The sequence below is a fragment of the uncultured Streptococcus sp. genome (assembly GCF_963456385.1).
GTDB lineage: Bacteria > Bacillota > Bacilli > Lactobacillales > Streptococcaceae > Streptococcus.
On the sequence record NZ_CAUOLF010000009.1, the window covers coordinates 1 to 90211 of the forward strand.

Annotated in this window: 96 protein-coding genes, 1 pseudogene, 1 riboswitch and 1 other annotated feature; of the genes and pseudogenes, 75 read left to right on the forward strand and 22 right to left on the reverse strand. The window is 41.5% G+C overall.

The annotated features are described in order from the left end of the window. Positions 1 to 13 precede the first annotated feature (13 nt). The gene (thrS, locus tag RP262_RS04835) at positions 14 to 1957 is read left to right on the forward strand and encodes a threonine--tRNA ligase (protein ID WP_311154466.1); all 1944 of its coding nucleotides are present in this window, start codon (positions 14 to 16) and stop codon (positions 1955 to 1957) included. 54 nt (positions 1958 to 2011) lie between these two features. Here the strand turns inward: thrS and RP262_RS04840 are convergent, their stop codons facing one another. Then, complete coding sequence (locus RP262_RS04840) at positions 2012 to 2374, reverse strand: MerR family transcriptional regulator (RefSeq protein ID WP_049553289.1); 363 nt, start codon at positions 2372 to 2374, stop codon at positions 2012 to 2014. A gap of 77 nt (positions 2375 to 2451) precedes the next feature. Here RP262_RS04840 and RP262_RS04845 point away from each other — a divergent pair, with 77 nt between their 5' ends. After that, the gene (locus tag RP262_RS04845; protein ID WP_002899930.1) at positions 2452 to 2829 is read left to right on the forward strand and encodes a carboxymuconolactone decarboxylase family protein; all 378 of its coding nucleotides are present in this window, start codon (positions 2452 to 2454) and stop codon (positions 2827 to 2829) included. Between the two features lie 38 nt (positions 2830 to 2867). Here the strand turns inward: RP262_RS04845 and RP262_RS04850 are convergent, their stop codons facing one another. From RP262_RS04850 to RP262_RS04870, 5 genes are all read right to left on the reverse strand, one after another. Further along, positions 2868 to 3266, reverse strand: coding sequence for a hypothetical protein (locus RP262_RS04850; RefSeq protein WP_311154467.1), 399 nt, complete (start codon positions 3264 to 3266; stop codon positions 2868 to 2870). 108 nt (positions 3267 to 3374) lie between these two features. Further along, positions 3375 to 4034, reverse strand: a complete 660-nt coding sequence (locus RP262_RS04855; RefSeq protein WP_002894927.1) for an amino acid ABC transporter permease — start codon at positions 4032 to 4034, stop codon at positions 3375 to 3377. A 10-nt stretch (positions 4035 to 4044) separates the two neighbouring features. After that, positions 4045 to 4725: an amino acid ABC transporter permease gene (locus RP262_RS04860; protein WP_009659278.1), complete on the reverse strand. Its 681-nt coding sequence runs from the start codon at positions 4723 to 4725 to the stop codon at positions 4045 to 4047. 12 nt (positions 4726 to 4737) lie between these two features. Next, on the reverse strand, positions 4738 to 5550 hold the full coding sequence (locus RP262_RS04865) for a transporter substrate-binding domain-containing protein (RefSeq protein ID WP_311154468.1): 813 nt from the start codon (positions 5548 to 5550) through the stop codon (positions 4738 to 4740). Between the two features lie 14 nt (positions 5551 to 5564). Next, on the reverse strand, positions 5565 to 6326 hold the full coding sequence (locus RP262_RS04870; RefSeq protein WP_311154469.1) for an amino acid ABC transporter ATP-binding protein: 762 nt from the start codon (positions 6324 to 6326) through the stop codon (positions 5565 to 5567). A gap of 339 nt (positions 6327 to 6665) precedes the next feature. On the opposite strand from RP262_RS04870, the gene yycF reads away from it, so the two are divergent. From yycF to ftsY, 9 genes are all read left to right on the forward strand, one after another. Then, entirely contained in the window at positions 6666 to 7367 is a 702-nt protein-coding gene (gene yycF / locus RP262_RS04875) for a response regulator YycF (protein WP_002894937.1), read from the forward strand. Further along, the gene (gene vicK, locus RP262_RS04880; protein ID WP_311154470.1) at positions 7360 to 8709 is read left to right on the forward strand and encodes a cell wall metabolism sensor histidine kinase VicK; all 1350 of its coding nucleotides are present in this window, start codon (positions 7360 to 7362) and stop codon (positions 8707 to 8709) included. Before yycF ends, vicK begins: the two co-directional genes overlap by 8 nt. Positions 8710 to 8718: 9 nt before the next feature. Beyond that, positions 8719 to 9519, forward strand: a complete 801-nt coding sequence (locus RP262_RS04885) for an MBL fold metallo-hydrolase (protein ID WP_311154471.1) — start codon at positions 8719 to 8721, stop codon at positions 9517 to 9519. 91 nt (positions 9520 to 9610) lie between these two features. After that, on the forward strand, positions 9611 to 9970 hold the full coding sequence (locus tag RP262_RS04890) for a YbaN family protein (RefSeq protein WP_002906095.1): 360 nt from the start codon (positions 9611 to 9613) through the stop codon (positions 9968 to 9970). A gap of 121 nt (positions 9971 to 10091) precedes the next feature. Continuing rightward, positions 10092 to 10790 carry a ribonuclease III gene (rnc, locus tag RP262_RS04895; protein ID WP_002903151.1) on the forward strand — a complete coding sequence of 233 codons (699 nt, stop codon included), beginning with the start codon at positions 10092 to 10094 and terminating at the stop codon, positions 10788 to 10790. Beyond that, complete coding sequence (gene smc, locus RP262_RS04900; protein ID WP_311154472.1) at positions 10781 to 14317, forward strand: chromosome segregation protein SMC; 3537 nt, start codon at positions 10781 to 10783, stop codon at positions 14315 to 14317. The genes rnc and smc overlap by 10 nt, the downstream gene beginning before the upstream one ends. Position 14318: 1 nt before the next feature. Further along, on the forward strand, positions 14319 to 15113 hold the full coding sequence (locus tag RP262_RS04905) for an HAD family hydrolase (protein WP_311154473.1): 795 nt from the start codon (positions 14319 to 14321) through the stop codon (positions 15111 to 15113). After that, a complete protein-coding gene (locus RP262_RS04910) occupies positions 15113 to 15931 on the forward strand; it encodes a Cof-type HAD-IIB family hydrolase (RefSeq protein WP_311154474.1) in 819 nt (272 codons plus the stop codon). Before RP262_RS04905 ends, RP262_RS04910 begins: the two co-directional genes overlap by 1 nt. A 3-nt stretch (positions 15932 to 15934) precedes the next feature. After that, entirely contained in the window at positions 15935 to 17455 is a 1521-nt protein-coding gene (gene ftsY, locus RP262_RS04915; RefSeq protein ID WP_311154475.1) for a signal recognition particle-docking protein FtsY, read from the forward strand. Between the two features lie 51 nt (positions 17456 to 17506). Here ftsY and zwf read toward each other — a convergent pair whose 3' ends face one another. The 4 genes from zwf to RP262_RS04935 form a co-directional block, all read right to left on the reverse strand. Further along, positions 17507 to 18967, reverse strand: a complete 1461-nt coding sequence (zwf, locus tag RP262_RS04920) for a glucose-6-phosphate dehydrogenase (protein WP_149565292.1) — start codon at positions 18965 to 18967, stop codon at positions 17507 to 17509. A gap of 174 nt (positions 18968 to 19141) precedes the next feature. After that, positions 19142 to 19960, reverse strand: a complete 819-nt coding sequence (locus RP262_RS04925; RefSeq protein WP_002914763.1) for a TIGR03943 family putative permease subunit — start codon at positions 19958 to 19960, stop codon at positions 19142 to 19144. After that, on the reverse strand, positions 19957 to 20862 hold the full coding sequence (locus RP262_RS04930) for a permease (RefSeq protein WP_149565293.1): 906 nt from the start codon (positions 20860 to 20862) through the stop codon (positions 19957 to 19959). Before RP262_RS04930 ends, RP262_RS04925 begins: the two co-directional genes overlap by 4 nt. Then, positions 20859 to 20996, reverse strand: a complete 138-nt coding sequence (locus RP262_RS04935) for an SPJ_0845 family protein (RefSeq protein WP_002897213.1) — start codon at positions 20994 to 20996, stop codon at positions 20859 to 20861. Before RP262_RS04935 ends, RP262_RS04930 begins: the two co-directional genes overlap by 4 nt. Positions 20997 to 21174: 178 nt before the next feature. Between RP262_RS04935 and RP262_RS04940 the strand changes: the two genes are divergently transcribed. From RP262_RS04940 to RP262_RS04985, 10 genes are all read left to right on the forward strand, one after another. Beyond that, a complete protein-coding gene (locus tag RP262_RS04940) occupies positions 21175 to 23307 on the forward strand; it encodes a Tex family protein (protein ID WP_311154476.1) in 2133 nt (710 codons plus the stop codon). After that, positions 23294 to 23731, forward strand: coding sequence for a SprT family protein (locus RP262_RS04945; RefSeq protein ID WP_049540619.1), 438 nt, complete (start codon positions 23294 to 23296; stop codon positions 23729 to 23731). The genes RP262_RS04940 and RP262_RS04945 overlap by 14 nt, the downstream gene beginning before the upstream one ends. A gap of 137 nt (positions 23732 to 23868) precedes the next feature. Beyond that, positions 23869 to 24144 carry a PspC domain-containing protein gene (locus RP262_RS04950; protein WP_049540665.1) on the forward strand — a complete coding sequence of 92 codons (276 nt, stop codon included), beginning with the start codon at positions 23869 to 23871 and terminating at the stop codon, positions 24142 to 24144. Between the two features lie 71 nt (positions 24145 to 24215). Beyond that, positions 24216 to 24704, forward strand: a complete 489-nt coding sequence (locus tag RP262_RS04955) for a histidine kinase (RefSeq protein WP_311154477.1) — start codon at positions 24216 to 24218, stop codon at positions 24702 to 24704. 12 nt (positions 24705 to 24716) lie between these two features. Beyond that, the gene (locus tag RP262_RS04960; protein WP_311154478.1) at positions 24717 to 25166 is read left to right on the forward strand and encodes a preprotein translocase; all 450 of its coding nucleotides are present in this window, start codon (positions 24717 to 24719) and stop codon (positions 25164 to 25166) included. A gap of 47 nt (positions 25167 to 25213) precedes the next feature. Next, entirely contained in the window at positions 25214 to 25705 is a 492-nt protein-coding gene (locus tag RP262_RS04965; protein WP_125352883.1) for an NUDIX domain-containing protein, read from the forward strand. 138 nt (positions 25706 to 25843) lie between these two features. Then, on the forward strand, positions 25844 to 26779 hold the full coding sequence (gene hprK / locus RP262_RS04970) for an HPr(Ser) kinase/phosphatase (protein WP_125340928.1): 936 nt from the start codon (positions 25844 to 25846) through the stop codon (positions 26777 to 26779). After that, a complete protein-coding gene (lgt, locus tag RP262_RS04975; RefSeq protein WP_002920747.1) occupies positions 26772 to 27557 on the forward strand; it encodes a prolipoprotein diacylglyceryl transferase in 786 nt (261 codons plus the stop codon). Before hprK ends, lgt begins: the two co-directional genes overlap by 8 nt. A gap of 57 nt (positions 27558 to 27614) precedes the next feature. Continuing rightward, on the forward strand, positions 27615 to 28013 hold the full coding sequence (locus tag RP262_RS04980; RefSeq protein ID WP_002897219.1) for a DUF948 domain-containing protein: 399 nt from the start codon (positions 27615 to 27617) through the stop codon (positions 28011 to 28013). 15 nt (positions 28014 to 28028) lie between these two features. After that, entirely contained in the window at positions 28029 to 28511 is a 483-nt protein-coding gene (locus RP262_RS04985) for a YtxH domain-containing protein (RefSeq protein WP_311154479.1), read from the forward strand. Between the two features lie 121 nt (positions 28512 to 28632). On the opposite strand, the gene RP262_RS04990 is transcribed toward RP262_RS04985, so the two are convergent. Next, positions 28633 to 28935, reverse strand: a complete 303-nt coding sequence (locus RP262_RS04990) for a DUF3270 family protein (protein WP_002894977.1) — start codon at positions 28933 to 28935, stop codon at positions 28633 to 28635. A 130-nt stretch (positions 28936 to 29065) separates the two neighbouring features. Here RP262_RS04990 and RP262_RS04995 point away from each other — a divergent pair, with 130 nt between their 5' ends. The 3 genes from RP262_RS04995 (at position 29066) to RP262_RS05005 (ending at position 31899) form a co-directional block, all read left to right on the forward strand. Further along, a complete protein-coding gene (locus tag RP262_RS04995; RefSeq protein WP_311154480.1) occupies positions 29066 to 29995 on the forward strand; it encodes a peptidase U32 family protein in 930 nt (309 codons plus the stop codon). Between the two features lie 221 nt (positions 29996 to 30216). After that, a complete protein-coding gene (locus tag RP262_RS05000; protein WP_032908118.1) occupies positions 30217 to 31503 on the forward strand; it encodes a U32 family peptidase in 1287 nt (428 codons plus the stop codon). 72 nt (positions 31504 to 31575) lie between these two features. After that, entirely contained in the window at positions 31576 to 31899 is a 324-nt protein-coding gene (locus RP262_RS05005) for a CHY zinc finger protein (RefSeq protein WP_002906115.1), read from the forward strand. Between the two features lie 26 nt (positions 31900 to 31925). On the opposite strand, the gene RP262_RS05010 is transcribed toward RP262_RS05005, so the two are convergent. Beyond that, the gene (locus RP262_RS05010) at positions 31926 to 32282 is read right to left on the reverse strand and encodes a hypothetical protein (protein ID WP_002899965.1); all 357 of its coding nucleotides are present in this window, start codon (positions 32280 to 32282) and stop codon (positions 31926 to 31928) included. Positions 32283 to 32372: 90 nt separating this feature from the next. Between RP262_RS05010 and RP262_RS05015 the strand changes: the two genes are divergently transcribed. Further along, positions 32373 to 32585: a YdbC family protein gene (locus RP262_RS05015; protein WP_002897227.1), complete on the forward strand. Its 213-nt coding sequence runs from the start codon at positions 32373 to 32375 to the stop codon at positions 32583 to 32585. A 24-nt stretch (positions 32586 to 32609) separates the two neighbouring features. Here RP262_RS05015 and RP262_RS05020 read toward each other — a convergent pair whose 3' ends face one another. Further along, on the reverse strand, positions 32610 to 33155 hold the full coding sequence (locus RP262_RS05020; protein WP_311154481.1) for a biotin transporter BioY: 546 nt from the start codon (positions 33153 to 33155) through the stop codon (positions 32610 to 32612). Between the two features lie 469 nt (positions 33156 to 33624). Between RP262_RS05020 and RP262_RS05025 the strand changes: the two genes are divergently transcribed. Further along, positions 33625 to 34356: a cyclase family protein gene (locus RP262_RS05025; protein WP_311154482.1), complete on the forward strand. Its 732-nt coding sequence runs from the start codon at positions 33625 to 33627 to the stop codon at positions 34354 to 34356. 354 nt (positions 34357 to 34710) lie between these two features. On the opposite strand, the gene gorA is transcribed toward RP262_RS05025, so the two are convergent. Beyond that, complete coding sequence (gorA, locus tag RP262_RS05030) at positions 34711 to 36060, reverse strand: glutathione-disulfide reductase (protein ID WP_311154483.1); 1350 nt, start codon at positions 36058 to 36060, stop codon at positions 34711 to 34713. Positions 36061 to 36269: 209 nt separating this feature from the next. On the opposite strand from gorA, the gene RP262_RS05035 reads away from it, so the two are divergent. The 3 genes from RP262_RS05035 to RP262_RS05045 are packed head-to-tail and all read left to right on the forward strand — an operon-like array spanning position 36270 to position 39383. Then, on the forward strand, positions 36270 to 37433 hold the full coding sequence (locus RP262_RS05035) for an efflux RND transporter periplasmic adaptor subunit (RefSeq protein ID WP_002920756.1): 1164 nt from the start codon (positions 36270 to 36272) through the stop codon (positions 37431 to 37433). Next, positions 37417 to 38115, forward strand: a complete 699-nt coding sequence (locus RP262_RS05040) for an ABC transporter ATP-binding protein (protein WP_002906126.1) — start codon at positions 37417 to 37419, stop codon at positions 38113 to 38115. Before RP262_RS05035 ends, RP262_RS05040 begins: the two co-directional genes overlap by 17 nt. Next, positions 38115 to 39383, forward strand: coding sequence for an ABC transporter permease (locus tag RP262_RS05045; RefSeq protein WP_311154484.1), 1269 nt, complete (start codon positions 38115 to 38117; stop codon positions 39381 to 39383). Before RP262_RS05040 ends, RP262_RS05045 begins: the two co-directional genes overlap by 1 nt. Positions 39384 to 39480: 97 nt before the next feature. On the opposite strand, the gene lysS is transcribed toward RP262_RS05045, so the two are convergent. From lysS to RP262_RS05075, 6 genes are all read right to left on the reverse strand, one after another. Then, on the reverse strand, positions 39481 to 40971 hold the full coding sequence (gene lysS, locus RP262_RS05050) for a lysine--tRNA ligase (RefSeq protein ID WP_311154485.1): 1491 nt from the start codon (positions 40969 to 40971) through the stop codon (positions 39481 to 39483). A gap of 100 nt (positions 40972 to 41071) precedes the next feature. Beyond that, a complete protein-coding gene (locus RP262_RS05055; RefSeq protein ID WP_311154486.1) occupies positions 41072 to 41707 on the reverse strand; it encodes a histidine phosphatase family protein in 636 nt (211 codons plus the stop codon). A 62-nt stretch (positions 41708 to 41769) separates the two neighbouring features. Beyond that, a complete protein-coding gene (locus tag RP262_RS05060; protein WP_125336816.1) occupies positions 41770 to 42255 on the reverse strand; it encodes an aminoacyl-tRNA deacylase in 486 nt (161 codons plus the stop codon). Continuing rightward, positions 42248 to 43096, reverse strand: coding sequence for a DUF368 domain-containing protein (locus tag RP262_RS05065; protein ID WP_311154487.1), 849 nt, complete (start codon positions 43094 to 43096; stop codon positions 42248 to 42250). Before RP262_RS05065 ends, RP262_RS05060 begins: the two co-directional genes overlap by 8 nt. Before the next feature lie 142 nt (positions 43097 to 43238). Then, the gene (locus RP262_RS05070) at positions 43239 to 44096 is read right to left on the reverse strand and encodes a glycoside hydrolase family 25 protein (protein ID WP_002894996.1); all 858 of its coding nucleotides are present in this window, start codon (positions 44094 to 44096) and stop codon (positions 43239 to 43241) included. 207 nt (positions 44097 to 44303) lie between these two features. After that, complete coding sequence (locus RP262_RS05075) at positions 44304 to 44780, reverse strand: glutathione peroxidase (RefSeq protein ID WP_311154488.1); 477 nt, start codon at positions 44778 to 44780, stop codon at positions 44304 to 44306. A gap of 154 nt (positions 44781 to 44934) precedes the next feature. Here RP262_RS05075 and ftsW point away from each other — a divergent pair, with 154 nt between their 5' ends. The 16 genes from ftsW to RP262_RS05155 all read left to right on the forward strand — a co-directional run bounded on the left by ftsW (position 44935) and on the right by RP262_RS05155 (position 66555). Next, positions 44935 to 46167 carry a cell division peptidoglycan polymerase FtsW gene (gene ftsW / locus RP262_RS05080; RefSeq protein ID WP_311154489.1) on the forward strand — a complete coding sequence of 411 codons (1233 nt, stop codon included), beginning with the start codon at positions 44935 to 44937 and terminating at the stop codon, positions 46165 to 46167. Positions 46168 to 46213: 46 nt separating this feature from the next. Further along, complete coding sequence (ppc, locus tag RP262_RS05085) at positions 46214 to 49060, forward strand: phosphoenolpyruvate carboxylase (protein ID WP_311154490.1); 2847 nt, start codon at positions 46214 to 46216, stop codon at positions 49058 to 49060. 120 nt (positions 49061 to 49180) lie between these two features. Beyond that, positions 49181 to 49651: an RNA polymerase sigma factor gene (locus tag RP262_RS05090; protein WP_311154491.1), complete on the forward strand. Its 471-nt coding sequence runs from the start codon at positions 49181 to 49183 to the stop codon at positions 49649 to 49651. After that, entirely contained in the window at positions 49638 to 50636 is a 999-nt protein-coding gene (locus tag RP262_RS05095; RefSeq protein WP_311154492.1) for an anti sigma factor C-terminal domain-containing protein, read from the forward strand. Before RP262_RS05090 ends, RP262_RS05095 begins: the two co-directional genes overlap by 14 nt. A gap of 122 nt (positions 50637 to 50758) precedes the next feature. Next, entirely contained in the window at positions 50759 to 51955 is a 1197-nt protein-coding gene (tuf, locus tag RP262_RS05100; protein WP_311154493.1) for an elongation factor Tu, read from the forward strand. Between the two features lie 338 nt (positions 51956 to 52293). Continuing rightward, positions 52294 to 53442, forward strand: a complete 1149-nt coding sequence (gene cps2T / locus RP262_RS05105; protein WP_311154494.1) for a beta 1-4 rhamnosyltransferase Cps2T — start codon at positions 52294 to 52296, stop codon at positions 53440 to 53442. Then, the gene (locus RP262_RS05110; RefSeq protein WP_311154495.1) at positions 53439 to 54374 is read left to right on the forward strand and encodes a glycosyltransferase family 2 protein; all 936 of its coding nucleotides are present in this window, start codon (positions 53439 to 53441) and stop codon (positions 54372 to 54374) included. Before cps2T ends, RP262_RS05110 begins: the two co-directional genes overlap by 4 nt. A 5-nt stretch (positions 54375 to 54379) precedes the next feature. Further along, complete coding sequence (locus RP262_RS05115) at positions 54380 to 55186, forward strand: ABC transporter permease (protein WP_125340912.1); 807 nt, start codon at positions 54380 to 54382, stop codon at positions 55184 to 55186. Next, a complete protein-coding gene (locus RP262_RS05120; RefSeq protein WP_311154496.1) occupies positions 55186 to 56403 on the forward strand; it encodes an ABC transporter ATP-binding protein in 1218 nt (405 codons plus the stop codon). The genes RP262_RS05115 and RP262_RS05120 overlap by 1 nt, the downstream gene beginning before the upstream one ends. 20 nt (positions 56404 to 56423) lie before the next feature. Then, the gene (locus RP262_RS05125) at positions 56424 to 58154 is read left to right on the forward strand and encodes a glycosyltransferase family 4 protein (RefSeq protein WP_311154497.1); all 1731 of its coding nucleotides are present in this window, start codon (positions 56424 to 56426) and stop codon (positions 58152 to 58154) included. Then, the gene (locus RP262_RS05130; RefSeq protein ID WP_311154498.1) at positions 58151 to 59911 is read left to right on the forward strand and encodes a rhamnan synthesis F family protein; all 1761 of its coding nucleotides are present in this window, start codon (positions 58151 to 58153) and stop codon (positions 59909 to 59911) included. Before RP262_RS05125 ends, RP262_RS05130 begins: the two co-directional genes overlap by 4 nt. 6 nt (positions 59912 to 59917) lie before the next feature. Beyond that, complete coding sequence (locus RP262_RS05135; protein ID WP_311154499.1) at positions 59918 to 61576, forward strand: sulfatase-like hydrolase/transferase; 1659 nt, start codon at positions 59918 to 59920, stop codon at positions 61574 to 61576. A 50-nt stretch (positions 61577 to 61626) separates the two neighbouring features. Beyond that, positions 61627 to 62550, forward strand: coding sequence for a glycosyltransferase family 2 protein (locus RP262_RS05140; RefSeq protein ID WP_125340907.1), 924 nt, complete (start codon positions 61627 to 61629; stop codon positions 62548 to 62550). Next, the gene (locus RP262_RS05145; protein ID WP_311154500.1) at positions 62543 to 64519 is read left to right on the forward strand and encodes a hypothetical protein; all 1977 of its coding nucleotides are present in this window, start codon (positions 62543 to 62545) and stop codon (positions 64517 to 64519) included. The genes RP262_RS05140 and RP262_RS05145 overlap by 8 nt, the downstream gene beginning before the upstream one ends. A 27-nt stretch (positions 64520 to 64546) precedes the next feature. Next, positions 64547 to 65959: a DUF2142 domain-containing protein gene (locus RP262_RS05150; RefSeq protein ID WP_311154501.1), complete on the forward strand. Its 1413-nt coding sequence runs from the start codon at positions 64547 to 64549 to the stop codon at positions 65957 to 65959. 107 nt (positions 65960 to 66066) lie between these two features. Continuing rightward, entirely contained in the window at positions 66067 to 66555 is a 489-nt protein-coding gene (locus RP262_RS05155) for an EbsA family protein (protein WP_125342312.1), read from the forward strand. On the opposite strand, the gene RP262_RS05160 is transcribed toward RP262_RS05155, so the two are convergent. After that, positions 66552 to 66749, reverse strand: a complete 198-nt coding sequence (locus RP262_RS05160; RefSeq protein ID WP_311154502.1) for a ferredoxin — start codon at positions 66747 to 66749, stop codon at positions 66552 to 66554. The genes RP262_RS05155 and RP262_RS05160 overlap by 4 nt on opposite strands. Positions 66750 to 66794: 45 nt before the next feature. Here RP262_RS05160 and RP262_RS05165 point away from each other — a divergent pair, with 45 nt between their 5' ends. From RP262_RS05165 to RP262_RS05240, 16 genes and pseudogenes are all read left to right on the forward strand, one after another. Beyond that, entirely contained in the window at positions 66795 to 67232 is a 438-nt protein-coding gene (locus RP262_RS05165; RefSeq protein ID WP_002895035.1) for an SAG1386/EF1546 family surface-associated protein, read from the forward strand. Positions 67233 to 67241: 9 nt separating this feature from the next. Continuing rightward, positions 67242 to 67919, forward strand: a complete 678-nt coding sequence (gene cmk, locus RP262_RS05170) for a (d)CMP kinase (protein ID WP_311154503.1) — start codon at positions 67242 to 67244, stop codon at positions 67917 to 67919. Positions 67920 to 67945: 26 nt separating this feature from the next. Next, positions 67946 to 68076, forward strand: a sequence feature (ribosomal protein L20 leader region). Positions 68077 to 68092: 16 nt separating this feature from the next. After that, positions 68093 to 68623: a translation initiation factor IF-3 gene (gene infC, locus RP262_RS05175; RefSeq protein ID WP_002895037.1), complete on the forward strand. Its 531-nt coding sequence runs from the start codon at positions 68093 to 68095 to the stop codon at positions 68621 to 68623. A 33-nt stretch (positions 68624 to 68656) separates the two neighbouring features. Beyond that, positions 68657 to 68857: a 50S ribosomal protein L35 gene (gene rpmI, locus RP262_RS05180; RefSeq protein ID WP_002895038.1), complete on the forward strand. Its 201-nt coding sequence runs from the start codon at positions 68657 to 68659 to the stop codon at positions 68855 to 68857. A gap of 44 nt (positions 68858 to 68901) precedes the next feature. Continuing rightward, positions 68902 to 69261, forward strand: coding sequence for a 50S ribosomal protein L20 (gene rplT / locus RP262_RS05185; RefSeq protein ID WP_000124830.1), 360 nt, complete (start codon positions 68902 to 68904; stop codon positions 69259 to 69261). Positions 69262 to 69475: 214 nt separating this feature from the next. Beyond that, the gene (locus tag RP262_RS05190; protein WP_311154504.1) at positions 69476 to 69943 is read left to right on the forward strand and encodes a cytidine/deoxycytidylate deaminase family protein; all 468 of its coding nucleotides are present in this window, start codon (positions 69476 to 69478) and stop codon (positions 69941 to 69943) included. A gap of 34 nt (positions 69944 to 69977) precedes the next feature. Further along, complete coding sequence (locus tag RP262_RS05195; RefSeq protein WP_009659261.1) at positions 69978 to 70592, forward strand: tetratricopeptide repeat protein; 615 nt, start codon at positions 69978 to 69980, stop codon at positions 70590 to 70592. Positions 70593 to 70936: 344 nt separating this feature from the next. Further along, positions 70937 to 72127 (forward strand): methionine adenosyltransferase, encoded by a 1191-nt coding sequence (gene metK, locus RP262_RS05200; RefSeq protein WP_311154505.1) that lies wholly within the window; start codon positions 70937 to 70939, stop codon positions 72125 to 72127. 269 nt (positions 72128 to 72396) lie between these two features. Further along, positions 72397 to 73656, forward strand: coding sequence for a UDP-N-acetylglucosamine 1-carboxyvinyltransferase (locus RP262_RS05205; RefSeq protein WP_311154506.1), 1260 nt, complete (start codon positions 72397 to 72399; stop codon positions 73654 to 73656). A 33-nt stretch (positions 73657 to 73689) separates the two neighbouring features. Then, positions 73690 to 74241, forward strand: coding sequence for a GNAT family N-acetyltransferase (locus RP262_RS05210; RefSeq protein ID WP_311154507.1), 552 nt, complete (start codon positions 73690 to 73692; stop codon positions 74239 to 74241). Further along, entirely contained in the window at positions 74234 to 75511 is a 1278-nt protein-coding gene (gene spxR, locus RP262_RS05215; RefSeq protein ID WP_311154508.1) for a CBS-HotDog domain-containing transcription factor SpxR, read from the forward strand. Before RP262_RS05210 ends, spxR begins: the two co-directional genes overlap by 8 nt. Before the next feature lie 21 nt (positions 75512 to 75532). Continuing rightward, a complete protein-coding gene (locus tag RP262_RS05220; protein WP_311154509.1) occupies positions 75533 to 76390 on the forward strand; it encodes a methionyl aminopeptidase in 858 nt (285 codons plus the stop codon). 34 nt (positions 76391 to 76424) lie between these two features. Beyond that, positions 76425 to 77351 carry a YihY/virulence factor BrkB family protein gene (locus RP262_RS05225; RefSeq protein WP_311154510.1) on the forward strand — a complete coding sequence of 309 codons (927 nt, stop codon included), beginning with the start codon at positions 76425 to 76427 and terminating at the stop codon, positions 77349 to 77351. Positions 77352 to 77383: 32 nt separating this feature from the next. Beyond that, positions 77384 to 78191: pseudogene (locus RP262_RS05230) on the forward strand (hypothetical protein). Between the two features lie 120 nt (positions 78192 to 78311). Further along, a complete protein-coding gene (locus tag RP262_RS05235; protein WP_002900018.1) occupies positions 78312 to 78761 on the forward strand; it encodes a MarR family winged helix-turn-helix transcriptional regulator in 450 nt (149 codons plus the stop codon). 17 nt (positions 78762 to 78778) lie between these two features. Then, a complete protein-coding gene (locus tag RP262_RS05240; protein WP_295506934.1) occupies positions 78779 to 79486 on the forward strand; it encodes a B3/4 domain-containing protein in 708 nt (235 codons plus the stop codon). 69 nt (positions 79487 to 79555) lie between these two features. Here RP262_RS05240 and RP262_RS05245 read toward each other — a convergent pair whose 3' ends face one another. Beyond that, complete coding sequence (locus RP262_RS05245) at positions 79556 to 79996, reverse strand: GtrA family protein (RefSeq protein ID WP_311154511.1); 441 nt, start codon at positions 79994 to 79996, stop codon at positions 79556 to 79558. 28 nt (positions 79997 to 80024) lie between these two features. Continuing rightward, positions 80025 to 80161, forward strand: a riboswitch (PreQ1 riboswitch). Between RP262_RS05245 and RP262_RS05250 the strand changes: the two genes are divergently transcribed. From RP262_RS05250 to RP262_RS05315, 14 genes are all read left to right on the forward strand, one after another. Then, on the forward strand, positions 80159 to 80674 hold the full coding sequence (locus tag RP262_RS05250) for a QueT transporter family protein (protein WP_295506937.1): 516 nt from the start codon (positions 80159 to 80161) through the stop codon (positions 80672 to 80674). It overlaps the preceding riboswitch by 3 nt. A 156-nt stretch (positions 80675 to 80830) precedes the next feature. After that, positions 80831 to 81253, forward strand: a complete 423-nt coding sequence (locus tag RP262_RS05255) for a hypothetical protein (RefSeq protein WP_002924158.1) — start codon at positions 80831 to 80833, stop codon at positions 81251 to 81253. Between the two features lie 14 nt (positions 81254 to 81267). Next, positions 81268 to 81660, forward strand: a complete 393-nt coding sequence (locus tag RP262_RS05260) for a hypothetical protein (protein WP_002924159.1) — start codon at positions 81268 to 81270, stop codon at positions 81658 to 81660. A 20-nt stretch (positions 81661 to 81680) separates the two neighbouring features. Then, positions 81681 to 82016 (forward strand): hypothetical protein, encoded by a 336-nt coding sequence (locus RP262_RS05265; RefSeq protein WP_002924160.1) that lies wholly within the window; start codon positions 81681 to 81683, stop codon positions 82014 to 82016. Then, entirely contained in the window at positions 82013 to 82672 is a 660-nt protein-coding gene (locus tag RP262_RS05270; RefSeq protein ID WP_311154512.1) for a hypothetical protein, read from the forward strand. The genes RP262_RS05265 and RP262_RS05270 overlap by 4 nt, the downstream gene beginning before the upstream one ends. Position 82673: 1 nt before the next feature. Next, positions 82674 to 83150, forward strand: coding sequence for a hypothetical protein (locus RP262_RS05275; protein ID WP_002924162.1), 477 nt, complete (start codon positions 82674 to 82676; stop codon positions 83148 to 83150). 15 nt (positions 83151 to 83165) lie between these two features. After that, a complete protein-coding gene (locus RP262_RS05280; protein ID WP_311154513.1) occupies positions 83166 to 85430 on the forward strand; it encodes a deaminase domain-containing protein in 2265 nt (754 codons plus the stop codon). A 9-nt stretch (positions 85431 to 85439) separates the two neighbouring features. Beyond that, the gene (locus RP262_RS05285) at positions 85440 to 85796 is read left to right on the forward strand and encodes a hypothetical protein (RefSeq protein WP_009660018.1); all 357 of its coding nucleotides are present in this window, start codon (positions 85440 to 85442) and stop codon (positions 85794 to 85796) included. Positions 85797 to 85944: 148 nt separating this feature from the next. Next, complete coding sequence (locus RP262_RS05290) at positions 85945 to 86604, forward strand: hypothetical protein (protein WP_124766145.1); 660 nt, start codon at positions 85945 to 85947, stop codon at positions 86602 to 86604. Continuing rightward, positions 86597 to 87037 (forward strand): NADAR family protein, encoded by a 441-nt coding sequence (locus RP262_RS05295; protein WP_009660022.1) that lies wholly within the window; start codon positions 86597 to 86599, stop codon positions 87035 to 87037. The genes RP262_RS05290 and RP262_RS05295 overlap by 8 nt, the downstream gene beginning before the upstream one ends. Further along, the gene (locus RP262_RS05300) at positions 87037 to 87507 is read left to right on the forward strand and encodes a hypothetical protein (protein WP_311154514.1); all 471 of its coding nucleotides are present in this window, start codon (positions 87037 to 87039) and stop codon (positions 87505 to 87507) included. The genes RP262_RS05295 and RP262_RS05300 overlap by 1 nt, the downstream gene beginning before the upstream one ends. Before the next feature lie 211 nt (positions 87508 to 87718). Beyond that, a complete protein-coding gene (locus RP262_RS05305) occupies positions 87719 to 88060 on the forward strand; it encodes a hypothetical protein (protein ID WP_232212196.1) in 342 nt (113 codons plus the stop codon). A gap of 5 nt (positions 88061 to 88065) precedes the next feature. Next, entirely contained in the window at positions 88066 to 88752 is a 687-nt protein-coding gene (locus tag RP262_RS05310) for a hypothetical protein (protein WP_311154515.1), read from the forward strand. A gap of 530 nt (positions 88753 to 89282) precedes the next feature. Beyond that, the gene (locus tag RP262_RS05315) at positions 89283 to 90044 is read left to right on the forward strand and encodes a DUF6261 family protein (protein WP_002924183.1); all 762 of its coding nucleotides are present in this window, start codon (positions 89283 to 89285) and stop codon (positions 90042 to 90044) included. The last annotated feature ends 167 nt before the right edge of the window (positions 90045 to 90211 follow it).

Below are 90211 nucleotides of genomic sequence, written 5' to 3' on the forward strand. Positions count from 1 at the left end.
AAGGAGAAAACACATGATTAAGATTACTTTCCCAGATGGCGCTGTTCGTGAATTCGAATCTGGCGTGTCAACTTTTGAAATTGCTCAATCTATCAGCAATTCCCTAGCTAAAAAAGCTTTGGCTGGTAAATTCAACGGCAAATTGATTGATACTACTCGTGCTATTACTGAAGATGGAAGCATCGAAATCGTGACACCTGATCACGAAGATGCTCTTCCAATCTTGCGTCACTCTGCAGCTCACTTGTTTGCCCAAGCTGCTCGTCGCCTCTTCCCAGACATTCACTTGGGAGTTGGTCCAGCTATCGAAGACGGTTTCTACTACGATACAGATAATGAAGCAGGGCAAATTTCGAACGAAGATCTGCCTCGTATCGAAGAGGAAATGAAGAAAATCGTCAAAGAAAACTTCCCGTCCATCCGTGAGGAAGTGACCAAGGATGAGGCGCGTGAAATTTTCAAAAACGATCCTTACAAGTTGGAATTGATTGAAGAGCACTCAGAAGATGAGGGCGGTTTGACCATCTACCGTCAGGGTGAATATGTGGATCTCTGCCGTGGGCCTCATGTCCCATCTACAGGTCGCATCCAAATCTTCCACCTCTTGAATGTGGCTGGAGCATACTGGCGCGGGAACAGCGACAATGCTATGATGCAGCGGGTCTATGGTACTGCTTGGTTTGACAAGAAAGACCTGAAGAAATATCTGCAAATGCGGGAAGAAGCTAAAGAACGCGACCACCGTAAGTTAGGTAAAGAGCTGGATCTCTTCATGATTTCTCAAGAAGTAGGTCAAGGCTTGCCATTCTGGCTGCCAAATGGTGCGACTGTCCGTCGCGAGTTGGAGCGTTACATCGTTGATAAAGAGTTGTCTTCAGGCTACCAACACGTCTACACTCCACCTTTGGCTTCTGTGGAGCTTTATAAGACTTCTGGCCACTGGGAGCATTACCAAGAGGATATGTTCCCAACCATGGATATGGGTGATGGAGAAGAGTTTGTTCTTCGTCCCATGAACTGTCCGCACCACATCCAAGTCTACAAACACCATGTTCACTCTTACCGCGAGCTGCCAATCCGTATCGCCGAGATTGGCATGATGCACCGCTATGAGAAATCTGGTGCTTTGACTGGTCTTCAACGTGTACGTGAAATGTCCTTGAATGATGGCCACTTGTTTGTAACGCCAGAACAGATTCAAGAAGAATTCCAGCGTGCGCTGCAGTTGATTATCGACGTTTATGCCGACTTCAACTTGACAGAATATCGTTTCCGTCTGTCTCTTCGTGACCCTCAGGATACGCATAAGTATTTTGATAACGATGAGATGTGGGAAAATGCCCAAACCATGCTGCGAGCAGCCTTGGACGAAATGGGTGTGGACTACTTTGAGGCAGAAGGAGAAGCAGCCTTTTACGGCCCTAAACTCGATATCCAGGTTAAAACAGCTCTTGGAAATGAGGAAACTCTGTCAACTATCCAGCTGGACTTCCTCTTGCCAGAGCGTTTTGACCTCAAATATGTCGGAGCTGACGGTGAAGAGCATCGCCCAGTTATGATTCACCGTGGAGTTATCTCAACCATGGAGCGCTTTACAGCCATCTTGATTGAAAATTACAAGGGTGCCTTCCCGACCTGGCTGGCTCCGCATCAAGTGACCTTGATTCCGGTTTCCAATGAAGCCCATATTGACTATGCTTGGCAAGTGGCTAAAAAGCTGCGCGACAAGGGTGTTCGTGCTGATGTGGATGAGCGCAATGAAAAGATGCAGTATAAGATTCGTGCCTCACAAACTAGCAAGATTCCTTATCAGCTCATCGTTGGTGACAAGGAAGTCGAAGACGGGACTGTCAATGTCCGCCGCTACGGTCAAAAAGAAACACATACAATACCAGTAGACGAATTTGTAGAGCAGATCTTAGCAGACATTGCCAGCAAATCCCGCGTTGAAAAGTAGAACTCATTAGAAAACAATTAAACCCGAGCAATTAGCCCGGGTTTCGTTTATAGATTATTTAGGAAGATTCCTGATTTCTGCTTGATACCATTCAATTTTATTATCTAATTTTTTTAGTGACATTTGCCAATTTTTAATTTGTTCTTGAACAAAGCTGCGATGCTTCTGCAGCATTTCTAAGCGTTCTTTCAGGCTGCCATCACCCTGGTAGCGCAAGTCAGCATATCTCTGAATATCTTTCAAATGCATACCCGTATCTTTTAAACGCTGAATAAACTGAACCCAAGCAAGATCGTTCTCGTCATAGAAACGCTGACCGCTTTGATCTCTATCAACTTTAATCAATCCTCGTTTCTCATAATATCGGAGCGTATGCGTTGATAAATTCACTTTTTGGGCAAATAGACCGATTTTCATAAAAAACCTCCTTTGATTTCTTGACTTAGAGTATGGTCTAAGATTTATAATGACATTGTAATCATTTAAGGAGGTAAATGCAAATGAAAAACAAACGATTTGAACGTGGATTGGAAAGACTCAATCAGATTGATGGTGAGGGCGGTGAGAAGGTCATTTCCTCTCTGAAAGAAATAGCTCCCGATTTAGGAGACTATATTGTAGAATTTGCTTTTGGCGATATCTATAGTCGTGAGGGACTGAATCTACAGGAACGAGAAATCGTCACTCTTGCCAGTCTTTTAACACAGGGAGGTTGTGAAGCACAGCTGGAAGTACATATTCAAGCGGCTTTAAATGTTGGCTTAACCCCCGAAAAGATTATAGAATGCTTTTTGCAATGCATCCCTTACGTCGGATTTCCTAGGGTACTAAATGCTGTTTTTCTAGCTGACAAACTATTTAAAAAAGAATAATAAAAAGACCGCTGACTACATCAGTGGTCTTTCTAGTTTTAATTCAAATATTTATCCACATAATCATCAAAATCAGGATACTCATTTCGGTTCATGGCATAGAGCATTTCCCCATAGAGAGGGTCGCTAGACGGGTCGTCAGGTTCTAGAAGAGTAGCTATTTTCATATCATCATCTGGGAAAAGGATGGTGTAGTGATAGGTGTCGCTGACAGTGATACTGTAATATTTGGTATTATCTTGGTAGCCTGACTTATCTATCTTATAGTGAAATTCTTTATCGCCTAGCTTGCCGGTCTTGTCATTGAAGACAATGTTAATGTCCTCGCCGTTTGCTTTCTGAGCCTTCCATTTTCCTTGAAAGCTAGCGTGCTGACCGCAGGCGCTGAGAAAGATTAGTGTTAAGAAAGTGATGAAAAGCAATGTCAGTTTTTTCATATCGTTCTCCTTGTCTATCCTTTGATATTATTCTACCACAAATGTTAAAAATAAAAAAGCTGAGTTGGTAAACTCAACTTTTGGACAGTAGTTCTGTATTTGAGCTATCTATTCTGCAGCTTGAGCCCAGCGTTGGGATAGCTTGCGCGAGAAGCTGGAAATGGCGAAGTTAATCAGGAAATAGATGGCTGCTACTAGTAGGTAGAGCGCGAAGACCTGTTCAGCTTCAAAATAGCGTCCCATTAGAATTTGAGCAGAACCAAAGAGTTCTTGGAGCGCAATAACAGAATAGAGCAGGCTGGTATCCTTAATCACTGTTACAAACTGAGAAATGATGGCTGGCAGCATTTTCCGAATAGCCTGAGGTAGGATGATATAACGCAAAATCTGAAACTGAGTAAATCCTTGAGATAAGCCAGCTTCAGTCTGACCTGGATCAATGGCATTGAGGCCGCCCCGGATAATTTCTGCCAAAGCAGCAGAAGTAAAGACGGTGAAGCTGATGATACCGGCTGGCGTTGATTTAATCTGAAAGACTAAAAAGATGGTGAAAATCCAGAGCAGATTGGGTACATTACGGACAAATTCGATGTAAATGCTGGCAATCAGCTTGAGCAGTTTATTTTTTCCATTTCGCATGACGGCTAGAATAGTTCCAAAAATCGTTGATAGGACAATGGAAATGAAAGAAATTTGTAGCGTCAGCCAGAGCCCCTTAAGGATAAAGAGGAGGTTGGTTGTGGTTAAGACTTTTAAAATATTTTCCATAGAGACCTCCTTAGATGCTGTAAGCTTGTTTATTGGCTTCCTCTACCCTACGTCCCCAGCTAGCGATTGGGAAGCAAAGGAGGAAGTAGAGCAGAGCTGCTCCAGCAAAGGCTGGGATGTAGTTGGAGTTCAGAGCAGACCAAGACTTGGTCACGAACATCAGATCCATACCAGAGATAATAGCGACGGTAGAAGTGTTTTTTATCAGATTGACGACCTGATTGATTAACGGTGGCAGGATAATCCGAAAAGCTTGGGGCAGGATGATGTATCGCATGGTTTCTACATAGGTAAAGCCCTGAGAGAGTGCAGCTTCAGTCTGTCCGCGAGGAATGGACTGGATACCTGAGCGGATGACTTCGGCGATGTAAGCACCGTGGTACAGTCCTACACAGAGAACCGCAGTCCAATAGATTGAGGGCATGATGGTGTAATTGCTGACTAGCGGAAGACCGTAAAAGACAATTACAAATTGCACTAAGAGTGGTGTATTCTGATAAAACTCAACAAAAACACGAGCTAGACCACGTAGAACTTTGTGCTTACCTGTGCTGATAGCTCCAAAGAAAATCCCTAGTAGAAGAGCCAAGGTCAGGGCGCCGATGGAAATAGCTAAGGTAAAGAGGAATCCTTGGAAAAACTTGCCAAAGTCCGCAAAGTAAGCCTGCCAAGAAGAAATACTAAAACTCATGGGGTCTCCTTTCTAATCATCTGTTGAAGCAGATGGTTTTAAATCATATTTGTCATAAATTTTCTGTAGACTGCCGTCTTCCTTCCATTTAGAGATTAGGCCATCTACATAGTCATTTAATTGAGTATTGGATTTTTTTGTTACCACACCATAATCGGCTTTTTTGAAGCTGTAATCCAGAATGTTTGACTTGGAACTTACATAGCCGGTCAGGATGGACTTATCAACAGAAATGGCATCAATACGGTGAGCCCGCAAGGAAACAGCAAGTTCAGGGTAGGAGCCTAACTCCACATATTTGAAGTTGAGCTTTTTCTCTTGAGCGATTTCTTCCAGCAAGGTTTGAGTAATAGAGCCTTGGACGACGCCGATAGTCTTGTTATTCAAGTCCTTGACGTCTGTAATTTTGCTGGATTTATTAACTAGAAAACCAGAAGCATCTGTGTAGTAAGGGGTTGTAAAATTATAGATTTCCTTACGCTCATCTGTGATGGTAAAGGTCGCAATGACCATGTCAACTTGCCCATTGTCCAGAAGGGGCCCGCGTGTTTGTGCGGTAACTGGGACGTAGTTGATTTTGACGCCTAGTTCCTTGGCAATTTTCTTTGCAATATCGATTTCTAGACCGCTGTATGTATTGCTATCAGGATTGAGGTAACCAAAGTTAGGTACATCCTGCTTGACACCGACATTAAGGACTCCGCGTTTCTGGATGGCCTTGACCTGTTGGCTGGTACTGGAATCGGCTTGTGCAGGAGCAGCGTGAATCAAGCCTAGAGTCAGAAGGAGTAGGAGTAGGCTGATGAGTATTTTCTTTAGTTTCATAGATCTTCTCCTTTTTAAGAAAGCACGTTATCACTCTCATGGTTGATAATTTTACTGAGAAACTGCTTAGCACGAGGTTCGGTAGGATTGTCAAAGAAAGCATCAACATCAGTAGTATCTACTAGCACCTCACCGTCTGCCATGAAGATAATGCGGTCAGCTACCTCACGGGCAAATCCCATCTCGTGTGTGACCACAATCATATTCATGCCGTCTTTGGCTAGTTTTTGCATAACAGCCAGAACATCCCCGATTGTCTCAGGGTCAAGGGCAGAAGTCGGTTCATCAAAGAGCAGGAGCTCAGGATGCATGGCTAAACCGCGGGCAATGGCAATCCTTTGCTTTTGTCCACCGGATAACATGCCTGGGTAAGAGTCTTTCTTGTCCCACATGTTGACAAATTCTAGATATTTTTGAGCGATTTTGTTAGCTTCTTGTTTATCCATTCCTAGAACTTTAATAGGCGCCAAGGTAACATTTTCTAACACCGTTTTGTGGGGGTAAAGATTAAAATGTTGAAAGACCATTCCGACTTCTTTACGTAAGTTGACCAGATCTTTGGCATCAGTGTTCGCGACCTCGTGGCCATTGACAATTAAGCTTCCCTGATCAATGCCTTCTAAAGCGTTGATTGTACGGATAAGAGTAGATTTTCCAGAGCCGGATGGTCCCAGCAGTACAACCACTTGCCCTTTTTCAAAACTGAGATTGATATTGCGCAGAGCATGGTAGTCTCCGTAATACTTTTCGACATTTTTAAATTCAACTAAAGCCATATCTTTCTCCTTTGTGTTAGATAATATGACATAGATTTTACCATAGAATAAATAAACTGTCAAATTGAATAAAAATGACTATTTTCGTTCAGAGAAAAATTTTTTAGATGAGAATCGTCCATTTTCTACAAATGTGGAATAAAAATGGCTTGAATTAGTGTTTTTTAAGAAAACTTTGGTATAATAAGACTATATAAATAAATAAAATTGGATTGGGAGTCTAGCTAGGCAAACTAGATTGCCTTTTGCACGTTTTGATGCAGGACGACTTAGCTGACTATGTCACAACTTTTCTATCATGGAGTTGATTCAATCCCAATCTTATGTTAAGGTGAACATATGAAGAAAATATTAGTTGTAGATGATGAGAAACCAATCTCAGATATTATTAAGTTTAATATGGCCAAGGAAGGCTATGAGGTTTTGACTGCTTTTGATGGTAAGGAAGCCTTGGAGATGTTTGAGGCAGAACAGCCAGACATCTTGATTCTGGACTTGATGCTACCAGAAGTGGACGGACTGGAAGTTGCTAGGACTATTCGTAAGACTAGTAATGTGCCGATTATTGTATTGTCTGCTAAGGACAGTGAGTTTGACAAGGTTATCGGTCTTGAAATAGGTGCAGATGACTATGTGACCAAGCCTTTCTCAAATCGTGAGCTGCAGGCGCGTGTCAAGGCACTTCTTCGTCGGGCAGACCTTGTTGTGGAAAACCAAGTAGAAGAAAGTGGCCCGAACGAGCTGACCATTGGGGAACTGCAGATTTTGCCAGATGCTTTTGTTGCTAAGAAGCATGGCAAGGAGCTGGAGCTGACCCACCGTGAGTTTGAGTTGCTTCACCATTTGGCGACACATATTGGCCAGGTAATGACACGTGAGCATTTACTGGAAACAGTATGGGGCTATGACTATTTTGGCGATGTCCGTACAGTGGATGTGACTATCCGCCGTCTGCGTGAAAAGATTGAAGATACGCCAAGCCGGCCTGAGTATATCTTGACTCGCCGCGGAGTTGGCTACTATATGAGAAATAATGATTGAAGCAATTAAACAATTTGTGGTTTCTGCGGATTTTGTCTTTGCTATCATTATTATCGGCTTCATTGTAGTTGTGGCCTTGCTTTTATTGGAAAATCGCCGGGATAACCAAAAGCTTGTACAGCTTAATCAAAAGGTTAAAGATTTGATTGCAGGTGACTATTCTGAAGTGCTGGACATGCAAGGGAGTCCAGAAATCACAGATATGACCAACAGTATCAATGATCTTTCAGAGGTCATTCGACTGACACATGAAAACCTTGAGCAAGAAACAAAACGCCTTTCCAGCATCCTGTCCTATATGACAGATGGCGTGCTTGCGACCAACCGCCGGGGGCAGATTATCACTATCAACGATATGGCAACCAAGCAGTTGGGAGTTAAGAGAGATGAGGTCCAAAATATGAGTATTTTGGATCTGCTTTCGATTTCAGACGAGTATGATTTGAGGGACCTGATTACCAATGTTCCTGAGCTGACGATAGATTCTCAGGATGAAAATGGTGAGTACTTGAGCTTGCGGATTCGCTTTGCCTTGGTACGGCGGGAGTCGGGCTTCATTTCTGGTTTGGTAGCTGTCTTGCATGACACGACAGAGCAGGACAAGGAAGAGCGGGAGCGTCGCCTCTTTGTCTCCAACGTCAGCCATGAGTTGCGGACTCCGCTGACCAGTGTTAAGTCCTATCTGGAAGCCCTGGATGAGGGAGCCTTGTCTGAGCCAGTAGCACCGGACTTTGTCAAGGTATCGCTCAATGAAACCAACCGCATGATGCGGATGGTGACGGACCTGCTTAGTCTGTCCCGTATCGACAATGAGACCAGTCATCTGGAAGTGGAGCTGACGAATTTCACAGCCTTTATCACCTTTATCCTCAATCGCTTTGACAAGATAAAAAATCAAGATGAAACTAAAAAATATGAGATTATCCGTGATTATCCGATAACACCGATTTGGGTAGAGATTGATACAGATAAGCTGACCCAGGTCATTGATAATATCATGAACAATGCCATCAAGTATTCGCCAGATGGTGGAACCATTACTGTTTCCATCAAGACAACTGATGAGCAGTTGATTCTTTCGATTGCGGATGAAGGTCTGGGAATTCCCAAGCAGGACTTGCCTAAGATCTTTGACCGCTTTTATCGAGTGGACAAGGCACGTAGCCGTGCACAGGGCGGAACAGGTCTGGGGCTGGCTATTGCTAAAGAAATTATCAAGCAGCATCAGGGCTTTATCTGGGCTAAGAGTGAGTATGGTGTGGGCTCGACCTTTACCATTGTCTTACCTTATGAGAATGATGGCGTCCGCGATGACGACTGGGATAATGAAGATGATATATAGAAAGTAGACATGACTAAAGGATTTCAATACAGTATTCTAGCGTCAGGATCAAGCGGTAACTGTTTCTATCTGGAAACAGATCAAAAGCGGATTCTGGTTGACGCTGGCTTATCAGGCAAGAAAATTACGAGTTTGCTGGGCGAAATTGGCCGCAAGCCTGAGGATTTGGATGCTATTTTAGTAACCCATGAGCACAAGGACCACATTCATGGTGTTGGTGTATTGGCTCGCAAGTATCATCTGGATATTTATGCTAATGAGGCTACATGGAAGGCTATGGAAAAGGACTTGGGCAAGCTGGATGCTAGTCAGAAGCATATCTTTGAACTGGGAAAGACCAAGACCTTTGGAGACCTAGATATAGAAAGCTTCGGAGTCAGTCATGATGCAGCCTGTCCGCAGTTTTACCGCTTTATGAAGGATGACAAGAGTTTTGTCATGCTGACGGATACGGGCTATGTCAGTGATCGGATGGCTGGAATTATCGAAAATGCCGATGGTTATCTGATTGAGAGCAACCATGATATTGAAATTCTTCGCAGCGGTGCCTATCCTTGGAGCCTTAAGCAACGGATTCTGTCGGATATGGGTCACTTGTCCAATGAAGACGGAGCGGAGACCATGATTCGGACGCTGGGCAATCGCACCAAGCGGATCTATCTGGGCCATCTCAGTAAGGAAAATAATATCAAGGAATTGGCTCACATGACCATGGTCAATCAACTGGCTCAAGCTGATATGGCGGTTGGCCACGACTTCCAGGTCTATGATACCTCGCCTGATACCGCAACGCCTTTGACGAGTATTTAAACACTAGACCGCAAGGTTTGGTTTTCTTGCTCTAGTGCGGTATCCATTAAATATTTAAAAAGTAACGGTTTTATTTTATAAAGGAGCTTGTATGCGGCCAATTTACTTTGTGGTAGGTCTATTATCTTTAGGGTTAGGAGTTTTGGGGATTTTTCTGCCTCTCCTGCCGACGACACCATTTCTTCTCTTGTCCATTGCCTGCTTTTCGCGCAGTTCCAAGCGTTTTGAAAATTGGCTCTATCATACAAAGATGTATCAGACCTATGTGGCAGATTTTAGAGAGACGGGAACGATTGCCAAGGAGCGTAAGAAAAAGATTATCGTTTCCATCTATATCTTGATGGGTATTTCCATTTTTCTAGCGCCTATTATTTGGGTTAAGATTGGACTGTTGGGTCTGACCATTTTTATCACCTATTATTTGTTTAAAGTAATTCCGGATAAGGAATAGAAATCACTGTCAGCAGGTGCGTTTGCGCCTGTTTTTTGTTATAATAGAGACTGTATATCTTTGGAAAGGAAAAGGTATCATGCTGCTTATCTGACTGAAGTCAGCATGATATAAAATAGTAATGGAAAATTTGAAAAAAGCATTGCTGGAGCAGTTTGACTTGGTTTTCTCTGATGAGACCTTGTTGGAAACGGCTTTTACTCATACGAGCTATGCCAATGAGCACCGCCTCTTAAAAATTTCACACAATGAACGCTTGGAATTTTTAGGAGACGCTGTTCTGCAACTGATTATTTCGGAGTATCTTTATACCAAGTATCCTAAGAGACCAGAGGGCGATCTGTCCAAGCTGCGCTCTATGATTGTTCGGGAAGAGAGTCTGGCAGGCTTTGCCCGTGATTGTCAATTTGATCAGTTTATCAAGCTGGGACGTGGTGAGGAGAAGTCTGGCGGCCGGAATCGTGATACGATTTTAGGGGATTTATTCGAGGCCTTTTTAGGTGCCTTGCTCTTGGATAAGGGTGTGGAAGCAGTCAAAAGCTTTCTCTATCAAGTCATGATTCCCAAGGTGGAAGCGGGAGATTTTGAGCGGGTGACGGACTATAAGACTAAGCTGCAGGAGTTGCTGCAGATTAATGGTGATGTGGAAATTGCCTATCAGGTCGTCTCTGAAACAGGGCCGGCTCATGCCAAAAATTTCGAGGTGGCCGTTCTCATCAATGGTCGTAAGTCCGGTCAAGGCCAGGGGCGTTCTAAAAAGCTGGCCGAGCAGGAAGCTGCTAAAAACGCATTTGAAAAGGAAAGTTCTTCATGTTTTTAAAGGAAATTGAAATTCAGGGCTTCAAGTCATTTGCTGACAAGACTAAAGTTGTCTTTGATCAGGGAGTGACAGCGGTTGTTGGGCCAAATGGTTCCGGCAAGTCCAATATTACGGAGAGCCTGCGCTGGGCCTTGGGAGAGTCCAGTGTGAAAAGTCTGCGGGGCGGCAAGATGCCCGATGTGATTTTTGCGGGAACAGAAACCCGCAAGCCACTAAATTACGCATCAGTGGTAGTGGTTCTGGATAACAGTGACCAATTTATCAAGGATGCTGCCAATGAGATTCGGGTGGAGCGTCACATTTACCGCAGCGGTGACAGTGAGTATAAGATTGACGGTAAAAAAGTCCGTCTGCGCGATGTCCATGATCTCTTCATGGATACTGGGCTGGGACGAGATTCCTTCTCCATCATTTCCCAAGGGAAAGTTGAAGAAATCTTTAACAGCAAGCCCGAGGAACGTCGGGCAATCTTTGAAGAAGCTGCTGGAGTGCTTAAGTATAAGACACGTCGTAAGGAAACGGAAAGCAAGCTTAGTCAAACTCAGGATAATCTGGACCGACTGGAAGACATTATCTACGAGCTGGAGAGCCAGGTCAAGCCCTTGGAGAAGCAGGCTGAAACTGCTAAGCGCTTCTTGAGTCTGGATGGCCAGCGCCGAGAGCTTTACTTGGATGTTTTGGTCGCTCAGTTGACAGCTAATAAGGAAAGGCTGACTCAGGCTGAAGAAGATTTAACGAATATCCAGCAGGAGCTGGCAGCCTACTATAGCAAGCGCGATGAGCTGGAAGTTGAAAACCAAAGCTTGAAGGCCAAGCGCCATGAGCTCAATCAAACTTTGTCTGATGATCAAGCTAGTTTGCTGGAATTGACCCGCTTAATCAGTGATTTGGAGCGTCAGATTGACCTTTCTAAGTTGGAGTCCAGCCAGGCAGCGACGAGCCGTCGGGAAAATGAAGAACGCTTGGCTGCTCTGTCAGAAAAACTAACTCAAATAGAAAGTAACATAGAAGGCAAGCAGGCTGAATTGAGCCAAATAGCTGCCCAACTGAGTGACAATGAGCAGTCTATTGCTGCTTTGGAAGCAGAATTAGCAGACTTTTCAGATGATCCAGACCAGCTGATTGAACATCTGCGTGAGCAGTATGTCAAGCTCATGCAGGAAGAAGCAAATCTTTCTAATGACTTGACTTCTCTGGAGAGCCAGCTGGCTAGTGAGCTTAAATTGGCTGAGAGCAAGAAGGCTGACTATGCTAAATTGCAAGCAGATTTGGAAGCTAGCCAGACTCAGGAGCAGGCTGGTTTGGAGGAGTTGGAAATTGCTCGCCAAGCCCTCAAGAATCTACTAGCAGACTACCAGAGTCAGATCCAGTTAGTAGAGAAACTAGAGGCAGATTATAAACATCAGCAGACTAAGATGTTTGAGCTTTTGGATGACCTCAAAAACAAGCAGGCGCGTTCCAATAGCTTGGAGGCCATTCTTAAAAATCACAGCAATTTCTATGCTGGTGTTAAGAGTGTGCTGCAGGAAGCTGACCGCCTGGGCGGTATTGTTGGAGCTGTTAGCGAAAAGCTTAGCTTCGATCCCCACTATCAGACAGCGCTGGAAATTGCCTTGGGAGCCAGCAGTCAGAATATCATCGTGGAAGATGAGGCGGCTGCCACTCGGGCTATCGAATTTCTGAAGAAAAATCGGGCTGGCCGGGCAACCTTCCTGCCTTTAACAACCATCAAGCCGCGTCAGCTGCCTGACCATAACCGTGCTACGATTGAAAAAAGTGTTGGTTTTCTGGGACTGGCTTCTTCCTTGGTCAGCTATGAGTCATCGTTAGATAGCATTTTTCAAAATCTGCTGGGAACGACTGCTATTTTTGATACAGTGGAGCATGCTCGAGCAGCAGCTCGCCAAGTGCGCTATCAGGTTCGGATGGTGACTTTGGATGGAACAGAGCTTCGGACTGGCGGATCTTATGCTGGTGGTGCCAACCGCAACAACAATACTATCTTTATCAAGCCGGAGCTAGATGCTCTGCTTGAGGAGATTAAGCAGAAAAATGTCAGCTTGAAAGAGCAAGAAGATGCAGTGCAAATTCTGCAAAACCAGCTCAGTCAGGCTAAGCAAGTATTGGAACAAATCAAGACAGACGGTGAGCAGGCTCGCTTGGCTGAGCAAAAGGCTAATCTAGCCTATGAACAGTTAGCCAAGCGCGTAGAAGAGCTCACAAGTCTGAAAAATCTACAGGAACAGGAGTTAGCTGGTCAATCTGCTTTGGATATTTCAGAAGAGAAAGACCGACTGCAGATCCGCTTGACTGAGATTGAGCAAGAAAAAACGGACATCACTGCAGAAATAGAGCAGGTTAAGTCGAACAAAGATGCTGTTCAGGCTCGTTTTGACAAGCTTTCCTCTCGCCTAGCTGAACTCAAGCTCCAGCGGACAGAGTTGACCTCCAACCAACGCTTTGAAAAGAATGACTTGGAACGACTGTTCGAGGAAAAAACCAGCCTTGAAAAAGAGCAGGCAACCTTGGAGCTTTTGATGGAGCAAAAGGAACAGTCCAGCCTGCAGAAGGTGGATATTACAATTCTGGAAGAGCAATTAGAGACCGCCAAGCAAGAAAAGATTGAGCTGGATCAAAGACTGATTCGTTTGAAATTTGAGCTTGAAGATTTAGAAGGTCAATCTGATGATATCGCCAGCCGTTTGGAGCAAGCCCGCCATCAAAATGAAGAATTGATTCGCCGGCAGGCTAAAGCAGAGGCAGAAAAGGATAAACTCATGGATGTCATGCGCCGTCTGGCAAGCAATCTGACAGATGACTATCAGATGAGTTTCGAAGAAGCAAGCAGTCAGGCTCGTCCGTTAGAAAGTTTGCCAGCTGCTGAAAGCCAAGTTAAGGATCTGGAAAAAGCCATTCGAGCTTTAGGTCCAGTCAATCTGGAAGCAGTCGAGCAGTTTGAAGAAGTCAGCAACCGTTTGAACTTCCTCAACGAGCAGCGAGACGATGTCCTATCAGCCAAAAATCTGCTCTTAGAGACGATTGAAGAGATGAATGACGAAGTCAAGGAACGTTTTAAATCAACCTTTGAAGCCATTCGTGAAAGCTTCAAGGTGACTTTCCGTCAGATGTTTGGCGGTGGTTCGGCAGACCTGATATTGACGGAGGGAGACTTGCTGACTGCAGGTGTAGAAATCTCCGTGCAGCCACCTGGCAAGAAAATCCAGTCGCTTAATCTGATGAGCGGTGGCGAGAAGGCCTTATCAGCTTTGGCTCTGCTCTTCTCTATCATCCGTGTCAAGACCATTCCTTTTGTCATCTTGGACGAGGTCGAAGCAGCGCTGGACGAGGCGAATGTTAAACGCTTTGGGGATTATCTCAATCGATTTGACAAGGACAGCCAATTCATCGTGGTCACTCACCGTAAGGGAACCATGTCAGCTGCAGACTCTATTTACGGAGTTACCATGCAGGAGTCTGGTGTTTCCAAGATTGTCTCGGTCAAGTTAAAAGATTTAGAAAGTATGTAAAATGAGTATAAAATTAGTTGCAACGGATATGGACGGCACCTTTTTAGACAGTAAAGGTCAGTTTGATATGGACCGTCTCAAGCAAGTTTTGGCTCGCTTCAAAGAAAAAGGCATGTATTTTGCCGTAGCCAGCGGGCGGGGCCTCTTGTCGCTGGAAAAGTTGTTTGAGGAAGTGCGCAATGAGATTATTTTTATTGCTGAAAACGGCAGTTTGGTGGAATTTCACGGCGAGGATCTCTATGAAGCAACCATGCCACGAGAGTTTTATCTTAAAGTTTTTGACAAGCTGCAGGAATCTCCCTATGTCAATGTCAATGAGCTGCTTTTGACGGGCAAACGTGCCTGCTATGTCTTGGAGACTGTGGATCCGACCTATCTTTCCTTCAGTGCTCATTATAATGAAAACATTCAAAAAGTGGCTAGCTTGGCTGATATTGACGATGAAATTTTCAAGTTTACGACCAATTTTGCTGAGGACCAAGTCGCAGCTGGTGAAGCTTGGGTCAATGAAAATATCGATGGAGTTAAGGCTATGACGACTGGCTTCAAGTCAATTGACATCGTTCTGGACCATGTGGATAAGGGGGTTGCCATTGTCGAGCTGGCCAAGAAGCTAGACATAGATCTTTCTCAGGTTATGGTTTTTGGTGATAATCTCAACGATTTGCACATGATGCAGGTGGCTGGCTATCCGATCGCGACTGAAAATGCTCGCCCTGAGATTTTAGAAGTGGCCAAGGAAGTCATCGGTCACCATGATGCTCAGTCGGTTATCACTTACATGGAGGGATTATAATGGCAGATATAAAACTGATTGCTCTGGACTTGGATGGAACTCTTTTAAATTCAGACAAGAAGATTTCTGACCGCAATTTAGCAGCTCTAAAAGCAGCTCAGGATAAGGGAGTTAAGGTAGTTCTGACGACTGGTCGTCCCCTCAAGGCCATGGACTTTTTCCTGCATGAGCTGGGAACAGACGGTCGAGAGGATGAGTACACCATTACTTTTAATGGCGGTCTTGTTCAGCGCAATACCGGCGAAATCCTCGATAAAACAGTCTTTTCTTATGATGATGTAGCCCGGATTTATGAGGAAACAGACAAGCTCCATATCCCTCTTGATGCTATCTGTGAAGGACTTGTCTATCAGATTCAGTCCGATCAAGACTCGCTTTATGCTCAGTTCAATCCTGATCTAACTTTTGAGTCCATTGATTTTAATGATTTGTCCAGCAAGCAGACTTACAATAAATGTGTCACTGCTTATGCTCAAGAACCACTGGATGCGGCTATTGAGCAAATTTCACCGGAATTATTTGATCGCTATGAAATTTTCAAATCTAGAGAAATGCTGCTGGAGTGGTCACCGAAAAATGTCCATAAGGCCAATGGTTTGGAGAAACTGATTGCCCATTTAGGTATTGAGAGAAGTCAGGTCATGACCTGTGGTGATGAAGCCAACGATCTGTCTATGATTGAGTGGGCTGGTTTGGGAGTGGCCATGCAGAATGCAGTAGCTATTGTCAAAGAAGCAGCCAATGTGGTGACACCTATGACCAATGATGAGGATGCAGTGGCTTGGGCTATTGAAGAATATGTACTAAAGGAGGATTAGTCGATGGGATTATTTGACCGCCTTTTCGGCCGAAAAAAACAAGAACCGCCAATTGAAGAAGTTGTCAAGGAAGCATTGGAAAACATTGGCGAGCTTGAAGAAGAAACAGCGCCTGTTCCAGAAGCAAGAGAAAATCTTGAAGCGGAAGCTGTTCAGTTCTATCAGGGCGAGCAGCAACTTGATGACCAAATTTCGGATACAAAAGATAGTTTGGCTGATGTTGAAGAGCTAGCATCTCAAACTATCCAAGAAGAAAGCAAGGAGCTAGAGCATGAAAGAGACATTATTGCAGAAAATCAAGAAGTGGCTCAAGGAGCAAGTCAGACTGAAGAAACTCTAGAAGAGCATCATGCTGAGAGCAGTGACGAAACGGTAGAAGAACTTGTTGAACAAACGGATCTTTCGGATGAAGCATCATCTCATACCGAGCATGAAGCAGCTTCTTATGACGAGGTGATAACTGATTCAAATAATGAGTTCGAGCTAGAAACAGAAGCTGAGTCACTAACAGAATCAGAACAGGTCGACCAAGCAGCTGATGTTGCTGAAGAATCAGAAGTAGCAGCTACAGAAGAACCTGTTGAACTTCCTCAAGAGGAATCCACTCAGGAAAAATATGACCGCAGCCTAAAGAAGACTCGGACAGGATTTGGAGCACGGCTCAATGCCTTCTTTGCTAATTTCCGCTCAGTAGATGAAGAGTTCTTCGAAGACTTGGAAGAGCTGCTCATCACTAGTGATGTAGGAGTTCAAGTGGCTTCCAGTCTGACTGAGGAACTACGCTATGAAGCCCGTCTGGAAAATGCTAAAAAACCAGCTGCTCTGCGCCAGCTGATTATTGAAAAATTGGTGGACATTTATGAGAAAGATGGCCGCTTTAATGAAAAAATCAATTTCCAAAACGGTCTGACTGTCATGCTCTTTGTTGGGGTCAACGGAGTCGGTAAGACCACCTCTATCGGTAAACTAGCCTATAAGTTCAAACAAGAAGGCAAGAAAGTCATGTTGGTAGCTGCAGATACATTCCGAGCTGGAGCAGTGGCTCAGCTGGCTGAATGGGGTCGGCGCGTAGATGTTCCAGTAGTAACGGGGCCTGAAAAGAGTGACCCTGCCAGCGTGGTTTATGACGGTATGGAGCGTGCTCAAGCAGAGCAGGTTGATGTTCTTATGATTGACACGGCGGGACGCCTGCAAAATAAAGACAATCTCATGGCAGAGCTAGAGAAAATTGGCCGCATTATTAAGCGGGTGGATCCAGAAGCACCGCATGAAACTTTCCTAGCTCTCGATGCTTCAACTGGTCAGAATGCTCTGGTTCAGGCCAAGGAATTTTCTAAAATCACCCCAGTCACAGGAATTGTACTGACGAAAATTGATGGAACAGCTCGAGGCGGGGTTGTGCTAGCTATTCGTCAGGAATTGGATATTCCGGTCAAGCTGATTGGCTTTGGAGAAAAGATTGATGATATCGGTGAGTTTAACTCAGAGAACTTTATGAAAGGCCTGCTTGAAGGCTTAGTATAAAGCAAAAAAGCCAGTACACATACTGGCTTTTTTATGAACAATTTTTAAATTTTATTTGTTTGGAGACCACTGCCAGTCAGCTCCAAATTCTCTAAGGAGTTCAAAGGCGGCATCCGGTCCCATAGATCCAACAGGATACTCATGGAGAGGCACTTCATTGCTATGCCAGAGCTCTTCAATCTGATCAATCAGCTCCCAGCTAGAGCGGACTTCATCCCAGTGACTGAAGTTAGTTGAGTCATTGTTAAGGACGTCAAAAATTAATTTTTCGTAAGGATCAGGGGAAGCACCGCTGGCTGTTGCGTCTGTTCGATAGTCCAGAGAGAGAGGAGCTAAGCTGAAGCGCTCGCCAACCTCTTTGCCATTCATGCTGAGAGAGAAGCCCTCAGTTGGCTGGATATGAATGGTCAGAACATTGGGTGCTAATTCCTCACCAAAGATAGACTCCATCTGCTTAAAGACGATATTGACAAGAGTGCCTTTTTCAGTGAGGCGTTTACCAGTTCGGAAGAAAAATGGAACATCACGGAAACGTTCACTATTTACGAAGAAAGCTCCTGAAGCAAAGGTTTCAGTCATGGAGTCAGGATTGACATTAGGTTCGCTCCGGTAGGAGATGTATTTCTTGCCTTTGACTGTGCCAGACTTATACTGACCGCGGATAAAGAAGCGTTTTAGGTCTTCTTTATTCGGCTCTACCAAGCGTTCAAAAACTTTGACTTTCTCTGCCCGAATGTCCTCTTTGCTGAAGCTTTTCGGCTTGTCCATAGCTAAGAGTGACAGGAGCTGTAAGGTATGATTCTGCACCATATCGCGCAGAGCACCGGACTGGTCATAGTAACCGCCGCGTTCTTCGACGCCTAGCTTTTCTGCAAAGGTAATCTGGACATTGTCAATGTAGTCACGATTCCAGATATTTTCAAAGAGAAGATTAGCAAAGCGGATAGCGAAGATGCTCTGAATCATTTCCTTGCCTAGATAATGGTCAATACGGAAAATCTGCTCTTCATTAAAGGCAGCCAAGAGTTCTTCGTTAAGTTGGCTGGCAGTTGCCAAGTCTGTTCCGAAAGGTTTTTCGACAATCAGGCGTTCAAATCCTTTGCCATCTACGATGTTTTCAGACTTGAGGTGTTTGGCAATGGTTCCGAAAAATTGCGGAGCCATGGACAGGAAGAAGAGCTTATTGTGCTCGGCTTGGTACTGCTCATTGAGTCGGTTTTGAAGCTTGCGCAGCTCAATGTAGTGCTCGGTATCCTGCACATCATGACTTTGATAGTAGAAGTGACTGGCAAACTCTTGGGCTTGCTCTGGACTGTCAGCTAAATCAGCGATTGCTTCGACAACTACAGACTCAAAATACTCCTTGCTCCAAGGCCGGCGGGCGGTTCCGATAACTGCAAAATGCTTGGAAAGATTGCCAGACTTATAGAGCCTGAAGAGGGATGGATAGAGTTTTCTTTTGGCCAAGTCACCGCTGGCTCCGAAAATTGTTACAATAACTTTTGAAGACATCCTGATACCTATTTTCTAAATGATGTCTCTATTTTATCACAATTTTTCTAAAGATTGTATTCAGAAATTCGGTTTCTGAAAAGGGGGATAAATAGAAAGAAATTGACCGCTGCTTGAAACATATTCAAATACAAAAAATGAGGCTTAGACACGATTGTGCCAGCCTCGTTTTCTTTATTCAAATACCCGATAAACGTAAGGATTGTCCGGTTTTTCTACCTTATCAAAACTTTCGACTTCTAGAGTTGGCAGGCTTTGCCCCAGACTTTTATGGTAATGCATGGTAATTTTTCCCTTGGCATGAATCCAGGTATTATTCTCGAAATGCTGGGTATTTCCAGTCGTCAAGAGGCCATAGACACCTGAGTCGGCGATACAATGGATAATACCGAAGCGAAAGAGAAATTGGCTCTTCTGATCGCTGGGGTCATTGTAGACAAACCCGGTGAACTCCAGCGTCTTGCCTACAAACTCGTCGGGATAATCATAGATGACTTCCATGATTTCCATGTAGTTCTCAGTTGTGACCTGAATGGTATCTTGCTTGACATATTTCTTAGCGGCTGCCCGCATTTCTTTTTCGTAAGCCCCCTTGGTAAAGTAGGTGCTGGTGTCCGGCTTCAGGTATTGGCTGGTTGTGCCTTCGTCCTGCTGAATAGCAGTTGAAGTTCCCTCAGCCAGCGGGAAATGAAATCCTTTAGCCGAAACTGTTGTCGAATCCAAGGTTACAGTTGGAAAGAAAATTCCTACAAAAAGCGGAATGACGAGGAGCAGCACGCTGCCTAACTTGGCCCAGCGAGTGCTTAAATGACTATGAACCTCCATCTTTTTCATCCAGATGATAAGCTGCACGACTGCCAAGACAAAGGACAGAATCATAGACAAGTATGCCAGATAGGAATAGTGGAGATTGATATATTGATTAAGCTTGCCCGTCAGCTGCAGATACATGGTAATCTCAAAGTAGCCGACTAAGATTAGAAATCGAATCATAGCACTACCCCCACAAGCCAAGAGTAAAGAAAGACGACGACGGTAACCAGGCTGATAAATTGCCAGATAAAGCGTGTCTTAAAGTAGTTTTTCATCATCAGCAGATTCTTGACATCTAGCATAGGCCCAATGACCAAGAAAGCTAAGACTGGCGATAGGCCGAAGCTAGCAATCAAGGAGCTACCGATGAAAGCATCAGCTTCGCTGCAAAGTGAGAGCAGGAAGGACAGTAGCATGAGGAGAAGAATTGCAACAGCTGGTGTCGAGCTGATAGAGGTCAGGATTCTGGTTGGCACATAGACTTGGACCAGGCTGGCGAAGAGACAGCCAAAGACCAGATAGCGGCCTGTATCGAAAAATTCGTCAATGGCCTGCACAAATACCTGAAATAGCTTTTTTCCTTTGCTGAGATGTGAAAAGTCATGCTCATGAACAGCCTTGCGATTTTCTTTTTGAATATTGCTGTCTGCAAAGAAGCCCAGGAAAATCCCTAAAAGAATAGCCACGACCATAGAACCTAAAGCACGAAGCAGAGCCATTCGGAAGGAATTACCAAAGGCTGAGTAGGTCGCAAAAAGCACGATGGGGTTGATGACTGGCGCCGTTACCAGAAAAGGCACAGCTGTGTAACTGGGAACTTTCTTTTCCAGAAACCGATTTATAATAGGGACGATTCCGCACTCGCAAGAAGGAAAGACAAAACCAACCAAGCTTCCAAAGAAAATCCGAGCCCATTTGTTCTTGGGTAGGAAACGATAAACTTTGTCTGGCGTGACATACACCTCGATAAAGCCAGAAATAATACTTCCGATTAAGACAAAAGGCAGGGCTTCAATGATAATGGAGAGAAAGATGGCACCGGCTTGCAGGACACTGGCCGGCAGCTGAGAGAAGAAGCTCATTCTTTCTTATCCTTCTCGTTTTTAGATTTTTTCTTGTCTTCCTCAGGGAACTCTACCTTTTCCATCTTGGGCAGGGTCGCAAACTCCTCGAACATTTTGTCCAAATCGTCTGATCTAGTAAATTTAACAGCCATAGAGGCACCTCATTTCTAAGATAATAATTCTATTATACTACCAATTATCAAAAAATGAAATTTTGAAACATAGGAGACTCTTTGTCGCTGATTTACCCTAAATTTTTTTGTACAAATAGTACTAAATAGTTCTAAAACTGCCTATCTTTCAAAGCACTTGTGATATAATAGGATTGTTATGGAAAATATAAATATTGAAAAAATTGCCCAGAAATTGGGCCTTAAAGAAAGCCAAGTATCACAGGTCCTAGATCTGACCGCTGAAGGAAATACGATTCCTTTTATTGCTCGTTACCGTAAGGAAATGACAGGAAATCTGGATGAGGTCGAGATTAAGGCAATCATTGACCTAGATAAGAGCATGACTGCCTTGGCGGAGCGTAAAGCGACGGTCTTAGCTAAGATTGAGGAGCAGGGCAAACTTACGGATGCGCTGCGCTCTGAGATTGAAGCCGCTGAAAAGCTGGCAGATGTGGAAGAACTTTATCTGCCTTATAAGGAGAAGCGTCGTACCAAGGCTACCCTTGCCCGTGAAGCAGGTCTCTTTCCTTTGGCCCGCCTAATCCTACAGGATGCGGCTAATCTACAGGAAGAAGCTGAGAAACTTACTAGTGAAGCCTTTTCGACAGGAGAAGCTGCTCTTGCTGGAGCAGTGGATATTCTGACCGAGGCAATTTCTGAAGATACCAAGCTGCGGGCTTGGACCTACCATGAGATGCAGACCAATTCTTTTATCGTATCCAGTCTCAAAGACGGTGATTTGGATGAAAAGCAGGTCTTCCAGATTTATTATGATTTTTCCGAAAAAGTAGCAACTATGCAAGGCTACCGTACCCTGGCTCTTAACCGTGGTGAGAAGCTAGGTATTCTCAAGGTTGGTTTTGAGCACAATCTTGAGAAGATCTTACGCTTCTTTGAAGTTCGTTTCAAGGTGAAAAATGCCTATATTATCGAAGCTGTCCAGCAAGCAGTTAAAAAGAAAATCATTCCAGCCATGGAGCGCCGTATTCGAACCGAGCTGACTGAGGCCGCTGAGGATGGAGCGATTCAGCTATTCTCAGATAATCTCCGCAATCTCCTCCTGATTGCCCCTCTCAAAGGTCGCGTAGTACTGGGCTTTGACCCAGCTTTCCGGACAGGGGCTAAGCTAGCTGTTGTTGATGCGACAGGTAAGATGCTGACGACTCATGTTATCTATCCAGTAGCGCCAGCAAAGCCAGCTCAGATTGAAGCATCTAAGAAGGAGTTGTCAGAGCTGATTGAGCAGTTTGGCGTGGAAATCATTGCCATCGGAAACGGAACTGCCAGCCGAGAAAGCGAAGCCTTTGTAGCAGAAGTTTTGAAATCTCATCCGAATGTCAGCTATGTTATCGTCAATGAAAGCGGAGCATCTGTCTACTCTGCTAGTGAACTGGCTCGTCATGAGTTTCCAGATTTGACTGTTGAAAAGCGTTCAGCTATTTCCATTGCCCGCCGTCTGCAAGATCCTTTAGCTGAGCTGGTTAAGATTGATCCTAAGTCTATCGGGGTTGGTCAGTACCAACATGATGTCAGCCAGAAAAAACTGTCTGAAAGTCTGGACTTTGTCGTTGATACCGTGGTTAACCAGGTCGGGGTCAATATCAACACCGCAAGTCCTGCCCTGCTGGCCCACGTAGCTGGTCTCAATAAGACTATCTCAGAAAATATTGTTAAATATCGGGAAACAGAAGGCTTGATTCGGTCTCGCGAGGCCATCAAGAAAGTGCCGCGTCTAGGCGCAAAGGCTTTTGAACAGGCAGCCGGCTTCCTGCGTATTCCCGAAAGTGATAACCTGCTAGACAATACAGGCGTTCACCCAGAGTCTTATAAGGCGGTGGAGGAGCTCTTTAAGCGTCTTGACATTAGCAGTTTAGATGAAGCAGCCCAAGCCAAATTAAAAGCAGTGCAGACTGCTAGTTTGGCTGCAGAGCTAGGCTTGGGAGAAGAAACCCTCAAAGATATTATTGCTGATTTGCTTAAGCCTGGTCGGGATTTGCGAGATTCCTTTGACGCGCCAGTCTTGCGGCAGGATGTCTTGGATATCAAGGACTTGCGTATCGGTCAAAAGCTGGAAGGAGTCGTTCGGAATGTCGTTGATTTCGGAGCCTTTGTGGATATCGGTATCCACGAGGACGGTCTTATCCATATCTCCAAGCTGAGCACAGACTATATCAAGCATCCTAGTCAGGTCCTATCTGTTGGTGACTTGGTCACTGTCTGGGTGGATAAGCTAGATGTGGAGCGGGAGAAGGTTAACCTCTCTCTGATAGCACCAAATGAATCTAACTAACTATGTCAAGCGGGTTTCGCTTGAGGATTTTGGCTGGGAATTCCGCCATCAAGCATATTGGAACAAGCGCCTCCGGACTACAGGGGGACGCTTCTTTCCTAAAGATGGCCATCTAGATTTTAACCCAAAAATCTATGAAACTTTTGGGCTGGAAACTTTCCGAAAAATTGTCCGCCATGAGCTGGCTCACTATCATCTCTATTATCAGGGTAAAGGTTATCGCCATGGGGATAGAGATTTTAAAGACCTGCTCAAGCGAGTTGATGGTCTGCGCTACGCTCCATCCTTATCCGACTCGCAAACCTTTCTCATCTATGAATGCCTGAGCTGCGGAGCACTTATCCGTCGCAGACGCAGAGTCAATCTTCAAAAATACCGTTGCGGACGCTGTATGGGCAAGCTTCGTTTGTCGGAGAATGGTTGATAATTATTAAGAGAGTTCATTGAAGAACTCTCTTTTTTAAAAGAATGAATATTCTAATCCATAATCAGCCTTTGGCCCGATTGTTTTCTTATAAAATATGGTAGAATAAAGTAAATATGATCATTGAGGTCTCTATCATGAACGTGAAATTCTATAAGTTGAAAAAGAATCGACTGATTTCCGGTGTCTTGTCCGGTCTGTCTGATAAATTTGATTTTGATCTGAGCCTGGTGCGCTTCCTCTTTATTATCTTTACTGTGGTCAATTTCGGCTTGGGAATTCTCATCTATATCCTGCTGGCCATGGTTATGCCTTATAAAGAAGACTTAGAAGAAGAAATGTACGGAACTGGTCCACGCAAACGAAAAGAAGCGGAAGCTATCAAAGACGATAAAGACGGTTGGTTTTGGTAATTCTTAATAAAATAGAAAATTTCGGGATGCACTCCCGATTTTTTACTAGATGAAGAGGAGAGAATGATTTCATGAAAAAATTTTCAATCATATGGTATGCATTCAAGCTCTTGCTTTATATTATTCTGTCATTTATTGTTAGTTTTGGAGGGCTTGGTCTTCTGGCTTTTCTCCTTAAGTCTAATTACGGCACTAGTCTGACAATGTCTTGTCTAGGGATGATGATTTTTGGCTATGGCTTTTTGAATTTTTTCTTCTTTCTGTTTACACCGCCAACTAGTCAAGTTCTTAAAAAAAGTGTTTTGCTACTATCTATTTTTATGCATCCACTTTTTATTGCAGTTTCTGTTTTCTTTTTGAATAGTTCTCATGCAGATGGTCTAAGTAATTGGCTCAATAGCCTTAAGAGCATGATTCCAATATTCTTCATTATTCTTCTGGTTAATACGTTTCTTTATTTCTTTGCTTATTCTATAAAAAAAGGGCGTGAGAATCTCCGTATAGCTAAACAAATGGAAAAGAGTGAGTCACTTGATTTATCAGATCATTTTGAAGATTAGAAAGGCAGCATTATGAAACAATTTTCTTTACCGGTGTATTTGTGGAAATTTTTCCTGTATTTGATTATTAGTTTAATTCTACATATAGTTCTTATTTTTGCTGCTGGCATGGTAGCAGGAGGATATGCTGGCTTGTTTGTTTTCTTTATAGGTATTCTAGCTTTTCCATTTGGCTTGTGGAATCTATTCTTTTTCTTGAAAGTATTATCCCCGAAGCAAAGCTCAGAGCGTTTAGTAGGACTTGTATCTATCTTATTTCTGCCAGTTCTAACTCTCATAATTTATGGTTTTGTTGGAGGTTTCCAAATAATTATAAACTCCCTTCCTAGCAGCCTATTTTATATTTTTGGTATGCTAGTTTCAAATACAATCGTGTACTCTATAGCTCATTCAATCAATTTTTCTAACTATAAAAAGCGAGCTATGTCTCAAACTGAAAATGATCAGAGTGAAATAGACTGAACCTTACAAATTCAACGAAAACCTAAGCACTTATCCAAGGAGGAAATATGACAGAATTTTGGAATGCCTATGACTTAAATCGAAATCAACTCCCTCATCTCCTGGTTCGAGGAGACAAAATTCCTGAAGGACAGTTTCATCTCTGTGTCAATGTCTTGGTTCGCCATCAGGATGGCGATATTTTATTTATGCGACGGTCAGCCAATAAAAGTCTCTATCCTGGCTACTATGAGTTCGGAGCGGGAGGCAGTGTGCTGGCAGGAGAGGATAGTCAGACAGCCGCCCTGCGTGAATTAGAAGAAGAAACAGGCCTGGTTCCTGACAGCATCAGGCTTTTGGAGCAGGTGTGCTCTATCAAAGACCAGTGCCATTTCGACTATTATGAAGTGCTTGTGTCTGGCGATAAGAGTCAAGTCCGCTATCAGGAAGGCGAAACAGATGCCCATGTCTGGTTGCCTCTGAAAGAGGTCCCGGCCTTTGTAGAAAACCATCCTTGTTTTAAGAACCAAAAGAAAATTCTCAGTAGCCTGATTGATTGATGTCGCGGCTGTTTTTCTATTTTCACTAAAAAGTTGATTTAAATCAAAATATTTTTTCGACCTAAAATCAATCTTAAAGATTCTTTTGAGGTAAAAATTTGCTATAATAGAAGCAGACAAATTTGAAGGGAGAAGACAATGTCAGTAAAGGTCAAAGACCTCTTAAAAATGTCTCGTCTGTCTCAGGAGTACGGAGATAAAGTTTTACTGGAGAAAGAAATTAAAACTTCAGATATTTCTCGGCCTGGACTTGAAATGACTGGATATTTTGATTTTTATACACCCGAGCGGATACAACTGATTGGGATGAAAGAGTGGTCTTATCTGATGAAGATGAGCTCTCATAATCGCCATCAAGTACTGCTGAAAATGTTCCAGCCTGAGACGCCGGTGGTTATCATTGCTCGAAATTTAGAGATTCCTAAAGAAATGATTGATGCGGCTGATGAGAAGCAGGTTGCTATTCTTAGAAGCAAAACCTCCACCAGTCGCTTGTCTGGAGAAATTTCCAGTTATCTTGATTCCCGGCTAGCTGAGAGAACCAGTGTCCATGGGGTCCTGATGGATATCTATGGCATGGGAGTTCTCATCCAAGGAGACAGTGGAATTGGTAAAAGTGAAACAGGGCTTGAGTTGGTTAAGCGTGGCCATCGTTTGGTTGCGGACGATCGAGTGGATATCTATGCCAAGGATGAAGTGACCCTTTGGGGAGAACCGGCTGAAATCCTGCGCCACCTATTGGAAATTCGTGGTGTTGGTATCATCGATGTCATGAGCTTATACGGAGCCAGTGCAGTAAAAGATTCTTCTCAAGTTCAGATAGCTGTCTATTTGGAGAATTACGATACTCAAAAAACTTTTGACCGTCTAGGTAATGATACAGAGGAGCTGGAGGTTGCCGGTGTCAGAATTCCACGTATTCGGATTCCTGTAAAGACTGGTCGCAATATCTCAGTCGTGATTGAGGCTGCAGCGATGAACTATCGAGCTAAGCAAATGGGCTATGATGCTACCAAGATCTTTGAAGAACGCCTCACTGATTTAATTAGCCGAAATGAGGTGAAACATGATTGATCCAGTAGCTATCCAACTTGGGCCTATCAGTATTCGCTGGTATGCCATCTGTATTGTCACAGGCTTAGTTTTAGCCGTTTATCTTGCCATGAAGGAGGCTCCACGTCGGAAGATTATTCCTGATGATATTTTGGATTTTATCCTAGTAGCTTTTCCCGTAGCCATTGTGGGTGCCCGACTTTATTACGTGGCATTCGAATGGGATTATTACGGTAAGAATCTGATAAAAATCATTGATTTTTGGAATGGCGGAATAGCCGGGATTGCCATTTACGGTGGGCTGATAGCTGGTGCCATCGTTCTCTATTTCTTCTGTCGGAGAAGGTTGATTCACCCAGTCGATTTTCTAGATATCGCAGCACCAAGTGTGATGATTGCTCAGAGTATTGGGCGCTGGGGAAATTTTGCCAACCATGAGGCCTACGGTGCGGCAGTTAAGAGTTTGAACTATCTGCCTAGTTTTATTCGTGAGAATATGTATATCGAGGGCAGCTACAGACAGCCAACGTTCCTCTATGAATCTGTATGGAACCTAATTGGCTTTATCTTGATTATTGTTCTCCGCCGTCGGCCTAAGTTGCTGAGACAGGGAGAAATCGCCGCCTTCTATCTGATTTGGTATGGATTTGGTCGGATGATTATTGAGGGGATGCGGACGGACAGTCTTATGTTTGCTGGTCTGCGCGTTTCCCAATGGCTGTCGCTGATTCTTATTTTTGTAGGAATAGGCATCATCATTTACCAAAGAAAAAAGAAAGCCCCTTATTATCAAGAATAAGAAATACATAGAGCTGCTGACTCTTATAAGAGATGTCAGCGATGAAAGGAGATAAATATGATAATTGAAATTGCTTATGCTTTACTGGCGGTTGCCCTTATTATCTTCGTGATTTATTTGACGATTACTGTCAAAAATCTGGGCGAGAAAGCTGGTAAGATGCTTGATGAAACAGAAAATACCATCAAGGTCTTGACTTCTGATGTCAACGTGACCCTTCACCAAACCAATGATTTACTGGCCAAGGTCAATGTCTTAACTGACGACATCAATCAAAAAGTCGCAACCATTGATCCTTTGTTTACAGCTGTGGCGGACCTGTCTGAGTCCGTTTCAGATTTGAACGTTCAGGCGCGTACGCTGAGTAAAAAAGCGGTGTCTGCTGGTAAAGGAACCGTCAAAACTACAGCTGGTTTATCTGCTTTGCGTTTTGCTTCAAAATTGTTTAAAAAATAAGAAAGAAGGTCTATTATGGGAAAATTTTCATCACTGTTATTGGGCGCTGTTACTGGTGCAGCTGCTGCCTATTTTCTGACCAGTAAGAAAGGAAAGGAAACGACAGATAAGGTTCGGGACTTTGTTAAGGAATACCAAGAAAATCCTGATGATATTCACGAAGCTGTCGTTCAGTCTGCTAAAGACTTTTCAAATCAAGCTGTCAGCGCAATTCAACAAACCAAGGAAAAGGTTGAGAAAGGCGAGATTACAACTGAAACTGTCATCGAATCTGTCAAAGAAACGACAAAATCAGTCGTTGACTACTCACAAGATAAGTTTAACGAAATCAAAGAAAAATTTGATAAAGAAGAAAGCAGCTTTGCAGAGGAAGAGCCTGTAATCTTTCAAGAGGAAGAAGAGGAATCTTCAGAAGAAATCATCATTGACTTCGGAGAAGAAGCGACAGAAGGACAAGAAGAAAAGGCTCTTGAAACAGACAGTCAAGAAGAAAAATAAAACAAAGAAGACTAGCAATTTTGCTAGTCTTCTTTGTTTACAAGAACGAAAAAAAGAACCGAGGACTTAAAGCGTCGTCGGTTTTTCTTATATTTTAAAATCGTAGAATCACAAGGTTGGTTTATTTGCTAGTTTGGCGTTTCTTTGCGAACAGGCGATAAGATTGAATGCTAATCAGGCTGGAAGCAATGGCCAAAGTGAAGGACATAAATGTATTCATTTTTAAACTCAAAAATACAAAGCTAAACAAAACTGTCAAGACACAGAAAACAGCAATATTTAAGAAGAAAAAGAGTTCACTTAATCTTGGTGATGTTTCTGCTTCAGGTAAGTACTCTTGATAGAGTGGTGTTTGTTCAGATTCAATTTCTTGGTAGTAGTAGTCAGTTGGGTCATCATATTGTTGGTATTTTCTTACGTGCATAATTCTCTCTCCTTACAGTACCCTCTAATTCTACCATTTTTTTGCAGTTTTAAATATTACAAAAGGATTACAAAACGAATAAATTCGAATGAAAAACCACTCCTTTATATTTTTTTGCTATAATGGTTGTATGAAAAAGATAATTATTACAGCAACAGCTGAAAGTATAGAACAAGTTGAGGAACTTTTAGAGGCAAATGTCGATCGAATTTATGTCGGTGAGAAAAATTATGGCCTTCGATTGCCTCATAATTTTAGTTTAGACGAATTAACTCGAATTTCTGACTTAGTTCACCAAGCAGGAAAAGAGTTGACCGTTGCGGTGAACGCGCTCATGCATCAGGAAATGATGGATAATATCAAGCCCTACCTTGATTTTCTGCAGGAGATTGGGGCAGATTATATTACCGTTGGTGATGCTGGTGTTTTCTATGTGCTGCAGCGCGATGGTTATAAATTAAAGACAATTTACGATGCCTCAACCATGGTTACCAGCAGCCGTCAGATTAATTTTTGGGCTAAGAACGCTGGTGTTTCAGAAGCTGTCTTGGCGCGTGAGATTCCTTCTGCAGAGCTTTTTAAAATGCCAGAGATTTTGGAAATTCCTGCTGAAGTCTTAGTTTACGGAGCTAGTGTCATCCATCACTCCAAGCGTCCTCTTTTGCAGAATTACTATAATTTTACTCATATCAATGATGAAAAGACACGGGAGCGAGACCTCTTTCTGGCGGAACCTAGTGACCCGCAGAGCCATTACTCGATTTTTGAGGACAATCATGGTACTCATATTTTTGCCAATAATGACTTGGATTTGATGACCAAGCTGATAGAATTGGTTGACCATGGATTCTGCCACTGGAAGTTGGAAGGGCTCTACACACCTGGTCACAACTTTGTCGAGATTGCTAAGATTTTTGTAGAGGCGAGAGATTTGATTGAAGCAGGCAAGTTTAGCTCAGACCAAGCCTTTGTGCTGGATGAAGCGATTCATAAACTGCATCCGAAAAATCGTTTTCTCGATACCGGATTTTATGACTATGACCCTGATATGGTAAAATAAATATCGAAATTAGAACTCTTTTTAGGAGTTCTTTTTTTACAAAAATATTATTGATAAAACAATACTAAAAATGTATGCCCAACAATTTTTTGAATTAATTCGAAAAACTTGAAAATTAGAATTGTGAAAATAATTCAAAGCACCTTGCTTTTAGGGGTAAATTACTATAAAATAATAAGGATTAGACATCAACACTTTTATATTGCAAATAGGAGAAAATGATGGCAAGAAAGTTGAAACGACCAGAGGTGTTATCACCTGCTGGTACTTTGGAAAAGCTAAAAGTAGCTGTTCGATATGGAGCAGATGCTGTTTTTATTGGCGGACAGGCCTATGGTCTGCGCAGCCGGGCTGGGAACTTTACCTTTGAACAGATGGAAGAAGGGGTTCAGTTTGCGGCTAGTTATGGTGCTAAGGTCTATGTCGCGGCCAATATGGTTATGCACGAGGGTAATGAAGAGGGAGCTGGTGAGTGGTTCCGCCGTTTGCGGGATATCGGGATTGCGGCTGTCATTGTTTCAGATCCGGCTCTGATTGCTATTGCAGCATCAGAAGCACCTGGTCTGGAAATCCACTTGTCTACTCAGGCCAGTGCGACCAACTATGAAACGCTGGAATTCTGGAAAAATCTAGGACTGACTCGTGTTGTCCTAGCTCGCGAAGTTTCTATGGCTGAACTGGCTGAAATTCGCCGACGGACTGACGTTGAAATAGAAGCCTTTGTTCATGGAGCGATGTGTATTTCCTACTCTGGACGCTGTACATTATCCAATCACATGAGTATGCGCGATGCCAATCGTGGAGGCTGCTCGCAATCCTGCCGTTGGAAATACGATCTCTACGACATGCCTTTCGGACAAGAACGTAAGAGTTTGAAGGGGGAAGTTCCAGAAGAATTTTCCATGTCCGCGGTTGATATGTCCATGATTGATCGCATACCAGACATGATTGAAAATGGAGTGGATAGCTTGAAGATTGAGGGACGGATGAAGTCCATTCATTACGTTTCTACTGTGACTAACTGCTATAAAGCAGCTGTGAATGCCTACTTAGAAAGTCCTGAAAAGTTTGAAGCTATCAAGCAGGACTTGGTTGATGAGATGTGGAAGGTTGCTCAACGCGAATTGGCCACAGGATTTTACTATCATACTCCAACAGAGAATGAGCAGCTGTTCGGAGCGCGACGCAAGATTCCGGAATACAAATTTGTAGCTGAAGTAGTAGCTTATGACGCAGACAGTCAGACAGCGACTATCCGTCAGCGAAATGTTATCCATGAAGGAGATCAGGTTGAGTTTTATGGACCAGGCTTCCGTCATTTTGAAACCTTTGTCACAGACCTTCGTGATGCTGATGGTAATAAAATTGATCGGGCTCCTAATCCGATGGAGCTTCTGACCATTCACTTGGAGCAGCCTGTAGAGGCCGGCGATATGGTGCGGGCTCGCAAGGAAGGTTTGATTAATCTTTACAAGGAAGATGGCACTAGCGTGACCGTCCGAGCTTAATCTTATATTCATAGGTGGCTTTTTAATCCAAAAGCCATCTTTATGAATAGAGATTTTCAGAGAGGAAGTAGCATGATTCAGGTTTATGGCGATATTCTTGATGAGGAGACTCGCTGCCAGCATTATCACAGTGAGAGAGATATCATAGCCCTTAAGTGCTTTGCTTGTCAGAAATACTATCCTTGCTTTCTCTGTCATGACTGCTACGAAGATCATGCTTTTCTGGCCTATCCTGTCAGTCGGTCAGAAGATCGAGTAGTTCTCTGCGGTCATTGCAGGACCGAGTTGACTATTTCCCAGTATCTTGACTGTAAGGATGCTTGTCCTATCTGCGCTCATCCTTTTAATCCAGGATGCAAGAAGCATCAATCAATTTATTTTCAGACAAACAAATAACTCTTCCATCCAGCTGGATAGAAGAGTTATCTTTTGAAACGACGATTGGTGATGCGAATGTCCTTCTTTTGGGCTTCACGGATATTATTGGGTACGAGACTGATTCGCTTGATGTCCTGCACGCGGATAATAGTGGTCATACTTTTCTTGAAATTCTTGATAATCAGCTGCAGGCGCTCGCGATCGTATTTAACAATATCGCCAGTGAAGCTTTTATCCAGAAAGATAACGTGGACACCAGATTGTTTTCGCAGAGCTAGCTCGATGGTACGCAGGATGCGGCCGCTGTCCTCTGGTCCTTGTTCATTCTTTTTGCCACTGATAAATTCGTTGGCTCTTTGTAAAATCATTTCGAGATATTTTTTCATAGCTAAAATCTCCATAACTTGTTACAATATATTATATAACAAAATTCCCTAAATTGTAAATTCTTTTACGAATTATTAGTTGGAAAATAAAACAAGAGGTGAAATATGGCAGAATTTACATTCGAAATCGAAGAAAAACTTCTGGTCTTGTCTGAAAATGACAAGGGCTGGACCAAGGAGCTTAATCGCGTTAGCTTTAATGGAGCACCAGCTAAGTATGATATTCGGACTTGGAGTCCAGACCACAGCAAAATGGGCAAGGGAATTACACTTTCTAATGAAGAATTCCAAGTTCTCGTGGATGCATTTAAAAACTGATAGAGAAAGCTCTATCAGTTTTTTCTATTTCTCTGAAAAGTAGGGATGGAATTTAAGACTCTTAAAAATAGGAATGCTGATAATGGTGATGACAACCATTTTTAGCAAGTCTGGCAGGATAAAAGGAGTAAGGCCAACCGCGACTGACTTAGAGAAATCGAGTCCCCCCAAGAAATGTAGTCCTAAGATACCGCCGACAAAGACGAGAGCATCACCCAATACATTGGCTATAAAAACCATATAGAAAGGACTGTCCTTATGGGTCAGACTGGATGTCACAAGGGCAAAGAGTAAGTAGAACCAGAGATAGCCGGCGCTAGGGCCAAAGAGAGCCTGAAAACCACCGCTTCCTCCAGCAAAGACTGGCAGGCCAATAGCTCCCAGCAGAAGATAAATAAAGACCGATCGAACCGCTTCGCGTGGTTTAAAAATCGTTGCAATCAAACCGACAGCAAAAGTCTGCAGCGTGATGGGGACAGGGCCAATGGAAATAGTTAATTGGGACAGGACAGCTAGGAAGGCGGCTCCGATAGCTGGGAGGGCAAGAAGAAATGCTTTGTTATTGTTCATAAATAGTAAACCTCTTTTTGTTTTTATGGTAACTATTTTAAAAGCTAAATAAAAAAAAGTCAAGTCCTTCTTAATCGGACGAGACAAATATACAGACAGATTCTTATTTTCGTTTCTTGCTTCTGATAAGCAAGACAAAGAAGGCGATAAGGCCAAAAATATTAAAGAAAAGGATGCCCAAGGCTGCAATAATTTTTTTCGTTTTACTCATCAGTTTCCTCGTTTCTGGATTACTTTGTACTATCATATCAAAATTTTCAATGTTTGAATAGGCTTGATTAGAAAAATTAGCTATAGCTTCAAACTATATTCTTATCAATAAAAAAGGATTATCTAAAAGGGCTGTAAAGAATTGCAGCAGCTCACTTTGATTGATATAATAATGCAAAAGTAAATAAGAGTTTTTGCTAGAGGTGTGGGTGCGTAATCAACATCTTCCCAAGCAAGACTGACTAGATTGGAGAAGGCTATGACAGATTTATTAAAAATTTATCAGGTACTACAGGAGAAAAAATGGGTCAACTTGTCCCATCAGATCAAGGAAGATAGTCCGCATTTTCCAGCTCTGCCTGCCTTGGAGAAAAAGGATATTTTCACTTTGAAAGACGGTTTTCATGTTCAGCAGTTTTCTGTAGTTGGCCAGTACGGGACTCATATTGATGCTCCGATTCATTTTGTGGAGGGTGGTCGCTGGTTGGAAGAGATTGAGCTAAAAGATCTTTTCCTGCCTTTGGTGGTTATTGATAAGTCTAAGGAAGTGGCAGAGAATCCAGACTTTATTCTGGGCAAGCAGGATATTTTAGATTTTGAAGCGGAGCACGGGAAGATTGAGGCAGGAACATTTGTTGCCTTTCGCTCAGACTGGTCCAAGCGTTGGCCAAGCCAATCTGCTATGCGCAATCTGGATGATCAGGAGATTCAGCATACTCCTGGGTGGGGTCGAGATGCTCTAGAGTTTCTTATCCATGAGCGTGGTGTCAAGGCGATAGGTCACGAAACTTTTGATACAGATGCGGGTATCCCCACAGCGGAGCATGGGCTGCTCAATGAATACTATCTTTTGGAGCAGGACATTTATCAGCTAGAAGTTATGACCAATCTGGATCAGCTGCCGGCTAAGGGTGCTCTCATCTCAATTAGCTTTCCCAACTGGCACCAAGCCAGCGGTTCACCAGTGAGGGCTGTAGCTATTTTACCATAAAAAAAAGAGTCTGAGATTTCATTTCAGGCTCCTTGTCGCATATAATAAGTAAAAAACAACGATCGCTTTTTATAATCTTTGGAGTTTCTTGATAGATATTTGACAATTAACCTTTTTAAATAGTGAAGCAGTAGTCTATGGTTTGAAAAAATTCTGAATTTCTTCCATTAGACTGATATTTGAAAGGAAAGTCAAATGAATCTGAAATAGCTAAAATTTACAATCTTACAAAAATGTAAGAATTGTCAGTAAAATGAAAGATTAGGTTATGGAACGGTCAACATCTTTATTATAAAATGGTAGCAGAAGTCAAAAAGAGGCTGGAATACCAAACCTCTTCTGATTTTGAATTTTTTATCGCATGGTTACGAATTCTTCGGAGCCAGTTGGGTGAATAGCAACTGTAGCATCAAAGTCAGCCTTGGTAGCGCCCATCTTAATAGCAACAGCAAAGCCTTGAATCATCTCGTCTACTCCGTAGCCAATACCGTGAAGGCCAACGACCTTTTCATCCTCACCGGCAGTGATAAGCTTGAACTTGGCCTGTTGGCGGTGCTGGGTGACAGCTGAATACATGGATGTGAAGCTAGATGTATAGACACGGATATTTTCTGCTCCGTAAGTCTTGATAGCCTCTACCTCCGTCAGGCCGACAGTCCCAATAGCGGGATGGGAGAAGACAACAGTTGGAATAGTTGAGTAGTCCATTTTAGCATTTGTTTTACCATTGAAAAGACGCTCAGACAGAGTTCGTCCAGCCTTGATAGCAACAGGAGTTAATTCTTTTTCACCTGTTACATCTCCTAGAGCATAGATACCTGGAACCACAGTGTTTTGGTACTCATCTACAGCAATGAAGCCACGTTCATTGAGAGTGATGCCAGCTGCTTCCAGATTGAGGTCTTGGACGTTTGGCTTACGACCAATTGCCCAGATAACATGCTGGGCTGTGTGACTGCTGCCATCTTCAAAGTAGAGCTTGAGCTGACCATCAGAAAGTTTTTCCAGCTTTTGCGGAATCTTATGGGTATGAAGCTGGAGTCCAGAGTTCTCCATTTCTTGGAGCAGGCCGTCAATCAGATAACTGTCAAAGTTGCGCAGTGGTCGGTCCTTACGAACAAAAAGATCTGTTTTAACTCCTAGAGCATGGAGCACGCCAGCTAGCTCAACTGCTATATAGCCTGCTCCGACAATGGCTACAGATTCAGGTAACTCTTCCCAAGCAAAGACATCGTCGGAATTCTCGCCGTAGCCTGCGCCAGGGATATTTGGAATAGCAGCATGAGCACCCGTCGCGATAACGATATGCTTGGCGCGAATAAGCTCGCCGTTGACTTGGACAGTGTTTGCATCCACAAAACGGGCACGTCCTTCGAACAGTTCGACACCATTCCGTTTGAAGCTACCGTCGTAAGATGAACGTGCTCGGTCAATATAAGCTTCGCGATTTTTCCGAAGGGTAGCAAAATCAAAAGCATGATTATCAGAGGTAAAGCCGTAATCTGGCCCATAATGATGGATAGCTTCAGCGATTTGAGCTCCGTACCACATAATCTTCTTTGGGACACAGCCGACATTGACACAGGTGCCACCTAGTTTCTTTTCTTCAATAACGGCAACCTTGGCACCGTATTCGCCTGCCCGATTCATGGTAGCAATTCCCCCGCTGCCACCGCCAATAGCAATCATATCAAATTCTTTCATCTTGTTAGAATCTCCTTCTATTATATGAGGTAATTGTACCTTTTTTAGCAGGTGAATGCAAAAATCTGCTACGGATTTAAATGGAGTGACTATCTGAGATAAAATAGCAACCATTTGTGAAAAACTGTAAATTTTTTTAGAAGAATTATGATAGCCTTGTGATATAATATAACAAAAGAAAATCGTTTTCATCAAGAGGAGGAAAAAAGATGAAAAAGTTAAAGAAATGGCAATTATTTAGCATTATTGGAGCTACGATTGCAGTTGTTGCAGGAGCAATTCTCTTCATGTTTTTAAACGGAGGGAATCCTTCTGAGGCACCGGTCGATACGACTCCGCTGGTTCAGAAGGCCAAGGAAGGCTCAGTGGCTTCTTCAGTCTTGCTGACAGGAAATGTCACAGCCAGCAATGAGCAGTACATCTACTATGACAGCACCAAGGGTGACTTGGAAAATGTACTGGTCAATGTAGGCGACCAGGTGACTGCCGGTCAAGCATTGGTTACTTATAAAAGTGCAGAGGCTCAGGCTGCTTATGATGCGGCTGCTCGGGCGGTTAGCAAAGCTGATCGTCAATTGCATGACTTGCAGACCAATGGTGTGACTGTAAATACTACTGGTGACGAAGAAGCAGATGGGGCGTCTGAAGCTCAGGCTCAGCGTTCTGTGGAGTCTCAGGCAGCTGACCTGCGTGATGCTAGAGCTGATGCAGTGGATAATATGAATAAAGCGCAAGCTACTCTCAATGCCTTGACAGTGACCAGCACTGCAGATGGTACGGTCGTAGAAGTCAACCGTGATGTTTCAAAATCAACAACAGGTGCTACTCAAACCTTGGTTCACATCGTTAGCAATGGTAATCTGCAGATTAAGGGTGAATTATCCGAATACAACCTGGCTAACTTGTCTGTCGGCCAAGAAGTGACCATTACATCAAAGGTTTACCCAGACAAGAAATGGACTGGTAAAATCAGCTACATTTCCAACTATCCAAAAGACGGCCAGCAGGCAGCAGCTCAGCCATCTGGAACTGGTGGCAGCGGAACAGCTTCAGGTTCTAAATATCCATTTACAATTGACATTACCAGCGAGATTGGTGAGCTCAAGCAAGGCTTCTCTGTCAATATCGAAGTTAAAAACAATACTCAGGGACTCATTGTGCCAGTCAGCAGTGTGGTAATGGACGGAGATAAGAACTATGTTTGGGTCCTGGAAAAAGGAGTTGCCAAGAAGACAGAAGTGACGCTCGGAAATGCTGATGCTGAAAATCAAGAAATCTCATCTGGTTTGACAAAGGATAGTAAAGTTATCATCAATCCGACAGATAGCTTGAAAGACGGTCAAGAGGTGAAATCTTATGAAGAAGCTAATTGAGTTAAAAAATATTAATAAGAGCTATCGCAATGGAGATCAGGAACTGCAGGTACTAAAAGACATCAGTCTGGAGGTTGAAGAGGGCGAGTTTGTTGCCATCATGGGGCCGTCTGGATCTGGTAAGTCTACTCTGATGAATATCATTGGGATGCTGGATCGTCCGACCACTGGTGAATACCATCTGGGAAGCGAAGAAGTAGCTAAGCTAGGTGATAAGAAGCTGGCCAAGGTTCGAAATAAGCAAATCGGCTTTGTCTTCCAGCAGTTCTTTCTCTTGTCTAAGCTTAATGCCTTGCAAAATGTGGAACTGCCCTTGATTTATGCAGGTGTCGGTCAGTCTAAACGGAAGTCCTTGGCCGAGCAGTTTCTGACCAAGGTGGAGCTGGACACGCGGATGCACCATCTGCCTTCAGAGCTCTCTGGAGGACAGAAGCAGCGGGTTGCCATTGCGCGTGCTTTGGTCAATAATCCTTCTCTGATTCTGGCTGACGAACCGACGGGGGCCTTGGATACCAAGACTGGTGAGCAGATTATGGAGCTCTTAACTGAGCTCAATCGAGAAGGGAAAACCATTATCATGGTAACCCACGAGCCTGAGATTGCGGCCTATGCCAAACGGCAAATTGTCATTCGTGACGGTGTCATCTCATCTGATAGCGCTAAGGAAGGAGGACTAGTCTAATGCAAAACTGGAAATTTGCCATTAGCTCCATTCTTGGACACAAGATGCGGTCTTTCCTGACCATGATTGGGATTATTATCGGAGTGGCTTCGGTTGTGGTTATAATGGCCTTAGGAGATTCCATTACCCGACGGGTCAATGAGAGTTTTACCAAAAGTCAGAAAAACATGCGTCTCGTCTTTTCTCCTAAAAAGAGCAAGGATGGCTCCTATACACAAACGGCTGATCTCTATTCTGTAAATGTGGAAGATGAAAGCGAAGAAGTGGTGGAACCACCCAAGGCTCAGGAAGCATGGGTTAAGGAATTGACCCATATCAAGGGAGTGGACGGCTACTATGTGACCAACTCAGCTATGGAAACCTTTAGCTACGAAAATAAGAAGGCTGAGCGCGTCAACTTTGTCGGTGCAAACATGACCTATATTCAGGTGAAAAAATACAAAATAATTGCTGGTCGTGCTCTGAGACAGCAAGACTATCAAGGCTTTGCCAGTGTTGTGCTGCTAGACGAAGGTCTGGCTGCGACCCTTTTTTCTTCCGCTGAAGAGGCAATCAATAAAATTGTGACAGTGGGTGCCAGTAACTATCGGGTGATTGGGGTTTATAGAGATCCTGAAACTGCTGCTGCATCTGGCTCTATGCAGGTCTATGGAGGTAATGCTATTACAACCAATACACTCATAGCCGCAAACTTTGGAGTAGATGAAATTTCAGAGATTGTTCTTCGAGTGAATGATACTAGCTTGGTGCCAGAACTTGGCCCTAAGGTTGCCAAGAAATTAACAGAAATTGCTGGTCTCCAACAGGGAGAATATCAAGTGACAGATGATAGTGCCCTCTATCAGGAAGTACAAAATATTTATGGTGCCATGACAGGAGTTATCGGTGCCATCGCCGGAATCTCTCTCTTTGTTGGAGGTATCGGCGTTATGAATATCATGCTGGTATCGGTCACTGAGAGGACCCGGGAAATCGGACTTCGGAAAGCTCTGGGAGCAACGCGTGGCAATATTTTGATGCAATTTTTGATTGAGTCTATGATTTTGACACTGATTGGTGGGTTGATTGGACTGGTTCTAGCTGCGGGACTTGCGTCTGTACTAGGCTCGGCCATGAGTCAAATGCTGGAAGGAACACCAGTGACGGTATCTCTATCAGTCAGCATCGTCAGCCTTCTCTTCTCAGCAACTATCGGTGTTCTCTTCGGAATCTTGCCGGCCAACAAGGCCTCCAAACTGGATCCAATTGAAGCACTGAGATATGAATAATATAATCAAAAGTCTGGGGAACCAGACTTTTTTTGATGTAAAAATCCTGCTGGAATTCCAGCAGGATTTGTTTTCTTAATATCGTATAAAATACAGATTATTTCATCGTTGGGAAGAGCAGGACATCGCGAATAGTGGTCACATCTGTCAGCAACATAACCAGACGGTCGATACCGATTCCCAGACCTCCAGTTGGTGGCATGCCGTATTCCAGAGCTTCGACAAAGTCATAGTCAATGCCTGTTGCTTCGTCATCACCCAGTTCTTTAGCTTTTGCCTGTGCTTCAAAACGAGATAATTGATCGATTGGATCGTTCAACTCGGTGAAGGCATTGGCATATTCTTTGGTCATGATGAAGAGCTCGAAACGGTCCGTGAAGCGTGGATCTTCTGGATTTTTCTTAGCCAGAGGTGATACTGCTACAGGATGACCGTAGACAAAGGTTGGCTGAATCAAGGTTTTTTCCACAAATTCTTCAAAGAAAGCATTGATAACATGGCCAACTTCGGTGAAGTGTTTTTCAAGCGGAACTTTCTTTTCCTTGGCCAAGGCAGCAGCTTCTTCAAAGCTCATATCTTGCCAGAAGTCAACGCCCGTAATTTCCTTGATGGCGTCAACCATGTGAACGCGTTTAAATGGTTCGTTGATCTTGATCTCAGTCCCTTGGTAGTTGACTGGTCCATCTCCATTGACAGAGACAGCTGCATGTTGGATAATGCCTTCAGTCAAGTCCATGATATCTTGGAAGTCAGCATAGGCTTGGTAAACCTCGATGGAAGTGAATTCTGGATTGTGAGTTGCATCCATTCCCTCGTTACGGAAGATACGGCCAATCTCATAAACTCGCTCCATACCGCCAACGATAAGACGTTTAAGGTGAAGCTCGGTTGCAATCCGCAGTACCATGTCAATATTTTGGGCATTGTGGTGGGTAATAAATGGACGAGCGGCAGCACCGCCTGCTTCGTTATGGAGAACAGGAGTTTCAACTTCAAGGAAACCTTGTCCATCCAAGTAACGACGGATTTCTGAAATGATTTTTGAACGAGTGACAAAGCGTTCAAAGCTTTCGCGGTTGGAAATTAAATCCAAATAACGCTTGCGGTAGATGGTTTCGACATCTGTCAGGCCATGGAATTTTTCAGGTAGGGGACGCAGAGCCTTAGACAAATGAGTAAGGTGGGTTGCCTTGATAGAAAGCTCACCCATATCCGTCCGCATAATCTCACCTTCGATACCGAGGAAATCCCCTAAGTCCGCCTTTTTGAAGATTTCATAATTTTCTTCACCAACAGCATCCTTACGCACATAAATCTGGATTTGGCCCTCACGATCTTGGATGTGGGCAAAGCCAACCTTTCCTTTGCCGCGCTTGGTCATGAGACGGCCAGCGATAATAGCTGTTTCATTGAGTTCGTTTAATTCTTCTTTATCTTTATCGTTGTATTTTTCTTTTAGTTGAGCAGAGTTAGCAGTCCGCTCAAAGCGTTTGCCAAAAGGGTCAATTCCCTGCTCAGCCAGCGCAGCCATTTTTTCACGACGGATAATCTGCTGGTCGTTTAATTCCTCAATATGTTCAGTAGTCATGTTTTTCCTCCAAAAGTTTTCCTACCTATTTTATCACAAAAGATAGGGAAATTCATCTATATTTGGCTATAAAGTAAGAAAAAAAGCTAGAAATCCAGCTTTACTTTTCTGCCTTTTCAACTAAGTAATCCGTATTGTTCCAAGTGATCAGCTCAAAATTTTCAAAGTCTTCTGTTTCAAGGATGGTGATACTGGCATTGGTCAGACCGCCATTCTTGCGTAAAAGAGGTGTATCATAGCCCAGCATGGTCCGAATGCTGGCGGTTAAGTTAGCTCCGTGACCGACAATGAGCGCTTGTTCATAGTCCTTGTCCTTTAAGGTCTTGATAAAGGAAATGGTCCGGTGGGTTGTATGGTAAACCGACTCAGCGTCAAAAAACGTATGATTAAATTGTGAGAGGTTGTGACGGAAGGCAGTCATCTGGTGTGGATAGATGGCTTCTATGGTAGAGATTTTTGCGCCTTCCAGTTTTCCCAACTGCCATTCTCGCAGTTCAGGTACTGATACGATTTCAGTCGGAAACTGGCTTTCTTCTTGGATAATCTCAGCAGAGCGAACGGCACGAGGGAGGTCGCTGCTGTAAATCTTGCCAAATTGTGTCTGAGCCAGATGTTTTCCTAGGGTATGCAGTTCTTCAACGGCGGCTGGCAGCAGTGGCGAATCACCGCTGGCTCCCTGAAAGCGGCCTTCCTGATTCCATTCCGTTCTTCCGTGTCGGACAAAGTATAATTTCATAGTGGTTGATTGTTTCTTTCTTATTAGGGTTTATTGAGAATATTAGGTGCAGTATTGAAGAATTATGAGCTAGGATTTTCCTTGAGATCTGCAAAGTCAGCTTGAACAAAATCTGCTAAATCTTGAGCCTTGATTTCGATACTGCGGCCGACTTCGCCAGCTGACACGATGATGCTATCTCGCTCTAGAGCTGACTGGTCGATATAGATTGGAAAGTTGTGCTTTTGCCGGATACCGACAGGATTATTGGCTCCGTGGATATAGCCCGTTGTCTTTTCCAAGTCTTTCTGGGGAATCATACTGACTTTTTTATTACCGGAAATCTTGGCCATTTTCTTTTCAGATAGATGTTCTGTGATAGGTAAGATACCGATTAGTGTGCCGGTCTTGTCTCCTGTCAAGGCCAAGGTTTTATAAATCTGCGAACGGTCCAAACCATTGGCTGGCTGTTCTGCTAAGGCATTTAGCTGCAGGCCTCTATGTTCAATCTTAGCCTTGCTTAAAATTTGCTCGACCAGTGTTTTTTTGATTTTTGTTTTTTTAGCCATTAGTGTATCTCTCTTCTAATTGTGACATCCAGAGTCCCAGCCAGGTTCCCAGACCGAAGAAAAAGGCTGCAAGGACAAGTGTCAATACAGAAACCCCATGATAGCTGATGCTTTCACTGTTTCCTGCTTGCGGCACTACAATGAGAAGTGTACTGGATAGGACTATGCCAATGATAAAGTGATAGACACGGGAGTAGTAGTTTTTCAAAATATGATCCATGAGCTTAGAGAAGAGAATCAGTGCTAAGGCTCCTCCGATTCCGATAGGAAGGAAGGTACCCAAGAGATCCAGTTTGCGAAAGCCATTCAGCATAGGTGCATAGAGTCCTAAAATTAAGAGAAGGTTGGACGGACTGAGTCCAGGAATCAAAATGCCCAGTGCAATCAAGGCTCCTGCTAAGATGAAAGAGAGAAAGTTGGCTGGCAAGGTGCCGACCATGCCATTTAAGAAATAAAGAAAGATTCCAGAAAGGATGAGGCTGACCCAGAAAACGAGAATATCAATCCGATCACGCTCACTTTTAGCAACAGACTCTTTAATGAGGCTAGGAACAGTCCCGATGATGGCTCCGGCAAATCCCCAAAGGACAATCACTTTGTAGTTGTCCAGCAGCAGATTGACAGGATAGGAGAAGGCGGCAATTCCTAAAATCATTCCGATTCCAACTGGTATGAAATAGAGAACATTTTCGATGAAGTTTTCCTTTAAATGTGCTAAAAAATGAATCAGGCGCTCGTAAATACCTAGGATAGCTGCTAAAACACCGCCTGAAACTCCTGGCAAAATAAAGCCAAGTGCAATGACCATTCCTTTGAAAATTCTATTCAACCAAGAAATCATTGTATTTTCCTTTTCTAATTTCATTCATCAAATCATTATATCATAAAATATAGGCTTTATTAAGAAGAAACGGCTGGGAATTTCCTATTTTGTGACAATAAAAAACGACAGCAATCTTTGAGATTTGAGCTGTCGCTCTGAGCTATTGGCTTTCTTTAGGAACTGTAAATAGCTTTTGATAGGTAGCTGTCTGGTCTTTCAAGGTTGACAGCTGGTTCAAATCAAGATAATGAGAGAAACCAGTCAGCTGACCTTGTGATGTGTACTGATGCAAGTCGTAATCTTGCTCAGTATTTGGTGCGGCATTGTAGTAGCCGTCGTCATTACCATAAGTTGGAATCCAAATTGCCGTGAACTTATCAGTAGAGATACTGTGTTCCTCCATAAAATAAGTTCCAATATAGATACCAATATTTTTAACACCAAGTGACTCTAGCTTGGCTCGGAAAGCTTCAACTCCCGCATTCATGTCAGACATAGTCTTTTCTTCGACGTCTAGCCAATAATAGGTTGGATGGTACTTGGCAGAAGCCTTGTAGAAACTTTCGGCTTCTTTTTCCATTTCCTTTTTGCTATTGGCGGCCACATAGGCATAGACAGCAACAGGGATGTTGCGCTTTTGAAATTCTTTGATGTGTCTTTCATAAGATTTGTCCAGACCATTCAGATGAGTTGCTGCGTTTTCTTTTTTTGCCTGCGCTCCACTATGAACACGGACAATTACTCCTGAAACATTCTGTGCGAGTAAGTCGTAATTAATCTCACTTGGCAACTGCCAGCCAGAAATGTCAATGATTGGTCTGGAAATAAACTCTTCATCCAAGGACGAATCATCAGATGTTTCCTCTTTTTTTGAGGAACTTGGAGTTTGTTTAGTTTGTGAAATTTTTGCCTGTGCTTGCTTTTCCTGAGAGTCAGTAATTTGCTTGCTTATCAAAATAAAAGCGATAAAAGAAGCAAAGAAAATTAGGATTGCAAGCGGTTTAATCCTCTTCCTCATACTGGTTTATTTTAACTTAAAACAAATAAAAAAGCAAAAAATATCCCTAGAATTGCTAGAAAATGAATGAAATGTAATATAATTGAAATATTATAATGCAAAAACAAGACGTTTTGAAAGCTCAAAATGTCTTGTTTTTTAAAGAGCTTAGCCAAGCTGTGGAAGATGAGTTGCCATTGGCTAAATCGTTTTGCCTTTTCCTACTTTTTATAATAGCTTTTGGATGAGTTCTTCTATCTTTTGGGGAGAGGTTTGTGGTGAGAAGCGTTTGATGACTGTTCCGTCTCGGCTGACCAGAAACTTTGTGAAATTCCATTTAATCTTCTCACCCAGAAGGCCGCCCTTTTCTTTTTTGAGCCAGTCAAAGAGAGGAGCGGTATGAGGACCATTGACATCAATCTTGGCAAATCGAGGAAAGGTTGTTCCGTAGTTAAGGCTGCAAAAGCTGTTGATTTCTGCAGCGTCTCCAGGTGCCTGCTGGCCAAACTGATTGCAGGGGAAATCTAGAATTTCAAATCCGTCTTTCTGATAGCGCTCGTAGAGTTCCTGCAGTTCTTGATACTGAGGAGTGAAGCCGCAGCCGGTCGCTGTATTGACAATCAGCAGAATCTTTCCTTTATAATCACTCATTTTTTGCAGACTTCCGTCTTGTTTTTGGATTTCGATATCATAAATGTCTGTCATGTTCTCCTCCTATGTTTGCTTCCTATCTTATCACAATTTTATGTAAAAGAGAGAAAGCAAGCTCATATTATTCCAGTCTCTGTACTAATGCTTTTTTTTCAATCCAAAAGGTGGTATAATGAGAATTGAATTTTTAGAAGTTTGATGGTGAAATATGAAAATTGACAAGAAGCACTTGTTGAATTATTCCATCTTGATTCCCTATTTGATTTTATCTGTTTTGGGATTGATTGTGGTCTATTCAACGACGAGTCCTACCTCGATTCAGGCCGGAGGAAATGGTTTTGGCATGGTCTTGAATCAGGGGATTTTTTGGGTAATAAGTCTCTTTATAATTGCGCTCCTATATAGAATCCGCTTGGGTTTCTTAAAAAAAGGAAGTATCCTGACTATAGTTATCTTTGCTGAGATTATCCTCTTGCTCTTATCTCGTTTTATAACGGGGACTATTAACGGTGCCCATGGTTGGCTCAAGCTTGGAGCTTTCAGTATTCAGCCTGCGGAGTATTTGAAGATTATTCTGGTCTGGTATCTAGCTTTTCGCTTCACTAAGAGGCAGGAGGAGATAAAGGTCTATGATTATCAAGCTCTGACTCACAACCATTGGTTTCCTAAAGCTTTTAACGACTGGCGGACCATGGTGGCTATTCTGATTGGGATTGTAGCGATTATGCCAGACCTTGGAAATGCGACTATTCTATTTTTGACCGTCGTAATAATGATAGCTGTCAGCGGGATTGGCTATCGATGGTTTTCTACGATGCTGGGAGCCATTGTCAGTGTTTCGGGATTGGTTCTGGCGAGCATTTGGTTGATTGGGGTTGAGCGCGTGGCCAAGATTCCAGTCTTTGGGTATGTGGCCAAGCGTTTCAGCGCTTTCTTCAATCCCTTCAAGGATTTGTCTGGCTCTGGCCACCAATTGGCTAATTCCTACTATGCTATGAGTAATGGCGGCTGGTTTGGTCTAGGCTTGGGTAACTCTATTGAGAAGCGCGGTTATCTGCCGGAAGCTCATACGGACTTTGTATTTTCTATCGTGATAGAGGAGTTTGGTTTCTTTGGTGCCAGTCTGATTCTGGCCTTGCTCTTTTTCCTAATTTTGAGAATTATCTTGGTAGGGATTCGGGCTAAGAATCCATTTAACTCCATGATGGCTTTGGGAATCGGCGGTATGATACTCATGCAGACCTTCATCAATATCGGTGGAATCTCAGGTCTCATTCCTTCTACAGGAGTAACCTTCCCCTTCCTATCGCAAGGAGGGAACAGTCTTCTGGTCTTGTCAGTAGCCATCGCCTTGGTACTTAATATTGATGCCAACGAGCGCCGTGATGCCCTCTATGAACAGATGGAAGCGGAGGCGCAAGACCAGTCTGAGGAAGCTTAAACGCAGTTCGTATGAACAGTTGTTGCAAAAATGAAAGGTGCAGATTATGTCATTTAACAAATTAGAAAGCTACAGCAATAAAGAAGTGATTCGAGAAGAAGTCGCTATTTTGACAGACTTGCTTGCCGACATTACTCGAAATCTTCTCAGCCCTGAGACTTTTGAAAAAATCTCCCTTATGGAGGAGTTGGCGGTTAACTCCAAATATCATGAGTTAAAAGCGATTGTAGAAGAACTAACGACAGATGAAATGGTTTATATTTCTCGTTATTTCTCTATTTTGCCGCTTTTGATTAATATCTCAGAAGACGTGGACTTGGCTTATGAAATCAACCATCAGAACAATATCAATCAAGATTATCTTGGGAAGCTGTCAACAACCATTGACCTGATTTCAACGCGGGAAAATGCTCAGGAAATCTTGGAAAATCTGAATGTTGTTCCAGTACTGACTGCTCACCCGACGCAAGTTCAGCGCAAGACTATTCTGGACTTAACCAATCATATCCATAGTTTGCTACGCCAGCATCGTGATGTTAAAGCGGGTCTGGTCAATGAGAAGAAGTGGCTAGGAAATCTCCGTCGCTATATTGAGCTCATGATGCAGACGGATATGATCCGTGAGAAAAAGCTGAAAGTGACCAATGAGATTACCAATGTCATGGAGTATTACAACAGCTCTTTCCTGCAAGCGATCACCAACTTTATGGTCGAATACAGACGCTTGGCGGAAGAGCGGGGGATTAAGCTGGATAATCCTAAGCCTATTACCATGGGAATGTGGATTGGCGGTGACCGGGATGGCAATCCTTTTGTAACAGCAGAAACCCTGAAACTGTCAGCCACCCTCCAGAGTGAAGTCATCCTCAACTATTACATTGACAAGGTTTATACACTCTATCGCACCTTCTCACTCTCGACCAATCTCTCAGAAACCAGTCAGGCAGTAGCAGAAATGGCAGCTCTGTCTACAGACAAGTCTGTTTATCGGGAAAATGAGCCTTACCGCCGAGCTTTCCACTATATCCAGTCCAAGCTGATTCAGACCTTGCTTTACCTTAAAGAAGGCAACTTTTCAAGTGACGATCAGCGATTGACTGACCGAGCTGAGGAAGCATTGTCTGCGAAGGCCAACCTTTCTGTCAGCAATAAAGGAAGAGAAATTATACCTAATTATATCCAGTCTCGTATCAGCGAGACCTTGACTGAGCTGAAGAAGGAGGAGACACCTTCTTACAAAACAGCTCAGGAATTTAAAAAAGACTTGCAGGTCATTTATGATTCTCTTATCGAACATCATGGCGAAGCCTTGGTAAGAGGCGACTTGACTGAACTTCTCCAAGCAGTTGATGTTTTTGGTTTCTTCTTGGCCAGCATTGATATGCGGCAGGATTCCAGTGTTCATGAAGCCTGTGTGGCTGAGCTCTTGGCTTCAGCTAATATTGTTCAAGATTATAGTAGTCTGTCGGAAGAAGAAAAATGCCAGGTTCTCCTCAAACAGCTGCTAGAAGATCCTCGTATCCTGTCAGCTACTCACGAATCTAAATCTGAACTCCTGCAAAAAGAATTGGAGATTTTCAAAACAGCCCGTCAGCTAAAAGATGCAATCGGTGAGGAAGTGATTAAGCAAAATATTATTTCTCACTCGACCAGTGTTTCTGACTTGCTAGAATTAGCGATTATGCTCAAGGAAGTGGGGCTGATTGATGAAAATGGCGCTCGTGTCCAGATTGTTCCGCTCTTTGAGACCATTGAAGACTTAGACAATTCCTGCGATACCATGGAGAAATACCTATCTCTGCCGATTGCGCAGAAGTGGATTGCTTCTAAGGATAATTATCAGGAAATCATGCTGGGCTATTCAGACAGTAATAAGGACGGTGGCTACCTGTCTTCTTGTTGGACCCTCTACAAGGCTCAGCAGCAGCTGACAGCCATTGGTGATCAATTTGGCGTAAAAATTACCTTCTTCCATGGCCGGGGAGGTACAGTAGGACGTGGTGGTGGTCCAACTTATGAAGCCATCACTTCTCAGCCACTCCGCAGTATCAATGACCGGATTCGTCTCACTGAGCAAGGGGAAGTCATTGGCAATAAATATGGAAACAAAGACGCAGCCTACTATAACTTGGAAATGCTGGTGTCTGCTGCCATTAACCGCATGGTAACTCATAAGAAGAGCGATAGCCATACGTCTGATAAATATGAGCGAATCATGGACCAAGTAGTCAATCGCAGTTATCAGATTTACCGTGATTTGGTCTTTGGCGACGAGCGTTTCTACGATTATTTCTTCGAATCCAGCCCTATCAAAGCCATTTCTAGCTTCAATATCGGTTCTCGTCCAGCAGCCCGTAAAACCATTACCGAAATCGGTGGCTTAAGGGCTATTCCGTGGGTCTTCTCTTGGTCTCAAAGTCGGGTTATGTTCCCGGGCTGGTACGGTGTTGGCTCTAGCTTTAAAGAATTTATCGATGAAGATCCAGAAAATAACCTAGCCTTTCTGAAGTTTATGTATAAGAGATGGCCTTTCTTCAAGTCACTTTTATCAAATGTAGACATGGTTCTGTCCAAGTCAAATATGAATATTGCTTTTGAGTATGCGCAGCTTTGCGAAGATCAGAATGTGCGTGATATTTTCAATATTATCTTGGATGAGTGGCAGTTGACTAAGGATGTTATTTTGGAGATTGAAGGTCATGATGAGCTCCTAGCAGAAAACACCTATCTGAGAGATAGCTTGCACTATCGTATGCCTTACTTTAATGTTTTGAACTATATCCAGCTAGAACTGATCAAGCGTCAGCGAAACGGCCAGCTTACACCGGATCAAGAAAAACTGATTCATATCACCATCAATGGTATTGCAACTGGTCTGAGAAACTCTGGCTAATACAAAGAAAAAATCGGAATTGTTCCGGTTTTTTCTATTTTTGAAACCAAAGGGCTTTTTAATTCGTTATATTAGCGAGGAGGGGGTGAGCTTATTAGACTGGATGAATATGAAACAACTTTGATAGGTTTTGCTCGTGAGATTGTCTCCTATTTGCAGAAATCAGGCGCGTCTAAAGTAGAAGCAGAAGGCGTGGTTCAAGATGTTTTTGTTAAGATGTTGGAAACAGAAATTATTATCCCGGCAGAGAAGATGCGAGCTTGGATGTATCGGGTCTCTATCCGGCGCTACATAGACAGATATAGGAGAGATAAGCGATATTTGCAGATTTTAAAAAAGGAATTTTTTAAAAATCACTCAGTTATTCCCTTTGAAAATCAAAATTATGAGCTGCTACGAAGTGCAATAGAAGAACTTCCGTCTAAGGAAGCTGCACTTTTAGAACTCTATTATTTTCAGGGTTTTACAGTCAAGGAGATTGCTCGAATCATGTCTTACTCGGTGAGCAAGGTCAAGATTCAGTTGATGCGCAGCCGTGCTAAGCTCCGAAAGAAACTGGAAAAGAAAGGATACCTAAATGGAAACATTTGAAATTGTTGCAAACAAAAGCAGAAGAAAAAGACTCTGGAAGACAGTCGCTATTAGTACCTTTGTTTCTTTAGTGATTTTAGGTCTCTTCGGAAAGGGACTAATAGAATTAGCCTCCATGAATGGACAAAACTTGCAGAAACAGTACGAAGTTATGTCCGAAATCGCCTATCCTAATGTTGACTATGACAGTCTTTATTACACACAAACTTCTTATTTCTCAGGAACCTTACGTTCCGATCGTTTTAAAGACTTGAATGGAGTGAGAGTGGCTTATCCAGCTTATGAGGGGAACTATTCACTAACAGGCTCTTATAAAAATCCGACTTCGGAGGGAACTTATTCCGCTAAATCAGGGACCTATACGCGAGAACTTCGGCAGAAATATCCGGTCTTCTATAATATCAATGCCAAAGGAACAAAGGATAGTAATTCCATACCTAAGGAGTTGGCTTCTGTCAAAGAAATGCCGAATCAATTGGTAGAAATAGCTCTGACTTTTGATAAACCTTACACTTATCAGGAAATCCAGCAGATGATACCGAGCAACCTCAAGATTAACTGGTACTGGATTGGCAGTCAGTCAGAAGATGGTGAAAATGGTATGGCATTGCGCACCGATCCTCAGACGACTTACGGAGCTAATAGTACGCTGCTTAATCCCTATCCGTCGGACGGCAAAAAAGAGAGCGAAGAGGCTAAGCAAGAGCAACAGACTTTCTTAGACTATTTGAAAAAGGCCGATAAAAACCTTTTCCCAACTGTCAACAAGTACAACATGTACAACGATGTTGAGTCCTATCTCAAGAAATTTGGTCGGTTAGATATTCGCGAGGAAAAGAATCGAGATCAATTGACTTTTTCAGGTGTCATCCTTACTGGAAAATCCGAAAATTTCGCCCAACTAGAAGGTAAAGAATGGAACCATGCTTCTAGTATTGGAGCCTCTATTCAAAATCAACCTTACTACAAATTAGACAAGGAATAATTCACAAAAAAATGCTAAAAGACTTGCATTTTCATTTAAATTTGATAAAATAGTAAGGAAAGTTAGACTGTATTGCCTACTGTCTATCTATAAAATATATTTTATTGGAGGCTTTTACTCAAATGGCAAAAGAAAAATACGATCGTAGTAAACCACACGTTAACATTGGTACTATCGGACACGTTGACCACGGTAAAACTACTCTAACTGCAGCTATCACAACTGTTTTGGCACGTCGCTTGCCTTCATCAGTTAACCAACCTAAAGACTATGCGTCTATCGATGCTGCTCCAGAAGAACGCGAACGCGGAATCACCATCAACACTGCGCACGTTGAGTATGAAACTGCTAAGCGTCACTACGCTCACATCGACGCTCCAGGACACGCGGACTACGTTAAAAACATGATCACTGGTGCCGCTCAAATGGACGGAGCTATCCTTGTAGTAGCTTCAACTGACGGACCAATGCCACAAACTCGTGAGCACATCTTGCTTTCACGTCAGGTTGGTGTTAAGCACTTGATCGTCTTCATGAACAAAGTTGACTTGGTAGACGATGAAGAATTGCTTGAATTGGTTGAAATGGAAATCCGTGACCTCTTGTCAGAATACGACTTCCCAGGTGACGATCTTCCAGTTATCCAAGGTTCAGCTCTTAAAGCTCTTGAAGGTGACTCTAAATACGAAGACATCATCATGGAATTGATGAACACTGTTGATGAGTACATTCCAGAACCAGAACGCGATACTGACAAACCATTGCTTCTTCCAGTCGAAGACGTATTCTCAATCACTGGTCGTGGTACAGTTGCTTCAGGACGTATCGACCGTGGTATCGTTAAAGTCAACGACGAAATCGAAATCGTTGGTATCAAAGAAGAAATCCAAAAAGCAGTTGTTACTGGTGTTGAAATGTTCCGTAAACAGCTTGACGAAGGTCTTGCAGGGGACAACGTAGGTGTACTTCTTCGTGGTATCCAACGTGATGAAATCGAACGTGGACAAGTTATCGCTAAACCAGGTTCAATTAACCCACACACTAAATTCAAAGGTGAAGTCTACATCCTTACTAAAGAAGAAGGTGGACGTCACACTCCATTCTTCAACAACTACCGTCCACAATTCTACTTCCGTACAACTGACGTTACAGGTTCAATCGAACTTCCAGCAGGTACTGAAATGGTAATGCCTGGTGATAACGTAACAATCGACGTTGAGTTGATCCACCCAATCGCCGTTGAACAAGGTACTACTTTCTCTATTCGTGAAGGTGGACGTACCGTTGGTTCAGGTATGGTTACAGAAATCGAAGCTTAATTCGATTCCGTTCCCAGATAACAATTATAGTCAGACACTAAACCCCGTGAAAACGGGGTTTTTGTATGCTTTCTGTATTTAAGGAGATAGTTTTTTAGTCCGAGTAGGATAGTTGTAGGTTGTACTGGCGTAGATATAGCGAACTAGTATAAGATAAAATAAACGACTATGTTTGAAAGTAATCTAAATAAATCTACAATGGATAGATTTATTTAAAAACAAAGTGACTTTCATATTTTTTTGTAAGGGTAATAATGGATTTTTTGCTTCTGGTTATACAAACACACTAGAAAGTGGTATAATAGAATGGATTGTAAAATCTTGAATTGAGGGAAATCATGAAACATGTCTTCATCATCGGGAGTCGGGGACTTCCTGCCAAATATGGAGGATTTGAAACCTTTGTTGAGAAATTGACAGAGCATCAAATCTCTTCTCAAATACAGTATCATGTGGCTTGCCTATCAGATGATGAAGCTTTTCATCATTTTGACTACAAGGGGGTAGACTGTTTTACAGTCAAGCCACCTAAGCTTGGCCCGGCCCGCGTAATTGCCTATGATATGATGGCCGTTTCCTATGCCCTCAAGTTTGCTAAGAAAGAGCAGATTGAGCAGCCAATTTTTTACATTCTTGGAAATACGATTGGTGCTTTTATCTTTCCCTTTGCTCGTCGTATCCATCAGGCAGGCGGTAAATTCTTTATCAATCCTGATGGGTTGGAATGGAAGCGGGCCAAGTGGTCTAAGCCAGTTCAAGCCTATCTCAAGTATTCTGAAAAGGTCATGACCAAGCATGCAGACTTGGTTATTGCGGATAATCAAGGCATCGAAAGCTATATTCAAAAAGCTTATCCTTGGTCTAAAACGACCTGTATCGCTTATGGAACCGACCTTTATCTGTCCAATCTGACGGAAAACGAAGGCAAGGTCAGGGTCTTCTTTGAAAAGTGGGCTAGTAAGGAAAAAGCTTATTACCTCATTGTCGGACGCTTCGTTCCGGAAAACAACTATGAAACCATCATTCAAGAATTTATGAAATCCAAAACCCAACGTGACTTGCTGATTATCTGCAATCATGAGGGCAATCCCTATTTTGAAGAACTCAAGCAGAAAACGGGCTTTGACCGTGATTCTCGCATTAAGTTTGTCGGTACGGTCTACGATCAAAATCTGCTCAAATATATCCGTAATCATGCTTTTGCATACATACATGGCCATGAGGTTGGCGGGACCAATCCGGGACTCTTGGAAGCACTGGCTCAGACAGATGCCAATCTGGTGCTGGATGTGGACTTTAACCGTAAGGTAGCAAAAGAAACGGCTCTCTACTGGCAAAAAGAAGCTGGCCAGCTGGCCCAGCTAATTGACCGAGTAGATGCGCAAACAGAGTTTACGGAGCTAGGTCAAGCAGCCAAAGAAAATATGAAAGAAAACTACACCTGGGAAAAAATTGTGGGTGAATACGAGGATTTATTTTTATCATGAAAGTGACCATTCTTCTGTCCACCTATAATGGGGAGCAGTTTCTGGCCGAGCAGATTAAGAGTATCCAAGAGCAGACATATAGGGATTGGCAGCTGCTGATTCGTGATGATGGCTCTACAGATGGGACGCGGGCTGTCATTGAGGACTTTTGTCACAAGGATGACCGCATTGCATTTATCAATCGGAAAAATCCGCAAAATCTGGGTGTCATTCAGAGTTTTCATAGCCTGCTTAAATACCAAGATTCGGATTTCTATCTCTTTAGCGACCAAGACGACGTTTGGCTGCCAGACAAGATTGCCATGCAATTAGCTGAGGCAGACAAGTATGATAGCAGTCTGCCCTTGCTGGTTTATACTGACTTGAAGGTCGTGGATCAAGAGCTGCAGGTTGTTCATGAAAGTATGATTCGCACTCAGTCAGATCACGCTAATACAGAACTAGTCCAAGAGTTGACGGAGAATACGGTGACGGGTGGCGTTTCTATGATTAATCGCGCCTTGGCCCAACTTTGGACTGGGAAGGAAGAGCATGAACTGCTCATGCACGATTGGTATCTGGGCTTGCTGACTGCGGCTTTTGGCAATCTAGTCTATATTGACAAGCCGGGTGAGCTCTATCGTCAGCATTCGAATAATGTGCTGGGAGCTCGAACGCTCAGAAAACGAGTAAAAAACTGGGTGCGTCCCCATGTTCTTTTTACCAAATATTGGAAATTGATAAAAGATAGTCAGATCCAGGCTAGAAATTTGCTAGTCCTGCCGCTGACTGCTGAAAATAGAGAGTTAATTGAGAACTTTGTGACCATTATGGAGGTGCCTTTTAAGGAGCGCTGGCGCAGGATTCGCCGATATGGTTACCGTAAAAACCGCACTTTTCATACGCTTGTTTTTACGAGCCTCATTCTCACAAAGTTTGCTTATAAGGAGTAATATTCATGGATTTTTTTAATAGAAAAAACAGGATTCTCTTACGAGAGATGATTAAAACTGATTTTAAATTACGTTATCAAGGAAGCTTTATTGGACATCTATGGTCAATTTTAAAACCTTTGTTGCTATTTTCGATTATGTATCTTGTTTTCGTTCGATTTTTGAGATTTGATGATGGAACACCACATTATGCAGTGTCTCTCCTTTTAGGAATGGTAACTTGGAATTTCTTTACAGAGGCAACTAATATGGGAATGATGTCAATTGTCTCGCGAGGTGATTTATTACGAAAGCTAAATTTTTCAAAGTCAATTATTATTTTTTCATCTATTGCAGGTGCAGCGATTAACTATGCTATTAATTTATTGGTAGTTGCTGTTTTTGCTTTGATTAATGGTGTTCCTTTGACACTAGGATGGCTAATTATCCTGCCTCTGTTTGTTGAGTTGGTTTTAGTTTCTACAGGATTTGCTTTTATTCTAGCAACTTTTTTTGTCAAATATCGTGACATTGGACCAATTTGGGAAGTAGTATTGCAGGCTGGCTTATATGCAACGCCAATTATTTACTCGCTTACGTTCATTATTCAACGAGGCCAAGTAACTATTGCTAAAATTATGATGCTTAATCCTCTTGCTCAAATTATTCAGGATTTACGTCATTTTGTTGTTTTTTCAGGAAGTATGCGTGGATGGGATTTGATCGGGAATCGTTTTATTTCTATCATTCCCTATATTTTGCCAATTTTCATTTTCTTGATTGGTTACTATATTTTTAATAAAAATGCTAAGAGATTTGCGGAGATTTTATAATGTCAAATAATATTGCAGTAAAAGTCGACCATGTAAGTAAATTCTTTCGATTGCCTACTGAGGCTACTCAGAGTTTGAGAACCAGTTTGGTCAATCGTTTTAAGGGGATCAAAGGCTACAAAGAACAGCATGTTTTGAAAGATATTTCCTTTGAAGTTGAAAAAGGTGACTTCTACGGGATTGTCGGCCGCAATGGCTCTGGTAAGTCCACCCTCCTGAAAATAATCTCTGAGATTTATATTCCGGAGAAGGGCAAGGTAACTATTGACGGTAAGTTGGTTTCCTTTATTGAGCTAGGTGTCGGTTTCAATCCAGAACTAACTGGCCGCGAAAATGTCTATATGAACGGTGCCATGCTGGGATTCTCAACAGAAGAAGTAGACGCCATGTATGATGATATCGTAGAGTTTGCTGAGCTGAGTGAGTTTATGAACCAAAAGCTCAAGAACTACTCCAGCGGTATGCAAGTGCGTCTGGCCTTTTCTGTGGCCATCAAGGCTCAGGGGGATATTCTGATTTTGGACGAGGTCTTGGCTGTCGGGGACGAAGCCTTTCAGCGTAAGTGTAATGACTACTTCAAAGATCGTAAGGAGTCAGGTAAGACGACCATTCTGGTGACCCATGATATGGGAGCTGTTAAAAAGTATTGTAATAAGGCTGTCTTGATTGAAAATGGCTTGGTCAAGGCTATCGGCAATCCAGATGATGTGGCCAACCAGTACAGTTTTGATAATGCTGCTATTCAACCAATTAAAGAGTCTCAGGAATCTGAAAAATTAAGGGAACAAAGGCTTTTGGTTGAAGATTTTGAAGTGAAGCTATTATCAAAAGCGCAAGTTACTCCAGAACAAGAACTTGAATTTGAGTTTACATTTAAACAATTAGAAGATATTGAATCTCATATTGCTATGTCTTTTGTGGATATTAATACCAATTATGGCTATTACAATGACAATTCGATGAACCTAAAAACGCAAGGTATTGGAAAGAAAAAAATAATATATAAATGTAAACTTCCCTTTCTTAATCAAGCTCGGCTTAGATTAGAAGCAACTATTCGTGATTCAGAGAAACGTGTTCTAGCTTTTGCATCATCAGCAAAAGCACCGATTGTATTTATCGAAAGAAAAGATATTCCTGACAACGATAAATCTGCACTTGATTCTGCGACGGGGCTATTGGTTAGAAATGGCAATTGGCATGAATTAAATGAGTAAAGGTCTTTAAAGGTTGAGATATGGGCAAAAATATTTTATTTGTTTCACCAACAGGAACTTTGGATAACGGTGCTGAGAGATCTATTACAAATTTGATGGTTTATCTAGCACAGTTAGATTACAATATTTTTAATGTTTATCCTGAAAATGGACATCCTACACATAGAGCGTATCGAGATAAATTACAGGATGCAGGTGTTAAATTATTTCCACTTACGACTGTAAAATGGTGGTGGGAAGAAGCGCCAGGGAATCTTCTTTTGTCGAAAGAAGAAAGAGTTCTGTTTTACCAAAAGAATATTCAAGATATAAGGGATATTATTTCAAAAAATAAAATTGAACTGGTTATTTCTAATACTGCGAATGTATTTCAGGGTGCTTTGGCAGCGGCTTGTGAATCAGTTCCACATTTTTGGCTTATTCACGAATTTCCCGAAAGAGAGTTTGCCTATTATGTAGACAAGTTCGATTTTATGCTTGATAATTCAGAAGAGGTTTTTGCTGTCCAAGGCAATTTGAAAAAGTCGTTGGAAAAAATTGGAAATCGAAATCTTAAGTTGCAATCGTTTATTCCTTTTACAGAAATCTCTAATGAATCACTTGGTAAAGGAGAACAAATAAGAATAGTTTCCGTTGGTTTAATTAATGAAAATAAAAATCAGATGGAGCTGTTGCAAGCCTATCTTAAGCTAGGAAGATTTGATATCCCCTTAATTTTTATAGGAGATTGGGAAGAAGAGATTAAGCAGGAATGTGACGAATTTATAGAGAAACATTCATTGACTCAGGTAAGGTTTTTAGGATATCGGAATCTTCCATGGAAAGAAATCACATCTTCGGATATCTGTGTTTTCAATTCTAAATCAGAATCGTTCTCCTTGGTTTTCATTGAGGCAATTCTAAAAGGAGTTCCTACAATTGTTTCTGATAATTTAGGATATTCTACAGTTCGTAATATTTTTAATACAGGATTTGTATATCCTCTAGGCAATATAGAATCTCTTACAGAAACTTTAGAAAATGTGATTGAAAATTTCCAAATTTATAAATGTGCTTCATTGGAGACCAGTCAAGTAGCTAAGCAACTTTACACCATTGAAAATTGTTATAAAGCCCTTTTAAGTAGAATTGAAAAATCTTTTTCTCCTGTAAAGAATAGCTTGCAAGCAATTGAATTGCTACTGGGAAATACTTTGCCAAACCATAGTGTATTTGATATTAAGAAACAATTTGTAACATTCTTTTACTCAAAATTAGGAGAAAATTTTTCAGAAGAAAACAGTTTGAGATTTCCATTGGAATATTCTGATGAAATTTACGTTAAACTTCCTTCTGATGTTATGAGGTTGAGGGTCGATTTATCTGAGATTCCCAGTTATTATAAAAATGTAAAACTGCAGACCTATAAAAAACATGAGGAGATTCCCATTGATTTTACAAATGGAATAGCTTTAGCAGATAGTTTACTTTTCGGTAAAAATGATCCTCAAATTCATTATAATTTAGAGAGTATTTCTGAAACGAAATTTACCTTTTTTTATGAGATGAAAGATATTTTTGAACCAATGAGGGAAGGATCACTTTTAACTGAATTATCAGAACTTCATTTAGACAATTTATCTTTGCAAGAAAGAATAATTCAATTAGAAGAGCAATACCAGGCATTAAACCAGCAATATCATGCTATAATCGGAAGCAGGCGTTGGCAGCTTTCGACTAAAATTATAAACTTCTTTAGGAGAAAGAAATGAAACGATTATTAATTTATGTTCATTTTAATAAATATGATCATATCAGCCGCCATGTTCATTATCAACTTGAGCATATGAGACCTTTATTTGAAAAATTAATATTTATTTCAAATAGTCAACTTAGTGAATCTGAAGTTGATAAACTTCGTGAAAAAGGGTTGATTGATGTCTTCCTTCAACGGGAAAATACTGGTTATGATTTTGGTGCTTGGCATGATGGAATGGAGTTGGTTGGTTTTGAATCACTGAAAGAGTATGATTCGGTGACTGTCATGAATGATACTTGTTTTGGACCACTTTGGGATATGGAGCCAATTTATCAAAAATATGAATCAGATTCTGATATTGATTTTTGGGGAATGACGAATCATCAAGAAGTTAAGCAACGAAATTTGTTTATTAACGAGCATCTTCAATCATATTTTATTTCTTTCAAGAAAAATCTAGTTCAATCAGAAATTTTTCAAATTTTTTGGAAATCTGTTGAAAATTATACAGATGTACAAAATGTTATTGACAATTATGAAACACAATATACGAAAAAATTTACTGATGCAGGATTCCAATATCAAGCTATTTTAAATACTCTTCCACTAAAGGAAGATTTTTTCCATAGTAATTTTACTATTCATTATCCACATATTCTTTTGGAATATAAGGTTCCTTTTATTAAAATTAAAACTTTTGATTTAAGTCAACATTTATCTCCATATTTACTGAAAGAGATTGAAGAGGTGTCTGACTATCCGGTAGAATTTATCTTATCTCATATGTCAGATGTCAGTCAACCAACACCGCCGTATCTGATTGATAGAAAGATCCTTCAAAATAAAAAAGATGCATATTCAAACAAGAAGAAAGTAGCAGTACATCTTCATACTTTTTATGTAGACCTCTTAGAAGAGTTTTTGGATGGATTCCAATATTTTAATTTTGATTATGACCTATTTTTAACAACTGATTCGGAAAATAAAAAATCAGAAATTGAAATTATTTTAGCAAAACGGCATCAAAAAGCGAATATTTATTTAACAGGAAATCGTGGACGAGACATTATTCCTATGTTGAAGCTAAAGGAAGAGCTATCGTCTTATGATTACATTGGACACTTCCATACCAAAAAGTCTCCAGAATATCCATATTGGGTTGGTGATTCCTGGAGAAATGAACTTTTTGATATGCTGATAAAACCTGCCAATTCGATTCTCGTTAATTTAGAAAATAATGAACGATTGGGACTTGTGATTGCAGATATACCAACCTTTTTCCGCTATACAAAGATTGTGGATCCTTTAAATGAAAATAAATTTGCGGACGATATGAATATCCTTTGGGAAAGAATGAATATCGATCGAGCTATAGATTTTAATAGTTTGAACACTTTTATTATGAGTTATGGTACATTTATATGGTTCAAATATGATGCACTAAAGCCTCTGTTTGACATAAAACTTAAAGATGAGGATATTCCGAAAGAGCCACTTCCGCAGCATACAATATTACACTCTATTGAGCGCATTTTAGTTTATCTAGCTTGGTCGCAGCGATTTGATTATGCTATTTCTCGAAATGAAATATATATCACACCTTTTGTTGATAATAATGTTTTAAATATTCGTCCGGACACCTTACCAAATACCTATGTAAACTTTGATAATATAGGAGGTTTGAAAGGTGCGGCTAAATATATTTTCCTTGGTCCAGCAAGTGCAATTAAATATATTGTTAAGAGGATAATTAGAAAGATTAGGAATTAGATTAAAATGTTTGGAAAAAGAAAGCGTAAAATAGATTATAGTTCTTTTTATGTTAAATACAAAGATTATCAATTTACGGTGCTTAAATATCTATTCTCTATTGTAATTAGCTTTCTAACGTTGAAGACAACAGGGAATTTACTATATGTCATTATTCCTTTACTAGAGTTGATTATTATTTTTCTTGTTTCAAATTTTATCATTAAAAAAAATCAAATTATTGGTTGCTTTATTAATAATTTGTTTATTCTCTTTTATAACGTCGAGATATTAGTTCTTTTTTTTGGAAATAGCTTTGTAACTCTTATTATGTTAAATAATCTAAGCTCCTGGGAGGCTCTTAAAGGAAGAATTTTTATTTTTGGTTTAGGTATTGTTTTATTATTAACCTTTAGTTTCCTACCGACTAAGTATGTTGAAACACAGAATAAGATTACCTACTACCTTTATAAATATAATGTTGTTTCTCTGTTTCTTTTGAGTGCTGCACTCACTCTAAACTTATCTTTGGGAGGATTCTTTGGTTTTAAGTATTCTCCAGGTAAGTCGGTCTATGATTTAGCAGTTGCTGAGTATGATTATATTCAGCTGATTCAAAAAGCGGAAAGAGAGTCTACAGAGAAGAAAAAACTTTTCTACAAAGAGGAAGTTGGAGACTTTATCAAAAAACCGAAAAATATACCAGAGAAACCTAATGTGATTCTTATTTTTACAGAGGGAATGTCTCAGCATATTATTGATGATGAGAGAAATATCACTCCTAATATTAAAGAATTACAATCAAAATCTTTGAATTTTTCAAATTATTATAATCATACCTTTGCAACTTATAGAGGGATAATTGGTCAACTGTATTCAGGTTATCAGTTAGATAACTCTGATCAGAACCATCTGATTTCTCTGCAGAGTATTTTGAAGAAAGAAGGTTATCATACTTCTTTTATTAATACAGAAGCTCATAATGAAGAATTCACTTCTTATTTAAATCATTTAGGTTTTGATTCTGTTCTAGATGCACAGCCTTCTAAGGGGGAGGAAAGTACATTCGATAAGGATGCCTATAAAGAACTTAATAAATTGATAACTAATCAGCCTGATGGTCAGCCTTTCTTTATCTCAATGTATACTTTTGGTACACATATTGGCATGAATTCATTTGATAGAAAATACTCAGATGGAAATGACCGTTTGTTAAACCGTTTTTATGATTTAGATATACAATTTGGGAAATTCATCGAAAAATTTAACAATAGTAAATATTCGGAAAATACAATTTTAGTCTTCACAACCGACCATGCAACTTATGTCGATGATGAATACAGGAAGTCATTTCCTAATCAGTCTAGAGGAATGGGCAATCTTGACAAAGTACCTTTTTTCATCTATTATAAAGGAGTCGATCCTCAAATACTAGATGCTCAGGGGCAAAATTCTGTTAACCTTACTCCAACTATTTTAGATTATTTAGATATTTCTAGGGAAAATTATTTCTTAGGTAATTCATTATTTGCTAATAAGGAGTACAGGACAGTTTTTAGCAGCTTATTTGTTTCAGAATTAACTTATGCAAATACATCTGATGCTGTAGTTCGATACTTATCTAAACACGAAGAAGAAAAGATGGAGACGTATATTGTGGATTATTATTCCTCAGCAAGATGGTAAGACTGTTGTAACAATAGTGTTTTTTATAAAACAAGGAGATAGAATATAAAATGAAAGAAAAAATTGCGGTATTGCTTCCAGCATATAATGAAGAAATAACTATTCAAAAGGTTATAAGGGATTTTCAGACAGTTCTACCTCAAGCAGACATTTATGTTTATGATAACAATTCAAAGGATAGAACTAATGAACTGGCTAGAGAAGCTGGAGTTTTTGTAAAATTTGAGCCTAGGCAAGGCAAAGGGAATGTAGTCCGTTCTATGTTCAGAGAAATTGATGCTGATTATTATATTATGGCTGATGCAGATGATACCTATCCAGCAGCTGAAGTTGAAAAATTGCTAGCTCCTTTGCGTTCAGGAATGGCTGATATGACCATTGGAGATCGTCTTTCAAACGGAACCTATTCCCAAGAAAATAAACGTGGTTTCCATGATTTTGGTAATAATTTAGTCAAGTACTTGATTAACTCTCTATATAAGGGAAGCTACAATGATATTATGACTGGCTACCGTGGCTTTAACCGACTTTTTGTTAAGACATTTCCTGTCTTGTCTCCAGGATTTGAAATTGAAACAGAGCTTTCTATTCATGCTATGGATAAGCGTTTCAAACTAGTAGAAGTACCAATCACTTACAAGGATCGTCCTGAGGGAAGTGAGTCTAAACTCAGCACGTTTTCTGATGGTTTTAAGGTTCTTAAAATGATTTTTAGTCTATTTAAAGACTATAAGCCATTGGTATTCTTTTCTATTTTAGCTTTTTTCTTATTTTTGGTAGGACTTATTATTGGATTACCGGTTATTGCAGAGTTTGCTAATACAGGCCTGATTGACAAATTGCCATCAGCAGTTTTAGCGACAGGATTTATGATTTTAGCAGGTTTGTTTTTTATTGCTGGTATCATTTTAGATACAGTAGTTCGACAAAACCGAATGCAGTATGAACTCGAGGTTTATCAATACTATGATTAATGCTTTTAATAAGGCTATAAAATACAGATATGCTTTAGCTCTGGTAGTCTTTATTCTTGGCTTAGCACTGAATCTTAATGGTAGTTCCATAGCGAGCTGGAATAGAATGGGGGTGACTGAGCTTCAGAATGGAGTTCAGTCAAAATCAAGAATTGAAGGAGATGGTAGCCAATGGTTATCACCTTTTTCAAATACAGATGGTGTTATTTTTGGCATTCCAAGAGGAATTAGATCTGATGAATGGATGGTTCAAACTTCATTTTTTATCTCTCAGGTTAATTCTGGCAATCAACTTGTCAATGAGAATTATGGTTTGTCTGGTCAGAATATGATTGTAGCTTATCATTCACCAGTCAATCATATTTCTATTTTGGGTAAACCGTTTAACTGGGGAGCTTTATTCCTCAGTCCTTCTCGTGCTCTATCTTGGTATTGGTGTTTTAAGATTATTACTCTTATTCTTTTGTCTTTTGAGTTTATTATGATTTTGACAAAGGGAAATAAGGTGTTGTCTTTTATAGCGGCTTTCTTTATCACTTATACACCAGTCGTACAGTGGTGGTTCATGCAGCATTTGGGAGATGTAGTCTGGTTTACTTTACTAGCTTTGGTTTCTATTTATTATTATTTTAGTTCTGAAAAATTAATTGCTAAGATCAGTTTTGCAACACTTCTATCCAGTAGTCTGATCGGCTTTGTTTTAGTTATTTATCCCGCATTTCAAGTTGTTTTTGCCTATATTATTTTGATATATTTTCTCGTGAAGTTTTTTACAGCTTTGAGAAAAAAGCAACTGTCCAGAAATGATTGGATTATTATGTTTACAACGCTTTGTGTCACTGCTGTGATTCTGGGAGTTAGTATTTATCAAAGTTTAGATGCTATTATTGCATCATTAGAAACAGTCTATCCAGGCAGTCGAGTTTCTACAGGTGGAGGAATTCCTCTCATATTTCTAGTCACTATATTTTTAAATCTTTTTCTGCCTTATAAGCTTCCTACTATATTAAATCAAGTAGAATTAGCCTCTTCTCTTAATTTTCTTCCTTTTATGCTCTTGGCTTTGCCTTTTATCATATCTAAGAAGCAGATTAAGGAAAATCTATTTGGAATTCTATTGTCTTTGTACAGTGTATTTCTCATGCTGTATATATTCGTTGGTGTCCCAGAATGGTTAGCAAAAATTACTTTATTCAGTTATGTGACATCAGGAAGAGCCTGGCAGGCTTTGGCTGTTATAGCAGTATTTATTAGTTTTTGGTTTATTGACTTTGTTTGGAAAATGGAATGCAAGAAGCTTTTTAAAGTTCTTCTGCCTATAAGTATACTTAGTTTTATTCTCTTTGCCTATTTGATATCTTACAATCAAGTTTATAAGGATTATATCTCAAGAAGCTATATATTACTGTCAGCTTTTCTGCTTTTCTTAACATTTTTGCTAGGAATTTTAAAATATAAGAAACTATTTACTCTATCTATGTTAATTTTATCTTTATTAACTGGTTTTACAGTGAATCCAATTGTTAGAGGAACAGCAGTTGTTGAGAATAAAAAGCTTGGAATAGCAATTAAAGACATGGTTAAAAGAAATCCACAATCTATTTGGTTGACAGACAACAACATGCTTTATAATTATCCACAAATGTTTGGAGCAAAAATGATTAATGGTGTCCGATTTTATCCGGATATAGAAGAAATGAAGAAGATAGATATCAATGGTAAATATGTTAATGAGTGGAATCGTTATGCTCATATTAAGCCAATTTTAGTTGCTGATAGAGTAAGTATGTCTAACAGTAGTCCAGATGTTTTAGATATGCAAGTCAACACTGTAATTTTAAAAGAATTACATGTTAATTATGTTATTTCAAGTCGAGATTTAGAGACCAAGTTTGGGAAAGAATTCCAACTCCTATATGGTCCAGATAAAGACGGAAATAGAATTTATCAATTTAATGCGGAGTATTAATAATAAATATATTAGGAGAGTACATAAATGGAGAGAATTGAAAAATTATTAGGAATAAAAGATAAAACATATGCTCGCCATGTTTTTATAGCACTTTGTATTAGTTTTCTTGTCGCCTTAGGTGCAGTACTATATAGAAATCCCGGTTCTTGGATGGATGAACAATCTCATTATTATAGAGCGATTCAAATTAGTAATGGAGATGTTTACAAAAATGATAATGGGAATATGGCTTTATTTGGAGGAATGGTATCAGAAACCCAGCAATCTTTTATGGATTATTTTATAAAAAATGGGCCTAACCATACATTTGGTCTATATCCTTTATCAAATGTTGGTAAATTTCAGTATTCTGAAAAAAACAGATTTCAAGCAGCTACCAATGCCGTTCCTTATCATCCTCTTGTTTACTTTCCCTATGTCTTGATTGTCTTATTGAATAAAATTTTGCATTTAACTCCAGCAACTGAATTTATTTTTATGAGATTATCCGGATTGGCCTTTGCCTTTTTCATTTTAATATTGTCCATTCGAATAATGCCATTTAGTAAGTGGACAATTGCTGCGCTAAGTCTTCATCCTACAATCTTATTAACAAACAGCGCTATTTCAGCTGATGTTTTTACAAATGTTTCTATCATTTTTTTTGTAGCTTGTTTAACTAAAGTTACCTATAAAGTAGCAAAGTTAAAAAGTTTTCAAAAGTTAGATGCAATACAACTAGGAATATCGATTATCTTAGTTTCTCTAGCTAAAGTACCAGCTTTCTTAATTATAATATCTGTTTTCCCGATGCTCTATTTTGCAAATAAAGAAAAGCTAACTAGTAGATTTATAAATATTTTTCTGCTATTTACTTTATTCTTCTCAATACTTTGTTCATTACTATTGATTGTATTGATAAAGGATGTAAATACAGGTGCTTATTTTGGGAGAAATGTAAATACCTTTAAGCAGTTATCTCATATTTTTTCAAATATTTTTAAATTTATAAGCATGTATCTTCGAGAGATTTTCTCTTATGATTATACAGTGATTCAGCTAGGGTATGCAGAGGAAGTGACTTATCAAAAGCCTCCTATCCTAGTTTCCATACTGTATTATGTTGCCTATGGACTCAGTTGGCTTTATCAAGAAAAAGAATATAGAGTGACTAAAATAGATATTAAAAAATTCAATTTAATTCAAATAGGCAAAATATTCTCTTTCTTTGCGATTATTTTATCCACCTTCCTTATTTTATATCTTCAATTTTCTCTCGTTGGTTCTGATATAATTGAAGGAGTTCAACAAAGGTATTTTATCGCCTATAGCTTGCTATTACTGACATTTATACCCAATATAGCAAAACTTAAACGAACATTTCTCAATGGTATAGTAGTTGTGACGTACTTTCCTTTGGTTACTTATATAATTTACTTCTTTACTCAAATTTTCTAAATAATATTTCTAAACTTAAAGTTCATAAATAAAAAAATAGAATAGGTAAGTCTACCTGTTCTATTTTTTCTTAATTTATGCTAAACTAGTAGTATGGGGGTGTGAGCATGATAAAGATTTTCGGTAAGGTTCGCTATCACTGGCAGCCAGATGTAGCTATCCTGATAATATATTGGTCTTTATCGGTCATTCCGATTTTTGTTGGCCTGGCTTTGATGTATGAAAGCTCACGAGTGCCGACTCTTGTTCTGTTTTCTTTCTTCTTGTTCATGGTTTTGTTGGGAATGGGAGTTCATCGTTATTTTACCATTTATGACGATGGAACCTTGAGAATTATCACAGCCAATCCCTTTACTCCGATAAAGGTCAAGATTTCAGATATTGAAAAAGTCGAAGTGACTAAGACGTCTATTACCTTATATTTTAAAGGGCAGAGCCGCAGCCGGAGTTTTTGTATGCGCAAGTGGCCTAAGAAATATTTTGTCAATGCCCTGGCCCTTAATGAGTATTTTAAGGGTGAGGTAGAATTAGTAGATAATTTTACCCATATTGACTATTTTGAAGCTTACTATGGCAGTCAGTCCAAAAAATCCTAGTCTTTCAAAAGAGCTCGGGTTGGGCAGTTTTTGATGGCTTCCACGACATCGGGAACCTCAGTGATTTCCTTTTCTAGGAGCTGGTCGTCCTGGTAAAATTTGACGATGCCATTGTCATGATAGTCAAAAAGGTCTGAGTAGGTTTGACAAAGCCCACAGGCAATGCACCGTTCGGGAATGAGTGTTACTTTCATACCCATATTGTAATAAGATTTTAAGAAAAACTCAAGGAGGAAGTCATGGAAAAAGAACCATGGGAAGAAGATGTATACGATAACGGAGAAGATAAGCTGAAACGAACCAAGAAATTTAGCGCCTTGAATGCAGACCGTTTGTTGACCATATTAACCATTATTTTCTGTATTTTAGTGGTTGCGGTGGTGTGCTTCCTGACCTATCTGTCTACTGGAGGAAGTAATAGACAGACCCAAATGGAAGGTTTCTACGGCACTTCAGCAGCAAGTTCTAGCAGTGAAGCGTCTTCTACAGCAGAGCAGACGGCGGCAAATACCACAGAATCATCTGAAGGAACTCTGACTGTCCAGCCTGGTGAAGGTGAGGCAGCCATTGCGGCGCGTGCAGGTATTTCTATTGCCAAGCTTGAACAGCTTAACCCTTCTCATATGTCCACTGGTTCTTGGTATGCCAATCCAGGTGACGTTGTGAAGATTGAGTAGGAGCCAGCTATGAAACAGATTCAAATTGCGATTGACGGTCCTGCTTCCAGTGGAAAATCGACTGTTGCCAAGATTATTGCCAAGGACTTTGGCTATACTTATTTAGATACAGGAGCCATGTACCGGGCTGCAACCTATCTGGCTCTGCGGCATCATCTGACAGAAGCAGATGCCACTGAAATTGTAGACTTGCTCAATAATCATTCGGTCAGTTTTGGTCGAGCAGAAGATGGTGAGCAGCTAGTCTTTGTCGGTGATGTGGATGTGACTCACCCGATTCGGGAAAATGAAGTTACCAATAATGTTTCCTGGGTATCTGCCATTCCTCAAGTCCGTGAGAAACTGGTGGCCTTGCAGCAGCAAATTGCAGCTCAGGGAGGGATTGTCATGGATGGCCGTGATATTGGAACAGTTGTCTTGCCTCAGGCTGAGCTCAAGATTTATTTGGTAGCCTCGGTTGAGGAAAGAGCTGAGCGCCGCTACAAGGAAAATCTATCTAAAGGTATTCCTGCTGACTTGGAGAAACTGAAAGAAGAAATTGCCGAGCGGGATTATAAGGACAGTCACCGCAAGGTTTCGCCACTGAAACCGGCAGAAGATGCCATTCATTTTGATACCACGGGTGTTGGCATTTTTGAAGTTGTTGCATTTATCGAAGAAAAAGCGAAAAAAATCATTGACAAATAAAATGAAACTTGGTATGATAGTAGAGTTGAGAAAAGCAGAAGTGAGAGCTTCTCGCCTTGCGACTAACGTTGTCTGGCTCTACAGGATTCAGTTTCAGTAATGAAATACTATCGTGTAGTGCGGGTTTGCGTTAGCAGGTCCGCACTTGTTTTTCTCTAAAAATAAAAAAAGAGGTGAAAACCATAGCAAAACAAGACTTATTCATCAATGATGAAATTCGTGTGCGTGAAGTTCGCTTGATCGGTCTTGACGGCGAACAATTAGGTATTAAACCGCTGAGCGAAGCGCAGTCTCTTGCGGATGAAGCAAATGTCGATTTGGTCCTGATTCAGCCACAAGCTAAACCACCTGTTGCAAAAATTATGGACTACGGTAAGTTCAAATTTGAGTACCAGAAAAAACAAAAAGAACAACGCAAGAAACAAAGTGTTGTTACTGTGAAGGAAGTCCGTCTCAGTCCAACCATCGACAAGGGAGATTTTGACACTAAACTTCGCAACGCACGCAAGTTCCTTGAAAAAGGAAATAAAATTAAGGTATCTATCCGCTTCAAAGGCCGGATGATTACCCACAAAGAAATCGGGGCTAAAGTTTTAGCAGATTTTGCTGAAGCGACTCAAGATGTTGCTATCATTGAGCAAAAGCCTAAGATGGATGGACGTCAGATGTTCATGCAGATGGCGCCAATTCCTGACAAAAAATAGATTGTCAGAAAGATAGAAAAAGGAGAAATCATTATGCCAAAACAAAAAACACACCGCGCATCAGCTAAACGTTTCAAACGTACAGGTTCTGGTGGCTTGAAACGTTTCCGTGCTTACACTTCTCACCGTTTCCACGGAAAGACTAAGAAACAACGCCGTCATCTTCGTAAAGCAGGAATGGTGCATGCAGGAGATTTCAAGCGTATCAAAGCAATGCTTACAGGTCTGAAATAAGAGCTACTGTAACGATTATCTAGGAAATATTGGAGGAAATATAAATGGCACGTGTTAAAGGTGGCGTTGTATCACGCAAACGCCGTAAACGTATTTTAAAATTAGCTAAAGGTTACTATGGAGCAAAACATATCTTGTTCCGTACTGCAAAAGAGCAAGTAATGAACTCTTACTACTATGCATACCGTGACCGCCGTCAGAAAAAACGTGACTTCCGCAAACTTTGGATCACTCGTATCAACGCGGCAGCTCGATTGAACGGCCTTTCATACTCACAATTGATGCATGGTTTGAAATTGGCTGAGATTGAAGTTAACCGTAAAATGTTGGCTGACTTGGCTGTTAACGATGCAGCAGCTTTCACAGCTCTTGCAGACGCAGCTAAAGCTAAGCTTGGTAAATAATTACAATAAGAACTGAGGATTTCCTTGGTTCTTTTTCGATAATTCTTAATGAAAAGTATGAGGAGGGAAATAGTCTGCCATGCCACTTATATTATAGATAAAGGCATGTTGCTGATAAGATAGCTTTCATGATAAAGCTAGTTAAAAATAGGAATTTACGATATAATAGAAAAAAATACTTATGTGAATAAAAAATCAGTAGAATGGAGAAATTATGTCAGAGAATCGTTTGGCTTGGGATCAGTATTTTGCGGCTCAGGCTCTCTTAATCGCTAATCGCTCAACCTGCAAGCGAGCCAAAGTTGGCGCTGTCTTGGTCAAGGATAATAAGGTTATTTCAACTGGTTACAATGGCTCTGTTTCGGGGACTGAGCACTGTATTGACCATGAGTGTTTGGTTATTGACGGCCACTGCGTACGGACCTTGCACGCTGAGGTCAATGCTATCTTGCAGGGAGCCGAGCGGGGAGTTCCTAGGGGATTTACGGCTTATGTGACCCATTTTCCCTGCCTCAACTGTACCAAGCAACTGCTTCAGGTCGGCTGCAAGCGCGTGGTCTACATCAACCAATATCGGATAGATGACTATGCTCAATATCTCTACAAGGAAAAAGAGGTGGAATTAGTTCATCTGCCGCTGGATGATGTCAAGAAGGCTATCGCTCAAACGGATTTGGTTTAGTGGGAGAAGTTCTGGAGGTAAAAGGAGAAGGCAGATGAATGAGAGATTGGCAGCCGCTTGGCAGCATTTCTTTGAAGGACGGTTAAATAAGGCCGAAGAACTAGAGCGGCAGCTTGAAAAAGATTCCTTTAGCCGCTGGAATTTGCGAGCTTATCTTGCTGTAGAAAGGCAAGATTATCAGAATGCTTTTGCAAATTTGGAGCTTTATCTGATTCAGGCTCAGAATGATAGTGATATTGAAAATGAGCATATCGCTTATCATCAGCTAGGCTATGTTGCTAGAGCTGCGGGAGATTTTTATCAAGCTTTAGAGTGGATAGAAAAAGAAGCTGCTTTCCTAGCGATGTATTTCCCAGATGACCATTATCGTCAATCAGTAAATCTCTATGAGTTAGGCTACCTAAATCTTAAATTAGGCCGATTGACTCAAGCTCAGGAGTTTATGCGAAAGTCGCATATCTATGCTAAGGAGTCAGATGATGTGGTAAACCATGCATGTATTTGCCGAGGATTGGGTGAAATTGCTCAAGCTTTGGGAAATCTCAAAGAAGCAAGAACCAACTTTGCGGCTGCTATCAGACTTTTTGACCAAGCTGGTGATGCTATCGGTAAGGCGGAAGTTGAAGAGTTGTTAGCAAGCTGCCCTTAGTTTATCATTGCAATAAAGCTATAGTTTCTGATTATAGCTTTTTCTATTTAAAAAATTCTGAATTTTTTAGCGAAAAGTGGTATAATGAAGAAGTTATATAGTCCCGATAAGGTGGTAGGAAACTTCTATCAGTACTTTGTAACTCGCAAACAATGACGGCTCCAAAAGTCGCACGTCATTCTACGGTTGCCGCTATTCTGCGGTCAACCTATGCGTCTTACTAGCTTCAGAAATAAAAAGGTATTGTTTTTATTTCTTTCGCGTCGTAACTCGCAGGTGACATGTTTTTAAAGAGTTTTTGAGTTTGTTTACTTGTTTAATATTTTTTAAGGGGGGACATTTCTATGTCAGAACGTAAACTTTTCACGTCTGAGTCTGTATCGGAGGGGCATCCTGATAAGATTGCAGACCAAATTTCCGATGCTATTTTGGATGCTGTTTTGAGTCAGGATCCAGACGCCCATGTGGCTGCTGAAACAGCTGTTTATACGGGCTCGGTTCATGTTTTTGGTGAGATTTCGACCACAGCTTATGTGGATATCAATCGTGTGGTTCGTGATACCATTGCAGAAATTGGCTACACCAATACAGAGTATGGCTTTTCAGCAGAGACGGTCGGTGTTCATCCATCTTTGGTGGAGCAGTCGCCAGATATTGCTCAGGGTGTCAATGAAGCTCTGGAAGTTCGTGGGAATGCGGATCAAGATCCATTGGACTTAATCGGTGCTGGCGACCAAGGGCTTATGTTTGGCTTTGCTGTGGATGAAACGCCAGAGCTCATGCCGCTGCCTATCTCGCTCAGTCACAAGCTAGTCCGTCGATTGGCGGAATTGCGCAAATCAGGAGAGATTGCCTATCTGCGTCCAGATGCTAAGTCTCAGGTGACCGTTGAGTATGATGAAAATAACCAGCCTGTACGCGTGGATACGGTGGTTATTTCGACCCAGCATGATCCAGAAGCGACGAATGAAGAGATTCATCGTGATGTGATTGAAAAGGTGATTAAAGCAGTTATCCCAGCTCAGTATCTGGATGATAAGACAAAATTCTTCATCAATCCAACCGGCCGTTTTGTAATTGGTGGTCCGCAAGGGGATTCTGGCTTGACTGGACGTAAGATTATTGTGGATACTTACGGTGGTTATGCTCGTCACGGCGGCGGCGCCTTCTCTGGTAAGGATGCAACCAAGGTTGACCGCTCAGCTTCATACGCAGCTCGCTACATCGCTAAAAACATCGTGGCTGCTGGGTTGGCTAAGAAAGCAGAAGTGCAGCTAGCCTATGCTATTGGTGTGGCTCAGCCGGTTTCTGTTCGAATTGATACTTTTGGAACTGGTACTGTTGCAGAAAGCAAATTGCAGGAAGCTGTTCGTCAGATTTTTGATCTGCGTCCAGCCGGTATCATTCAAATGCTGGATCTGAAACGTCCGATCTATCGTCAGACGGCAGCTTATGGCCACATGGGTAGGACAGACATTGACCTACCTTGGGAAAAGTTGGATAAGGTAGAGGCTTTGAAAGCAGCAGTCCAGTAAGATGACAGTTCTCAATCGTAATGATTGGGAACTTTTCTATTTTTTTAAAGAAAAAGTCATTTCTATACAGGCAACTTTTAAAAGTCAAGCAGTCTAGACTTGCGATTCTCTCATTTTTTGCAATACTATTTTTTCTGAAAAATTATTGAAAAAGCTATTTTCCCTGTTTCATTTTAATTTCAATTGTCTTATTTATCTAAAAGTATAGGAAATTTCCCGAATCTGTGGTATAATAAATGGCAATACCTTGAAAGAGCTTTAATTTAAACATGAAAAAAATTGTAATACATGGTGGTCGCCCCTTAAAAGGAGAGGTGACTATTAATGGTGCTAAAAACAGTGTCGTTGCCTTGATTCCGGCTGTGATTCTGGCAGATGATATTGTAACGTTGGATGGCGTTCCGGATATTTCGGACGTGGATAGCCTGATTGATATTATGATTGCCATGGGAGCTAGTGTTACTCGCTCTGAGGACAGTCTGACAATTGATCCGCGTGGTATCCGAAACGTCCCTATGCCTTATGGGAAGATTAACAGTCTAAGAGCTTCCTATTATTTCTATGGCAGCTTGCTTGGCCGCTATGGTGAAGCGACGGTAGGCCTGCCTGGTGGTTGTGACTTGGGTCCACGTCCTATTGACTTGCACCTCAAGGCTTTTGAAGCCATGGGGGCTAAGATGACCATGGACGGCAACTACATGAACCTATCCACAGGAGGTCAGCAGCTGAAAGGCGCTAGCATTTATATGGATACGGTCAGCGTGGGTGCTACCATCAACACGATGTTGGCTGCTGTCAAGGCCAAAGGTCGGACTATTATTGAAAATGCAGCGAGAGAGCCAGAAATCATCGATGTGGCAACTCTCTTGAACAATATGGGAGCGCACATCCGCGGAGCAGGAACTGATATTATTACCATTGAGGGGGTTCCACACCTTCATGGAACGCGTCATCAAGTAATTCCTGACCGTATCGAGGCAGGAACTTATATCGCTCTTGCTGCAGCTATTGGTCAGGGAATTCAGATTAATAATGTCCTTTATGAGCATTTGGAGAGTTTTATTGCCAAGCTTGAGGAAATGGGTGTGCGGATGACGGTTTCTGAAGACAGCATTTTTGTCGAAGAGCAGCAAACTCTGAGAGCTATAAACATTAAGACTTCTCCTTATCCAGGCTTTGCAACTGACCTACAACAGCCTATTACCCCGCTCTTGCTGACGGCTAATGGCCATGGTAAGATTACGGATACCATCTATGAGAAGCGGGTTAACCATGTGGCAGAGCTGGCTAAGATGGCAGGCAAGATTTCGACCAGCAGTGATCAGATTGTCTATGAGGGACCAAATCAACTGCAGGGAGCTCAGGTCAAGGCGACTGATTTGCGAGCAGGAGCTGCTTTGGTTATTGCAGGTTTGATGGCTCAAGGAAAGACAGAAATTACTAATATCGAGTTTATCCTGCGTGGTTATTCTAATATTATTGAAAAATTAACAAGTCTGGGTGCAGATATCAAGTTGATAGAAGAATAAGCGTTTTTCGCTTATTTTTTGTAGAGGTAGTAGATGAATTTATGGACACATTTAGCAGCCTGTTCATTTATTGAGACGGAGCATGCTTTTTTGCGGCCCATTGTCTTTGAAGATGCAGGGGCCCTATATAAGATTGCGTCCAATCCGGAAAATACTCAGTTCATCTTTCCGACAGAAGCAAGCCTAGAGGAAAGTGAATACGTCATTGCCAATTTCTTTATGAAAAATCCTCTGGGGATTTGGGCCATTTGTCGCAAGGAAACGCAGGAAATGATTGGCTCTGTCAAGTTTGAAAAGATGGACGAGATTAAGAAAGAAGCTGAATTAGGCTATTTTCTGCGGCAAGACTACTGGGGACAAGGGCTGATGACAGAAATTGTTCGAGAGATTGTTTTTTTGTCATTTACCCGCTTTGGCTTCAAGCGCCTCAGTATTATCACTCATGCAGAGAACCTAGCTAGTCAAAAGGTAGCTCAAAAATCTGGCTTCAGCCTCTACCGGCAGTTTAAAGGGAGCGATCGGTACACCAGGAAGATGAGAGATTATCTGGAGTACCGTTATGAGAGAGGAGATTTTAATGAGTAAGCATCAGGAAATTTTAACCTATCTTGAAAATCTTCCAATCGGTAAGAGGGTCAGTGTCCGCAGTATCTCAAACTATCTAGGAGTCAGCGATGGAACGGCTTATCGAGCGATCAAGGAAGCGGAGAACCGCGGTATTGTTGAGACTAGGCCTCGGAGTGGTACGGTTCGGATCAAGTCCAAGAAAGTTGTCTTGGAGCATCTGACCTACAAGGAAATCGTTGATATTACAGGCTCAGAAGTATTGGCCGGAGAAGATGGTCTAGAAAAAGAATTTAATAAATTCTCCATCGGAGCCATGACGGAGCAGAATATCCTGCGCTATCTGACAGAGGGTGGTCTTCTGATTGTCGGAGACCGGACGAAAATTCAGCTCTTGGCTCTGGAAAATGAGAATGCGGTGCTGGTAACCGGAGGCTTTGAAGTCAGCTCGGAAGTTCTGAAGATGGCTAATCTGCTTAATATACCGGTTCTCAGGACCAAGCACGATACCTACACCGTTGCAACCATGATTAATCGAGCCCTGTCCAATATGCAGATCAAGACCGATATTTTAACAGTGGAGCAGGTCTATCGCTCCAGCCACGAGTACGGCTTCTTGCATGATACTGATACTGTTCGTGACTATCTGGACTTGGTCCGTCGCAATCGCGCCAGCCGGTTTCCGGTTATCAACCAACAGCAGATGCTGGTGGGAGTAGTAACCATGCGGGATGCGGGGGATAAGTCTCCGCTGACAACTTTGGATAAGGTTATGACAAAAAACGTCTTTATGACAGGCCTATCGGCTAATATTGCCAATATCAGCCAGCGCATGATTGCAGAAGATTTTGAAATGATACCAGTAGTGCGCAGCAATCAGACCTTACTAGGTGTGATTACGCGGCGGGACATTATGGAAAAAATGAGCCGTTCTCAAATTTCTAGCCTGCCGACTTTCAGTGAGCAAGTAGGACAGAAGATTAGCCGTCAGGATGATTTGTTTTCCTTTACCGTTGAGCCTTTTATGCTGGAGCAAAATGGTGTGCTGGCCAACGGTGTGCTGACAGAAATTTTGACTCGGATTACCCAGCAGCTCATGGTCAACAGCGGCCGAAGCCTGATAATCGACCAGCTGATGATTTATTTCTTTCAGGCGGTTCAGATTGATGACCTGCTGCATATCCAGCCGCGCATTATCCGTCAGACTAGGCGGACAGCTATTATTGACTTTGAGATGTATCTGGAAGCGATGCTGGTTGCCAAAGCCACAATTACAGTGAAAATTAATTAAGAAAAGGAATTTAGAGAAAGAATGATTACTTTAAAATCACAGCGTGAAATTGACTTGATGGACAAAAGTGGAGATTTTCTGGCTTCGGTCCATATCGGTTTGAGAGATTTGATTAAACCTGGCATTGACATGTGGGACATTGAAGAGTATGTTCGCAAGCGTTGTAAAGAAGACAATGCGCTGCCTCTGCAAATTGGTGTTGAAGGCTCTGTCATGGACTATCCTTATGCGACCTGCTGCTCTCTTAATGACGAGGTAGCCCATGCCTTTCCCCGTCATCAGAAGCTGGTAGAAGGTGATGTCATCAGCGTTGACATGGTAGTTGGCCTGATTGATAAGGCAGAGTTGGATGTGTCCAAGCTAGATTTTGACAATGTAGCGCAGATGAAGCAGCACACAGAGAGCTTCCGGGGCGGTGTGGCAGATTCTTGCTGGACCTATGCAGTAGGGAAGATTGGCCCAGAGGCTCAGCAGCTGATGGATGTGACCAAGGAATGCCTCTACCGTGGAATTGCGGCTGCCAAAGTTGGCAATCGCATCGGAGACATTGGCGCAGCTATTCAGGAATATGCTGAAAGTCATGGCTATGGCGTTGTGCGGGATTTGGTGGGGCACGGTGTTGGCCCAACCATGCATGAGGAGCCTATGGTGCCGCATTACGGTCGAGCAGGACGCGGCTTGCGCTTGCGTGAGGGAATGGTTCTGACTATCGAGCCCATGATCAATACAGGTACCTGGGAAATTGATACGGACTTTGAGACCGGCTGGACACACAAAACGCTGGATGGCGGCCTGTCCTGTCAGTATGAGCATCAGTTTGTCATTACAAAAGATGGTCCTGTCATTCTGACCAGCCAGGGAGAAGAAGGGACTTATTAGAAATCAAAGGCTGGGCAGTTGTCTCAGCTTTTTTTTGAAGGAGAAGAGAGTGAAGAAATTATTTAGTAAGGTTCGGGAAAATCAGTTTTTAAGAGAATTTTTCCGTTTTTATAAAGAGTCAGATAGTGAGCTGAGCAGCGTTGCAGTTGCTTATTATTGGCTGATTTCCGTTTTTCCTTTGCTCTTGATTGTCGTCAATATTCTGCCTTATTTCCATATTCCAATTGCGGATTTTTTGACAGCCATCAAGGACATGCTGCCAGAGACTTTATATGATGTTGTAGCAAAAGTCATGCGTGAAGTGCTGACCCAGCCTTCCACTGGCCTGCTGAGCTTCTCAGTCTTGTCGGCTCTTTGGACTTTTTCCAAGTCTATGAATTTCCTGCAAATTGCCTTTAATAAAGCCTATGGAGTAGCCAAGAGCCGGGGGCTGATTTCTCATCGCGTCATGAGTCTCTTTGTGAGTCTAGGTCTGCAGATTCTCTTTGCCTTGGCCCTCTTTCTGACCATGTTCGGCCATATGTCGCTGGATTTTCTCCGTACTTACTGGAAGCTAGATAACCAGCTTTATCAGCACTTGCAGAATTTTACGGAGCCCCTGATTTACGCCTTACTTTTCGCGGTTTTGGTTATGTTCTATTATTTCCTGCCTAATGTGAAAATCAACAAAAAACGCTATGTTCTGCCAGGAAGCGCCTTTGTGCTTCTGACTATTCTGGCTTTACTGAATATCTTTTCCGTTTACATGGATAATTATTTAAATCACCTAGTTGATGTCCGCTTTTTTAGCTCCATCATTATGGTTGTGATGATGTTTTGGTTTATCATGATTGCTAAAATTTTGATTGTTGGCGCAGTGCTCAATGCCAGTATCCAGAGCTGCTGTGAGTCAGGTTTTCAAGTTGAAAGCACTGGACGCTTTACTTTCAAAAAGAAAGAGCAGGATGAAGAAGAGGACTGATGTAGTTTTAGAGTGAAAAAGGACAAATAAGTATGAAAAGTAAAAAACTAACTAAATGGAAGAGTATTTTGATCACTCTGCTCTTGCTTCTAGGATTTGTAGGCTATTATATCTGGGATAATTGTCAAAAGGCACAATTTCAAGAAAATTATGGTCAATATACCTACTATGTTCCTGAGTATAGACCGAATTATAAATTTTTTGAAGGAAAAAAGGCTTTATTTTATAATTGGGAGCTTGTAGACTCGGAAGAAATGCAGAAAATGGCAACAGTTAAGTCAGAAGCAAGTAAGTTTACTAGTGTAAGGGAATTTAGTTATGGCTATTTTGTAAATAACTATATGAAGCTGAAGAATAATCCAGAGCAAGGGCTATATGATTTTAATCGGAATGTACCAGAAAAAGGAGAATATTGGAGGTTGGCTGTTTATAAACTGGTGGGAGAAAAACTAGAAAGAAAAGAATTTGATATTTTTAAGATGGTGCGTTCTTTTGATGATAATCTTGTTCCTTCTGAAATAGACTCAAGGAGTAAGCGTATCTATGACCAGTGTTGGTTTAAATGATACGTATCCTCGCAAAAATCTTAAAAAAACAGTCCTTGGTCAAGATTATCCCGAATTGCACAAGATTTTGCAAGGTTATGATTCTCGTGTAGCTTTCTTGAATGAAGAACCTGATATCAAGTTGGTTCAGAAGGTTGCTGAACTCTTCTTTCCGCCAGGGACTAATGTATTTGAGAACGTGACTATCCCAGCTAAATATTCAGTAGATGGGCGGGAACATGTCATTAATTCAGCGGAAGAATTACAAAAATACTATAAGGAAGGAGAAAACTAGAAAAAGACATTTTTGCCAAATTTAAAGAGGATTTTCCTCTTTTTTCTTTTCAGCTATTTTTATTGCATTTGCAACAAAAAGTGGTATAATAGATTCAAATCAAAATTAAAAGGAGGGGATATGTCAGTATTGCGGGAAATTGGGATTATTGCCCGAGCTTTGGATTCCATTGCTAATATTGAGTTCCGTGATATAGAGCTAGCAAGAGGTCAATACCTTTATTTGGTGCGAATCGCGGAGAATCCAGGGATCATCCAAGAGGAGCTGTCGGAGCTTCTCAAGGTGGATCGCTCAACGATTGCCCGCTCTGTCAAGAAGCTAGAGGCCAAGGGCTTGGTCCAGCAGAAGGCAGCCAAGGGCAACAAGAAGAACAAGGAATGGTTTGTGACGGAAAAAGGAGAAAAACTTTATCCTTTGATCCTAGCTGAGAATGACTATTCTGAAGAGACTTCCCTGCAGGGCTTTTCTCAAGCGGAAGTTCAAGCCTTGGAGAAAATGCTGATCCGAGTGCGTGAAAACATCACAGGTGACTGGGAAGCCGTCAAAAAAGGACAAAAAAGAAACTATTAAGATTAAAGAGGTGCATCATGAAAGTTACAGTTGAACATGAATTTTGGCAAGTATTTCCGGAAGGTCAGATTAGTGTTTTAGTGGTCAAGGGACTGGATAATAGTGTGGATGAAAGTAAGGACCCATATTTCAAATCCCTGCTGGATAAGGGAGCGAAACGAGCTGAGGACTTTATCTTAGATGAGAACTTCACTCAAAATGAAGTCATTCAGGAGTGGCGGCAGGCTTTCAGCAAATTCAAGACCAAGAAAGGAGCACGCTCCTCTATCGAAGCTCTGCTCAAGCGGGTTAGTCAGGGGCGGGAATTTCATCCAATCAATCCTTTGGTCGATATATACAACTGTGTCTCGCTGTCTTATGCGGTTCCATGTGGCGGTGAGGATTTGGATAAGATTGTCGGAGGTCTTCATTTAGGAAAAGCCAAGGGTGGGGAAGCCTTTTTCCCGCTGGGCGCTGAGAGTGACGCACCTGCACTGCCAGAAGAAATCATCTACTATGATGAAGAGGGGGCTGTCTGCCGTTGCCTTAACTGGCGAGAAGCCCAGCGGACTATGTTAACAGAGGAGACCAAGGACGCAATCTTAGTTATTGAGGCTATCAATAAAGAGCAAGCAGGACGTGCCCAAGCAGCCATGATAGAACTCCAGACTTTGATTGAGGACTATTTTGGTGTCAAAGGTGAAATCACTCATCTGACGCTTGACAATCCAAGCTTGGAAATCTGAGACTAAAAAATCTGGATCAGAATTATCTGGTCCAGGTTTGATATTTTAAGGTTGAAGTATCATAGTCAATTAGTTTTTCTTGTTTTCAAAGATAAAGACTTTACTGAAAACATAGTTGAGAACAATAATAAGTACTTGAGAAAAAAGTGACTCGATAGAGTTGATAAGATTGCGGTTATTGTTGACAAATTGCCCGATAATATTAGGATAAGTATCCACTAATAATTTTGCAAGAACGATGTCTAGCAAAAGAGTGCCAGAACGCGCCAGAGCAAATTTAAAAAGTCGCTTTTGCCAACCTTTGCGCTGCTGTTTAAAGACAATGGTATCATTTGTGATAAAGGCAAAAAGTACTGCTGTGACATTAGCAGTAATGGTCGCAAATAATGTCTGTCCTGTAAGAGCGAAGATAAGGAGACGAGTAGTCATATAAACAAGGGTAGCTGCCACACCAAAGAAGAGATAGGACAGAACCTCATTGTCAAAGAAATTTTTGATTAAAGTTTTCATAAAGATAGTCTATCATATTTCTAGGATTTATGCTATACTAGTTGGGTTGCCAAATCTGTGGGAGAATCATCTAATGATGCCCCTCTCATGTGACGCAACCCTTGGCGCTTAGCTTCTTTCGCCAAGCATATTACACGCGGTAAAGCCGCTAAAGGAGAAAACATGAAACAAGAAAAACTGACAGTTCGTGATTTGGCTCAGATTGCCATTGTTGCTGCCATTTATGTAGCTCTTACGATTACGCCCCCTTTAAATGCTATTAGCTATGGTGCTTACCAGTTCAGAATTTCTGAAATGATGAACTTTATGGCTTTTTATAATCGGAAGTATATCATGGGTGTGACCATTGGTTGTATGATTGCCAATCTCTATAGTTTTGGAATCGTTGATGTCTTTGTTGGTGGCGGATCCACCTTAGTCTTCCTGTCACTGGGTGTCTATCTTTTCAGTCGCTATAAGAATCAATATCTGATTAAAGGCTTGATTCGTTTGGATCATTTCTATTTTGCAGTTTTATTCTCTATTTCGATGGTGACCATTGCTGCAGAATTACATTTCTTGCAAGGCCTGCCATTCTTCCTGACTTGGTTTACAACAGCCATTGGAGAATTTGCTTCCTTGATTGTTGGAGCCATCGTCATTAACCTGATTGCCAGACGAATTGATTTGACAAAATAGGCTTTTTGTGGCTCTGATGTGTGTAAATAGACAGATTGGAAGCATTTGCATATTTTTTTACTTCATGGTATGATAGAAATGTACATTTAGACTAAGATTAGTCTCATTAAACTTCTTGGTAGGGGAGACCATAAAAACAACGCAAGGAGGTTCTGTATGGAACAAAATGAGCAGCTTAGGGAGTATTTGATAATCAAAAAAGAGGCCTATCATTGGCTTCTTTGGTGGGGACTTGCATACCTTATTGGAGTGGCGGGTGTCATTATATTACTATATAATGATTTACCGTCCTACAATAGGTATTTTTCTATTCTCACGATTATTATGCTCCCTATTTGGTTTGTCGGGGCTTTTCCTCTATTTACGGCAAAAAATCAAATAGAAAAAGAGCACCCAGAATTTAAAGCTGTTAAGACCAAAGAGGTCGCGGTGCCTATGTCTATGCGGAAAAAACGTTATCTGATGCTTCTTCCAGCGCTCGCAGTTGTGGCTTTTGTCTTTGTGCAAAGCTATCAGTCGGGCATGGCAGAGAAAGAAAAAAAGGAAATCTACGAGATTATCCAACAGTATCGTAATTAAGGAAGGAGAAGAGTATGGCAAGTGATGAAGAATTGAAAAGCAGGGTAGAAAACCTGAGCGGTGAAAAGAGAAAATATGAGCGGGTGCGAAATAGTATTCGGTCGCATAGTTTGAGTCATATGCGTAGTCTGGATGATATGAACAATTTTATCGATTATTGTGAAAAAATCATCGGCATTGTAGACGGTGAAGAGGGCTATCATTACATCAGCAATCTTTCTGAACATCTCAAAGAAGATGTCAAAACGATGAAAAAATACCGCGACTATGTTCGTGACGCCAATCAGTCATTCGTCAATCTGCACAATCTTTTAGAATCGAAAATCAGTAGCCTTGACAGTCAGATTGATAGTGCTAAATCTGAATACAATGAAGGAAAATGGAATCCTTTCGAAAGAATGTGGTAATTAAGGAGGAGTGTGTATAAATGAATACAAATATCAATGATATTCAAGACCGTTATACGGCTGAGACGGTACAATACGAAAGTAGCAATATTGCTGCGGTGTTGGAAAATCTAAAAGCAGCCGTGACTTTGATAGAGACAACCATTCCTTCTAATATCTCCGCTATGGAAAGCAGTGAGAGCCTCTGGAGCGGAAAGGCTAAGGAGCAATATCTGGGGCTGAAGGATTTTCTCAAACAGTACCAAGGTGATTTTTCTTCTAGCGTGAAGGAGCTGAAAACGGCTGTTGAGGGGCTGGAAACCCTGCTCAATTCAACTTCCCAAGCCAATGTAAAAAAGGAGATTGACAACGGATGAAGACTTTTACTTTGGAGGCGATTTACGCCTTACACATGTTTAACGATTATTCGGATGACCTCTTCTTTCTGCCCCTGCCTAGCGAAGAGGGAAAAACTCGCTTGGAAAATCTGCGCCAGGTTTTAGAAAAAGGCTACGAGGACTTGGGGAAAATGGGCTTGGTGATTGATAACGATCCGACGGAAGAGTGCGCTTATTACGGCGCTTTTCTGGAGCGTTATCACAAGGCGATTTACCATTGTCAGGTGGACAGCAATTATTTCTGCGCGCAGGAAACCGACAGCAACAAGTGGACGACGACGGTCATCAAGCAGATTGGCGATAATCAATATGTGATTGAAACTTTGCATAGCCTGGTTTTTCTGGCGCATTTGAAAGACATTCATCCGATTTTGAAGGACTTGGAAGAGAAGCGCAAGAACTACGCTTACTACAGCTGGGAACCTTTTTCGGCTTTTCGCTTACAGGCTTACTATGCCGACAATGAAGCCATTCGTTTGCAGACATTTCGGCGCAAGGAGCTGCTGAAAGACAGTCTCTTTTTGGAGGCGCCATCGGGCTTGTATGAGTTTGATGTGGCGCATGAACGCATTCGCTCGGTGGACGGTGAGGAATTACGAGATGAGATTATCCACGATTTGAAAGTGAGGGTGTAATATGGCAGACAAAATTAGTATTGACCTAACGCAGCAGGAACAGCTTTTGCTCCATATCCGAACTATGGTCACTTCAGCAACCCAGCTGAGTACGAAATTAAAAGAAGGAGTTGACGGCTTGCCTGCGCTCACTTCAAAGGGAGAAGTGCATAATCGTATGGTTGGAAATGAGAATCAGCTGATTCGATTTGTCACGAAAGCGCAGACTTTTCAGACTTTGACCGAGGTCATATTTAAGCACACACAGACCACCTATAGCGAATTTATTGATACTGATAAGATACTGGCTATGGACATCGCCAACAGTATTTTATATAGCTCCGAGACTTCTGCTGAGGACAAGCAGGGGATAAAAGACGATCCTAAGGGCTCTGTTGACAAGCTGAAAAAATCTATTCAAGACGAGAATGGTGAAATTCACAAGAATATGAAGGGGACCAAGTCTTCTGATATTATCATCGGTACTGGTGGAGCCTGATAGAGAGGAGTTACAATGGCTAAATATTATACGAATGAACCTGACTTTAAAGAAGGCTCTAAGACGGGTTGGTTTCACAGCAACATCAACTGCGTAAAGGACTTGCTACGCGATATTGATGAAGTGTCAAATAAGGTCAATTCTGAGGGCTTAGCTCATCTCTATGTGGCAACGGGAGAAGCGACTTTGGGGCGTGACATGCCCGTCGGTCCTTTTGAAGATGCGGAGCACCATGCTCTTCATCGCTTGGATGCCTCTAAGAAAGTCCACAAGGAAATCGTCCAAAATATTGACGGGAAATTCTTTGAGGGTTTGGATAATGCTTTGGAGAGTCTCAATAAGGTCAACGAAGGGAAAAACCAGTATAAGAGTAAGTATTTGACTTATACGAAAACCAACACGGCTTACGATGAGTACGGGACTGCGATAGAGTACACCACCACAGAGCACTACAGTATTTCGGATATTGTCAATAGCGACAAAACACCGATACCCGCTGCCAAGGAACTCTACGATGTTAAGCTCAAGCTGGCAAAAGAAGGCTTGGCGAAAATTGAGAAAGAAGATCATGAGAATTACGAAAAGCTCAAGGGCTTGAGCGACCAACAGCTCATGGAAGCTATGTTTCCGACGCAAGTCGGCGAGTACGAGCGGGCGCGCTCGACTTGGAAGGAAAACAACAAAGGCTGGTTGCAGTGGGTTGAAATTGGTGGTAAAATTATAGCAGTGGGTGCCATTATCGCAGGGAGTGTCCTGAGCGGAGGAACACTCGCTCCTATCCTTATCGGAGCAGGGACAGCTTACCTGGTGGCAGATAGCGGTTATCAGGCGATTAGCGGGGAGACCATTTCGGGGAAACGGCTGACTGACGGGGAGCGCATCTGGGCAGGTGTGGACGCAGTCTTGACGGCAGCGACCGGTGGCTTCGCGACCTATGCCAGCGTGCTTGCCAAGACAGGGAAAGCCGCAACGACGACGGTACAGACGGTCGGCAAGGTTGCCAATTATGCCGATGATGCCAATGACATCGCTCATACGGTGACCGCGATGCAGGATGACCCCTTGGGCGCAGCACTCCAATTTGGAATAGGGCGTGCGATTGGTCATGGCACGAATGTCTTAGGCAATAAAGCCCGAGCAAGATTTGGCAGGGGTGGCAATGGAGCTGATGTAGACTTGCCAAGTGGCGGGAAAGGTGTGGATCTGCCAGCGGGCAATGCAGGCTTGAAGACCCATGCGGACACAGATATGGATCCGTCTACGCTTGGTACAGGCAAGAAGCCAAAACCAGAGATTCAGACGCCTCAACATCAAGAAATACCAAGCCCAAGCAAGAAGCCAGAGCTTGATGTGACGAAGACAAGCAAGCCTGAGATTGACCGTGCAAGCAGTCCAGAGATAACTGGTCCAAGTAAGAAGCCAGAAATTGATACCACTAAAACGGCGAAACCCGAGATTGACAATCCAAGCCGTCCAGCGGTGGATAATACCAACAGCAAGCCGAGCGAGATTGATACAGGCAAGACGGTGAAACCGGAGGTCAGCCAAGCTCGTCCGAGCGAGGTGGCGTCACCAAACAGTCGTCCAAAAGAAGTGGATGTGACCAAGAAGCCCGACATTGAAGTGACTCGCCCGGCCGAAGTCAATCCGACCAAGGTTAAGCCAGAAATGGAAACCAAGGTCAAACCGGACATTGACGCTGCGGCAGCTAGTGCTAGTGCCGTTCCGAAGGTCAAGGCGCAAGAGCCCGACCTCCCTAAAGCCGGACAACCCGAAGTCACCCCTGACGCTGGCAAGAAGGTGCAGAAGCCAGAAGAGGTGGATACCGAAGCAACTAAGGCTGGGAATAACGGTGAGACATCAGGTTTAAAGACTAAATTTGAATCGAAAGTTCAAGAAATTCGTCAATCAATGCCAAATTCTGCCTTAAGAAACCGAGGTAACATGGCAATTGCAGATGTTCAAATTGAAGGGCTGAAGTCAGAATTTGTGGCTCATAGTAGGATTCATTCCGATACAAGTAAAGGGGCGGATGTTGCTGACTTCTCAATGAGCAAAGAGGATAAAATATTCACAACATATGTTGAAGATAAGTTCCCTAGATTCAATGATACAGAAGCTAAGATATTAGAAGATATAGCTTCACAAATTACAGACCCTCAAATTAAAGGGAAAATAACTCTCTTTACGGAACTTCCTCCCTGTGATAGCTGTAGTAATATTATTGAAGAATTCAAAAGGATGTTTCCTAACATCCAAGTTGATGTATTATGGAAATGAGGTTTTTAAATGACGGATTATAAAGAAACAAAAGAAATGACTATAGAAAGTTTTCAAGATTTTACAGAAGAAGGTTTTACAACAAGTCAAGCACTTGCTGCCGCTCTTGAAGATTGCGCCGTATTTATGAAAAAAAGCGAAACTAACTTTGCCGGTGCTACCATAGCTTTGTCTTTGATTGGTTTAGATAATGGCTTGTTTCCAGATTATTTAGAGTATTTGCTGAAAAAAGTGGAGAAACTGTCTTTATCTGGTGATATAAAAAAGGACATGGATAAAGTAAATACCATGCTTACAGCAGGTGATTTTTCGGTTGAGGAAGACCCCAAATATTTAGAACGGGTAAAGTTGATTTTTGATGAATAGTGTAATAGCAATAAGTTCTAAAAAATTAAAAGAAAAAATTGAAAGAGCTAAGGGGGATGTAGCGAATGCCCAGAGAGACGGGGAAGTCTTAATCAAGGGTGCCATTCCACCAGAGTATTTTCATTTTATCGAATAGATGGATAAACTAATGAACGAACAAGAAATTCATCATTTACTTTACGACATTCCAGAGAATGTTGATTATACGGATATTCCGCAGGAGCTGGATTTAGAAGATGTTCCTAAAGAAAGAGTTGATAAATTACGAGATTTACTCCATTCAGATGATTTGGCAGTGCGTTTTGATGCTGCATTGCTATTGACAAATTGGGGGGTGGAAGACGGTCTGAATACTTTGATAGACTTGTTTGAGAAAGGAGAAACGAAGGGATTTATCCCTCATCATCTACATCCTTATGATGACACCAACAAACATATTTTAGATGCGTTAATTGGCTATTGGGCGAGTCAAACTGATTTACATAAAGAACAAGAAGCTCGTAAAAGGATATATCCTACGATTATTTCAATCATTAAGCAAGCAGTACATTCATCTTATAGTATTGCGCAAATTGGTTTGTTAATAAAAAAAGATTTAGATATTCATAAAGAAGTTTATACAGAATATATCCCAGTTTTAGAGGACTTTTTGACAGCTATTATTGACGATAAAGAGAGGAACTATTGGCGCATTCATGACGCTCTTAAGTTGCTTTTAGAGGTGGATGAACCTTTTGTTCAGAAAATCTTGACTGAAAAAGGCAAAACATTGGCTGATTTTGGCTTAGATGGAGAAGAAAATGACTGAAATTAAATTTTATCGGGTAAATGATGCTTATGGCTATCTGTCGAATTTCGCTCCCTACCCTTTTGAGATAAATGGACTAATCTGGTCAACTTCGGAGCATTATTTTCAAGCTCAAAAGTTTTTGGACAAAGCTATTCAAGAAAAAATTCGCCGCTTGAAGTCACCAATGGACGCTGCTTTAGAGGGGCGCAATCGAGAAAATCCCTTGCGTTCGGACTGGGAAGTGGTAAAGGATAACATCATGAGGTTAGCTGTTTTTGAAAAATTCCGCCAGAATCCTGCAATTAGGAGAGAGCTATTAGCGACTGGGCATGCTACTTTGATTGAACATACGAAAAATGATAACTACTGGGCGGATAATGGTGACGGGACTGGTAAAAATATGCTGGGAATTATTCTCATGGAAACGAGAAAAAGGCTGAAAGCAGAATAATGGAAATAGATCCACAAGTCAAGCAGGCTCTGCTTAATATTGACTTTATCAAACGCTATGAGGCTTTATCGAAAGAGTATGATTTAGAAAGATTGGGTGATAAAACTCGATTGAAATATCTTGACGGTGAGTTAGTTATGGATATGATTTCAGAGGCTGGCTATATTCCCGGTTTTGACCCCAAAGAGAAATTTTTTAAATTTTATGAAAAGATAGAAGATTATCGGTTCGGTCTGCATATTGTACTTTATAATGGAACAGTAGAGCTCATTTGGGCTGTTAAAGATAAAGAAAAATCAATTGCAGGCATGCCGTGGGGAATTTATTCCAGATTGATGATTGATCCAGACTATCGTATCAAAATGCCCAATTGCAGTGACTACGACGAATTGGAAGATATTTTAAAAACAGCTTTTAAGATTTATGAGGATTTCAAACAAGCCTTTTTAGAAATCGCAGAAGCAAAATAAATGTCAAAAGAGGGCAATCGTCCTCTTTTTCTAATGCTAGCAATCAGATTTATAAATTTTTCTAGCTTATCTTGACATCTTTTCATCAGTTGGAACAACTGAGCCTCGATATGGTGAAAGAAGAATATCAGACACAGAATATGCAAGCCTGAGAAGGAAAACGCCGTCTCCAGAAATGAGGAGAAAAGTCAATAAAGATGTAGTTTTGCCTATGGATGACCCTGCTATTCCAGGACATACAATAGAAAAGGGAGAAACATTAGAAGCTGACCATATAGTATCAATGGATAGAATTGCAAAAATGGAAGGTTTTGATAAGCTAACTAGAGAACAACAATTAGAAATATTAAATTATGAGGATAATTTCGTTGGGTTGAGCAAATCAGCAAATGCCTCTAAAGGTTCAAAAACTTATGAGGAATGGACAACGTATGTCAAAGAAGGTATTCCAATCAATCCAGAATTTAGAGAAAAAATGATTGCTAGGGAAAAAGAACTTGAAGGAATTATTCAAAATATGATAGACTCATATGTGAAAGGAAATGGAGGATAACAAAAGTGACTAATAAAATAGATTTTTTAAACGAATATAGTTTATCTAGTTCAAGTGTAGAAATTGTGACGGATGAAAGCCAAATTGTAGAGGCTCCAATTCCAAATTTTTGGAAAGAAGCACTTTTGTCAGATAGTTTGGAAGAAAGAAAAGAAAAAATTCTTTCAGTGTGGAAAGAATATTCTTCTTCTGATTTGCGAAACACAATTTCTTATTTAGGCGATTATTTAAAAAATATAGACTTGATTTGTTTAGACGGCGAATATTCGCTTTTGTATACGATTTTGACTTACCAAACAGGAGAAGAAATCTATTATGAAGGGAAGCAACCCGTTACAATTGAGGTGCTGAAACAAAAGTTTGGAGAAAACGCACCAACTATAAAACAATCAATAACAGATTTCTATACTCATATCCACAACGGTTTTTATGATTATACAAGTAAAAGCATGGGGATTGATAACCTTAAAAATGTGAACTCTATGGCAGATTATGACTGGGAATATTTGCAACAGTTAGACATAGATTTAATCCCACTTTATAATTTTTTCAGTAACGGTATGGGGGAATACGTTGTTTTAGACATCGAAAATGGAAACACCTATTTATGGTCGTCAAGAGAACTTCCTAAAAGGCAGTCTGACTTTTGGGCTTTGGTAGACGAATGGATTATAATTGGATTAGATTTTTAAAACAGAGAGTATAATTTGTTGGTACCCTAAATGTTAATCAAGAAAAGTATAACATTTGGGGTATTTTTGTTATTCAATACAATTTACCTTGACATCTTTTCATCTTATGCTATACTAATTTTATTACTTTTGGGAAGAGTAAGTGTTGAGGGAGATTGGGAGAGGCATGATTTGCTTTTATCTCATACTTGCTCACTCTGTCTGACCCTCGGACGGGGTCGACTAGTTTTGGTTTACTTCGTCAGAGGCTCAGATTGTTTGTCCGTGTTCTCATTCGCACACACCAATCCTCTGATTGTGTGGATTTGTTCTCATTCAGACAATCTGACCCTCGGAAAGAGTGCCCGAGTTCTGATTGACTCCATCAGAGCCTCAGATTGTTTGCCCTTGTTCTCATTAGCATAATCCGAGGCTCAGATGAGGCAAATCTGTTCCAGTTTACTCTGTCAGAGGGTCGGACAAGCTCTTTTCAAAAGTAATGACCATATCCGAGGGGGAACGGATAAAAATGAAAAAGAAAAGGTGGATATATGCCAGCAAAACAAACATTATTAAATCTGAAAACGAGCAGTTTACGCTATGCCGAGTTTTCTCAGTTTATCGCGCGTTTCTTGGATGATGTGGAAAAAGAAAACTTGGATGTTAAGAAAGAAGAAATCTTGTCTAACCTGCTGGGTCAGCTAAAGACTAATTTGCCTGCTTATCAAGCGTCGCTGGGACAAGTTCGGGCGAGTGAAAAATCCAGCACGATTACCGAAGCCGATCAGTTGCGGGATGAAGATTTTCAAGCACTGCGCGAAGCGATTAAACCTTACCGCAATAGCCGCCGCGAAAACGAAAAGGCAGCTTACAAGACTTTAGACTTGCTTTTCGACCAGTACAAGAAAGCGACCAAGGTTTCCTATGAAGAAGAAACAGCACTTTTAAACAGCTTATTAGAAAAACTCAGAAAAGCAGAATACCAATCTGCTATTGAGACTTTAGGAATTGGGCGCTTTATGAATAACTTGACCGAAAGCCAAGCTGCTTTTGAAAAAGTTTTCTCTGACCGCTCACAAGAAAAGCTCGCTAAAGTCAGCTTTGACACCAAGCAACTGCGCAAGGACTTGGCAGTTCCTTACCAACAACTAAGCGACTATGTAGCTATTCTAGCTCAGTTGAAAGAAGACGCTATTTACCAAAAGACCTTATCTGTCCTCAACAACAGCCGCAAGTACTACGCCGATGTCTTGGCACGCCGCAAGGGCAAAGATAAGAAAGAAGCGAAAAAGGTAGAAACGGAAACAGAATAAAAAAGACGCTCCACTTACTCATAAGTGGGGCGATTTTTCTTTTTACGCCGTTTGGTTTCTCGTTCCAGTTTTGCCCAGTAGAGCTCGCATTGTGACTACTACAAACAACAAGGGCTGGTTGCAGTGGGTTGAAATTGGTGGTAAAATTATAGCAGTGGGTGCCATTA

Excerpts from the sequence above, each read along its gene's own strand:
- RP262_RS05005 (WP_002906115.1), top strand. The coding sequence starts at position 31,576 with ATGATTCAGGTTTATGGCGATATTCTTGATGAGGAGACTCGCTGCCAG.
- RP262_RS04845 (WP_002899930.1), top strand. The coding sequence starts at position 2,452 with ATGCAAATGAAAAACAAACGATTTGAACGTGGATTGGAAAGACTCAAT.
- RP262_RS04935 (WP_002897213.1), bottom strand. The coding sequence starts at position 20,996 with ATGGCTGTTAAATTTACTAGATCAGACGATTTGGACAAAATGTTCGAG.
- lysS (WP_311154485.1), bottom strand. The coding sequence starts at position 40,971 with ATGACTACTGAACATATTGAGGAATTAAACGACCAGCAGATTATCCGT.
- RP262_RS05315 (WP_002924183.1), top strand. The coding sequence starts at position 89,283 with ATGCCAGCAAAACAAACATTATTAAATCTGAAAACGAGCAGTTTACGC.
- RP262_RS04850 (WP_311154467.1), bottom strand. The coding sequence starts at position 3,266 with ATGAAAAAACTGACATTGCTTTTCATCACTTTCTTAACACTAATCTTT.
- RP262_RS05205 (WP_311154506.1), top strand. The coding sequence starts at position 72,397 with ATGAAAAAAATTGTAATACATGGTGGTCGCCCCTTAAAAGGAGAGGTG.
- RP262_RS04840 (WP_049553289.1), bottom strand. The coding sequence starts at position 2,374 with ATGAAAATCGGTCTATTTGCCCAAAAAGTGAATTTATCAACGCATACG.
- RP262_RS04930 (WP_149565293.1), bottom strand. The coding sequence starts at position 20,862 with ATGAGCTTCTTCTCTCAGCTGCCGGCCAGTGTCCTGCAAGCCGGTGCC.
- RP262_RS05275 (WP_002924162.1), top strand. The coding sequence starts at position 82,674 with ATGGCAGACAAAATTAGTATTGACCTAACGCAGCAGGAACAGCTTTTG.
- RP262_RS05160 (WP_311154502.1), bottom strand. The coding sequence starts at position 66,749 with ATGAAAGTAACACTCATTCCCGAACGGTGCATTGCCTGTGGGCTTTGT.
- RP262_RS04945 (WP_049540619.1), top strand. The coding sequence starts at position 23,294 with ATGAATCTAACTAACTATGTCAAGCGGGTTTCGCTTGAGGATTTTGGC.
- RP262_RS05265 (WP_002924160.1), top strand. The coding sequence starts at position 81,681 with ATGAATACAAATATCAATGATATTCAAGACCGTTATACGGCTGAGACG.
- RP262_RS05015 (WP_002897227.1), top strand. The coding sequence starts at position 32,373 with ATGGCAGAATTTACATTCGAAATCGAAGAAAAACTTCTGGTCTTGTCT.
- RP262_RS05190 (WP_311154504.1), top strand. The coding sequence starts at position 69,476 with ATGTCAGAGAATCGTTTGGCTTGGGATCAGTATTTTGCGGCTCAGGCT.
- RP262_RS04870 (WP_311154469.1), bottom strand. The coding sequence starts at position 6,326 with ATGGCTTTAGTTGAATTTAAAAATGTCGAAAAGTATTACGGAGACTAC.
- RP262_RS05280 (WP_311154513.1), top strand. The coding sequence starts at position 83,166 with ATGGCTAAATATTATACGAATGAACCTGACTTTAAAGAAGGCTCTAAG.
- metK (WP_311154505.1), top strand. The coding sequence starts at position 70,937 with ATGTCAGAACGTAAACTTTTCACGTCTGAGTCTGTATCGGAGGGGCAT.
- rplT (WP_000124830.1), top strand. The coding sequence starts at position 68,902 with ATGGCACGTGTTAAAGGTGGCGTTGTATCACGCAAACGCCGTAAACGT.
- RP262_RS05290 (WP_124766145.1), top strand. The coding sequence starts at position 85,945 with ATGAACGAACAAGAAATTCATCATTTACTTTACGACATTCCAGAGAAT.
- RP262_RS04995 (WP_311154480.1), top strand. The coding sequence starts at position 29,066 with ATGAAAAAGATAATTATTACAGCAACAGCTGAAAGTATAGAACAAGTT.
- RP262_RS05150 (WP_311154501.1), top strand. The coding sequence starts at position 64,547 with ATGGAGAGAATTGAAAAATTATTAGGAATAAAAGATAAAACATATGCT.
- RP262_RS04990 (WP_002894977.1), bottom strand. The coding sequence starts at position 28,935 with ATGCACGTAAGAAAATACCAACAATATGATGACCCAACTGACTACTAC.
- RP262_RS05140 (WP_125340907.1), top strand. The coding sequence starts at position 61,627 with ATGAAAGAAAAAATTGCGGTATTGCTTCCAGCATATAATGAAGAAATA.
- RP262_RS04860 (WP_009659278.1), bottom strand. The coding sequence starts at position 4,725 with ATGAGTTTTAGTATTTCTTCTTGGCAGGCTTACTTTGCGGACTTTGGC.
- RP262_RS05285 (WP_009660018.1), top strand. The coding sequence starts at position 85,440 with ATGACGGATTATAAAGAAACAAAAGAAATGACTATAGAAAGTTTTCAA.
- RP262_RS05270 (WP_311154512.1), top strand. The coding sequence starts at position 82,013 with ATGAAGACTTTTACTTTGGAGGCGATTTACGCCTTACACATGTTTAAC.
- RP262_RS05045 (WP_311154484.1), top strand. The coding sequence starts at position 38,115 with ATGCAAAACTGGAAATTTGCCATTAGCTCCATTCTTGGACACAAGATG.
- RP262_RS05115 (WP_125340912.1), top strand. The coding sequence starts at position 54,380 with ATGGATTTTTTTAATAGAAAAAACAGGATTCTCTTACGAGAGATGATT.
- RP262_RS04890 (WP_002906095.1), top strand. The coding sequence starts at position 9,611 with ATGCGGCCAATTTACTTTGTGGTAGGTCTATTATCTTTAGGGTTAGGA.
- RP262_RS05145 (WP_311154500.1), top strand. The coding sequence starts at position 62,543 with ATGATTAATGCTTTTAATAAGGCTATAAAATACAGATATGCTTTAGCT.
- RP262_RS05300 (WP_311154514.1), top strand. The coding sequence starts at position 87,037 with ATGGAAATAGATCCACAAGTCAAGCAGGCTCTGCTTAATATTGACTTT.
- RP262_RS05120 (WP_311154496.1), top strand. The coding sequence starts at position 55,186 with ATGTCAAATAATATTGCAGTAAAAGTCGACCATGTAAGTAAATTCTTT.
- yycF (WP_002894937.1), top strand. The coding sequence starts at position 6,666 with ATGAAGAAAATATTAGTTGTAGATGATGAGAAACCAATCTCAGATATT.
- RP262_RS05195 (WP_009659261.1), top strand. The coding sequence starts at position 69,978 with ATGAATGAGAGATTGGCAGCCGCTTGGCAGCATTTCTTTGAAGGACGG.
- thrS (WP_311154466.1), top strand. The coding sequence starts at position 14 with ATGATTAAGATTACTTTCCCAGATGGCGCTGTTCGTGAATTCGAATCT.
- RP262_RS05305 (WP_232212196.1), top strand. The coding sequence starts at position 87,719 with ATGGATGACCCTGCTATTCCAGGACATACAATAGAAAAGGGAGAAACA.
- RP262_RS04885 (WP_311154471.1), top strand. The coding sequence starts at position 8,719 with ATGACTAAAGGATTTCAATACAGTATTCTAGCGTCAGGATCAAGCGGT.
- RP262_RS05260 (WP_002924159.1), top strand. The coding sequence starts at position 81,268 with ATGGCAAGTGATGAAGAATTGAAAAGCAGGGTAGAAAACCTGAGCGGT.
- RP262_RS05220 (WP_311154509.1), top strand. The coding sequence starts at position 75,533 with ATGATTACTTTAAAATCACAGCGTGAAATTGACTTGATGGACAAAAGT.
- RP262_RS05295 (WP_009660022.1), top strand. The coding sequence starts at position 86,597 with ATGACTGAAATTAAATTTTATCGGGTAAATGATGCTTATGGCTATCTG.
- cps2T (WP_311154494.1), top strand. The coding sequence starts at position 52,294 with ATGAAACATGTCTTCATCATCGGGAGTCGGGGACTTCCTGCCAAATAT.
- RP262_RS04940 (WP_311154476.1), top strand. The coding sequence starts at position 21,175 with ATGGAAAATATAAATATTGAAAAAATTGCCCAGAAATTGGGCCTTAAA.
- zwf (WP_149565292.1), bottom strand. The coding sequence starts at position 18,967 with ATGTCTTCAAAAGTTATTGTAACAATTTTCGGAGCCAGCGGTGACTTG.
- RP262_RS05255 (WP_002924158.1), top strand. The coding sequence starts at position 80,831 with ATGGAACAAAATGAGCAGCTTAGGGAGTATTTGATAATCAAAAAAGAG.
- RP262_RS04865 (WP_311154468.1), bottom strand. The coding sequence starts at position 5,550 with ATGAAACTAAAGAAAATACTCATCAGCCTACTCCTACTCCTTCTGACT.
- hprK (WP_125340928.1), top strand. The coding sequence starts at position 25,844 with ATGTCAGTAAAGGTCAAAGACCTCTTAAAAATGTCTCGTCTGTCTCAG.
- RP262_RS05110 (WP_311154495.1), top strand. The coding sequence starts at position 53,439 with ATGAAAGTGACCATTCTTCTGTCCACCTATAATGGGGAGCAGTTTCTG.
- RP262_RS05040 (WP_002906126.1), top strand. The coding sequence starts at position 37,417 with ATGAAGAAGCTAATTGAGTTAAAAAATATTAATAAGAGCTATCGCAAT.
- RP262_RS04855 (WP_002894927.1), bottom strand. The coding sequence starts at position 4,034 with ATGGAAAATATTTTAAAAGTCTTAACCACAACCAACCTCCTCTTTATC.
- RP262_RS05155 (WP_125342312.1), top strand. The coding sequence starts at position 66,067 with ATGATAAAGATTTTCGGTAAGGTTCGCTATCACTGGCAGCCAGATGTA.
- RP262_RS04925 (WP_002914763.1), bottom strand. The coding sequence starts at position 19,960 with ATGATTCGATTTCTAATCTTAGTCGGCTACTTTGAGATTACCATGTAT.
- RP262_RS05025 (WP_311154482.1), top strand. The coding sequence starts at position 33,625 with ATGACAGATTTATTAAAAATTTATCAGGTACTACAGGAGAAAAAATGG.
- spxR (WP_311154508.1), top strand. The coding sequence starts at position 74,234 with ATGAGTAAGCATCAGGAAATTTTAACCTATCTTGAAAATCTTCCAATC.
- ppc (WP_311154490.1), top strand. The coding sequence starts at position 46,214 with ATGTCATTTAACAAATTAGAAAGCTACAGCAATAAAGAAGTGATTCGA.
- RP262_RS05240 (WP_295506934.1), top strand. The coding sequence starts at position 78,779 with ATGAAAGTTACAGTTGAACATGAATTTTGGCAAGTATTTCCGGAAGGT.
- RP262_RS05250 (WP_295506937.1), top strand. The coding sequence starts at position 80,159 with ATGAAACAAGAAAAACTGACAGTTCGTGATTTGGCTCAGATTGCCATT.
- RP262_RS05130 (WP_311154498.1), top strand. The coding sequence starts at position 58,151 with ATGAAACGATTATTAATTTATGTTCATTTTAATAAATATGATCATATC.
- ftsY (WP_311154475.1), top strand. The coding sequence starts at position 15,935 with ATGGGATTATTTGACCGCCTTTTCGGCCGAAAAAAACAAGAACCGCCA.
- RP262_RS04950 (WP_049540665.1), top strand. The coding sequence starts at position 23,869 with ATGAACGTGAAATTCTATAAGTTGAAAAAGAATCGACTGATTTCCGGT.
- RP262_RS05165 (WP_002895035.1), top strand. The coding sequence starts at position 66,795 with ATGGAAAAAGAACCATGGGAAGAAGATGTATACGATAACGGAGAAGAT.
- RP262_RS05095 (WP_311154492.1), top strand. The coding sequence starts at position 49,638 with ATGGAAACATTTGAAATTGTTGCAAACAAAAGCAGAAGAAAAAGACTC.
- RP262_RS05035 (WP_002920756.1), top strand. The coding sequence starts at position 36,270 with ATGAAAAAGTTAAAGAAATGGCAATTATTTAGCATTATTGGAGCTACG.
- RP262_RS04910 (WP_311154474.1), top strand. The coding sequence starts at position 15,113 with ATGGCAGATATAAAACTGATTGCTCTGGACTTGGATGGAACTCTTTTA.
- RP262_RS05060 (WP_125336816.1), bottom strand. The coding sequence starts at position 42,255 with ATGGCTAAAAAAACAAAAATCAAAAAAACACTGGTCGAGCAAATTTTA.
- RP262_RS05000 (WP_032908118.1), top strand. The coding sequence starts at position 30,217 with ATGGCAAGAAAGTTGAAACGACCAGAGGTGTTATCACCTGCTGGTACT.
- RP262_RS05135 (WP_311154499.1), top strand. The coding sequence starts at position 59,918 with ATGTTTGGAAAAAGAAAGCGTAAAATAGATTATAGTTCTTTTTATGTT.
- RP262_RS05245 (WP_311154511.1), bottom strand. The coding sequence starts at position 79,996 with ATGAAAACTTTAATCAAAAATTTCTTTGACAATGAGGTTCTGTCCTAT.
- gorA (WP_311154483.1), bottom strand. The coding sequence starts at position 36,060 with ATGAAAGAATTTGATATGATTGCTATTGGCGGTGGCAGCGGGGGAATT.
- rnc (WP_002903151.1), top strand. The coding sequence starts at position 10,092 with ATGGAAAATTTGAAAAAAGCATTGCTGGAGCAGTTTGACTTGGTTTTC.
- tuf (WP_311154493.1), top strand. The coding sequence starts at position 50,759 with ATGGCAAAAGAAAAATACGATCGTAGTAAACCACACGTTAACATTGGT.
- RP262_RS05125 (WP_311154497.1), top strand. The coding sequence starts at position 56,424 with ATGGGCAAAAATATTTTATTTGTTTCACCAACAGGAACTTTGGATAAC.
- RP262_RS05010 (WP_002899965.1), bottom strand. The coding sequence starts at position 32,282 with ATGGAGATTTTAGCTATGAAAAAATATCTCGAAATGATTTTACAAAGA.
- RP262_RS05020 (WP_311154481.1), bottom strand. The coding sequence starts at position 33,155 with ATGAACAATAACAAAGCATTTCTTCTTGCCCTCCCAGCTATCGGAGCC.
- RP262_RS04985 (WP_311154479.1), top strand. The coding sequence starts at position 28,029 with ATGGGAAAATTTTCATCACTGTTATTGGGCGCTGTTACTGGTGCAGCT.
- RP262_RS04980 (WP_002897219.1), top strand. The coding sequence starts at position 27,615 with ATGATAATTGAAATTGCTTATGCTTTACTGGCGGTTGCCCTTATTATC.
- lgt (WP_002920747.1), top strand. The coding sequence starts at position 26,772 with ATGATTGATCCAGTAGCTATCCAACTTGGGCCTATCAGTATTCGCTGG.
- vicK (WP_311154470.1), top strand. The coding sequence starts at position 7,360 with ATGATTGAAGCAATTAAACAATTTGTGGTTTCTGCGGATTTTGTCTTT.
- RP262_RS05075 (WP_311154488.1), bottom strand. The coding sequence starts at position 44,780 with ATGACAGACATTTATGATATCGAAATCCAAAAACAAGACGGAAGTCTG.
- RP262_RS04955 (WP_311154477.1), top strand. The coding sequence starts at position 24,216 with ATGAAAAAATTTTCAATCATATGGTATGCATTCAAGCTCTTGCTTTAT.
- RP262_RS04960 (WP_311154478.1), top strand. The coding sequence starts at position 24,717 with ATGAAACAATTTTCTTTACCGGTGTATTTGTGGAAATTTTTCCTGTAT.
- rpmI (WP_002895038.1), top strand. The coding sequence starts at position 68,657 with ATGCCAAAACAAAAAACACACCGCGCATCAGCTAAACGTTTCAAACGT.
- RP262_RS04905 (WP_311154473.1), top strand. The coding sequence starts at position 14,319 with ATGAGTATAAAATTAGTTGCAACGGATATGGACGGCACCTTTTTAGAC.
- RP262_RS05055 (WP_311154486.1), bottom strand. The coding sequence starts at position 41,707 with ATGAAATTATACTTTGTCCGACACGGAAGAACGGAATGGAATCAGGAA.
- ftsW (WP_311154489.1), top strand. The coding sequence starts at position 44,935 with ATGAAAATTGACAAGAAGCACTTGTTGAATTATTCCATCTTGATTCCC.
- RP262_RS04965 (WP_125352883.1), top strand. The coding sequence starts at position 25,214 with ATGACAGAATTTTGGAATGCCTATGACTTAAATCGAAATCAACTCCCT.
- RP262_RS05065 (WP_311154487.1), bottom strand. The coding sequence starts at position 43,096 with ATGATTTCTTGGTTGAATAGAATTTTCAAAGGAATGGTCATTGCACTT.
- RP262_RS05070 (WP_002894996.1), bottom strand. The coding sequence starts at position 44,096 with ATGAGGAAGAGGATTAAACCGCTTGCAATCCTAATTTTCTTTGCTTCT.
- RP262_RS05235 (WP_002900018.1), top strand. The coding sequence starts at position 78,312 with ATGTCAGTATTGCGGGAAATTGGGATTATTGCCCGAGCTTTGGATTCC.
- cmk (WP_311154503.1), top strand. The coding sequence starts at position 67,242 with ATGAAACAGATTCAAATTGCGATTGACGGTCCTGCTTCCAGTGGAAAA.
- smc (WP_311154472.1), top strand. The coding sequence starts at position 10,781 with ATGTTTTTAAAGGAAATTGAAATTCAGGGCTTCAAGTCATTTGCTGAC.
- RP262_RS05210 (WP_311154507.1), top strand. The coding sequence starts at position 73,690 with ATGAATTTATGGACACATTTAGCAGCCTGTTCATTTATTGAGACGGAG.